This window comes from Corynebacterium hansenii, assembly GCF_030408795.1.
GTDB lineage: Bacteria > Actinomycetota > Actinomycetes > Mycobacteriales > Mycobacteriaceae > Corynebacterium > Corynebacterium hansenii.
In genome coordinates this window covers 2,860,323-2,975,665 of record NZ_CP047211.1, presented here as the reverse complement: position 1 = coordinate 2,975,665, position 115,343 = coordinate 2,860,323, and the positions used below count along the sequence as shown (strand labels likewise).

Below are 115,343 nucleotides of genomic sequence, written 5' to 3'. Positions count from 1 at the left end.
AGTCGGGTGAGCGGGACATCACCGAGCCCGGCGCCTCGCGCGCCAGCTCGGCCCCCGACGGGCGCATGCCCCTGTCCCGCGACGACGAGAAGTACCTCGACGCGCTCATCGCCGACGGCATCGACGTCGAAGGGGCGGAAGATCAGCTCATCGCCGCCGGTCACGTGCACTGCCGGGCCGGATCGGACAAGAAGTCGGAAGCCGACGCCGCGGTCGTCGACGCCGTCGCCGGACAGGTCATCGCCCAGGAGCGGACCAAGAAGGACGCGGACGCCGTGGCGGGATCGATTGCGAAAGCGGCCGAATCGGCGTATTGCTAACGGGCATGCGCAAAACGCTCACCCTGCTCGCCGTCATCGTCCTCGTCGTCGCCATCGTCGCCGGCGTCGGCCAATGGCTGCGCCAATCGCAGGTGGGCCAGCCCGGCATGCCGGGCCCGGGCACCGGGGCCCGCCAGCCGGAGTGGTGCCCCTCGGTGGAGGTCATCGCCGCGCCCGGCACGTGGGAATCGCGTGCCGACGATGACCCGATCAACCCCGGGGCGAACCCGAACTCGCTGATCCTCAAGGCGTCCGCGCCCCTGCAGGCGGCGTACTCGCCCGACGACGTCAAGGTGTGGACGGTCCCGTACACCGCGCAGTTCCGCAACATCCACGCGCAGCACGAGATGACCTACGACGACTCGCAGGCCGAGGGCCGTGCCCGCATCCAGGAGGAGATGGCGGCGACCCACAAGGATTGCCCGCAGACCGGGTTCATCCTGATGGGCTTCTCGCAGGGCGCGGTGATCATGGGCGACATGGCGGAGCAGATCGGCAACGGCGCCGGCCCGGTGCCCGCCGAGCGCGTGCTGGGCGTGGCCCTGCTCGCCGACGGCCGCCGCGAGGGCGGCAAGGGCGTCATCCCGGGCAACCCCGTCGCCGGCGTCGGCGCGGAGATCGCCCTCGCCCCGGTGGGGCTGCTGGTGCAGCCGATCGTGCCGGGCGCGACCATGCGCGGCCCCCGCCAGGGCTTCGGCGAACTCAACGACCGCGTGCAGGACATCTGCGCCCCCGGCGACACCGTGTGCGACGCGCCTCCGGGCATCGGCGACGCGGTGGCGCGCGCCCAGGAGTTCGTCGCGGCCAACGGCGTGCACGCCACCTACGCGGACAACCCGAACATCATCCCGGGCACGACCGCGGTCGCGTGGACCGAAAATTGGGCCCGCGGGCTCATCGACGGGGCGCTGGCCGACCGCCGGTAGGCCGAATCCCCGCTCCCGCACGCCTTTACGGTGTGCGGTGATTCGTCGTCAAGCAAGAAAACCCTGCGTCACGCACGTCCCAACAGTCACACCCGTTTACACCCGTTACGTGACTTATGGCACGCCGACCGCATACGGTTTTCAGCGCCGAAAGTAATGTGCGCTAGCGTTGCCCCAGCCGACGGTGGACCGATTCGACCGGCGGCGCGCCACCGTCCGAAAAAATAACGGGTCGGTAACGTATTGGGCCAAGAGCGCGACAAAACACCAGAGACGACGCAAGAACACGAGGAGCACCATGGATCTGAGCATGCTGATGGGCCAGTTCATCGATGCCGAAGGCAACTTCGCCTTCCCCGAGGACATGTCCGTGCCGAACCTGTCCGAGATGATGTGGCAGATCAACACGATGAAGGGCGAGACCGACCTTCAGCAGATCGCCTTCCATGATTACTCCCGATCGCGCGACGGCGAACTGGTCACCTACACCCGCGCGGAGGTCAACCGCCGGATCAAGGCCGTCGCCGCCCGCCTGCAGCAGGTCGGCGAGCCCGGCGACCGCGTCGCGCTGCTCATGGGCAACAGCCCCGAGTACCTCTTCGGCTTCCTCGGCGCCCAGTACGCCTGCCAGGTGGCCATGCCGCTGTACGACCCCACCGAGCCCGGCCACGGCGACCACCTCAACGCCGTCCTCGCCGCCGCCCCGCCGAACGTGGTGCTGACCAACAAGCATTCCGCCGCCGCCGTCCGCTCCATCTTCGCGTCCCGCCCCGCGGCGGAGCGCCCCCGAGTGCTCACCGTCGACGCCCTGCCCGACTCGCTGGCCGACAACTTCGTCTCGCCCGCCGAGGACGCCAAGTACGCGCCGCAGCTGGAGAAGGACGCCGTGCTGCTGTTCACCTCCGGCTCCTCGCGCACCCCGGAGGGCGTCCGCATCGCCGGGCGCTCCATCCTGTCCAACGTCTTCCAGGTCATCTCCGCCGCCCACCTGCAGCTGCCGCTGCGCCTGGTGACGTGGCTGCCGCTGCACCACAACATGGGCATCGTCCTCGGCGCGTTCGTCACCGCCCTGGGCCTGCCGTTCGACATCATGACCCCGCGCGACTTCATCCAGCACCCCGAGCGCTGGATCGAGCAGATGGACAAGCGCGGCGACGACGACGTCAACATCTACACCGTCGTGCCGAACTTCGCCCTCGAGCTGGCCAACCGGTTCGCCGTGCCGGAGGAGGGCTCCGACCTGGACCTGTCCAACGTCGACGGCCTCATCGTCGGCTCCGAGCCGGTCACCGAGAAGGCGGTCCGCGAGTTCCGCGAGAACTTCGAGAAGTTCGGCTTGTCGACGAACGCCATCCGCCCCGGCTACGGCCTGACCGAGGCGACCCTGCTGGTCACCCTGCCCCAGGGCCCCGAGCGCCCGCGCGTGGCCTGGGTGTCCCGCGAGTCCCTCAACGCCGGCGTGCCCGAGCGCGTCGAGGCCGGCTCCGCCGACGCCGTGCCGCTGATCTCCAACGGTTCCGTGGCCAAGCCGCAGCACCTCATCGTCGTCGACCCCGAGACCCGCACCGAGCTCCCCGACGGCCAGATCGGCGAGATGTGGGTCCACGGCGACAACATCCCGCTGGGCTACCTCACCGACCTCGAGCAGTCGGCGCAGGTCTTCGGCAACAAGCTCGCCGCCCGCCGCGACGCCGACTCCCGCGCGGAGGGCGTCGACGAGGGCGCCGACTGGATGGCCACCGGCGACCTCGGCGTCTTCATCGACGACGAGATCCACATCACCGGCCGCATCAAGGACCTCGTGGTCGTCGCCGGCCGCAACCACTACCCGCAGGACATCGAGGCCACCGTCACCGAGGCCTCGGACCACATCCGCCCGGCCGTGGTGGCCGCCTTCTCGGTGGAGGGCGACGACGTCGAAAAGCTGGTGATCATCGCCGAGCGGGACTTCCGGAAGGACCCGTCGGGAGATGCCGCCGCCATCGACGCCATCCGCGCCGCCGTGACCAAGGCGCACGGCATCCAGCCCGAGGACATCCGCATCGTGGGCATCGATGAACTCCCGCGATCGTCTGCCGGTAAGATCGCGCGACGAGTGGCCCGCGCCGCCTACCTCGATGGCGGTTTCGAGTAAGCAGAACTATTAAGGACAAAGCCCACGATGGATGACAAAAAGGGACGATCCGGCATGACGGTCGCCCGAATGCGCGAATGGCTGCGCGACTGGGTGATCACCACCACCGGCCTCACGCCGGAGGAAGTCACGCCGGAGCGCCCGATGGAGGAATTCGGGCTCTCCTCCCGCGACATCGTCATCCTGTCGGGCGAGCTGGAGAGCCTGCTCGACGTCCGGCTCGACGCGACCATCGCCTACGAGTACCCGACCATCGCCAAGCTGGCGGTGCGCCTGGTCGAGGGCGACGTGGACAACCCCGACGACTCCGCGTACGACGCCTTCCAGACCGGCGCGGAGGCCGCCCGGTCCCGCCGGCTCCGCGACGAGAAGCTCACGGACATGGACATCGCCGTCGTGGGCATGGCCGCCCGCTACCCGGGCGCCGGCAACCTCCGGGAAATGTGGGACCTGCTGGTCGCCGGCCGCGCCGGCACCGGCGACCTGCCCGAGGGCCGCTGGTCCGAGTTCGAGGGCGACGCCGACCTGGCCGCCGAGATGGCGTCGTGCGACACGCGCGGCGGGTACCTCGACGACATCGTGGGCTTCGACAACGAGTTCTTCGGCCTGTCGCCGCTCGAGGTCGAGAACATGGACCCGCAGCAGCGGATCCTGCTCGAGCTGACGTGGGAAGCGCTGGAGAACGCCCACCTGCCGGCCTCCGAGCTGCGCGGCGAGTCCGTCGGCGTCTTCATGGGTTCGACGACGAACGACTACGCCATGCTCATGGCCTCCGACCCGTCGACGGCGCACCCCTACGCGCTGACCGGTTCCTCGCCGTCGATCCTGGCCAACCGCATCTCCTACGCCTTCGACTTCCGCGGGCCGTCCATCACCATGGACACCGCGTGCTCGTCGTCGCTGGTGTCCATCCACCAGGCCGTGCGCGCCCTGCGCGACGGCGACGCCGACGCGGCCGTGGCCGGCGGCGTGAACCTGCTGGTGTCGCCGCACGCGACGCTGTCGTTCGGCAAGCTCGGCGTGTTCTCGAAGACCGGCGCCATCCACGCGTTCTCCGACGACGCCAGCGGCATGATCCGCGCCGAGGGCGCGGGCGTCGTGGTGCTCAAGCGCCTGGAGGACGCCGAGGCCGACGGCGACGAGGTCCTCGCCGTGATCAAGGGCACCGCGGTGACCTCCGATGGCCGCTCCAACGGCCTGACGGCGCCGAACCCGGACGCGCAGGTCGACGTGCTGCGCCGCGCCTACGCCGATGCCGGCATCCGCCCGCAGGACGTGGACTACATCGAGGCCCACGGCACCGGCACCATCCTCGGCGACCCCATCGAGGCCTCCGCCCTGGGCACGGTGCTCGGCCGCGGTCGCGACGCCGCCAACCCGACGCTGCTGGGCAGCGCCAAGACGAACTTCGGCCACACCGAGGCCGCCGCGGGCGTCGCGGGCGTGATCAAGGTCGTGCTGGCCATGCGCAACGACGTCCTGCCGCCGTCCCTGCACTTCGCGGGCCCCAACCCGTACATCGACTTCGACGGCGGCCGCCTGGAGGTCGTCGAGGATCCGCGCGAGTGGCCCGAGTACTCCGGCCGCAAGGTCGCCGGCGTCTCCGGCTTCGGTTTCGGCGGCACCAACGCGCACGTGGTGCTGACGTCCCCGCCGGCGGCCCCGCCGCAGGAGGAGAAGACCGCGCCGATCGACGCGGCCGCCGCCCGCGAGGCCGGCATGCCCGCGCTGCTGCCGGTGTCCGGCCTGCTGCCGTCGCGCCGCCGCCTGGCCGCCGAGGACCTGGCGTCCTGGCTGGAGGACAACCCCAAGGCGGATCTGGGCGACGTCGCCCGCACCCTCGCCTCGCGCTCGCGCGGTCGCTCCAAGGCCGTCGTGCCCGCCACCGACGTCGCGTCGGCGATCGAGGGCATGCGCCGCGTCGCCGAGGGCAAGACCGGCCCCGGCATCGTCTCCGCGGATGCTCCGCTGGCCCAGGGGCCGGTGTGGATCTACTCCGGCTACGGCTCGCAGCACCGCAAGATGGGCAAGGACCTGCTGGCCCTGTCGCCGGTCTTCGCCGAGACGCTGGCCAAGTGCGACGAGATCATCGCCGATTCCGTCGGCTGGTCGCTGCTCGAGCTCATCGCCGACGACGAGCGCACGTACGACCTCGAGTCCGCGCAGATCGGCATCACCGCCATCCAGATCGCCCAGACCGACATGATGCGCGCGCTGGGCGCCGAGCCCGCGGCCGTCGTGGCCATGTCCATGGGCGAGATCGCCGCGGCCTACGCCGCCGGCGGCCTGTCCCTGGAGGAGTCCATGCGCGTCGCCTGCGCCCGCTCCCGCCTGATGGGCGAGGGCGAGGCGATGCTCGCCGAGGACGAGCAGGGCGGCATGGCGATGGTCGAGCTGTCCGTCGACGAGCTCGACGAGCTGCTGGCCGAGCATCCGGAATTCGCCGGCGTCGAGCCGGCCGTGTACGCCGCGCCTACCATGACCACCGTCGGCGGCCCGAAGCCTGCCATCGGCGCGCTGGTGGAGCACCTGACCGGCGAGGGCAAGATGGCCCGCCCGCTGGCGGTGAAGGGCGCGGGCCACACGTCCGCCCTGGACCCGCTGCTGGGCGAGCTGTGGTCGGAGTGCGCCGACGTCGAGCCGACGCCGCTGTCGGTGCCGCTGTTCAGCTCCGTCGACCGCGGCGTGACGTACCAGCCCGGCGACGTCGTCCACGACGCCGACTACTTCGTTCGCTGCACCCGCCAGTCGGTGTGGTTCTCCGACGCCGTCGCCCGCGCGTGCGCCGCCGGCTACACCACCTTCGTGGAGTTCGCGCCGAACCCCGTGGCGCTGATGCCGACGATGGCCACCGCCTTCGCCGCCGGCCTGCCGGATGCGCAGCTGGTGCACCTGCTCAAGCGCAAGGAGTCCGCCGGGGAGTCCCTGGCGGCGGCCTGCGCGACGCTGTACGCCCACGGCCACGACATCGACCTGTCGGCGCTGGCCGGCCCCGGCGCCTACGCGGATCTGCCGGGCATCCACTGGCGCCACCAGCGCTTCTGGACCTCCGCGCGCCCGTCGACGGGCGGCCGCGCCAAGCTCCCGGGTTCGCGCACCACGCTGCCCGGCGGCGACGTCGCCTACTCGGGTGACGCGGCCACCGCGCCGTCCATCCACGCCATCATCGACGCGGCCATCGCCGACTCCGTGCCGGGGGCGACCGTCCTGGCCGTCGAGGAGGCCGGCGTGCTGCCCGCCTCCGGCGAGCTGACCACCATCGTCTCCCGCCACCCCGGCGGCGCCGTGATTTCGGTGCACGTCGTCGAGGGCGGGTCCACGGAGCTGCTGGCCAAGGCCGGCGTCGCCACCGTGCCGGGCACCGCGGCCGGGGGTTCCGCCGCCGGTGCGGCCGGTGCCGCGGGTGCGCCGGGAGCGTCGGCCGCGGTCGCCGGAGTGACCCCGGGCGGCGCCGCCGTGGGCGCCGAGTCCACCGCCGCGGGCGCGCCCGCCGGTTTCGGCGCGGCCGGCCGCACGCCCGCCGCCCCGGGCATGCCCACCGCGGCCGGTTCGGCCGCCGTGACCGCCGAGCCCGGCTGGTCGCCGGATTCCGGTGTGCCGGTGGAGACGCACCTGCGCGTCATCGTCGGCGAGGCCATGGGCTACGACGTCGACGACCTGCCGCTGGAGCTGCCGCTCATCGACCTCGGCCTGGATTCGCTGATGGGCATGCGCATCAAGAACCGCGTCGAGCACGACTTCTCCATCCCGCCGCTGCAGGTGCAGGCGCTTCGCGACGCCTCCGTCGCGGACGTCATCACCCTCGTGGAGAACCTGGTCGCCGAGGCCCACGCCGGCGGTGCCCCCGCTGATTCGGTTTCGGCGGTTTCGGCCGACTCCGATGCCGCCTCCGCGGACTCCTCTGCCGACTCCTCCACCGCCGCCTCCGCGGACCAGGCCCCCGCCGCCGCGACGGATGCGGCGGACGGCGCGGACGCGGGCGTCGCAAAGCAGGGGATCGGGGTGCCGCCGCGCGATGCGTCGGAACGCATGGCGTTCGGCACGTGGGCCACCGTCGTCGGCGCGGGCGCCGGTGGCGTCACCGACGCACTGCCCGCGCTTGACGACGCCACCGCGGACGCCCTCGCGGCGCGCCTGTCGGAGCGCACCGGCGCCGAGATCACCGTCGGCGACGTCCGCGCCGCCGAGACGATCGCGGACCTCGCGGACACGCTGCGCCCCCACCTCGAGGTCGAGGTCGAGGGCAACATCCGCGTGCTGCGCGAACGCGCCGAAGGGTCGACGAAGCCCGCCGTGTTCCTCTTCCACCCGGCCGGCGGTTCCTCCGCCGTCTACCAGCCGCTGGTCCGCCGCCTGCCCGCCGACGCCCCCGTCTACGGCGTCGAGCGGCTCGAGGGCGACATCACCGAACGCGCCGCCGCCTACCTGGAGGACATCCGGGAGCGTTCCGCCGGCCTGCCCGTCGTCCTCGGCGGCTGGAGCTTCGGCGGTGCGCTGGCCTACGAGGTCGCGCACCAGCTGCGCGGAACCGGCGTCGAGATCGCGCAGATCTTGCTGCTGGACACCGTGCAGCCCTCCGAAAAGGTGCCCGACACCCCGGAGGAGATGCACGCCCGCTGGGACCGCTACGCGGACTTCTCCAAGCGCACCTACGGCCTGGACCTGCCGGTGCCGCACGACCTGCTCGACCAGCAGGGCGAGGAGGGGCTGCTGACCATGCTCGAGCAGTTCCTGGCCACCGCCGACTCGTCGCAGCACGGCCTGTCCGGCGGCGTGCTGGAGCACCAGCGCGCGTCGTTCGTGGACAACCGCATCCTCGACCAGCTCGACATGACCCGCTGGGCCGACGTCGACGTGCCGGTCGTGCTCTTCCGCGCCGAGCGGATGCACGACGGCGCCATCGAACTCGAACCGCGCTATGCGACGATTGATGAGGACGGCGGGTGGTCCGCTATCGTGGAGGATTTGGAGATCGTGCACCTGCGCGGCGACCACCTCGCCGTCGTGGATGAACCGGAAATCTCCAAGGTCGGCTCCTGGCTGGGGGCCCGGCTGAACGATCTGGACGCCGAATCCGGGAATGGACAGTAACCGAATTGACTCTCAACACCACCGCCGAAAAGCTCGCCGACCTCAAGGAACGCCTGAAGCAGGCGCAGGATCCGGGCAGCGAGCGGGCCAAGGCGCGCCGTGACGCGGCCGGGCTGACGACGCCCCGCCAGCGCATCGCCCGCCTGGTCGACGCGGGCTCCTTCGTGGAGACCGGCCAGCTCGGCCGCACCCCCGACGAAGCCGACGCGCCCTACGGCGACGGCGTGGTCACCGGCACCGCCCGCATCGGCGGCCGCCCGGTCGCGGTGTACGCCCACGACAAGTCCGTCTACGGCGGTTCCGTCGGCGTCACGTTCGGCAAGAAGGTCTGCGACCTCATGGACCTGGCCACCAAGGTCGGCTGCCCCGTCATCGGCATCAACGACTCCGGCGGCGCCCGCATCCAGGACGCCGTGACGTCGCTGGCCATGTACTCCGAGATCTCGCGCCGCCAGCTGCCCCTGTCCGGGCAGTCGCCGCAGATTTCCATCCTCCTGGGCAAGTGCGCAGGCGGCGCCGTCTACGCCCCGGTGACCACCGACTTCCTCATCGCGGTCAAGGACCGCACCGAGATGTTCATCACCGGTCCCGAGGTCATCCGCTCGGTCACCGGCGAGGACATCTCCTCCGCCGAGCTCGGCGGCGCGGAGCAGCAGGCCCGCAACGGCAACGTCTCCTACGTCGCCGAGGACGAGGAGGACGCCTTCAACTACGTCCAGGACCTGCTCGACCGTCTGCCCAGCTCCGTCCACGAGCCCCTGCCGCCGTACTGGGCGCCGTCGGAGGAGACCACCGACCGCGACCGGTCGCTGGACACGATCATCCCCGATGACCCGAACGCGGGCTACGACATCATGGAGGTCCTGACCAGGATCTTCGACGACGAAGACTTCATCGAGGTCCAGCCGGACTACGCGCCGAACCTGATCACCGGCTTCGCCCGCGTCGACGGCCGCACCGTCGGCGTGCTGGCCAACCAGCCGATGCACCTGGCGGGCTGCCTCGACGCGGACTGCTCCGAGAAGGGCTCCCGCTTCTCCAACATCTGCGACGCCTACGACATCCCGATCGTTTACGTCGTGGACACCCCCGGCTACCTGCCGGGCGTGCAGCAGGAGAAGTCCGGCATCATCCACCGCGGCGCCAAGCTGGGCTTCGCGCTGGCTCAGGCGTCGGTGCCGAAGGTGACCATCATCGTGCGCAAGGCCTTCGGCGGCGCGTACGCGGTGATGGGCTCGAAGAACCTGGGCGGCGACCTGAACTTCGCGTGGCCGACGGCGCAGATCGCCGTGATGGGCGCCGAGGCCGCCGTGGTGATGATCCAGGGCCGGCAGCTCGCCGAGATGCCCGAGGACCAGCAGCCGGCGATGAAGAAGATGTTCATGGACTTCTACAACGAGAACATGACGAGCCCGTACGTCGCCGCCGAGCGCGGGTACGTCGACGCGATGATCATGCCGTCGGAGACGCGCGTGCAGCTGCGCCGCGCCCTCGAGCAGCTGCGGGGCAAGCAGCTGCCGCAGGTCCGCAAAAAGCGCGAGATCGCCCCGATGTGATCGGGTGCCCGCCCCAACCCGGGCGGGAGCCCCGCCGCGGCGGGGGAGGAGTCGAACACCTTGGCGTGCCCCCGCGGGTCCGCGAATCCGGCGCTGGCGCTAGGCTTTGCTCGGCGTAAGAGACCCATAGGAGCAGATGGCGATGAGCAACCCCTACGACAACCCCTACGACAACCCCTTCGGCGGCCAGAGCGGCAACTCCTCCAATGGCCGGTCCCAGGGGCAGGGTCCCGCGTACGGGTACGGCCAGAACCAGGGTTACGGCCAGGATTACGGCGGGGACGACCCCTATGGCCGGTACGGCCAGGGGGCTCAGGGCGGCCCATACGGCGGGTACGGCCAGGATGCCGCGGCTTCCGGGCAGCAGCCCTACGGCGGTCAGCCCAACGACCAGCAGGCGTATGGCCAGCAGCCGTATGGGGTGCAGGACGCGGGAAGCCCGTCCTCCGATGCCCGGTTCGCCCAGCCCGGGTATGACCAGCAGGCGTATGCGCAGCCCGGGCAGGAGCCTTTTTACGCGCAGCCGGCCTACGGGCAGATGCAGGCCTATGGTTACCAACCGGCGCAGGCGTACGGGCCCGACGGCCTGCCCCGCCCCCTGAAGTCGAGGGTCGCCGCCGCGTTGTTCGCGCTCTTCTTCGGCATGTTGGGCGTGCACAATTTTTATCTCGGCTACACCAGCCGGGCCATGATCCAGCTGGTGCTGACGCTCGTCGGTGGTGTCCTGATGATCCTGCTCGTCGGGTTTCTCGTCATATTCGTGGTCGGCATTTGGGTGTTCGTCGAGTTCATCCTGATCCTCACCAGCTCCGGCGAGTACGAACGCGACGCGGACGGCTATCCGCTGGTCTAGGCGTCATGCCCCGCCAGGTTGCGAACGCCGGATACCGGGCGTATCGCGGCAGCTGGGGTGATCCAGCGCCGGGGGCGCCCGCGGCGGACTCCGGCTACCGGGGTGACGGCGCCCGGGGACTCGCGGTACCAGACGCAGTGCGCCCGCCGTCTACCCGGTCTGCGCCCCGCACTCCCACGTAAACCCACCCCGAATGCGCAGACCCACCCGCTGTAACGGGTGGGGTTGCCCATTCGGGGTGGGTTAGCTGCTGTGCCCCGGGAGGTTGCGGCGGCTGGGCGCGATTCGGGGTGGGTTAGCTGCTGTGCACCGGAAGGAGGCGGCCCGAGAAGAGATCTGACGTCGCGAGTGCGGGTGCCCGCGAATCCTGGGCCGCTCGGGGTGGCGCGTGGGCGTCGTCAAGCGAAATGGAAAAGGGGCCGGCCCGCCGCAAGTCTCATGCGGCGGGCCGACCCCGTCTTTCCGCGCCCGTCGGCGGGGTACATCCGCGCGAAGGCTAGTGCACGCCCTCGAAACGGGCGACGATCCACTTCTTGCCCAGGATCAGCGCGGCGCCGATGACGATCGACAGCACGCCGAGGACGATGAAGAAGTTCGACTCCGCGGAGGCGTCCTCCGGGTGGTAGTAGCTGGCCAGGGTGCCCGCGAGCGAGGTGCCCATGGCCACGGCCATCATCCAGACGGCGTACATGCGGGTCGGGTAGGACTCCGGCGCCAGCTTCGTGGCCAGCGAGTTGCCCACCGGCGACAGCAGAAGCTCGCCCATGGTGAACAGGAACAGGATCCACACGATCACGATAAGCGGCGTCGAATTCGCGGCGCCGCCGACGAACGGCAGGAAGAAGAACAGCGAAATGCCGATGATGATGTTGGCGACGCCGAACTTCACCGGGTAGGTCCACTGGCGGCGGCCCAGCTTCGTCCACAGGGCGGCGAAAATGCCCGAGAAAATGATGATGAAGATCGGGTTGATCGACTGCACCCACGCCGGGGACATCTCGAAACCGCCGATCATGCGGTTCAGGCGCTGGTCCGCGTAAATCGCGATGACCGTGAACTGCTGCTGGAAAATGCCGAAGAACAGCACGCCGGCGACGAACATCGGGATGAACGCCAGCAGGCGGTGCTTTTCGACGGCCGTGGTCCGGTCGGACAGGTACATCTGCAGCCACAGGACCACCGCAGCGATGCCCGCGAACACGGTGACGATGGTCGCCAGTGAGGCGACCGGCACGATGCCGGTGGCCACCAGGGCGACGGCGACGACCAGGACGGCGATCGCGCCGACGAAGGCGAAGAGGTACTTCGACTTCGGCAGCGGGTTCGGCACGTCGTGGCCGGCGGCGCCGATGGTGGTCTTCCGCATGAGGATGTACTGGATCAGGCCGATCGCCATGCCCACGGCGGCGAGGCCGAAGCCCCAGTGGAAGCCCTTGAGGACCCAGATCCAACCGGTGAGCAGCGGGCCGAACAGGGCACCGATGTTGACGCCCATGTAGAAGATGGAGAAGCCGGCGTCGCGGCGGGTGTCCTCGCGGGAGTACAGCTGGCCGAGCACCACCGACGCGGTGGTCTTCAGGCCGCCGGAGCCGAGGGCGACGCAGATCAGGCCGATGGCCAGGCCGATGACGCCCGGGATGAGCGCCAGCGAAATGTGGCCGATCATGATGAGGATGGCGGAGGCGAACAGCGTCCGCTCGGAGCCGATGAGGCGGTCGGCGATCCACGCGCCGACCAGCGCGGCCATGTAGACCAGGCCACCGTAGGCGCCGACGATCGACGTGGCCACCGCCTTGTCCATGCCCAAGCCGCCGTCGGTGACGGCGTAGTACATGTAGTACAGCAGGATGCCCTGCATGCCGTAGAAGCTGAAGCGCTCCCACATCTCCACGCCGAACAGGTTGGCCAGGCCCCAGGGCTGGCCGAGGAACGTTCGCTCCTTGTGGGAGCCGGTGCCCGAACCGCCGTCGATGGTGGCCGCCGGTGCGGTGCGGTTTCCGGCGGCATGGTCGCGCGCGGCGGTCGGCTGGTCGGCCTCCGCGCGCCGATCGTGACCGGGGGTCGTGTTGTCCCCGGTCGAGTCAGATGAATGTGCCATGTCCCCGATTATTCGCCTTCATGGGCCGAATGAAAAACCGGAAATGTGATTCGGAGTTGGCTCGGCCGCGAATTGTGGCGGGAATCATGGTCGCATCGGGCCTGGTCCGCGCCAGATCGGTTCGGGATCGGATCGTGCCCCCGAACCGGGTCGGTTCGGCGCGGGATCGGCTCCCGACCCGGCGCTCAGGCGGGGGTGCGGTCCTTGAGCACGATCTTCGCCACCAGGCGCAGGCCGAGCAGGAGCAGGCCGCTCATGACGGTGGCGACGATGATGAACGACCAGTGCGGCACGGCCCCGTGGCGCAGGCCCCAGATGGCCAGGCCGGTGGCGGCGGTGGCCAGCCAGACGATGACGCCGCCGGGCGCGATGGGCAGCGGGTGCTTCTTCGCTGCGGCGCAGATGCCGTGGCCGATGGCGCCGCCGACGAGGAAGGGCCACAGGGTGTCCAGCACGTTGGTCAGCGTGAACGGGTCGGCTTCGGTGTTGTGCGCCAGGCGGGCGAGCACGGCGAAGGCGAAGATCGCGAAGAAATCCATGGCGATCGTGCGGGTGACGGACACTGTTGCTCCTGTGGTTCGGTATTCCGGTTTCGAGTGTTTCGGTTCTTGTTTGCGGTTGCTTGCGCCCGCAGGGCCTATCCGGGCGGGCGCCCGCCCCCATCATCGTCGCCCGCGCCGTTTTCCGCTTCGATGTCCTTGCGGCGGTCGCCGCCGTAGCCGACCAGGTACACGACCCAGCCGACGGCGGCGGGCAGGATGAACGACACGAGGCGGTAGATCAGCACCGTCGCCACGGCATCGGTGCCGACCATGCCGGAGGCGATGAGGGTGCCGGTGAGCACGGCCTCCACGGGGCCGACGCCGCCGGGGGTCGCCTGGATGAACCCGGCGACCTTGCTGAGCACGAACGCCATCACGATGGTGTTCACCGTCACGTCCTCCACGCCGACCGCGCGCATGGCCGCGTAGAGGCAGGCGACGTCGCCGATCCAGTTGATCAGCGACCACGCGAACACGATGACCATGCGCAGCGGGCTGAGCCGCACGCTGGTCAGCTGCCGGATGGTGGTCTGCAGCTTGGCGGCGCCGCTTTCCGGCGGCTTGCGGCGCAGCGCGTTGACGGCCTTGAGGATCTGCTTTGCGACGGTCTCGATCACCGCCGTGTTCCGGGAAAACCACCACAGCAGCGCCGTCATCGCGAGCACGGCGGCGCCCGCGGCGATGAGCCGCCCGGGTGCGGTGCCGCCGATGAAGAACAGGGCGACCAGCGCCAGCGCCACGAGCCCCAGGAAACTCAGCGCCCCGGACAGCAGGATGAACCAGCTGATCACCACGGGCGACGCGCCCCACTTAAGCTGCCTGCGCACCTGCAGGGCGGTGGAGAACGCCACGCCGCCGGGCACCGACACCGACCACGCGTTGGCGGCGAGCACCAGTGAGTTGGTGGCGCGGGCGGTCACCGGCACATGGGCCGAGCGCAGCAGCAGGCGCATCACCTCGGCCATGGCGAACAGGGACAGTGCGACCATCGCGGCCGATGCGAGCACCCAGCCGAAGTCGGCGCGGAGGAACGTCCGCCAGCCGTCGACGACGCTGCCCCAGTTGCGCACCGTGAACCACAGCGCGACGCCGAGGATCACCAGGGTCAGCGCCCACCGGATCCACGAAGCCGAGGCGGCGGACGCCACCTTGCGGGCGGCGCCGCGCATGCGGGTCATCGGTTATCGACCGGCCCCGGGTCGGATTCGCCGGAGGCGGCGCCACCGCGGCCGGCGTCGCGGTGGGCGCCATGTCCGGCGCCCCCGTGGCCGGCGTCGCCCGAAGAGCCGCCGGGGCCCAGGGCCTCGCGCCTCTCCCACTCCAGGCGCAGCATGATGTCGCGCACCGTCAGGCGGCCCTCCGGCACGTGGATCGGCTCCTCGCCGGCCGCGGCGGCAGCGGCGGCGTCGAAGTCGGCGTCGCCCGCGTAGCCCGCGACGAAATCGTCGTGCGGGTCCAGGCCGCCGAAGCCGGCCGCGGGATCTTCCTCGACGAGCTCGCCCTCGTAGATGGGTTCGCCGGACTCCGTGTGCGCCGGCAGCGGCGGGGCCTTCGGCTGCTCGGCGGTGCGGTGGGCGTCGTCAAGCGGGGCATCGGCGTAGGACACGCCCCGCGCCGCGCTCGCCGCGCCGACCGCCGTCGCCGACCCGGCCGGAGCCTCCGCCACGCCCGACGGGGCGGCCGGGGCGCCCGCCATCTCGGGCACGCGGCCCACCGGCGACGGCACCGCCGACCCGTGGCCCAGGCGCTCCGACATGCGCTTGACCCACTGCGGCGCCCACCAGCAATCGTCGCCCAGCAGCTTCATCACCGCCGGGACCAGCAGCATGCGGATGATCGTCGCGTCGAGGAACAGGGCGGCGATCATGCCGAAGGCGATGTACTTCATCATCACGATGTCCGAGAACCCGAACGCGCCGGCCACGACGATCATGATCAGCGCCGCGGCCGTGATGATGCCGCCCGTGTTCGCCGTGCCGAACTGGATGGCGTGCGGCGTGGCTGCGCCGGCCTCGCGGTCCTCCACCATCCTGGACACCAGGAACACCTCGTAGTCCGTGGACAGGCCGTAGATGATCGCGATGATCAGCACCAGCACCGGGCTCATCAGCGGCCCCGGCGTGAAGCCGAACAGGCCCGCGCCCACGCCGTCGACGAACATCGCCGTGAGCACGCCCAGCGTCGCGCCGAGGCCCAGGGCCGTCATGATGATCGCCTTCGCCGGCAGGATGATCGACCCGAACACCAGCGCCATCAGGATGAACGTGGCCACCACCATGTAGAGGATCATCCACGGCAGCTTGTCGAACAGCGCCTCGATGGACTCCACCTCCATCGTCGGAGTGCCGCCGATGTAGACCTTCGCGCCCTGCGGGACGGCGATGTCGCGCAGCTGCTCGACGACGCGCGCGTTGTCCTTGCGGTCGGCGATGCCCGCCGACAGCACGGTGACGCCGTCCTTCGTCGGCCGGGCGATCTTGAAGCGGTCCGTCAGGCCCTCGACCTGGTTCGCCTTCTGGTAGATCTCGCCGACCGCGCGCGGGTTGCCGCCGTCCTCGATGACCAGCTTCACCGGGTCTGTGCGCATGGTCGGGAAGTTGGCGTCGAAGCGCTCCTGCGCCACGCGGGTCTCGTTCGCCGGCGGCAGGTAGGTCTCGTTGATGCCGCCGAACTTGATGCCGATCAGCGGCAGCGTCAGGGCCAGCAGGCCGAAGCACACCGCCACGGTGACCAGCTTCGAATGCTTCATCGCCCAGGCCGGGATGCGGCCCCACAGCGAGTTCATCGACTGCTCGCGGGTGCGGCCCGCGCGGCGGATGCTCCACTTGTCGATGTTCTTGCCCAGCAGCGCGAACAGCGCCGGCAGCACGGACAGCGACAGCAGCGCCGCCAGCGCCACAGCCGAAATGGCGCCGTAGGCGACCGATTTCAGGAAGGCCTGGGGGAACAGCAGCAGGCCCGACAGTGCGACCGCGACCATCGCCGCGGAGAACACCACGGTCTTGCCGGCCGTCGCCGTCGTATTCGCCACCGCCTGGGGGACGGGCACGCCCTCGGCCATCTCCTCGCGGAACCGGGAAACCATGAACAGGCCGTAGTCGATGGCCAGGCCCAGGCCCAGCAGCGTCACCACCGACTGGGCGAAGGCGTTGACCTGCGTCACCGACGCCAGCATCGACAGGATGCCCAGCGACCCCGCGATGGACAGGATGCCCACGATCAGCGGCATCGACGCCGCCACCACGCCGCCGAAGACGAGGAGCAGCAGAATCGCCACGATGGGCAGGCCGATCAGCTCCGCGCGCCCGATGTCGTCGGCCATGCCCGAATCCAGGGCACCGGCGACGGGGGTCGCGCCGGCGACCTCCATGTCCACGCCCGCCACCGGGATCTTGTCCTCGATGGCGCGGTAGTTCTTCAGGACGTCGTTGCCGGTGCCCTTCAGGCCGATCGCGACGAACGCGGTCTTCTTGTCCGGCGTCGCCAGCACCGCCTGATTGTTGGAGAAGTAGCTGGTGACGTGGTCGACGTACTGGGAATTCTCGGCCTGCAGGCGGGCGAAGTGCTCGTTGACCCTCTGCTTCAGGCCCGGATCATCGACGGTGGCCCCGTCGGGTGCATCGACGAGGACGATCACGTCGCCGGAGTTGTCCCGCCCGAACGTCTTCTCCTCCAGGACGGCCGCGGCGGTCGAATCCGACCCCGGGTCATCCCAGCCCTCCTGGTCGAGCCGGTCGCCCAGCTTCGTGCCCGAGAAGATGAACAGTGCGAGCAGGCCGACGACGAGAACCAGCGGCGTGATGACGCGATGCCGGTACGCGAAGGCTCCCCATCGATAGAACATGTGCGGGTCAGCGCTCCTTGAGAAGGGACATGAGCGAACGGAACGGTTGCAGCCACGCACCCTCGTCCGGCAGGTTCTCCAGGTCAACGCGCGGCAGCGGTTCGCGGAACACGCCGGGGATGTCCTCCAGGTCGATGAACTCGATGATGTCCGAGTTCACCGCCCACGCGGCGTGCTCGCGGAAGCCGATGACGGTGGTCGGGATCCGCGCGTGCTCGAGTTCCTCGAGCATCTCCTGGAAATTCTGCCCGTCGGCCGAGGCGACGACCACGCCTTCGAGGATGCCCTCCTCGCGGCGGCGCCGGATGTGGTCGAGCATGTCCGGGTCGACGTCGGAGTCCTCGCCGATCTTCGGCTTGGCGAACACCGCGAAACCGACGTTGCGCAGCGCCTCCACCCACGGGCGGACTATCTCGGCGCTGCCCGGCGCGATGTTGGTGAAGACGGTGGCCTCGGGCTCGATGTGCGTGCCGATGTCATCGGCCAGGTCCATCGTCCGCTCGACCAGCCACCGGCCGATGGCGTCGAAGCGCGGGCGGTGCGCGGCGGTCGGCCGGGACCCGAGGATCGCGCCCAGCCCCATGTCGATGTTCGGGGCGTCCCAGACCAGCAGCAGCGTCGGCGTGGTCTCGGGGGAATCGGCGTAATGGTGGGTGCCGCTCATCGGGCGTCCTCTCGGGTTGCGGCGGTCCCCTCGGGGCCGCGCTTGCGCCACACGTATTCGTGGATGTCGTGGTCGAGGTTCAGGCCGCGGTTCTCGAACTTCGTCGTCGGCCGGTCGAGCAGCATGGGCGACTCGGGCCACGGCCACGGCATCGGCTCGAGGGACGGCTCGACGTCGCGCAGCTCGTCGATCCACTCGGCGTATCCGGCGTGGTCGGTGGCGGCGTGGAAGACGCCGCCGGGCTTGAGGCGCGAGGCGATCAGCCGCAGCGTGCCGCTCTGCAGGATGCGGCGCTTGTGGTGGCGGGCCTTGGGCCACGGGTCGGGGAAGAACAGGCGCACGCCGTCGAGGGACTCGGGGGCGATCATGCGCTGCAGGACCTCGACGCCGTCGCCGCGGACCATGCGGATGTTGTCGACGCCCTCGCGGGTCATGGCGGACAGCAGCTTCGCCAGGCCCGGCTTGTACAGCTCGACGGCGATGATGTTGCGGTCTGCCTCGTGCGGCGCCATGGCGACGGTCGACGTGCCGGTGCCGCAGCCGATTTCCACGATCGTCGGGCCGGTCCGGCCGAACCATTCGGCGACGTCGATCACGTCGTCGGAAAGCACCTTGCCCACCCGGTCCCAATGCTCGTCCCAAATGGCCGCCTGGCCGGGGGTGAGGGTGCCGCGGCGGAAGCTGACGCCGCCGATGCGCGGGTACTCGAGGCCGTCGTCGAATTCGGTTTGCATGGGGCGGCCGTAGGGGAGGGCGCCCTTGCCGAAGTCGGGGACGCGGCCGGAGTCCGGCGCGTCGGCGGTCGTGTCCGCGCCTGCGGAGCCGGGCGCCGTCGATTCGGCATCGTTCGAGCCCGGTGCGGCGGATGCGGGATCCGCGTCTTCCCGGGGCTCGAAGTTCGTATCAGGGGTATCAGAGTTAGTCATCGCCCCCATTGTTCACGACCGGCGGAGGAGGTCAATAATCCCGCGCACGTGATTTCGCCCGCGCACGGGTCGCCCCGGGCCGCGGATCTGTTGCCCGGGTCCGGCGGCCGTGATCTACTGGGCGCGTTCGCGGCAGGGGGATAAGGCCACGTCGAACGGGTGACATCCGGCAAATTCGGGTCATTCGGGGAAATTTGGGGATATTCGGGAGCTTTCGGGGAATGCCCGGAGGCTATCGGGGGAAATGGGGGATCATGCGCGATTCGGGCGCGGCGGGTGCCGTGGTTGCCGTGAGCACCGCGGGTGCCGCGGTGACACTCGCCGCATCGGGGCGGGAGGGCCGTCTGTGGGCGGCGGTCGTCGATTGGCTGGCGGGGGCGGGCGTCGGCGAGGCCGCGGCGGTGGACATGGCGGAGTTGCTCGATTCCGTCTCGGGGCAGCCGATCATCGCGGTGCGCGGCCCGGCGGGAATCGGGGCCGGTGCGGTGGCGGAGGCGCTGCGCGGGCACCCGGTCGCCCGCGGGCATTGGGCCGTCGTCGCCGACGAGGGCCCCGCGCCGCGCATCGACGCCGATGCCGTCATCACCCTCGCCCACGATCCGGGGGCGGTCGCGCGTCCCGGCGAGGTGGTCGCCGATCCCCGGGCGCTCCGGGGGCGGGGTTTCCCGCTTGACGACGCCGCCGGAGACCCCGGACCGGCCATCGACCCGATTTCTGCCGTTGCGCCGGATTCCCGGGTCGACGCCCTGATCGGAGAGGTGGAGAAGCTGACGGCGCCCGAAGTCCTCGCCGACGTGCGGGCGGGCCGACTCGAGAGGGGCGTCGCGGCCATCGCGGCGGCCCATCCCATCGTCCGCGATGAACTGGAGGACCTGCTGTGGCCGTGACCATGGGCGACGGGCCGCCGTTGGAGGTGACCAAGGTCGATGGGCCACCGCTGGAGGTGACCACGGGCGGCGGGACGCCGTTGGAGGTGACCCGAACCGGGCCCGCCGCCGACTGAGCGGACGTGAGGGTGCTGGAAGACGAGGGCATCCGGTTCGCCGATGGGCGGATGCCGGTGGTGCTCATCCTCGTGGACGGCCGGTTGCCGCCGACCCGCGGAGACGTCGACCTCGTGGAAGCCGTGTCCGGGGCGACCGGGCGGTGCGCGGTGGGGCTCGACGTGGACCGCGCGCGGGAGCACGGCGGCGGGAACCATTTCGCCGCATGGCGGGACGCCGTCCACGTCGACGTGTCGGTCGGGCTCCTCGACCCCGCCATGGCCAGAACCCTGAAACTCCTCGCGGACGGACCAGCCCGGCCGATCACCCCGACTCCCGGCCAACGCAGGCGCGGATTGTTGGGGGCGCAGCTGTCGGCGGATCGCGCCGGGCGGGCACGGGCCGTCGAAAAGCAATGGCGGGAGCGGAAGGCGGCCCTGCCGCATGCCATCGCCGACGCGCTGGAGGAGGCGACGCGGGGTGCGGCGCCGGCCGGTGCGCGCGAGCTCGATGCCGCGGTGGCGAAGGCGGGGGAGAGCGTCGCCGAAGCGCTGGGACTGCCCGGGCCCCCGGCCGCGCCCGAGGCGCGGGAACGGCCGAAGCCGGGTTTCTTCACCGACGCCGGGGTGGGGCTGCTGACGCTCGGCGCGGCGGTCGGCGCGGGCGGGGTCCTCGGCGGGCCGCTGCAATGGGCGGGGCTGCCGAGCTGGGCGTCGGCGACCGTGACGGGGCTGGCGGGATTCGGGCTGGCGGCATCGCTGGCGATCGGAGGGCGGCGCCGGCGGATCGCCCGCGAGCGGGCCGGGTGGATGGCCGCGCACCTGGCGAAGGTCCGCCGCACCTGGGACCGGGACATCGCGACGACGCTGCGCGCCGAAACGCCGGTGCCGGCGGACGGATGGCGCGCCCGGCACCTCGCGGCGGCGCTGAGGGCGGAAACCGGGTGAGGGGATGCGGGGGATGTGGGGGCGTGATGGATGTGGGGGACGTGAAGGGAACGCGGGGAACGGCGGGAAGTGACGGGACGGTGTGTGAGATGAGATGCGTGAGATGAGATGCGCGAGATGAGATGCGCGAGATGAGCGGGACCGGAATGGCGGACGAACGGAACGGCGCGAAGCAGAGACCGAATATCGCGAAGCAGAGACCGAATATGCAGAGGCCGAATATGAGGTCGAGTAGGAGAAGGAAATGATGGACGGAATCTTCGGGGGCCCCGGAAGCCACGGCGCCGACGGAACCGGCGGGATCGACGGCACCGGCACCGGCATCGGCGGCGGCGCCGGGCCCGCGGCGGCGTGCGGTCTCGGCGACCTCGCCGCGATCGACCCATTAGAAGCGGGCATGGCGGGTGCCGCTGGCGCGGAGGGGATGGCGGGCACCATCGGGGTGGATGGCACGGTGGGCACCGTGGCGGGTGCCGGAGGCGTTGCGGGGGCGACCGGCGACGGGATGATCCTGCGCATCGGCGGCGAGTACTTCGACATCGGGCCGGTCTCCGCGGACGCCGACGGGGACGGCGTCGCCGATTCCGTCACGCTCGCCGACGACCGGGGCCTGAGCATCTACTCGGACATCGACGGAGATGGCACAGTCGATCACGTCACCACGGTCCTGTTCGATGGGACGTACGAGACGTGGACCGCGGCCTCGGGAACGGGGGCGGAAAGTTCCGGGGGCACCCCCTCGGGGGTGGGCGCCGATCCCGTCGCAAAGCCGGGCGGCCCTGCGACCTGGGGCGTTCATGAATGGGAACGGGGCGAAAGGGGCCGCTGGGCGTGATCTTCCCCAAAAGGATCGCTGTGGGGTTCGTCTCACGTTCGTCGGCGGCAAGTTTAGATGAGCGACGGTAGCCTGATAACGAGACGCGAAATCCATAGTCAGGAGAACAGATGTCCGCACCTTCCATCCCGGGTCTGCAGGGGCAGGCCCCGACCGAGAACGCCGAGCTGCTCAGGTGGATCGCCGAGGTCGCAGAGCTCACCACCCCGGACAAGGTCGTCTTCGCCGACGGCTCCCAGGAGGAGTGGGACCGCCTTTCCCAGGACCTGGTCGACAAGGGCACGTTCATCAAGCTCAACGAGGAGAAGCGCCCCAACTCCTTCCTGGCGCGCTCCAACCCGGCCGACGTCGCCCGCGTCGAGTCCCGCACCTTCATCTGCTCCGAAAAGGAGGAGGACGCCGGCCCGACCAACAACTGGGCGGACCCGGCCAAGATGAAGGAGGAGATGCTCGAGCATTACCGCGGCTCCATGAAGGGCCGCACCATGTTCGTCGTCCCCTTCTGCATGGGCCCGATCGATGACCCGTCGCCGAAGCTCGGCGTCCAGCTCACCGACTCGGAGTACGTCGTGCTGTCGATGCGCATCATGACCCGCATGGGCCAGGACGCGCTGGACAAGATCGGCAAGGACGGCGACTTCGTCCACGCCCTGCACTCCGTGGGCGCGCCGCTGGCCGAGGGCGAGGAAGACTCCACCTGGCCGTGCAACGACACCAAGTACATCACGCACTTCCCCGAGACCAAGGAAATCTGGTCCTACGGCTCCGGCTACGGCGGCAACGCCATCCTGGCCAAGAAGTGCTACGCCCTCCGCATCGCCTCGGTCATGGCCAAGGAAGAGGGCTGGATGGCCGAGCACATGCTCATCCTGAAGCTCACCGACCCGTCGGACAAGGTCTACTACGTCGCCGCCGCGTTCCCGTCGGCCTGCGGCAAGACCAACCTGGCCATGCTGACCCCGACCATCGAGGGCTGGAAGGCCGAGGTCGTCGGCGACGACATCGCCTGGCTGAAGTTCGGCGAGGACGGCCGCCTGTACGCCGTCAACCCGGAGAACGGCTTCTTCGGCGTCGCCCCCGGCACCAACTACGACTCCAACCCGAACGCGATGAAGACCCTGGAGAAGGGCAACTCCATCTTCACCAACGTCGCGCTCACCGATGACGGCGACGTCTGGTGGGAGGGCCTGGAAGGCAAGCCGGAGCACCTCATCGACTGGAAGGGCAACGACTGGACCCCCGACTCCGATGAGCTGTCCTCGCACCCGAACTCCCGCTACTGCACCCCGATCGCGCAGTGCCCGGTCGCGGCTCCGGAGTTCAACGACTGGAAGGGCGTCCCGCTCGACGCCATCCTGTTCGGCGGCCGCCGCCCCGACACCGTGCCGCTGGTGACCGAGGCCCTGTCCTGGAACCACGCCACCTTCATCGGCGCGACCCTGGCTTCCGGCCAGACCGCCGCCTCCGCCGAGGCGAAGGTCGGCTCGCTGCGCCACGACCCGATGGCCATGCTGCCGTTCATCGGCTACAACGTCGGCGACTACCTGCAGCACTGGGTCGACATGGGCAAGAAGGGCGGCGACAACATGCCGTCCGTCTTCCTGGTCAACTGGTTCCGCCGCGGCGACGACGGCCGCTTCCTGTGGCCGGGCTTCGGCGACAACTCGCGCGTCCTGAAGTGGATCATCGACCGCATCGAGGGCCGCGTCGAGGCCAAGGAAACCGTCGTGGGCAAGACCGCCCGCGCCGAGGACCTGGACCTCACCGGCCTGGACACCCCGATCGAGGACGTCAAGGAAGCCCTGAAGGCCCCGGCCGAGAAGTGGCAGGGCGACATCGCGGACAACGAGGAATGGCTGAAGTCCCTCGGCGACCGCATGCCGCAGGAGATGTGGGACGAGCTCGAGGCCCTGAAGGCCCGCATCAAGGAGCGCGAGACCAAGAAGTGATTCGCCTTCGGTGAGCCGGGCCCGCCCGGTTCGCAATACGCGTCCAGGATCGCCCCTTCCGACGCCGGCATCGCGCCGGCGGAGGGAGGGGCGTGTTCTGTTGCCGGGGGTGCCGCGCGAGGCCGGGGGTACCGCATGCCGCCGGCCCGGTACGGGTGGGGGTAATGGGTGTGGCCGGATACCCGGTCGGGTACATTTGGCACGATTCATCGACGCGTGACGAAAAAGACATGCTCGGGGGCTATTTACGCAGCTGGGGTTCGGATAAAGTCACTGGCAGCGAAAGCCCGGCGGGCCCCGAGCGCCGGATCGCACGCGCCGCCCGAATCCGCGCCGCGCCCGCTTTCGTGACCAGAGAGGTTGTGCCCGACATGCAGCTCACGGTGTTCTCCGACCTGAGCCTCCGGATCATCATGCGCATGGCGGCGGGCGAACCCGGGCGGAAATTCACCGCGGGGGCGGTGGCCGACGAGCTCAATGCGTCGCGGGCCCACGTGGCGAAGGTCGTGACCAAACTCGTCGAAATGGAGCTGGTCACCGCCGTCAAGGGGCGCTATGGCGGCATCTACCTCGCCGACGGTGCCCTGGATCGCTCCGTGGGGCATATCCTCCGCGAACTGGAGGGCGGCGAGGTCGTCGACTGCGTCGGCACGAACTGCCCGCTGCTGCCCGGCTGCCGGCTGCGCGGCGCGCTCGCGGGCGCCCAGGAGGCGTTCTTCGCGCACCTCGACCCCATCACCATCCGCGATCTCGTGCCGGACCGCGGCGCGGGAACGCCGCTCCAGCTGCTCGGCGTGGGCAAGCCCGAATAGCGCTCCCGGGGGAATTCTCCACTCTCCTCGGTGGCGGCGGGGGTGGCCGTCGCAAAGCAAGGGCCAGCTGTTTTTTGACCGTCCCACCTGGCCCGTTACCCCCGCTCCGGTTAATGCGCAAAGCAGATGCGCATTAGGTGCTAGCGTTGTCGGCGACCCCCACCCCGACATCCCACAGGGAGCACCCATGGCCACCATCGACGTCAAAAAAACCGGCCTCACCGACGAGCAGGCGGAGATCATCCGCCAGACGCTGCCCGTCGTCGGCGCGAACATCGGCGATATCACCCCGAACTTCTACCGCCGCATGTTCACCGCCCATCCGGAGCTGCTCGCCGACACCTTCAATCGCGGCAATCAGAAGCAGGGCGCGCAGCAGAAGGCGCTCGCCGCCTCCGTGGCCACGTTCGCCGCCACGCTCGTCGACCCCGATGCCCCCGCCCCCGAAGAGCTGCTGGCGCGCATCGGCCACAAGCACATCTCCGTCGGCATCGTCGAGGAGCAGTACCCCATCGTCCACCGCCACCTGTTCGACGCCATCGAGGAGGTCCTGACCCCCGAGGTGTTCCAGGGCGCCGTCCGCGATGCGTGGGATGCGGTGTACCTGGAAATGCAGCGCGTTCTGGTGGACTTCGAAAAGCAGCTTTACGACGAGTCCGGCGTCGCCCCCGGAGACGTGTTCCGCGCGGCGGAGGTCGTCTCGCGGGAGGATCTGAGCGACGACGTCGTCGTGTTCGGCGTGCGCGGCAAGGGGACGGAGCTGCCCGGATTTGAGCCGGGGCAGTACATTTCCGTGCGGCAGACGATGGCGGATGGCGCGCGCCAGCTGCGCCAGTACTCGCTGGTCGGCGTGCCGGGCGAGGGCGTGCTGAAGTTCGCCGTCCGCCGCGTGCCCGCCGATGAACTCGCGAACCTGCCCGCCGGCGAGGTGTCCAACAAGCTGTGCGACGACGTGCGTGTCGGCGATGAGATCGAGACTTCCCTGCCCGCGGGGGATCTGGTGCTCGACGTGGACTCGGATGAGCCGGTGGTGCTGGTGTCCGCCGGCATCGGCGCGACGCCGATGGTCGGCATGCTCAACTTCCTCGCCGCCAACGGGTCGGAGCGCCGGGTGCTGTCCTGCCATGCCGACCGGTCGGAGGCGGCCGACGCGCTCGGCGCGGAGCGTGGGGCCGCGGTCGAGGCTCTGGTCAACGGTTCCGAGAAGCGCTGGTACGAGCCGGAATTCATGGACCTGTCCGACAATGGCGGCGTCGAGCTGCCGGAGGGCGCGCAGTTCTACATCTGCGGCGGAAACGGCTTCCTGCAGCACGTCCGAGGCCAGCTCGCCGAGCGCGGCGTCGACCGTGCCCGCATCCACTTCGAGCTGTTCAGCCCCAACGACTGGCTGCTGGATGCGTGACGTGTAGGGCTCCGGCCTGAGGTGCCTTTGCGGCGCCCGTTCGTCCCGAGCGGTTGTTCGGGGCGGGCGGGCGTCGCTTGTCATTTGACCTGGGGGACCGTGATTGTCGTGTCCGGGTGGCGAAGGGCTGTTCGGACGCTTATCGTGGGCGTTGGAACAAACGTTCACGTGATGCGGGGATCATGGAGTTCGGGAGGGGTCGTGTCCGAAAATGAAGGCGAGTGTGGCTCGGGCGTCGGAGTTGGCGCTCGTGCCGGGATCGATTCTGGAGGTGAGGCCGGCGTCGCTCCCGTCGCTGGAGCAAGCGATGGGCCCGGTGCCGGAGCGGACGATGGTTCGGACAAGGGAGCCGACGTTGATTCCGGCAGCGTGGTGGGCACTGGGGCGGGAGCGGCGCTAAGCGAACGGCCCGACTGGGGCTTAATGGGGCCGCCCGGCACACCCGAGTCAAACGAGTCGACCGGGATCCGGGCGGAACGGCTCGTTCGTGAGCTGGGCGGCATCGTCTCGCAGCTGGTGGCGCTCGACCTTCGATCGGAAATCACCGACGCCGGGGATCCGGGATATGACCGGCTCGAAGGTGCGATGGCCAAGTTCTTCCTGTTCCTGCGCCAGTCCGACGCCGTCCTCGGGCTCTTCGCCGACGTCGCGCTCACCGTCGAGGCGCACCGGAGGCTGGGAGGGAGGGCCACCGCAAAGTCCTACCTCCGCCGAATCTTGGACTGCACCGACTCGCAGGCGGCGCACATCATCGAGTACCGCGACACGCTCCGGCCGCAGCCGGACCCTGACCCTCCCCCGGAGGCAAACGCCGAGGAAATAGCCGCGAGAGCCGAGCTTCAGGAAAAGCGCCGGGAAATCGCGGCGTCCCTGGAAGCGTCCGCGCGCAAGGGCAACTTCCCCATCGAACGCTCACGGCAGCTGAACAGGTTTCTCGGTGCCTTCGACGGGCAGGAGCACGGGATGGTCGAGAAGGTGGCCGACGCCATCGCCGACAAGGTCGATGAGACGAAGGCCGCGGGATTCCTCCCCATGATGTCGTCCGAAGCGGAACCTCATCTGCGCAAACGGAAGTCGAAGGAAAAGGCCGGCGCATCGAAGGCGTATCTGACCGTCCACGCTCCGGATGTCAACGGCATGTGCAGGATGACCGCGCTGTTGCCCGCGCCGACGGCCGCTCTGGTCAACGCGGCCATGCACGTCAACGCCGCGCCGGGGATGTTCATGGACTTGCCCGAGGGGACCTCCGACTTCCGGACGGTCGGCCAACGGCGGGTTCATGCACTCCACCACATCATGGTGAACATCCTCGCCGGGCCGGAATGGGCCGACGGTGGTGGTGATGGCGGCAATTGGGAAACCGGTGGCTTCGGGGACGATGGCGGCAATTGGGATGCCGGTGGCTTCGGGGACGATGGCGGCAATTGGGATGCCGGCGGCGTCGCAAAGCAGAAAAGCCATGCCGAATCCGGTGGCGGCTTCGATGGGGACCCGCCCGCGGGTGGACGGTCACCCGAACCGCAGCCATCGGGCGCATGGGCACCGGGAGAGTTGCCGCCGGACGCGCAGTCCCCGGAGCAATCGCGGCGACGCACGCACCCACCGAATGAGAAGTCGCCGGACACGCAGCCACCGGGTCAACCGCAGCGCCGGACGCACCCGCCGAATGAGAAGGCGCCGGATGGGCAGCCGTCGCGGGGAACCCGTGGGCCGGGTGGGCCGGAGCAGGGGCTGCTGCGGTGGGTGCGAACCGACTCGCCATGGTGGGATCCGGAGCAATGCCCGTTCGTCGCGGACCTGTTTTCGGGCAGCGCCAAACCGTTGGGGAAGAAGTTGCCGGGAGTGGGGGCCGTGGTCGTCGCGATACGCGCGTCGGAACTGGATGAGGAACTGAAGGCGAAGCGGTTGGATCGAAAGCGGTTCCCGACGAATACGGGCATTGACCTCACGCTGGAGGAGCTGCTGTCGCTCGGCGCCGACACGTACTCGTGGCTGGCGGAACTCGATGACCTCGCGGGCAGGCCCCTGCAACTGGGGCGGTCGCGGCGCACCGCGAGCCTGTGTCAGCGGATTGCCCTCCTCGCCTCGGAAACCGTGTGCACGTACCCGGGCTGCGAAAAGCCGGCGATCGATTGCGAAACGCACCACATCGACGACTGGGCAAATGGGGGAGGCACCGACATCGACAATCTGACTTACCGTTGCCCCGAGCATCACCGCGAGAACGACGACACCAAATCCGCTCCCGGCTGCGGGCACGCCACGCACCCGAGGGATACGGGGCGCGCGGGGCACCGGTTCCCCGGGAAAGCTCCGGAGTTCAACGATTCTCCCGCCGCCAGGAAATCGCCCGGATGGAGCGCAACGTGGTGGGCGAAGTACCAGAAGGAGCGGCGCGAAATGGAGGAAGCGCGCGGGACCCTGTGGCGATGAGCCTCGGCGGGGTGACGAGGTGCACTCGAAAAGGGGGTGTCCGAACGGACAACCGCGGCGCGATGTGATGATAATGAACCGATCACAATTCGCCCATGGCGCAGATGGTGCAACCGGACGTGGTCGACGCCCACGAACCCGGCGGCGAACTCGCCGCAGCAGGTACCAACCGCGCCCGTGGTGCCCACCGCCACCGCGGTGCAGACGGCATCAACGGCGCCGCCGGCGCAGGCGATCCACACGACGAGGGGCACGATTCACATGACCGATCAGAATTCCACCGAAGATGGCCGTTTCGACGCCGGCATTCGCGTCCGCCGCGAGGTGATGGGCGACGACTTCGTCGACGCCGCACTCGAGCGCAACGCCGGCACCGACGGCGAGGGTCTCCAGCGGCACATCACGGAGACGGTCTGGGGTTCCGTGTGGACCCGCGATGGCTTGGCGAATCGCGACCGCAGCCTGCTCAACATCGGGATGCTCGTGGCCCTGCGCGCCACCGGCGAGCTGCGCGGTCACGTCCGCGGTGGTCTGCGCAACGGCCTGTCCCGCGAGGAAATCACGGAGGCCGTCATCCACACCGCCGGTTACTGCGGTGCCCCCGCGGCACTGTCCGCGATGAAGGTCGTCCAGGAGGTTCTGGTGGAGGAACTCGGCCCGCTGCAGGGCGAGTAAGGCGCGCTTGGCGCGAGCCGGTCGGCGTCAGACGCCGAAAACGGGCGGCAACGGATGGGGGATCCGTTGCCGCCCGAGCGTTTTACTGGGCCGGCTCAGCTGGACCGCCGGACCCGACTTGCTGAAGCCGGTCTAACGGATCCGACCTGCCGGCCCGACCTTCCAGAGCCGACTTGCCGGTCCCGACAAACCTGAGCCGACTTGCCGGGCCCGACATTCCTGAGCCGACCTGCCGAACCCGATTCTGCCGAGCGCGACCCAACGCGTTTGACCCAAACTGCCCGGCTACTTGGCCGCAGCCTCCGGCGGGTCGAGCGGGTCGCCGTGGCCGGCCCGGTAGTAGGGCAGGTCCAGCGGCTCGAGCGGGGTCTTTCCGGCGATGAGGTCGGCGGCCTTCTCGGCGATCATCATGGTCGGGGCGTAGATGTTGCCGTTGGTGATGCCGGGCAGCACGGACGCGTCGACCACGTAGAGGCCTTCGGTGCCGTGGACGCCCATGGTGTCGGGGTTCACGACGGCCATTTCGTCGGACTCGGGGCCCATGACGCAGGTGCAGGACGGGTGCAGTGCGGTCTCGGCGTCGCGGCGGACCCAGTCGAGGATCTGTTCGTCGGTTTCGACGTCGGCGCCGGGGGAGGTTTCGACGTCCCAGTATTCGCGCATGGCGGGGGTGTCCAGCAGCTTGCGGGACGTCCGGATGGCCTCGACCCATTCGCGGCGGTCCTGGTCGGTGGAGAGGTAGTTGAACAGGATCTCGGGCTTCTTCATCGGGTCCGAGGACGTGATGCGCACGTGGCCGCGGGCGTCGGAGTACATGGGGCCGACGTGGAACTGGAAGCCGTGGTCGCCTTCGGGCTTCGTGCCGTCGTAGCGCATGGCCAGCGGCAGGAAGTGGAACATGAGGTTGGGGTAGGCCTCGTTTTCGTTGGAGCGGGCGAAGCCGCCGCCTTCGAAGTGCGAGGTGGCCACGGGGCCCTTCTTGGTCAGGATCCACTGCAGGCCGATGAACGGCCAGCGCCACTTCTCCAGGTACGGCTGGGAGCTGACGGGCTTGGTGCAGTTGTACTGGACGTAGACCTCGAGGTGGTCCTGCAGGTTTTCGCCGACGCCGGGCAGGTGCTTGACGACGTTGATGCCCACCTTGTTCAGCAGGTCCTTGTCGCCCACGCCGGACAGCTGGAGGAGCTGGGGCGAGTTGAATGCGCCGCCGGCCAGGATGACCTTGTCGGCGCGGACCTGGTGCAGTCGGCCGCCCTTGCGGTATTCGACGCCGACGGCCTTGGTGCCTTCGAAGAGGATGCGGGTGGTGTGGGCGCGGGTGCGCAGTTCGACGTTCGGGCGCTTGAGCGCGGGGTGGAGGTAGGCGCGCGACGCCGACAGGCGCTTGCCGCCGTCGATGTTGGCGTCGAAGGGGCCGAAGCCTTCCTGGCGGTAGCCGTTGACGTCGGGGGTGTAGTGGTAGCCGGCCTGCTCGATGGACTTGAAGAAGGCCTTGAACAGCGGGGAGTCCGCCGGTCCGCGCTTCATGCGCAGCGGGCCGTCGTGGCCGCGGCGGGGGTCATCCGGGTCGGAGCCGAGGGCGTTTTCCATGCGCTTGAAGTAGGGCAGGACGTTGCTCCAGCCCCACTCTTCGAGGCCTTCGCGGGCGCCCCACTTTTCGTAGTCCATGGGGTTGCCGCGCTGGTAGATCTGCCCGTTGATGGACGAGGAGCCGCCGACGACCTTGCCGCGGGCGTGGTAGATGCGGCGCCCGTTCATCTCCGGTTCGGGTTCGGATTCGTAGGCCCAGTCGTAGAAGCGGTTGCCGATGGGGAACGAGAACGCCGACGGCATGTGGATGTACAGGTCCCACAGCGAGTCCATGCGGCCGGCCTCGAGGACGAGGACGGAGGTGGTGAAGTCGTCCGAGAGGCGGTTGGCCAGGACGGAACCGGCGGAGCCGGCGCCGACGATGACGATGTCCTTGTGCTCGACGGGTCCGTCGGCGGAGTTCTTCCGGCGGCGGGAGAAGGGGAATGCGGGCATGTTTCCTCCGGATGTCGTGGGGTAGCGGGGGTGCGCTGTCACGCAGCGGGTTCCCCCAAAGGATGACATGACCTCGGCGGCCCGTGCCAACTTGCCCAGTAGTGTCAAGTTGCCGCGCCGCGTCATCGTCGCTGGTCAGCGTGATGATTATCACCGTATATGCGGCTGGTCACATGGGTCGATTTGATTAACGGCCTACACTTGAACGGTCATGAGTCAAACGAGGGATATTTCTTATGAATGAACGTCCATCACCGGCCCGTGAGCCGTCGGCAAGCTCAATCGCCCCCGAGCGGCACAGCCCCTACGGTCCCGCATCGCAAGCCGGGCCGCCGGAATCGCCGCCGGTGAACCTGCCGGTGTTCCTGGTTTCCGGTGCCGGCATCATCGCGATCGCGTTGTGGGCGATTTTCGCGCGCGAGAACGCCGCGAACACCCTGGCCGCGATCGTCTCCGCCGTGTCGGAGAATCTCGGCTGGTTCTACGTGGTCACCGCCACCGTCGCGGTGCTGTTCATGATCTGGATCGCCGTGTCGAAGGCGGGCCACGTCAAGCTCGGCCCGGACCACGCGAAACCGCAGTACAACCTGTTTTCGTGGGCGTCGATGCTCTTCGCCGCCGGCATCGGCGTCGACCTGCTGTTCTTCTCGGTCGCGGAGCCGGTCGCCCAGTTCTACGGCCCGCCGGCCGGCGACCCGGAGACCATCGAGGCCGCCCGCCAGGCCGTCGTGTTCACCCTGTTCCACTACGGCATCACGGGGTGGGCGCTGTATGCGCTGATGGGCATGGCGTTCGGCTACTTCGCCTACCGCCTGAACATGCCGCTGACCATCAGGTCCGCGCTGTACCCGATCATCGGCAAGCGCATCCACGGGGCGGCGGGCGATGCCGTCGAGATCGCCGCGATGCTCGGCACCGTCTTCGGCGTGGCCACGTCGCTGGGCATCGGCGTCGTGCAGCTGAACTACGGGCTGAAGGTCCTGTTCGACCTGCCCGAGAACATCCCGATGCAGATCGCGCTGATCGTCGTCGCCGTGTTCGTGGCCACGATTTCGGCGGTGTCGGGCGTGGACAAGGGCATCCGCCGCCTGTCGGAGTTCAACGTCGGCCTGGCCATCGGCCTGATGCTGTACATCCTGGTCACCGGCCGCACCGCGTTCCTGTTCGATGCGCTGGTCATGAACATCGGCGAGTACGTGTCCAAGTTCCCGTCCATGACCATGGACACCTACGCGTTCTCCGACGCGCAGGAGTGGATGAACTCGTGGACCCTGTTCTTCTGGGCCTGGTGGGTCGCGTGGGCGCCGTTCGTCGGCCTGTTCCTGGCGCGCATTTCGCGCGGCCGCAGCCTGCGGCAGTTCATCGTGGGCACGCTGACCATCCCGTTCGTTTTCGTGCTGCTGTGGGTGTCCGTGTTCGGCAACTCCGCCCTCGATCTGGTCCTCGGCGGGGACGACGAGTTCGGGCAGATGGCCGTCGACATGCCGGAGCGCGCGTTCTACCTGCTGCTCGAGCAGTACCCGGCCGGCATGGTGGTCGCGGGCGTCGCGTCGCTGATCGGCCTGTTGCTGTACATCACCTCGGCGGACTCCGCCGCGCTGGTGATGAGCAACTTCACCTCGAAGATCACCGACACCCGCCAGGACGGGGCGGCGTGGTCGCGCATCTTCTGGGCTGTGGTGGTCGGTGTCCTGACCATCGCCATGCTCTTCGTCGGCGGCATCCCGACGCTGCAGTCGGCGACGATCGTCATGGGCCTGCCGTTCGCGGTGGTCATCTACCTGATCATGTACGGCCTGTTCAAGTCCCTGCGCCTGGAGATGTTGCAGAAGGACTCCGCGACGCGGACCATCCGAGGCGCCATCTCCGGCCGGGCCGACGGCGCGGGCGGCAACTGGCGCCAGCGCCTGACGCGCGCCATGACGTTCCCCGGCAAGCGCCAGACCCGCCGCCACGTCGACGAGGTCGTCGCCCCGGCGCTGACGGAGGTCGCGCAGGCCATCCGCGAGCGCGGCGCCGACGTCACCCTCACCCGCAGCGTCGTCGAGGACATCGGCATCGACCAGCTGGATCTGCTCGTCCGCTTCGGCGACGAGCGTGATTTCCGCTACCAGGTCTATCCCACGGAGCACCCGACGCCGTCGTTCGCCGGCCGCATTCACCTGGACCGGGACGCCGACGTGACGTACCACCGCCTCGAGGTGTTCACGCTGACCGGGTCGCTGGGTTACGACGTTTACGGGTACACAGGGACGCAGATCATCGAAGACGTCCTGGATCTGTACGAGCGGCATCTGGAGTTCCTGCACATGCAGGCCGATCTTCCCGGCAACTCGGACATGTCCGACTCCGCCGACCCCGTCCGCGAGTGGACCGACGACTACGTCACCGACACGACCAACGCCAACGCGAAGGAGAACCGATGAGCGACGCAAACACCGAAACCGACGCGGACACGGCCGACACCGGCACCACCCCCGCCGACACCGGCACCACCCCCGCCACCGCCAATCCCACGGGCGCCGCCGCCCCCGCAACGCTGTACATCGACGGCACCTGGGGCCCCGCGGCGTCGGGCGAGACCCGCACCATCACGTGCCCGGCGGACGGCAACCGCGTGGCCGACGTGTCGGAGGCCGCGGCCGCCGACACCGAGCGCGCGATCGCGGCCGCCCGCGCGGCTTTCGACGCCGATGGCGAGGATTCCTGGTCGGCGTGGACGGCCTTCGATCGCGGGGAGCTGTTGCTGAAGGTCGCGGATGGCATCCAGAAGCGCCGCGACGAGTTCGCGCGCGCCGAGTCCCTGGACACGGGCAAGCGCCTGCCGGAGTCCGAGGCGGACATGGACGACATCATCGCCTGCTTCAAGTATTTCGGGAAGCTCGCCGGGTTGGATGCGGGCCGCGTCGTCGATGCCGGCGATCCGACGGTTGCGTCGCGCGTGGTGCGTGAGCCGGTGGGCGTCTGCGGCCTGATCACGCCGTGGAATTACCCGTTGCTGCAGGTCGCGTGGAAGGTCGCGCCGTGCCTGGGTGCGGGCAACACGTTCGTGCTCAAGCCGGCGGAGCTGACGCCGCACACGTCGATCCTCCTGCTGGAGCTTCTCGACGAACTCGGCCTGCCCAAGGGCGTCGCCAACCTGGTGACCGGCGCGGGCGCCGAGGCGGGTGCCCCGCTGTCGTCGGATCCGCGTGTGGACATGGTGTCCTTCACGGGTGGTCTGGTCACGGGCCGGGTGATCGCGGCGGAGGCGTCGAAGACGGTGAAGAAGATCGCGCTGGAGCTCGGCGGCAAGAACCCGAACGTCATTTTCGCGGACGCCGATTACGAGGCCGCGTTGGACAATGCCCTCAACGGCGCGTTCGTCCATTCCGGGCAGGTTTGTTCGGCGGGTGCGCGCATCATCGTGGAGGAGTCGATCGCGGAGAAGTTCGTCGACGATCTCACAGAGCGCGCGCGGCACATCGCCTTGGGCGGCCCGTTCGATGAGAAAGCGGAGACCGGCGCCCTCATTTCGGAGCAGCATCGCGAGAAGGTCGCCGCGTACGTCGACCGCGCCCGCGAGCAGGGCGCGCGAGTGCGTTGCGGTGGGGCGGTTGCGACGGGTCCGTCGGCGGACGGGTCGGCGAAGCTTGACGACGGCTGGTTCTACGAGCCCACCGTCATCGACCGTTGCACCCGGGAGATGGATTGCGTGCACGATGAGGCTTTCGGGCCGGTCGTCACGGTGGAGACGTTCTCCACGGAAGCCGAGGCCATCGAGATCGCCAACGACACGATCTACGGCCTGGCGGGCGCGGTGTGGACCACGGATGCGTCGCGTGCGGAGCGCGTGGCCCGGAAGCTGCGCCACGGCACGATCTGGATCAATGATTTCCACCCGTACCTGCCGCAGGCGGAGTGGGGTGGCATGGGCCAGTCCGGTTTCGGCCGGGAGCTGGGCGAGACGGGCTTCGAGGAGTACACGGAGCAGAAGCACATCTACCAGAACACCGCGCCGGCGGTGACGGGCTGGTTCGAGGACCGCCGCTAGGCGGTCACGCACGGTTCTGGGCGCCGCACCCGGCCCCGGAGGCCCCGGGTCGCCGCCTACACCGCGCGTCGCATTGCGATGCGCGGTTCGGCGTCCAGCCCCGCCGCGGTTTCCCGGGCGCGGGCGGCTGCAAGGGGGCCGGGGAGGGCTCCCTCGTCGAGTTCCCCGAAACCCAACCTGCGGTACAGCGGCCCGTTCCAGGGCACGTCCGCGAAGGTCGTCAGCGTCAGCGCGGTTTTCCCCCGCCGCCGCGCGATGTTCGCGGCGGCCTCGAGAACGCGAATCGCCCCGGCATCCTTGCGGATGGCGGGGCGGGTGCGCGGGTGGGCGGTCATCTTTCGGATGATGCCCGATTCACGGTGCGCGCGGGCCGTCGTCAAGCCCGTGCCGTGCGGCGCTACGCGCGGCCGAGGTGGTCGCCGACCACCGACAGGCCGTGGGTGGTCATGTGGAGGAACAGGTTGTAGTTGCCGATCTTGTCGTCGACGATGCCCACGACCCAGTTCTCGCGGTCGCAGGTGCCGTGGCCGGCGGTGACGTCCTTGAGGTTGATGAAGCGCCCGCCGGCGTCGGCGGCACCCTGCTGCAGGCCCGCGTCGAGGCCGGCCTCGATCTCGGAGAGGTTGACGGCCGGGGTCGGGATGCCGACGCCGCCGGTGTTGACCAGGCAGACCTCGCCGTTCGGGCCGGAGATGGTCGGGTAGCCGGCGACCTTGACCTGGGCGCCCGGGGCGACCTCCTTGGCGCGGTTGACGGCGTCGCGGACGGCGGCGCGGAGGTTTTCCTGGATCTGCGGCATGGGCATGCGCTCGTTCAGGATGTACGGGTAGGTGTCGTTGGCGCCGGCCAGGATGACGACCTGCTTGGTGCCGGCGTCGAGCGCGCCGGTCTCGGCGGCGCGGTTGATCTGGTCGATGATGCGCATGCCGCCGGTGCGGAAGGAGGCGCCGGCGCAGGTGTAGTCGGCGACGTTGCCGCCGTTGTGGTTGCCCACGGCCTCGGTGAACGTCCGGTCGGTGCCGCAGTTCAGGTCGTTGACGCGGGCGCCCGGGACGGGGATGTTGGCCTTGCCCTGGAGGTAATCGCCGACGGTCGGGTTGGCCGGCAGGGAGTCGCCGAAGACGACGGTGTTGCCGGGCGCGGCCTGGGCCGCGGGGATGGCGATGGCGGCGACGGCGGTCGCGGCGAGAGTGGCCAGAACGGTACGGATTCGCATTGAGCTGCCTTCGTGGTGACGACGGTGGGCCGGGGTCATTCCGGCATCGATAACAACGTGCACAGCCTAATCGTTGCCGTGCCGTTATAAAAGTCGAGCGGGCGAAATGCCCACCCGCTTTTCGCTTTACGACGGGGTGGAACGTGTTGGGGCGGGGTGCCGGGGGTGTCGTGGAGCGTGTTCGGCGCGTGCCGTCGGCGGCACGTGCCTGAGGCGTATTCGGTTGTGGTGGCCGGATCGCGATCGCGAGCCATGTGCCGCATGGGGCATGTGCGTCTCATGGGCCGTATGAGTCGCATGTGGCACACGTGGCGAGTTTACCCGGGAGCAAAGCGCCCGGCCATGGGCATCGGAAAGAAAGGGGGAAAGCGAAGAAAGGGTGGGGAAGAAGGGGGATGGCGAAGAAGGGGGATGGGAGGTTCGGCGATCGGGAGACTTGGTGAAGTGGCCCGCCTCCAGATTTTCGCGTGACCCCGGCGGCGGTGCGGCCTGCGGAAGTTGGCGGGGCCGGCAGCGTGGATGCCCGGGCCCACGCGAAGAAACCGGCCACCCGCGGAAGCCGCGGGTGGCCGGAATCGGTGGCGCCGGGGAGCCGGGCCGGGTGACCGAGCATTGCTGCCGGGGCCCGGTGGCCGGTGCCGGGTAGCGGGGTCGGCGAACCTGTTCGGGGAACCTAGCCCTTCAGCGACGCCGGCGGGGTGAAGCGTTCGCCGTACTTCGCCGCGAGCTCCTCGGCGCGGGCGACGAAGCCCTCGACGCCGCGCTGGGCGGAGCCGTCGGCGCCGGTGCCGTCGTAGTTCTTGATGAACTGGCGGGTGCCGCCGGTCCACGCCGGGTAGCCGATGCCGAAGATCGAACCGATGTTGGCGTCGGCGTCGTGGAGCACCACGCCCTCGTCGATGCACTTCTGGGTCTCGACGGCCTCGATGAACAGCATGCGGTCGATGAGATCCTGCAGTACCACGTCGTCGGAGTCGATGGAGCCGGCGCCGAGCTCGGTGCGCAGGCCCGGCCACAGCCCCTGGCGGCGGCCGTTCTCATACTCGTAGAAGCCGCGGCCCTCGAGCTTGCCCGGGCGGTCGAAGTCCTCGAGCATGCGGTTGACCAGCGTGGACACGCCGCCGTCGTCGATGGACTCGCCGCGGTCGCGGGCGGCGGTCTCGTTTTCCTCGCTGATCTTCTTCATCAGCTTCAGGTTCAGTTCGTCGGCAAGCTGCAGCTGCGCGGCCGGGTACCCGGCCTGCCGCGCGGCGGCCTCCACGGTGGCGGGCTCGTAACCCTCGGCGACCATGCGGATCGCCTCGTTGATGACGGTGCCGATGACGCGCGACGTGTAGAAGCCGCGGGAGTCGGTGACCACGATCGGGATCTTGCGGATCTGCACCGCGAAGTCCAGCGCCGCGGCGAGGGTCTTCGGGTCGGTCTCGTCGCCGGAGATGATCTCCAGCAGCTGCATCTTGTCCACGGGGGAGAAGAAGTGCAGGCCGATGAAGTCGCCCGTGCGCTCGACGTGCGACGCCAGCTCGGTGATCGGCAGGGTGGAGGTGTTGGAGCCCAGGATCGCCGTCTTCGGGACCGCGGCCTCGATCTCTGCGTGGACCTTGTGCTTCAGGTCGGTGTTCTCGAAGACCGCCTCGATGACCAGGTCGACGTCGGACAGGTCGTCGTAGGACTCGGTCGGGGTGATGCGGTCCAGCAGCGCCTTCGACTTCTCCTCGGTGGTGCGGCCGCGCTCGAGGGCCTTGGCCTCCAGCTTCTCGGAGTAGCCCTTGCCGCGCTCGGCGTTCTCCAGCGAGATGTCCTTGAGTACGACGTCCATGCCGGCCTTGGCGCAGACGTACGCGATGCCCGCGCCCATCATGCCGGCGCCGACGACGGCGACCTTCTTGAACTCGGTCTTCGGGTACGGCGTGCCATCCTCCTGCAGCGGGCGGGAGCCGCCGCCGTTGCAGTGGTTCAGGTCGAAGAAGAACGCCTGCATCATGTTCTTCGACTGCGAGCCGGTGACCAGCTCGGTGAAGTAGCGGGACTCGATGGTCAGCGCGGTGTCGAAGTCGACCTGCGCGCCCTCGATGGCGGCCTGCATGGCGCGGCGCGGGGCCTTCATGGGGTTGCCCTTGAGCTGCTTGGTCAGGTTCGCGGGGAACGAGGGCAGGTTCGCGGCGAAGCGGGGGTTCTTCGGGTCGCCGCCCGGGATCTTGAATCCCTTGACGTCCCAGGGCTGCTCGGCGGTGGCGTCGTCGGAAAGCAGCCAGGCGCGGGCGCGGTCGAGGAGCTCCGCCGGGTCGGCGACCTCGTCGACGAGGCCCACCTTGAGGGCCTTGTCCGGGGACATCTGCGCGCCGGTGAGGATGACCTTCATGAGGGCGTCCTGGATGCCGATCATGCGCACCACGCGGGTGATGCCGCCGGCGCCGGGCAGCAGGCCGAGGGTGACCTCGGGCAGGCCGATCTTCGGGCCGCGGGCGTCGGCGGCGATGCGGTGGTTGGCGGCCAGCGCGACCTCGAGGCCGCCGCCCAGCGCCGCGCCGTTGATGGCGGCGACGACGGGCACGGGCAGCTTCTCGATGCGGCGCAGCGACTCCTTCATGTCCTGCACCATGTCGAACATCGACTGGGCGTCTTCCGGGCCGACCTGCGACATCTGCTTGATGTCGCCGCCGGCGAAGAAGGTCTTCTTGGCCGAGGTGAGGATGATGCCCTTGATCCCCGCCGCCTCCGGGCCGTCGGCGAGCTCCTGCTCGAGCTTCGCGGCGGTCGCGCGGAGGTCGTCCTGGAAGGTCTGGTTCATCGTGTTGACGGGCGCGTTCGGGTCGTCCATCGTCAGCGTGACGATGCCGTCGTCGGCGCGGTCCCATCGGAACATGTTGTCGGTCATGTGGTGATCTCCCTTTATCCCTGTGTTCTGCGTTGTGTTCCGGGGTGGTGTGCGGGGTGTTCCCCGGGGCGGTGCCCCGGCCCCGATCCGGTTGGCGAGATCCGGCCTAGACCCGCTCGATGATGGTGGCCACGCCCATGCCGCCGCCGATGCACAGCGAAATCAGCGCGTAGCGGCCGCCGGTGCGGTGCAGCTCGTCGATGGCCGCGCCGGTGATCATGGCGCCGGTGGCGCCCAGCGGGTGGCCCATGGCGATGGCGCCGCCGTTGACGTTCAGCTTCTCGTCGGGGATGCCCAGCTTCTGCTGCGCGTGGAGGACGACGGCCGCGAAGGCCTCGTTGATCTCCCAGACGTCGATGTCGTCGACGCCGAGCCCGGCCTTGCCCAGGACCTCGCGGACGGCGGGCTCGATGCCGGTGAGCATGATCGTCGGCTCGACGCCGTTGACGGCGGTGGCGACGATGCGGGCGCGCGGGGTCAGGCCCATGTCGGAGCCGGCCTTCTCGGTGCCGACCAGGGTGAGGGCCGCGCCGTCGACGATGCCGGAGGAGTTGCCGGGGTGGTGGAGGTGCTCGATCTTCTCCAGCTGCGTGTACTTCTTCAGGGCGACGGCGTCGAAGCCGCCCATCTCGCCCATCTGGGCGAAGGAGGGGCGCAGGCCGCCGAGCGACTCGACGGTGGTGCCCGGGCGGACGGTCTCGTCGTGGTCGAGGATGGTCAGGCCGTTCTGGTCGACGACCGGGACGACGGAGTCCTTGAAGCGGCCCTCGTCCCAGGCCTTCTTCGCGCGCTCGTGGGAGGTGGCGGCGAGCTGGTCGAGCTGCTCGCGGGTGAAGCCGTCGAGGGAGGCGATGAGGTCGGCGGAGATGCCCTGCGGCACGAAGTCGGTGGCGAACGACGCCTGCGGGTCCATGGCCCAGGCGCCGCCGTCGGACATCATGGGCACGCGGGACATCGATTCGACGCCGCCGGCGAGGACGAGCTCGTCCATGCCGGAACGGACCTTGGCGTTGGCCAGGTTGATGGCGGTGAGGCCGGAGGCGCAGAAGCGGTTGATCTGCACGCCGCCGGTGCGGTTGGGCAGTCCGGCGGCGAGGGCGGCGGTGCGGGCGATGTCGGCGCCCTGGTCGCCCACGGGGGTGACGCAGCCGATGACCATGTCGTTGATGCGTTCTTCGTCGAGGCCGGGGTTGCGGCGTCGGATTTCCTCGATCAGCCCGACGAGGAGGGTCAGCGGGCGGACCTCGTGGAGGGAGCCGTCCTTCTTGCCCTTGCCTCGGGGGGTGCGGATGGCCTCGTAGATGAAGGCCTCGCCACCCGAGGGGATGCTGGCGTTGGTCATGGTGTGTCGTGTCCTCACATGTAGGCGAAGAGTGTCTCACGTCACTATAACGACATATCTGAAAACCGCTACGCCGCAGACCAATTAACCGTGATTAACGGTGTTCCGGGTGCCCCCGAAAGGGCTCGCGGCACCCCTGAGCACGGTTTTCGCGTGTCGCCGGCGGTCGCCGGTTTCGTTTGCGCATCGCCGTTAACCGTGCCGCACGGTCAGATGTTGCCGAGCAGCCCCGCCATGACCCGGACCGCGTGCCCGGTCACCCGGGGCGGGCAACCATGGGCCTCTGCGGCGCAGACCCGCCGGCGCAGTCCCGATCCCGCCCCCCACCTACTTCTTCCGCAGCACGAGCACGAGGTTCGACACGCCGACCTCGCGCAGCACGGGCACCTTGGTCATCCACCACGCCCACCACGGGTGGTACCGGGGGAAGGCGGCGAGCAGTTCGGCGTGGCCGGCGCGCTGCATTTCGCGGCCCCAGGCCATGCCTTCGGCGCAGCCGACCTCGAACAGCGACTCGCCGTAGTAGTTCTTGGGGCGCTTGCCGTGCTTCTTCTCGTACATGCGGCGCGCGCGGTCGCCGCCGAGGTAGTGCGTCAGTCCCATCTCGTGGCCGCCGAACGGCCCGTACCAGATGGTGTACGAGTACACGACCAGCCCGCCGGGCGCGGTGACGCGCAGCATCTCGCGCCCCATGCGCCACGGTTCGGCGACGTGCTCGGCGACATTGGACGAATACGTCAGGTCGAACGCCCCATCGCGGAACGGCAGCTCCAGGCCGGAGCCGCGCACGGACGAGTCGAGCCGGATCCCCGCCGCCGCCATCTCGCCGACGTCGGGTTCGCAGGTGTAGTACTCGACGCCGCGCTCGGCGAACGCCCGCCCGAAGTACCCCGGTCCGCCTCCGACGTCGAGGATCCGTGTCCCGGTCAGGGGGGAGCTCGTGCTTTGCGACGTCTCCGCGCCCGCAGCGGCCGTCGTCAAGCCGGCACTGCGGGAACCGTCGCCGCCGCCGGCGCTGCCCGATGCGGTGAGCCCCGCCCCGGCGGCGATGCCCTCGAGGAGCGCGACGGTGTCCTCGGCGAGGTGGCCGTAGAAGCGGTCGGGGTCGGTCTGCTCGTATTTGAAGTCGTCGAGCAGCCCGAACGAGCGGCGGAGGGTGCAATGTGGGCGCAATGCGGACAGCGCGGGCGGGGTGAAACTCACGTCAATGACCCTATGCCACCGCCGCGGCGCCGAAGGCCGGGCCGGGGGAAACGCGTGGGGAAAACAGGCGGTGACCCATGCGCCGAACCCGTGCATGAGGGTCGGGAAACCGCGCACTCGACCCGTGAATAAGGGGAACACCGTCATGCCCCGGGGAGCAGGGGATTATGGTTGCTCCCCATGAAGGTTCTCCTGCTGTGCTGGCGCGACACCGGCCATCCCGAAGGCGGCGGCAGCGAGCGCTATCTCGAGCGGGTCGCAGAGCACCTGGTCAGGGAGGGGCATCGCGTCGTTTTCCGCACCGCGGCGTACCCGGGTGCGCCGAAGAAGTCGGAGCGCGCCGGAGTGCGCTATTCCCGCGGTGGCGGCAATTTCTCCGTCTACGTCCGCGCGTGGGGCGCGATGCTCGCCGCGCGCGTCGGGCTCGGGCCGATCGCGCGCGGGTTGGGCGGCCGCCCGGATGTCGTGGTGGACACGCAGAACGGCATCCCCTTCTTCGCGTCGGTGGTGTCGGGCCGCCCGACGGTGGTGCTGACGCATCATTGCCACCGGGAGCAGTGGCCGGTGGCGGGCAAGCTGGTGGGCAAGTTCGGCTGGTTCGTCGAGTCGACGCTGGCCCCGGCGGTGCAGCGGCGGTGCCGGTACATCACGGTGTCGCGGCCCAGCGCCGATGACCTGCGGGGACTCGGCGTCGATGAGGTCCGGATCTCCATCATCCGCAATGGCGTCGACCCCGTGCCGGAAGTCGCCGTCGGCGCGGAGAACGCGCCCGCGGCCATCGACCCGTGCGCCGTCGACGGCGGCCCGCGGCTGGTGACGCTGTCGCGCCTGGTGCCGCACAAGCAGATCGAGCACGCCATCGATGCCATCGCGGCGCTCAACCCCACGTACCCGGATGCGGTGCTCGACGTCGTCGGTTCGGGCTGGTGGAACGATGAGCTGCTCGCCTACGCCCAGGCGCAGGGCATCGCGGACCGCGTGGTCTTCCACGGGCAGGTGTCGGAGGAGGAGAAGCACCTGATCCTCGCCCGCGCCTGCGTCCACGTGATGCCGTCGCGCAAGGAGGGCTGGGGCCTGGCCGTCATCGAGGCCGCCCAGCATGGCGTGCCCACGGTCGGGTACCGGTCGTCGGCGGGGCTGCGCGATTCCGTCGTCGACGGCGTCACGGGCCTGCTCGCCGGCAATCCGGCCGAGCTCGTGGAGGCGACGAAGTCCATCGTCGCGGACCGGGACCTGCGGTCCTTCCTGGGTTCCGAGGCGAAGAAGCGGGCGGAGACGTTCAGCTGGGACGCTACGGCACGGTCCGTGGAGCAGGTGCTTCACGACGTCGCGGCGCCCTCCGCCGATCGCCGCCGGATCCGGGCATGAGGCCCACGAGCGGTCCGGCCAGCGCCATCCCCGCCCACGCGAGCAGGGCGATCCACGCGGGTGCGGGGTCCGCGCCTTCGACGCGGGCGATCGCGCCGGGCACCCGGTACAGCGCCAGGTTCTCGTCGGAGTAGACGGTTTCCAGGCGGCCGATGACGCGGGCGGAAGCCCCGAGTTCGCCGGGGGAGGACTCCACGAGCACCCAGCCGACGCCGTTGGCGCGCAGGATCTCGATGGCGTCGTCCGGTGCGTCGATGAGCGCCGCCTCCACCGTCGCGGCGGTGGAGCCTTCGCCGCCGACGCTGACGCCGGAGACCACCAGGTCGCCGGTGGCCAGCACGGGGGCGGGCAGCGTTTTCACGGCGGGGTCGTAGGCGGGGCGCCCGTCGATGATGCGGTACGGGCCGGCGGGCAGCATGGCGACCGCGGCGTCGTCCATCGCGACCACCCCGGACACGGCGTTCCACCCCGGCCACGGGTCCACCGGCTCCAGCGGCGCGACGGCGCGGGGCAGGTCGGGGACGGCGGCGATGATCACCGCGACGGCGAACAGCGCGGCGAGCCAGCGGCGGGGGTCGGGGACGCGGCGGGCGAGGGTCTCGGCCCCCGCCGCGGCGAGGATCGCGTAGCCGGGCACGGCGAATGCCACCCATTTCTGGGCGTCGCGGGCCAGGCCCGCCCCGGGCACGTTCTCCAGAGCCCGGGCCATGATCGCGATCCCCGGCGGCGTGGCCAGTGCGGCGACGATCAGGACCGCGGCGCCGGCGAGGATGATGAGGCGCCGGCGGGCCCCGGTGACGGGCGAATGCGCGGCGGTGCCGGCGCTCGCGTGGCCGGCGCGCGGTGCTTCGTCGCCGGGCCCTCCGGTTCTGGCCTCCGCCGTTCGGGAACCCACGGCCCCCGCGCCCCACGCCATCTTCGCCCCGATGGCGAACAGCGCCAGCAGGGCCACGACCGCCAACGCCGCCGTACCGGTTTCGCGGGCGTGGGGGACGGCCTGCCCGTTCCAGATGCCGCCCAATCCCGCGACCGCGCCAAGTGTGCCCACCCAGCGCTCGGCCCGCGCGGCGAAGGCCGCGGCCCCCGCGGGATCGGCGACGCCCGCGCCGGAGCCGAGCGCCGTGGCCACCAGCCACGGGGCCGACACGACCGCCCCCGTCGCCGCGGCGACCAGCCGGTCCCGCCACGTGCGGGCGGCGACGAGCGCGACACCGGTGCCCAGCAGCGCACCGGTCGGCGTCAGCCCCGCGAACGCCATGGCAGTCGCCCGCCACCACGGTGCGGCCGCGATGGTCGCCAGCGCGACGGCCGGCAGCAGCGCCATCGCCAGCACCAGCGACCACTGACCCTGCAGCAGCCGCTCCACGACGTACGGGTTCCACAGCAGCATGGTCACCGCCGCGATCTGCCCGACCACCCCGGCGCCCAGCACCCGCCGCACCAGTTCCGCCGCGGCCACGCCGCCGACGGCCAGCGCACCGAGCATCAGCAGCCGCATGACCATGCCCGCATCGGTGAACCCGCCGGCCAACGCCAGCAGCGCATCCTGCGGCGCGGCCCTCGCGGCCGACTCGCCCAACCCCCACGACGCGTCGGTCAGCGCCGGATGCGGCGGCACCACCATGTCGCGCAGCAGCGGCATCCCCGGGAAGACGAACGGCCACAGCACCGCCGCGACGAGAACGAACGTCCAGCCGAGCACGATCAGCTGACCGGTGCGCTCGGCTTTCCCCACGGCTCTCCCGGCGGTGGCGTCCACGGCATTGTCCACGGCGACGAGTCTATCGGGGCAACCGGATCCGCCGCCGGATGGCGGGGGCGGCGGCGTCGTCAAGCAAAAGGGGAGAAAGAACGGGACGCGGAAGGGATGGAAAACGGGGTGGGGCAAGGCACGCGAAAGGCACGCGAAAGGCATGCGAAAGGCACGCCCGACAGACGCCAAAACGCCCGCCCACCGGTGAAAACCGGTGGGCGGGCGGAAACCTGGCGGGAATGCCGGCCCGGGCCCGGGTGGAGCCTAGGAGCGGCGGTGCGTGCGGATGCCCAGCAGGACCAGGACCAGGCCCACGATGCCCAGGACCCACGGCACGACGGTGCCGGCGATGGTCAGCTTGGACTTGGAGTCCTTGGCCTTCTGCATCTGGTTCTTCTTGGTGTCGGCGTCCCACTGGCCGGAGAAGTCGAGCGCGGTCCGGTTGCGCTCCTGCGCCTCCTTCTTGCGGCCCTCCTCGGTGACCATCTGCTTCGCCTCTTCCTCGTTGCGGGCGTAGAACTGGAAGATCTCCTCGGTGCCGTTCACGATCACGCCGGTGGTCGGCTCGACGCGGACGGTGCGGGTGGTGGTGTAGTAGCGGTCCATCTCCACGTCCTCGTCACCCTCCAGGCCCCACTTCTCGGCGGGGAACTTCAGGCGCAGGGACGCGAGCGAGGACTCGTCGGCCTTGGTCAGCTTGCGGCCGTCGCGGGTGGCGTGGGCCTTGGTGTTCTCGTAAAGGTTCTGCGGCGGAACGACCATGGAGTACTTGTAGACGGTCTCGCCGTCCTGCTCCTCCTCGCCCTTGAAGTCGATCTGGAACAGGTCCAGGCCGATGGCGTCGTAGTACGGGTACGACTTCTTCTCCGCGTTGAACGGGAACTGGTACTGGATGCCCGGGCGGCGGAACTGCACCGGCTCATCCGCGCCCTCCTGGCCCGGGGCGGCGCCCGAGATGGAGGAAATCGGGTCCTCCACCGGGAACGCGTTGGTGCGGTCCAGGGTGATGCGGTCGACGGTCGCGTTGATCAGGTTGCGCGGCTCGTCGCGGTCCTCGCGCAGGATCACGGTGCCGGCCTCGAGGGTGACCCGCTTCTCGTCCGACGGGTCCTCCACGCGGACGTGGCGGGAGGACTTCAGCGGCACCTCATCGTTGATGAAGCAGTGCAGCGGCAGGTCCGGCTTCTCCTCGCCCTCGCCCTCGGCCTTGCAGCGCGGGTCGTTCTTGCGCGGGTCGACGACCTCGCCCTTGGCCAGGGCACCGGAATCGAGGAGCGCGCCCTCGCGGACCTCGGTCACGGTGGTGCTGACCGTGTCCAGGGGAATGACCTTCAATCGGGGTACGAGGAACGTCGGCAGCAGGACCGCGATGACGATCAATGCGGCGCCGATGATGATCATCAGATGGGCGAGACTTCTTTTGGCCATGAGCAGTGACTTCCCTTACGTCTTACGGGTTTCTCGTGCAAAACCTAGCAGGTTCCGAAACGAAGGCACGACGAAATCCAATATTATCTTGGAATGATCGTCCGCGAGAACCAGGCTCTCACCCCCGACCGGGAGGAATCCTCCGCCTCCGGCCGCCCCCGCCCGGAGTTCCGCCCCGCCTTCCGCCCGGGCTTCCTGCCCGCGCTCGAGGGGCTGCGGGCGGTGGCGTCGCTCGGCATCATCGGCACGCACGTCGCGTTCCAGACGGGCCACGACGTCGGCGCGATGTGGGAGCGGATGCTCGGCCGGTTCGATTTCTTCGTCGCGGTGTTCTTCACGTTGTCGGGTTTCCTGCTGTGGCGCAGCCACCGGGCGGGGATGGGCGGCGTGGTGTGGCGCCGCCGGCGCGACGGGTCGACCACGGGCGAGCCGGGTTCGCTGGCGTCGGGGTGGGCGAAGTACTACCGCAAGCGCGCGGCGCGCATCCTCCCGGCGTACTGGGTCCTGGTTGTCGTCGTGCTCATCGCGTTGCCGGTGGGCAAGGGCGCGGACCTGGGCACGTGGCTGACCAACCTGACGCTGACGCAGGTGTTCTTCGCCGATTCCCTCCACGGCGGGCTGACGCACCTGTGGTCGCTGTCGGTGGAGGTGTCCTTCTACGTGGCGCTGCCGCTGTTCGCCATCGCGCTGCGGGGCCTCGACCCGATGCGCCGCCAGGGTGCGCGCATCGTGGCGCTGGCCGGCCTGGCGGTGCTGAGCTTCGGCTGGGCGTGGCTGCCGCTGCCGTACCCGGATGGCGTGAACCCGCACATCCAGCCCGCGGCGTACTTCTCGTGGTTCGCCGCCGGCATGATCTTCGCGGAGCTGGAGTCGCTGGCCGGGTCGGAGTCCGCTCGCGCGCGCGAGGTGCTCGAAACGGCCAAGCGCATCGCCCGCCTGCGCTGGCTGTGGGTCGGCGTCGCCGTCGCGGCCCTGTGGCTGGCGGCGTTCATGGGCCCGGAGGGCCTGGTCGAGCTGTCGAACTGGGAGTTCCTGCGCCGCACGTGGTGCGGCCTGGTCTTCGGCGCGGCGATCATCGGCCCGTGGGCGATCGCCCCGGAATCGAGGATCCTGACCACCCCCGTCATGCAGGCGCTGGGCCGCTGGTCCTACGGCATCTTCCTGTGGCACATGGCCATGCTGTCGGTGGCGTTCCCGCTGCTGGGGGTGCGCATCTTCGACGGGCACATCGTCATGGTGTGGCTGCTGACGGTCGCGCTGACCGTCCCGCTGGCCGCGGCGTCCTACGCGCTGGTGGAGGAGCCCGCCCGCCGTTGGCTGGGCAGGGTCTGGGCCAGCGACGCCAGGACGACGGCACCGGCCATCACCAGCTGAAGCGGCCATTCGAAGCCGGCGTAGCCCCCGCCGGGCCAGGCGTTGCGGGCCAGGAGGACGCCTCCGATCCCCGCGAGGACCGCGGTCGCCGCGATTGCTTGGCGACGGACCGTCTCCGCCCCGAAGCGGCGTGCCAGGTTGATTCCGGCGATTCCGAGCACGGCCGCGACGGCGGCGCCGGGGAGCCCGGCGACGAGCCACGCGACGATGAACGCCGCCACCGCGGTGGTGTTGCGGTGCAGATCCGGGACGGCCGGGGTGTCCGGGGAGGCGTCGGTGGTTGGGGCATCCGCGGCATCGGTTTCGATCGGCGCTGCGGCGGCAGCGGCTGCGCGGGGGCGTCGCCAAGCGAATCCGATGGCCACGGCGACCGCCGCGAACAGCGCCGCCAGCGCACCGCCGGCGACGATGCCCGTGCGCCACGTCGCGGCCGGGGGGAAGTCGATGGTGAACGTGCCCGACGCACCCGCCGGCACCAGCCAGCCCTGCTGCCACCCGTTGACGGTGACGGGCTCGAGTTCGCGGCCGTCGATGCTCGCGACCTGGCCGGGGTTGACGGACACCGGGCGGTAGATGATGCGGTCGGCGTCGGAGGCCGCGATGGTGCCCGAGCCGATGACGGTGTCGCCGGACTCGCGGGAAGCCGAGCCGGACTCTGAATCGGCGCCGGAGCCGGGCGCCGCGAAGTCGGCGACGGTTTCGGGGGCCTGCTGCCCGCGCGTCGGCGCGGCGAATTCGGTGCCGGTCAGCGACACCCAGCGGGCGTGGGAGTCGACCTCGTGCATGCCCGGCTGGAGCTCGACCGTCTCGCCGCAGGCCACGACCTTGCCGTCGAGCTCGGTCCACGCATCGTCGAGGCCCGCGCGGCACGTGTCGGAGTCGACCGTGACCGTGATGGGCGCGGGCGCGGTGAAGGCGCGGCGCATGCGGTCCTCGGCGACCTCCTGGCCGAAGGCCCAGCGCTGCACCAGCGGCGAGGCATCGGGGACGACCGGCACGCGGATCGGGGTGACGTCCTCGCCCGCGGCGCTTTCCAGCTTGATCTCCGCCAGCGCGAAACCGGCGGGGGCGTTGGTGGCGGTGATGCGGATGGCGGAGGCCCCGTCGTCCGCGGCGCCGCGCGGCAGCGGCATGCTCATCGGCTGGCCCGGGGTCAGCCACTTCGACGTCGTGGCCCCGCCGGCGCGGATCTGCACCTGCGCCGGGACGACCGCGCCGGTGATGTTCAGGCGCCCGCCCGTCATCGGCTGCTCCGGGTCGACCTCGACCCATTCGGCCTGGCCGCCGGTGCCCGAGCGCGGTTGCCACCAGGTCGTCGGGTCCCCGTCGACCAGCGCGTTGATCGAATGCTGCGGCTGCGCCCCGCCGACGTTGTACGGCTCCGACGCCGCCGACGACGCCTCCAGCTTCCCCCGGCCGGTGGCGGTCTGGGTCATGGCGATGCCGGCGACGGGGTAGTCGGGGACCGCGTTGGTCACGCCGGTGTCCTCGTCGGGGTCGAGAATGCCGGACACCGCGTTGCGCACCTCGCCGTAGTTGCGGCCGCGGCGGGTCGGGGTGTCGGTGACCGTGCCGGCGGCTTCGCCGTGGAGCATGCGGACCGGCGCGTCGCGGTCGATTTCGTCGAGCCGGGCGAGCGCCTCCGGGCCGCCGGAGACCAGCGGCACCGACGACGCGTCGACCAAGCGCGGGGCCAGGGCGTCCGCGCCGCCGTCGACCGCCCAGATGGAGATCGCCGTGTCGGTCTTCCCGGACACCGCGCCCTTGGGGGCGTCGTCGCCGCCGTGGGCGAATTCGGCGACGCGCTCGATGCCCGGCGAGGCCTCCAGCGTGGCGCGGAGCTTGGACAGGCTGGTGCCCCGGTTGAACGGCTTGAGGTCGGAGCGCACCAGCACGTAGCCGATGCCCTGGTTGCGCAGCGTCGCCGCCAGGGATTCGACGCCTTCGCCGCGGCCGAGCTGATCCTGCACGCCGTCGAGCCCGCGGATGGCCTCCGGAGGCACCAGCGGCACCGCGTCGCGCACCACCCACGGCACGTCGGTGAGCGGCTGCAGCGGTTCGTCGCGGGTGAAACCCCAGTCCATCTCGGCGAAGGGCATCGACGGGGCGACGAGCGTGCGCGCGCCGCGGGCGTGGGCGTTGAGCCAGTCGGCGGCCTCGGTCCAGTGCGACGGCACTTCCCGGTAGGCGCCGGTGGGCGCGAGCCGGGCGCTCCACGCCGGCGCGGTGGCGCCCGCCGCGACCACGAGCACGAGCATTGCGACGACGGCCGACCGGTGCTTCTCCGGGTGCAGCCATTTTTCCCGCACGGGTTCGCCGGAACCGGGCCACGGCAGCCTCGCGGTGGCGTGCGCCAGACCCAGCATCAGCGGCAGCCGCAGCGCCGGATCCATCTTGTGCAGGTTCCTCAGCGCGGCGAGCGGCCCGTCGAGAAGCGAACGCCCCCATTCGCCCAGCGGCGCGAAGGGGTCCGTCCACGCCGACATCGCGACGAGGCCGACCAGCGCCATGAGCATCCACGAGCGGCGGCCCGGCATCGAGCCCATGGCCAGGCCCACCAGCCCGATCGCGGCGACGGCCATGGTGGCGAGGATGAGGATCGGCTCGGCGACGATCGCGTTGCCGCCGACGCGCTCCAGCGACACGAACGGCGCCCACGACGTCGCGCCGCGCAGGGCCTCGCCGAGGTTGAGCCAGCGCGTGGTCACGCCCGAGGATTCGATGTAGTCGGTGAACGGCGGCGAGTACGAGCCGAGCATGAGCAGCGGCACGATCCACCACATGCTCACCGCCGCGCAGGCGCCGAGCCAGCCGGCGAACATGGCCCACGCGCGTTTGCGGTGCGGCCCCGAGAAACCGGCGAAGACCAGCACCAGCGCGGCGGGCACGCACGCGGCGGCGGTGCCCACTGCGTTGACGGCGCCGGTGCACAGGACGGCCAGGCCCGACAGCAGCACCGCGCGCGTCGCGAGCTTCCAGCCGACGGCATCGGGCCGTCGCGCGATCGTGACCAGCGGAAGCAGGATCCACGGGGCCAGCGCGACCGGCCAAGCCTCCGACGAGATGGCCGCGAGGGTGGTGAGGATGCGCGGCGACAGCGCGTAGAGCAGCGCCGCGAGGATGCGCGAGGGGCGCGTGCCGATGCCCGCGGTTTCCGCCACGCGGTAAAAGCCGGTGAAGGCCAGGCACAGCAGCAGCGACCACCACAGGCCCTGCGTCAGCCAGTCCGGCCAGATGGCGTCGGGCAGCAGGTCGAACAGCGCGAAGAAGGCGCCCTGCGGGAAGAGGTACCCGTAGGCCTGGTTCTGCAGCTGCCCGAGCGGCATGATCTCCGACCACATCTGCAGCGAGCGCTCCAGGAAGCCGGAGGGGTTGGCCGTCAGGTCATGTTTGGTGTCCGCGACCGTGCGGCCGGAGGCCTGGATGAAGGCCAGAAGACAGAGCAATGCCCACCAGCCGACCAAGGCGCGCGTGGGCGTGCGTTGATCGGCGGTGGGCATGGCGGGACGGTTGGCGTGCGACTAGCGCTCGCCGTACTCGACCCCGCCCATCAGGGCCTCGTCCGCGGAGACGGCCTGCGCCTCGGGAATCTCGGACTCCTGCGTGACCTGCGCGATGCCGAAGATGAGGGCACCGCCGAGGAGGGCGCCGACAAGGGCGCTGGCCAGGGCCGGGCCCAAAGTGCGGCGCTGCTCCGACTCGGTCTCGTAGGGCATGTTTCACTCCTCGAAGTAATGTTGCTTGGGAATGGTCGCAACTGTAGACCATCCCCGGGGTCACGGGGAAGTTTCGGCGAAATTGGGGGAACCTCGGGCCCGCCCCTGGTGGGGGAGCCGTCGTTGCCCGATCGTTATCGCGCGGCGGACTTCACGCCTATCCGGCTACTTCTCCGGCGGGACGATGAGCACGGGGCGCCCGGCGTGCTTGAGCACCGCGTCGGCGGTCGACGACGACAGCAGCCCGCGCAGCCCGGAGTTGCCGCGCGTGCCGGACACGATGATGCCCGCGTCGAGGTCGCGCGCGGCGTCCACGATGGCCGACCAGATGGTCGTCTCGGACTCGACCAGGTAGGGCTCGGCGGTGAAGCCGACGGACGCGGCGACCTCGATGCCCTCGCGGCAGATGCGCTTGGCTTCCTCGTGCGCCGGGTCCCCGTCGTCGACGGTGGAGTCCCAGTCGGGCTGCATCATCCCGGATGCGCCGGCGGTGCGGGCGGCCTGCCGCTGCAGCGGCTCCCATGCGGTGAGGATGTAGGCCGTGTTCACCGACAGCAGCGCGCCGGCCCATTCGATCGCCCGGCGGGCCTCGTCGGAGCCGTCGTAGGCGATGAGCATCGAATCCCCGCGGGCTCCCGCGGGCTTCGGCGCCCCGGGGGTTTCGGCGGCCGGGGCGTTCCGGTCGGAGGTGGTGGCGTCATGGGCGTCGGGCATCGGGATTCACTTCTCCTTGTCGCTGACGTTCTGCCTCCACGATAGCCCCGGCCGGTTGCGGCGGTCAGGCGTTCGGGGCGGTGGCCACCACGAGGGCGTCGATGGATCCTTCGCCGCGGTCGACGGCTTCGGCGACCCGGATGTCCCACGTTTCCGGCAGCTTCGCGACGACGTCGTCCGCATGGAAGAGGACGTCGGGGTCCTTCGGGCCGTGACCCTTGTTGTCGCGGTCATGGCCGATGACCACCAGGGTGCCGCCCGGCGCCGTGATGGCGGCCAGGTGCTCCCACGTCGCGGCGAGCTTGTCGGACGGCAGGTGCAGGTAGGCGGCGACGACGAGGTCGAAGGTTTCGTCGGGGCGCCACTCGGACACGTCCGCCAGGACGGTGTTGAGCGTGGGCACGTGGGCCACTTCCGCGGTGCCGCCGCAGATGGACGTGACCTCGGCCTTGGTGGTCTTGCCGGCCTCGGGGGCGGTCTCACCGCCTTCGTGGCCCTCGGCGACCGCCGCTTCGGCGACGGCATCGGGGACCTGCGCGGCCGCCTGGGCGGCTTCGCGGGTGTGGCGCAGCGCGACTTCGGAGAAGTCGACGGCGGTGACGTCCCAGCCGCGGCCGAGCAGCCACGCGGTGTTGCGGCCCTGGCCGCAGCCGACGTCGGCGGCGGTGCCCGGCGTCAGCTCGGAGACGTGGTGCTCCAGAAGGGTGTTCGGGCCCTTGCCGAAGTGGTGCGGGTTCTCTGCGAATCGTTTGTCCCAACCATGGCTATCCATGTTCGGAACCATACCCAAAGGGGTATAGCCGAGGGTCGGGGCGGATACGCGAACGTCGATCGCCCCACGCGCTCACTCCACGCGGGTGTTCAGCCCGGTGCGCATGTCCGCCGGGTCGGAGTCGGGCCCCGGTTCCGTCAGATAGACCTCCCAGCACGGCATCGCGGGCGTGTGTCCGGCGGCGACGAGCGCGTCGGTGAACTCCTGCCACGCGGCCCCGAGGCCGTCGTAACCGCCCTGGTACAGCCGCGAGGCGACCTTGCCGGCGGGCAGCTCGGAGGGCTCGACTTCCATGTTGCGGCCGCCGGCGCTGGGCGCGGCGGCGACGCCTTCCATGGGGGCGTGGAGGGGCACGCCGATTTCGACGTCGCAGCGGGACCAGTCGTCGGAAAAACGCGGGTACAGGGCGAACGGGGCCCCGGCGGGGGACAGCCCCGCTCCCGCGAGCGCGGGGAACAATGCTCCGAATGCGGCGTCGAAAAGCGGGGAGAGGTCATCGACGGCCACGTCGAAGGCGCGGATGACGGCGGTCGGCACCGCGCGCGAGTCGTCGACGGTGAAGGGGGCTTCGCTGGGATTGCACGGATCGGACATGGCGGGCTCCTGGCGGGGAGGGGGCGGAGGGAGGGAAGGTGCCCGCGAGGATACGCGGGGCGCTCCCGCACGTGCTCAGCCCGCGATGGACGCCTCCGTGAGCGAGCCATCGACGTCGCCGCTCACCTCGATCGAATGCCCGGCGAACATGCCGTCGTCGTCGAGGTGGAACGTCACATCGCCGTCCCGGTCGATGCTCAGGTCGGTCGGCCGCACCCGCCGCGCGAAGTCGTCCGGGGTGACCGGCACGCCGTCCTCGGACCAGTCGGTGGCCAGGTCGGCCAGCTCGCGGGCGGCGTAGTCGCGGATCCTCGCATCCCAGCCGGCCGCATCGGCGAGCATTGCGTCGAGCGCCTTCGCGGCGGTGACGGCGGTGTCGGCGTCATCGTCGTCGCATTCCAAACTCAGGCGCACCTCATTTCCCAGCCAGTCCACGGTGCCCTCGTACTGGTGAGGACTGAATCGCCGGTCGAGCAGCAACTCCCGCCCCGCGACCTGCATGGTTTTCGGCGTCCGGTAGACCGTCTCGACGGCGTCAAGCGCTTCGATGCGGAGATCGCGCCGGAGGACCTCGACCAGCATGAACCGGTGTTCGTTGGTCGGGGGCGGGGTGGTCACGCCGAGTTCGGCGCGGCGCCGGATGTCCTCGGCGGTGGGCGGCAGCGCACGGCGCACCCGCAATTGGTACTGCGTGAATCCCCTCAGGTCATGGATCCAGCCGCCGCGTTCCGACTCGTCGGCGAGCCAACTGACGCTATCCCCGACCTCGTGCAGGTCACCCCGATCGTCGATGTAGGCGAGGAACTCCTGTGACGCCGTGTAGAGCGAGTCCCCGCGCGCCCTGAATGCGGTGGTCCCGGATTCTCCGGTCAGGATCACGATCTCGATGGGCTCCGGGGCGAAGCGGGCTTCGAAGCGGTTCCGCTGGGACTTGCGGGGAGTGAGCACGCGCGCTCCTCGTCGTCGGCGTCGTCGGCGTTTTCTGGGGCCAGAATAAGCGACGGCACGGGGCCGTGACGTGCCACCCGATTTGCGCGCAATCCGTGCATTTCCGGGCCCGCGGCCCCGAATACGCGAAACCCCCTGGCCAGTCCATGCTGGTCAGGGGGTTTCAGTGGAGCCGATGACGGGAATCGAACCCGCGCCGCCTGCTTGGGAAGCAGGAGTTCTACCATTGAACTACATCGGCATCGAGGAGATGGAGCATCTCTTCCGCCATTAATGTAGCACCGCCCCGGGCGCGTTCCGCAAAAACCCAGGGAGCTTTGCCGCGACCCCCGTTTCGCCCGACCTTCGGGCCGGTAGGGTGGGGGCGTGCTGCTCTCCGACCGTGACATCCGCGCCGCCCTCTCCGCCGACGATGACGCCCGCCTGGGCGTGGATCCGTTGGACGAGGAGATGATCCAGCCGTCGTCGATCGACGTGCGCCTGGACCAGTTCTTCCGCGTGTTCAACAACTCGCGGTACACGCACATCGACCCGAAGCTGCCGCAGGAGGAGCTGACCACCCTGCGCGAGGTGCCGTGGGACGAGGCGTTCGTGCTGCACCCGGGTGAGTTCGTGCTGGCGTCGACGCTGGAGAAGTTCACCATCCCGCCGCATTTGGCCGGCCGCCTGGAGGGCAAGTCGTCGCTGGGGCGCCTGGGCCTGCTGACGCATTCCACCGCCGGTTTCATCGATCCGGGGTTCTCGGGTCACATCACGCTCGAGCTGTCGAACGTCGCCAACCTGCCCATTTCGCTGTGGCCGGGCATGAAGGTCGGGCAGTTGGCGCTGTTCCGCATGACCTCGCCCGCCGAGGTGCCCTACGGTTCCGGCGCGCTCGGTTCGAAGTACCAGGGGCAGCGCGGGCCGACGCCGTCGAAGGCGTACCTGAACTTCCGGTAGCCCCCGCGGCCCCGGCCCTGGTTCCGGGCACGGGGGCGCGGGCATGGGGCCGGCCGGGGCCGTTCGGCCCGGCGTTTCGCTTTGCGACGATTCGGTCACGTTCGCCACGGAACCCCGGTGATCGCCGGTAACCCCCGGTGTTTGCGGCTACCGTGGTTGGTATGGACGCTGAAACAGCCGATCCCGCCATCCGGTTCGAGGGCGTGTCCAAGTCCTACGGGGCAGGGCCGCCCGTCGTCGACGGCGTCAACCTGGACATCCGCCGCAACGCGGTGACGGTGCTGGTCGGGTCCTCGGGCTGCGGCAAGACGACGCTGCTGCGGATGATCAACCGCATGGTCGAGCCGACGTCGGGGCGGGTGCTCATCGGCGGCGAGGACGTCGCCGACCGCGACCCCGTCCAGCTGCGCCGCGGCATCGGCTACGTCATGCAGAACGGCGGCCTGCTCCCGCACCGCACGGTCGCGGACAACGTGGGCACGGTCCCGCGGCTCAATGGCGTGCCGAAGCGGGAGGCCCGGGAGCGGGCGATGGAGCTCATCGAGCTGGTCGGCCTCGACCCCTCGGTGGCCGACCGCTACCCGTCACAGTTGTCCGGCGGCCAGCAGCAGCGCGTCGGCGTGGCCCGCGCGCTGGCGGCGGATTCCGGCATCCTGCTCATGGACGAGCCCTTCGCCGCCGTCGACCCGATCGTCCGCCGTGAGCTGCAGGCTGAGGTCACGCGGCTGCAGGCGGAGCTGGACTGCACCATCGTCTTCGTCACCCACGACATCTCCGAGGCCCTGCACCTCGGCGACGAGGTGGTGCTGCTGGAGAAGGGCGGCCGCATCGCGCAGCAGAGCCCGCCGTGGGAGCTGATCGAAAAGCCCGCCGATGACTTCGTCCGCGAGTTCATCGACGCCGATTCCCGCCGCCTGCGCGTCGACGGCGACCGCGTCCTCGACGCCCGCGGCCGCGTCGCCGGGGTGCTCCGCGATTACGGGGAGAGCGGCGGAGGCCAGAACGGCGGAGGAAAAAACGACCTAGGGGAGAGGTCGCCATGATCCGCTGGTCCTGGTTCGCCGACAATTTCGCGCAGATCGTCGATCTGACGTGGACGCACGTGTGGCTGTCGATTCCGCCGATCATCGCGGCGGTGCTCATTTCGGTGCCGTTGGGCTTCGCGGCGTCGCGTCGCAAAGCATTCCGCGGAGCGATCGTGGGCGGGGCGGGACTGCTGTATGCCATTCCGTCGCTGGCGCTGTTCGTGATGTTGCCCCTGGTGCTGGGCACTTCCGTGCTGTCGCCGCTGAACGTGCAGGTGGCGTTGGCCGCCTATGGCGTGGCGCTGATGACGCGCACCGCAGCCGACGCGTTCGGCTCCGTGCCGCCCGCCGCGCGCGACGCCGCGAAATCGATGGGGTACCCGGCCTGGCGGCGGATCCTGACCGTCGAACTGCCCCTCGCCGGGCCGGTGCTGCTCGCCGGCGCGCGCGTCGTGTCGGCGTCGACGGTGTCGCTGGTCAGCGTCGGTTCGCTGGTCGGCGTGCACGGGCTGGGGTACTTCTTCACCGACGGGTTCAACCGCAGCTTTCCGACGGAGATCCTCGCCGGGGTGATCGGCACGGCGGTGGTGGCGCTGGTCTTCGACGTGGTGCTGGTCGCGTTGGGCAAGGTGCTCATGCCGTGGTCCCGGGCGGGCGCGGGGAAGCCCGGTAAGACGGGGTTGTTCGGAAGGCGGAGCAAGGCGGGGGTGGCGTCATGAGCATCGTCGTCGCCGCGGCCGACTCGGCCACCGACCGGAACGTCGTCGCGCAGGCGTGGGCGTGGTTGACGTCGGGCGACTCGTGGTCCGGCGACGCCGGCATCGGCGCCCGGCTTCTGGAGCACCTCGGGTATTCCCTGCTGGCCACCGCCATCGCGGCGGTCATCGGCATCGCGCTGGGCGTCGTCGTCGGGCACACCGGCCGCGGGCAGGGCGTGGTGCTCGGCGCGTCGGGCATCCTGCGCGCGATGCCGTCGCTGGGCCTGCTGACGTTCCTCGCCCTGATCATCCCGGCGGGCGTCACGCTGCCGCTGATCCCGTCGACGATCGTGCTGGTCATCCTGGCGGTGCCGCCGATTCTCGCGGGCACGGCGTCGGGGTTCCGGTCCATCGACCGGTCCGTCATCGACGCCGCCTACGCGATGGGGCATTCCACGAAGCAGGTCATCGGCCAGGTCGAGTTCCCGCTGGCCATGCCGGTGCTCGTCGGCGGGCTGCGGTCGGCGTGGCTGCAGGTGGTGGCCACCGCGACCATCGCCGCGTACCTGGGGCTCGGCGGGCTGGGGCGGTTCCTGCTCGACTCGCTGGCCGTGCGCGATTACGGAGTCATGCTCGGGGCGGCGGTGCTCGTCGCTGCCCTTGCGCTGATCACCGACCTGGCGTTCACGGTCGCGGAGAAGTCCCTGGCCAGGGTGGGCGCGCGGACGGGAGGGACCCGATGAACGCTCGGCAACCGACACGGCAACCCGGCAGGCAACCGAGGAAGCTCAGCCGCCGCGCATTCCTCGCCGGCGCCGCCACGACGGCCGCGGCGCTGGCGGGCCTGTCGGCCTGCGCGCTCGATCCCGCGAACCCCGCCAACCGCGCCGCCGGGCAACTGCGGGTGGGGTCGGCGATGTTCCCGGAGTCGGAGATCATCGCCCGCATTTGGGCGCGTGCGTTGACCGAGGCGGGCCACGACGTGGAGGTCGTCCCGCAAATCGGCGCCCGCGACGTGTACCTGGCCGCCCTGCAGGAAGGATCGGTCGACCTGGTGCCGGAGTACTCCGGCAATCTGGCCGCCTACTTCGGCGAGGTGCCCGAGGGCGCCGACCCGGCAGGGGTGCTCGCCGCCCTCGACGCGAACCTGCCGCAGGACCTGGAGGCCGTCGCACCGGCCGAAGCCGAGTCCAAGGACGCCTACCGCGTGCTGCGCTCCGTCGCCGACGAGCACGGTCTGGCGAGCCTCGCCGACCTGCCCAAACTCGCCGATGCCGCTGGCGCCATCCGCATCGGCGGCTCCCCGGAGTTGGCGCAGCAGCCGTATGGCCCGGATGGCCTGGCCAAGGTCTACGGCGTCGATCGGGGCGCGCTCGAGATGGTGGTCTACGGAGATTCCGGCGGCCCGTTGACCATTCGCGCGCTGGCCGATGGCGCCGTCGACATCGCGGACATCTACACCACCACGCCCCTGCGCGACCCGTCCGGCGCCGACGTCGACGTGGTCACGCTGGAGGATCCGAAGCAGCTCATCCCGGCGCAGAACGTCGTCGCGCTCGCCCGCCGCGATGTGCTCGATGACTCGGCGCGCCGGGCCCTCGAATCGGTGAATTCCCGCTTGACGACGGCCGACCTCACCGCCATGAACCTCCGCGCCTCGGGCGACGAAAAGGCGGGCGCCGAGCTCATCGCGCGGGATTGGTTGGGCGCGGGGGCGTCGTAAAGCCGACGCCTGCCGGCCGGCGGCCGCGCGCCGGACCTTGCTGCCCGCCCTGCGTGGCGTCGGAAAGTGCACATTTCCGCTGCCGGAAAAATGCCGACCTGGGGTTTTGCGGGAGGGCGGCAGCACTTTGCCGCGCCGCGTCGGCCCCTCAACGCGGTGAACTGCCGATGGTGCACGTGTAATGCCCCGATGATCCGCAGGTGAACGCGCGGTTAATGCAGGTCGGGTGGGAAAATCGGGGCGGTCGCCGAGTCGCCAAGTGCCGCAATGTATCTCATACTGGCCGGTATGCGTATGACCGTCATCGGAACCGGATATCTGGGTGCGACCCATGCCGCGTGCATGGCCGAGCTGGGGCACGAGGTGCTCGGCGTCGACGTCGACCCCGCCAAGATCGAGGCGCTGTCGGAGGGGCGGGTGCCGTTCTACGAGCCCGGTCTGCCGGAGCTGCTGCGCAAGCACGTCGATTCCGGGGCGCTTCGCTTCACGACGGATTACGACGAGGCCGCTTCGTTCGCCACCCTGCATTTCGTCGGCGTGGGCACGCCGCAGGTGAAGGGCTCGAATGCCGCGGACGTGCGCTACGTGGACGCCGTCATCGATGAGCTGGCGGCGCGGATCACCGGCGATCACGTGATCCTGGGCAAGTCGACGGTGCCGGTGGGCACGGCGTCGCGCCTGCAGGAGCGGGCCGATGCGATTCTGGCGGGCCGTTCCGGCGGTGGCGAACCGGTGGGGACCGTCGATCTGGCGTGGAACCCCGAGTTCCTGCGCGAGGGCCACGCGGTGAAGGACACCCTGGAGCCCGACCGCATGGTGCTGGGCCTGGGTGCCGGGTCGACCCGCGCGGAGGATGCCGTCCGCGAGTGCTTCGCCCCGATCCTCGACCGCGGTACGCCGATGATCGTCACCGACCTGCCGACGTCCGAGCTGGTCAAGGTCTCGGCCAATGCGTTCCTGGCCACGAAGATCTCGTTCATCAACGCGGTGTCGGAGATCTGCGAGACCACCGGCGCCGACGTCACGGTGCTCGCCGACGCGATCGGCATGGATCCGCGCATCGGCCGGCGCTTCCTCAACGCGGGCCTGGGATTCGGCGGCGGCTGCCTGCCGAAGGACATCCGCGCGTTCATGGCCCGCGCCGGCGAGCTCGGCGCCGACCAGGCGATGACGTTCCTGCGCGAGGTCGACGCGATCAACATGCGCCGCCGCGAAAAGTGCGTGGGCCTGGTCAAGGACGCCTTCGGCGGCAACGCGCTGGGCCGCCAGGTCGCCGTGCTCGGTGCCGCGTTCAAGCCGAACTCCGACGACGTCCGCGATTCCCCGGCGCTGTCCATCGCGGGTTCGCTGTCGCTGGCCGGCGCCGCGGTGCGCGTCTATGACCCGCAGGCGATGGGCAACGCCCGGAAGATCTTCCCGACCCTCGATTACCGCGATTCGGCCGACGACGCTCTCGATGGCGCTGAGATGGTCGTCGTGGCCACCGAATGGGACGAGTTCCGCAACCTCGACCCGGTCGCCGCAGGTGAGCGCGTCGCCGCCAAGCGCCTCATCGACGGCCGCAACTGCCTGCCGGTCGACGCGTGGCGCGAGGCGGGGTGGGACGTCAATTGCCTCGGGCGCGGCTGACCATCGTGGGATAGGATCACGCTATGACTCAGCTCACGAACAATGACCTGGATGACCTGTTCCGGCTTTACCTCGAGATCGAGGTCGCGTGCATGGACCTCGAGGAGGACGACTGGGAAGAAGAGCTCGACGACCTGCTCGACGACGACTCGGATGGCGACCGGATGATGCTCGAGGCGCGGGATCGCGTCCTGGAACTCGGCTCCGACGCCTATCGCGCGGAGGTCGCCGACAAGATTGCGGCGTTGGATTCGTCCGGGGCGGTGCACGTCCTGGCCGCCGCATGGGGCCACAACGATGACCCCTGGCCGCTGAAGCTGATCGTCGCCCATCCGCTGTGCGACATCGTCACCGCCCGGATGATCTATTGGGGCCGGGGCGCGGACACCGTGCACCGGGACTGGGCGAAGCGCGGTTACCGTCCGGACGACTGGTACGAGTGCGTGGTCAAGGCGGTCGAGGAGCGTGCGACCGGCGCTGGCTTCCCGGAGGGCCTGGACGTCGAAGCCGTCGAAGCGCTTTTCGACGACGGCGCGTACGGCGAGTTCGAGCTGTCGACGCCCGACTACGGGGACTTCATCGGTGACGTGCGGCCGGATCTCGACTACGGGGAGAAGCCGTGGTCGGACATCCCCGAGGTTCTGCGCTGACGGCGTGGACCCGGCCGCCCCGGCGTGACCGGCACCGCGCGGCGGGAGTGCTTTTCGCGCGCGGACGCCGCAGCCGCCGCGGACGCCGCGCGCCTCACAGGTGCTTCGCCGCTTCCCGCCGCGACAGGGGCGACAATTCCGGGTGCGCGGCGAGGTATGCGCGGACCCATTCCGGATCGGTTTTCGCGTAATCGCGCAGCGCCCAGCCGATGGCCTTGCGAATGAAGAACTCGGCATCGGCCGCATTCGGCGCGATGACGTCGGCAAGCAAATCCGCATCCGTCGCGTCCTTGGCCTGCAGCTGGTGCAGGATCGCGTACCGGCGCACCCACATGTTCCCGTCGCGCGCCCAGGCGCGCATCCGCGCGTCCTCGCCGGCCCGGTCGCGGTCGCGGACGATGAGCTGCACGCGCACCAGCTCATCGACGAGGTCCCACCACGCGCCGGTGACCACCATGTGCCGGACCAGGCCCATGACGCCGGGCCCGACGAATCGCTTGACGACGGGAGCCAGCAGCAGCCCGATCGCGGCCCTCCGCTCCTCCCGATTGCGGGCGCCGTCCCACAGTGCGCGTGCGGCATCGGCGACCTGGTCCGCCGACGTGAACCCGGACGCTTTCGCGGCGGCGCGGGTGATGCGGCGGACGTCGGGGACGCGGACGCCGAGCGTCGGCTCCTCGGTTTTCAGGTAGGCGGCCTGGCCCGCGGCCCGTTCCGGATCCGCCAGCGGCGCCAGCCCCTCGCGGACGGCGGCGATGAAGATGTCGGTGGGGGAGGCGGGCGTCATCGTCGGGCCCCGTCAGGGAAACCGCACGTAGCCGGCGGGGGAACTCGGCCCGGAGTTTCCGGACGACGGCGGTGACTTCTTCGCCGGCGCCGGGGATTGCGGCCGCGGGCGCGCGGTGGCGTCGTACTGGGGCCGGGGGCCGTACCGCGACTGCGTTTCACGACGAGGCTGGGTTTCACGGGAGGGCTGGGTTTCGCGGGAGGGCTGGGTTTCACGGCGCGGGTGCGTATCCCGATGGGACGCTTCACGACGCTGCCGGGTCTCCTGGTGCGGCGTCTCATGGCGGGAAGCGGCCTCGCGGCGGGGCTGCGTTTCACTGCGGAGCTGCGTTTCGCGATGAGGCTGTGCCTCGAAACGGGCCGTCGGCGAGTACCGGCGTTCGTCGGCGTAGTCGGGTTCGTCGTCGTACCCGGTTTCGTCGAGGTACCCGGGATCATCGTCATAGCTCGCGCCATCGTCGTAACCGGAGTCGTCGTCGTAGCCGGAGTCATCGTCGTACGCGAAGTCGTCGTCGTATCCCCGGTCGTCGTACCCGTGATCGTCGTAGCGGGAATCGTCGTCGTAGCGGGACGAGGGGCGGTCCGATGGCTGCGGCTTCGGCCGCTCGGTCACCGTCGTCACCGCCGCGATCGCCGTGGTCACCGGCACGGCGAGGGTCAGCCCCAGGGCGCCGATGGCCGAGCGCAGCAGCTCGGTGGCCACGATGTCGGAGGTGAGCACCTGCATCAGCGGGCGATCGGCGACGGACAGCAGCAGCGTCATCGGCAGCGACGCGCCGACGTACGCCAGCACCAGCGTGTAGACCATCGACGAAATGTGGTCGCGGCCCACCCGCATCGCCGAGGTGAACAGCTCCATCGGGCTCGCGTCGGGGTCGGCCTCCGACAACTCGGTGACGGTCGACGACTGGGCGATGGTGACGTCGTTGAGCACGCCCAGCGCGCCGACGATGAACCCGGCGAGCATCAGGCCGGTGACGCTGACCGCGGGGAGGTACAGCTGGATGAGCAGGTTCGATTCGTCGGCGAGCCCCCTCAGGTCCGCGCCGCCGATGGCCAGGTGCGCCAGGCCAGCGGCGGCCGCCAACGACGTCAACGTGCCGCCCAACGCGGCGGCGGATTTCCAGTTCACGCCGTGGACCAGGAACATCACCGGGAAGAGCACCACGGCGCCGGTGATCAGCGACAGCGCGATCGGCGGGCCGCCGCGCAACAGCGCCGGAATGAGGAACACGCCCACCACCGCGAGGGTGAGCACCAGGCCGGCGATGGCGCGCACGCCGCGCCAGGCGGCGACGACCACGATGGCCAGCGCCGTCAGCACCATCCACGCCCACACGGGCACCGTGCGGTTGATGTCCAGGAACGCGTAGCGCGTCTGCCCGGCGCCGATCGCGTGCGACGTCAGGTGGATCTTCGTGCCCTCGGCGAGCTCGGGTTCGCCGGGCTGGTCGGACATTTCCAGCAGCGTGTGCCGGCCCTGGTCCGGGCCGCCGGTGATGTCGACGATGACCAGTTGGCACTCGCGTTGCTGCAGGCCGGGGGCGGCGGGTGCAGCGGGCGCGGCGGGAGCCGCGGGAGCCGCGGGAGCGGCCGGTGCGGCGGCGGGCGGGGCCGGGGGCGCGGGAGCGGCGTGGACGGTGAACGCCACCGGCGCCACCGCGGGCGCCGGGGGACCGGCGGCGCCGGGATCGGCGGGCGCGGGAGCCGCCGGGGGAACCGGGGCCGCCGGGCCACCGGGCAATCCCGGCACCTGGGGCATCGGCGCCGCCGGGCGCGGGTCTCCGTCGAAGGCGGTGCCCGCGTCCGGGGAGCCGCACACGCCCGTGGTCACGCTGGAGACCTTGCCTGGGAACGACTGCGCCGCCATCGACTGGGATTCGCGGAAACCGGGCGCCGGCTCGGGTGCCTCGCCCTTCGGCCACAGCATCGCCAACCCGATCAGGGCCGCGACGCCCGCGAAGGCGAGCACGGCCGCGAGCATCCCCCGCGCCATCATGGCGGGGCCGGACCGGCGCGACGACGGGGCGTCGTCAAGCGAGGAAACCGGAAGAGTCGAATGCCGCCCCACTGCGACGCCCCCCTTACTGCTTGTAGCCGGCCAGGAAGTTGCCCAGGCGCTCGATGGCTTCCCGCAGCTCGCGGGCCCAGGGCAACGTGACTATGCGGAAGTGGTCGGGCGTCGGCAGGTTGAACCCGCGGCCGCCGACCATGAGGATCTTCTCCTCGCGGAGGATGTCGAGCATCAGCTTCTCGTCGTCGTGGATCTCGTGGACCTCCGGGTCGAGCTTCGGGAACGCGTACATCGCGCCCATCGGCTTGACGCAGCTGACGCCCGGGATGGAGTTCAGGCCCTCCCACGCGACGTTGCGCTGCTCCAGCAGGCGCCCGCCGGGCAGGATCAGGTCGTCGATGGACTGGTAGCCGCCCAGCGCCACCTGGATGCCGTGCTGCGCGGGCACGTTCGGGCACAGGCGGGTCGACGCCAGCAGGTTGATGCCCTCGATGAAGCCCTCGGCGTGGCGCTTCGGGCCGGTCAGCACCATCCAGCCCGCGCGGTACCCGGCCACGCGGTAGGTCTTGGACAGGCCGTTGAAGGTGATGCACAGCAGGTCCGGGGCCAGCGACGCGGTGGAGATGTGCTCGGCGTCGTCGTAGAGGATGCGGTCGTAGATCTCGTCGGACAGCAGCAGCAGCGAATGCTCGCGCGCGATGTCGACGATGCCCTCCAGCACCTCCCGGGTGTACACCGCGCCGGTCGGGTTGTTCGGGTTGATGATGACGATCGCCTTCGTCCGGTCCGTCACCTTCGACCGGATGTCCTCCAGGTCGGGCGCCCAGTCCTGCTCCTCGTCGCACGTGTAGTGCACGGGCTTGCCGCCGGCCAGCGTCGTCGCGGCGGTCCACAGCGGGTAGTCCGGGGCGGGGATGAGCACCTCGTCGCCTTCGTCGAGCAGCGACTGGGTCACGATCGAGATCAGCTCGGAGACTCCGTTGCCCAGCCACACGTCGTCGACGTCGAAGCGGGGGAAGGTCGAGTCCATCTCGTATCGCGTGACGACGGCCCGCCGCGCCGAGTAGATGCCCTTCGATTCGGAGTAGCCCTGCGCATGCGGCAGCGCGCGCACCATGTCCTGGACGATGGTGTCGGGCGCGTCGAAGCCGAACTTCGCGGGGTTGCCGGTGTTGAGCATCATGATGCGGTGGCCGTCGGCCTCCATCTGCTCCGCCAGCGTGGTCACCGGGCCGCGGATGTCGTACAGGACGTTGCGCAGCTTCGGCGACTGGTCCAGGGACTTCAGCGGCGTGCGGCGCGGGTGGCTCATGCCGCGGCGCTGGGCGACGCGGGCCGCGCGGGTCTGCTCGGCGCGGGCGGCGCGCAGCAGCTCGGCGGACTTGCGCAGCGCCTTCTCCTTCACCTGCGCGGCGTCCGGGGCGGTGGTGCCCGCCGCGTCGTGGACGGGCGCGGTGGTGGTGTCGTTGGCGGCGTCGGCGAGGGGGGCGTCAGAAGCGGGGGCCTGTGCGGCGTCGGCGGCTGCGGCGGCGGGCGCGCCTGCGGCGGCCGCGGCGGTGGCGGGATCGACGGTGCCCGGAATTTCCGGCTGGTCCTGGGGTCGCTTCTGGGTACTCACCCCCAAGAGTCTGCCACTTCGGGCGGCCCCGTTGGTAGCGATAGGCTGGGTTCATGCGGTAGAGGCGCCCGAATGTGCCCCCGCCGCGGATCAGAAGAGGCGGAAGGCGGACATGAGCGAACACCGGGATGACGGCGCAGCCGGAGCCGAAGCCGGAGCGCAGGGGGATGGCTCGGCTGGCGGCAACGGCTCCGGCGCGGGCGCGGCGGGGGCCGCGGGAGCCGGAAACGCGCGCGATCGGTTCACCGGGGAATCCCTGGGCGAGATGATCCGCCGGCAGCGTGAGCTGGCCCAGCTGCCGATGCGCCGGCTCGCGGAGATGGTGGGCATCTCCAACCCGTACCTGTCGCAGATCGAGCGGGGGCTGCGGGCGCCCAGCGAGCGCGTGCTCACCGCCATCGCCGACAACCTGCAGCTGTCGGCGGACCTCATGGCCGCCTACGCCGGCGCGGAGAAGGATGGCGAGGTGCTCTCGGCCATCGCCAAGGACCCGGATCTCACCGATGCGCAGCGGCGTTCCCTCGCGGAGACGTACCGGGCGTACGTGGAATTGACGCGCGCGCGGCGCCGCCGTCCCGGCGCCGGCGGGGTCGCCGGGGAGGCTGGCGGCAACTGATTTCGCGGGGCGTCCGCGCGGGCCCGACAGCGTGCGGACGGATCTTTGCCGAGCGTAAAGGGGGGTTCTTCGACGCGCGCGAATGGTGGTTAACTGTCTATCTTGGAGTGGTCCCGGAAACTCAAACCTACGAAAACAATGCCGAGGAGTGCTCCAATGGCCAAAAACGTGACCATTTCCGAACTGCCCCAGCTGGTGGGCGAGGACCTGGGAGTGTCCCGCTCGGTGACCATGAGCCAAGAGCGCATCAACGGCTTCGCCGAGGTGACCGAAGACCGCCAGTGGATCCACCTCGACGCGGAGCGCGCGGCCGAGACCCCGTTCGGCGGCACCATCGCGCACGGCTTCCTGACGCTGTCGCTGGCGTCGGCCCTCATCTTCGACGTCATCGACGTGGAGGGCGCCACCGTCATCAACTACGGCCTGGACAAGGTCCGCTTCACCGCGCCGGTGCCGTCCGGCTCCGACATCGAGATGGCCGTCAAGGTCGCCGAGGTCTCCGAGTGCCGTGGTGGCCAGCAGGTCACCTTCGACCTGGAGTTCCGCAACCCGGGCGCCGAGCGCCCCGCGTGCATCGCGGCCCTGGTCTTCCGCTACCTCGGGGAGGGCTAGGCCAGTGGGAATCGACGACATCCGCCGCAAGATCAACGCCCGCATCGATCCGCTGGGCCTCGTTCCCGCCGCCGCCTCCGTCGCGGCCCGCGCCGCGGTGAATCCGCTCGGCGTGGCCAAGGCCAACCTCGACCTGGCCGGCGACCTGGCGAAGATCCCGGTCGCGTACCTACGCGCCGCCGCCGGCGCCGACGACCCGAAGTGGCCGGTCGACGCCGACCCGCGAGACCGCCGTTTCTCGGAGCGCACGTGGGAGGAGAACCCGAACTACGCCGCGCTGCGCCAGTACTACCTCGCCGCCTGCGGTTACGTCGACGGGCTGCGCGAGGCCGGCGCCGGCGATGCGCAGGCCGACGGCAAGATCGGCTTCATGTCCCGGCTGGTCATGGACGCCATGGCCCCGACCAACTTCCTGGCCACGAACCCGGAGGCGCTCATCGAGGCCTACCGCACCGGCGGCCGCAGCGTGCTGAAGGGCCAGCGTTTCTTCATCGATGACCTGCTGAACAACGACGGCCGACCGGAGAAGATCGACCGCACGAAGTTCACCCTCGGCGAGGACATGGCCTGCACGCCGGGCAAGGTGATCTTCCGCAACGACCTCATCGAGGTCATGCAGTACGAGCCGCAGACCGAGCAGGTCCACGCGGTGCCGCTGCTGGTCACGCCGCCGTGGATCAACAAGTACTACATCCTCGATCTGACGCCGGGCCGCAGCCTCATCGAGATGGCGGTGAAGTCGGGCCGCACGGTGTTCGGCATCTCGTACCGCCAGCCCGATTCGTCGATGGCGGATCTCGGCATGGACGACTACTACCGCGAGGGCACCGTCGCCGCGCTGGACGTCGTGCAGGAGGTCACCGGCGCGCCGAAGGTGGACATCCTGGCGCTGTGCCTGGGTGGCGCGATGTCGGCGATGGCCACCGCGAAGGACGCCGTCGACGGCAAGGACCGCATCGGCACGCTGACGCTGATGAACACCATGCTCGACTACACCGACCCGGGCGAGATCAAGTACTTCACCGGCCCGGAGGACGTCGAGGTCATCGTCGAGCGGATGAAGGCGAAGGGGTACCTCGGCAAGAACGAGATGGCCGACACCTTCGATCTGGTCCGCGCCCGCGACCTCATCTTCAACTACTGGGTGAGCCGCTGGATGAAGGGCGAGGATCCGACGGCGTTCGACATCCTGGTGTGGAACGCCGACTCGACGAACATGCCGCTGCGCATGCACGCCGAGTACATGCGGTCGCTCTACGTCGACAACGCGCTGGCCGAAGGTGATTTCGTGCTCGACGGCACCCGCCTGGACATGGGCGCGGTGAAGAACGACACGTACGTCGTCGGCGCGGTGGGCGACCACATCGTGCCGTGGTCGACGTCGTACGCCGCGGTGAAGATGCTCGGCGGCGACGTCCGCTACGTGCAGTCCAACGGCGGGCACCTGGCCGGCGCGCTGAACCCGCCGTCGAAGCGCACCTGGTACCGCGCGATCGGCGAGCCGGAGAAGGTCAATCGCGGCGAGTACCCGTCGTCGCCCGCCGAGTTCGAGGAGAAGGCCCCGCAGATCAAGGGCGACTCCTGGTGGAGCGACTGGAACCGGTGGATGAGCGCCCGCGCCGGCGAGATGGTTTCCCCGCCGGAGATGGGCGGCGGAAAGTACGCGCCGATCTGCGACGCGCCGGGCGAGTACGTGCGGTCGAAGTAGCGTCGCAAAGCATCGCCTGACGACGGCCCGGCCGGGGATCATGCCCCCGACCGGGCCGTAGCCGTTGCGGAGTTAGCAATCGCGAGCTAACGTGCTAACTACCGCGGGTCGGGAACGGCCCCGCCGGACCGGAACCGGTTCGGATGACCAAGACCAACCGCAGGAGCAGACATGACCGAGCGCAAGACCGCCCCCCGCCAGACCGCCGCCAAGACCGCCGCGAACAACACCGCCGCCGCCAAGGAGGCCGGCGCCAAGGCCACCGCCGCCGCCAAGGAGAACGCCGCCAAGGCGACCGAGGCCACCAAGAAGGTCACCGAGGGCGTCGCCAACGCGTCCAAGGAGGCCAACGCCAAGAACCTGAAGGCCGCCGAGGAAGCCACCTCGCGCACCGACCAGGCCATCGACGCCGCCGCCGAGCGCACCAAGGCCGCCGCCGACCGCGCCAAGGCCGCCTCCGACAAGGCCACCGACGCCTTCTCCAAGGCCTACGAGCGCAACACCGAGGCGTTCGCCGCCGCCGAGGCCCGCGTCCGCGCCCTGAACGAGCAGATCATCGAGGCTTCCAAGAAGAACTCGCTGGCCTCCCTCGACGCCTACGAGAAGGCGCTGTCCACCATGCTCGAGTTCGAGAACAAGACCGCCCAGGCCACCCAGCTGGAGTTCGTCTCCGCCGTCGCGAAGGCCCACACCTCCTTCGTCGCCGACATCTCGGCCGCGTTCACCGGCGCCGCCCGCGACCTGCTGAAGTAAAACCACGGCAACGTCGCGCGCCCCGGCCGATGGCCGGGGCGCAGCCCGTGGGCAACGGCCGGCGGGTACAACCGAATCCAAGGTAAGGAACACATCCGATGAACGATGTTGTACGCCGCCTTCCCGAGGGGCCGCTTTCGTGAACGCACGCGAGACCGGCCCCTCGGCCGCTTTCAGACGATCCCCTTTCGCCGTGCCCATGGCGGTCGCCGGCGCATGGGGCGCCTACACCACGTCACTGATGGACCGCATGGCGGGCATCCACGATCCGGCGGAAGCCGCGCGGATCGCCATGGATGACGCGGCGGCCCGTCGCCAAGTGCTCAAGGAGGCCGTGCGGCCCAGCCGCATGCTCCCGTACCCCGATGTCGAACCGGTGGCCTCGTGGCCGTCCGGCGACCTGCTGTGGGCGGGCGGGCCGGAGGGGCCGGGCGCCGACGAGGTGCCCGAGCTCATCGTGCCGCCGCAGGGCACCAGGCTCGACGCCGTCACGCGCATGTCCGCAGACGGGTCGCCGATGATCGTCGGCCCCGACGGCGAGGTGCGCGACGCCTACGTGATCCGCTGGGCCGTCGAGCCGCCCGAGGACGCCACCATCGACGAGCCGCTGGCGCTCATCGCCGACGCGATCGCCGAACTGGGCGGCCGGGTGCGGCTGACGGGCTGGTCGCAGGGCGGCTGGATGTCCTTCATCCACGCGGCGCTGCACCCGGAGACGGTGGCCCGGCTGACGCTGGCGGGCACCCCGGTCGATTTCCACGCCGGCGGCCCGTGGCCGTCGACGACGAAGATCATCGCCCAGATGTCCTACCTGCCGTGGGTGCGGCCGGTGGCGGACATGATGGTCACGCCGGTCGGCGCCGTGCTGCGCACCGCGCTGGTCAACGACGTGTGGCGGTTGTACGACCCCGTCGGCGAGGCCGGCCGCGTCGCCGCCGCGATGCTGGATCCGGATGAGGGGCTGCGGGACGTCACCACGTTCACGGCGACCGCCCCGATGACGCCGCCGCAGTACAACTGGTTCCTGCAGCACCTGCTGCGCGGCAACGAGCTGGCCCGCGGCGTGCTGGAGATCGGCGGCGAGGTCATCGACGCCTCCCGGATCGCCTGCCCGGTGCACCTCATCGTGGGTGCCGAGGACGGCGTGGTCGAACCCGGCCAGGGCCTGGCCACCGAGCAGGTCCTCGCCGACGCCGGATCGCCGGCGGAGGTCACCTCCGAGGTGTTCCCGGTCGGCCACATGAGCCTCTTCGGCGCGGGCGCCCTGCCCGGTGACGGTGCCGTCGAGGTGGGGGAGTTGCTTGAGGGGGAGCTGGGAGAGGCCGACGGCGAGGGGGACGGCGCAGCCGTCGCGCCCTCCAATTAGCCGACGCAGCCGTCGCGCCCTCCAGCTAGCCGACGCAGCCGTCTCTTCCGCAAACCCACCCCGAATGCGCAGAGCCACCCGTTACAGCGGGTGGGTTGACCAATTCGGGGTGGGTTAGCAGGGCGTGATCGCGGTGGCCACGGCCACAGCGCGCGAAAAGAGGCGAAAAGAGGAGGCCCCATTGGGGACCTCCTCTTTTCTTACTTCACGGGCGGTGACCGCCGGCGCTCACCGGTTTCGGTGGCGCCGGCCGGCGCGGCCTACCCGTTGTTGCGGCGCGCGGCACCCGGCAGCGGGACTCCGCGGGACGTGCGCGGCACATCCGCACCCGACGCCTTCGGGGCCGGGGCATCCGTGGCCTCCGCAGCACCGGAGTCGGCGGACTCGGCGGCCTCGGTCGACTCGGACGAAGCTTCAGCCGGCTCGGCGGCAGCTTCCACCGGGGTCTCAGCCGACTCGGTCGGCTCGGTGACCTCGGCCGACGGCTCGGGCTTGGCGTCCTGGGCAGGCGCGGCCGCGGCCTTCGGGGTCGACTTGCGGGCACCGCCCGGGATGGGCGCACCGCGGCGCGCCGGCTGCGGTGCCTCCTCGGTCGCGTGCTCGAGCTGCTCGACCTGAGCCTCCTGGGCCGGGGTCGCCTCCTTCGGAACCTCGGTCGGCTCGTCGGCGGTCTCGGTCGCCTCGGCGTCCTGCGTCGGAGCGGGCGCCGCGGCGGCCTTCTTCGCGCTGCCGGGCACCGGGGCACCGCGGCGGGCGCCGCCCGGAACCGGAGCACCGGACTTGGTCGCCGGGGTGGCTTCCTTCAGCTGCTCGGCCTGCTCGGTCTGCTGGGCGTCGGGGTCGGCGGCGGTGTCGGGCTCGGCCTTCTTGGCGCCACCCGGCACCGGGGCGCCGGCCTTCTTGGCACCACCGGGCACCGGAGCGCCGGCCTTCGCACCACCCGGCTTGGGAGCACCGCCCGGCTTCGGGGCACCACCCGGGGCGGGAGCACCACCCTTGGCACCGCCCGGCTTGGGCGCGCCACCCGGAGCGGGAGCACCACCCTTGGCACCGCCCGGCTTGGGAGCACCACCCGGAGTCGGAGCACCACCCTTGGCGCCACCGGGCTTGGGGGCACCGCCCGGAGCGGGGGCACCGCCCTTGGCGCCGCCGGGCTTGGGAGCACCACCCGGCGCCGGAGCACCACCCGGTGCCGGAGCGCCACCCTTGGCGCCGCCCGGCTTGGGCGCGCCACCCGGGGCGGGAGCACCCGACGCGGCGGCACCGGCGGCGGCCGCGGCACCAGCTCCGGCGGCACCGGCGGCGGCCTTCTTCTCGGCGTCCGCCTTCTTCTTCGCCTCGGCCTCCTCGGCCGCCTTCTTCTTGGCGGCCTCTTCTTCGGCGCGGGCGCGCTCCTCGGCCTCGATGGCTTCGGTGTCGACCCAGCCGCGCTCCGGCTGCGTCAGCCACTCGGGTTCGCGGGCCGGCGGCAGGGCGCCGTCGACGAGCACGGAGTCGCGGATCATCTGCGCGATGTCCAGGACCTCGGGCTTGTTGTCGTCGTCCTCGGCGAGGTTGTTCACGCCGTCGGACATCATGGTCTTGCAGAACGGGCAGCCGATCGCGATGGCCGACGCGCCGGTCTCCAGGGCCTCGGTGGTGCGGTTGACGTTGATGCGCTCGCCGATGGTCTCTTCCATCCACATGCGCGCGCCGCCGGCGCCACAGCAGAAGCCGGTGTTCTTGTTGCGCGGCATCTCCACGAGGTCCGCGCCGGACGCGCCGATCAGCTCGCGGGGCGCCTCGAAGACCTTGTTGTGGCGGCCCAGGAAGCAGGGGTCGTGGTAGGTGACCTGGCGGCCCTGGCCGGACGCCACGGGCTGCAGGCGGTTCTCGCGCACCAGCTGGTTGAGCAGCTGGGTGTGGTGGACCACGGAGTAGTGGCCGCCGAGCTCCGGGTACTCGTTCTTGAAGGTGTTGAAGCAGTGCGCGCAGGTCACGACGATCTTGCGCTGCTTCGGCGGCACGCCCTCGAACACCTCGCCGAGCTGCTCGATGTTCTGCTCGGCGAGCATCTGGAACAGGAACTCGTTGCCCGCGCGGCGGGCGGAGTCGCCGTTGCAGCCCTCGGCCTGCGACAGCACGGCGAACTTCACGCCGGCGGTGTACAGCATCTCGGCGACGGCCTTGGTGGTCTTCTTGGCGTTGTCGTCGTAGGCGCCGGCGCAGCCGACCCAGAAGAGGTACTCGGTGTCGTCGAAGCTGTCGACGTCCTCGCCCCACACGGGCACGACGACGCCATCCTGGCGGACCTCGTTGATCCAGTCGGCGCGGGTGGAGGCGTTCTGGCCCCACGGGTTGCCCTTGGTCTCGAGGTTCTTGAACAGGCCGGCCAGCTCGGTCGGGAAGTCCGACTCGACGAGCACCTGGTAGCGGCGCATGTCGATGATGTGGTCGATGTGCTCGATGTCGACGGGGCACTGCTCGACGCAGGCGCCGCAGTTGGTGCAGGACCACAGGACGTCGGGGTCGATGACGCCGGCGTCGCCCTCGCCGACCAGCGGCAGGGTCAGCACGCCCGAGCCCGCGGACTCGGTCTCGGCACCTTCGCCATCACCCTGCGCGTCCTTGCCGGCGAGCAGGTAGGGGGCGGAGCGGTAGGCGTGGTCGCGCAGCTGGTTGACCAGCAGCTTCGGCGACAGCGGCTTGGCGGTGTTCCAGGCGGGGCACTGCTCCTGGCAGCGGCCGCACTCGGTGCAGGAGGTGAAGTCCAGCAGGGCCTTCCAGGAGTGGTCGGTGACCACGCCGGTGCCCATGGAGTCGACCTCGGGGTCGGCTTCCTCCAGGTCGATGATCTTGCCCTGCGAGGTCATCGGCTTCGCGGCGCCGAGGGCGTTGGCCCCGTCGGCGTTGCGGCGCAGCAGGATGTTGGCGAACGCCAGGAAGCGGTGCCAGGCGACGCCCCAGGTGAGGTTGCGGCCGACGACGAACAGCCAGATCATGCCGGACAGCAGCTTGATCAGGGCCATGATCGACACGAACTCGGGCGATGCGGGCAGGATCTTCGCGATCCACCCGGTGGCGAAGTCGGTCCAGTGGACGCTGCCGTCGCCGTAGGTGGCCAGCTTGGCGGCCTTGACCATCAGCATGCCCAGGCCCTCGATGAGGACGACGGCCTCGACGAAGTAGGCGGCCTTGGCGTTGGAGCCGTAGAAGCGGCTGAGGCGCTCCTTGCCCATGTTCGTCTGGCGCACGATGATCAGCGCGAGGATGCCGAGGGTGGTGCCCAGGCCGAGCAGTTCGTCGACGAAGTGCCAGGCGGCGAGGTCCTTCAGGATGGGCCAGCCGCCGGCCGGGTTGAAGGTCTGGATGTAGGCCTCGAACCAGACGAGGGATCCGAGGAGGAAGCCGACCATGACGAACCAGTGGGCGATGGCGACGCCGGGCTTCTTGGCCATCTTGGTGTGGCCGACGATCTCCTTGATCGTGGTCCAGACGCGGGCGCCCCAGTCGCCGGTGTGGCCGTAGGTCTTCTGGCCGACCATGATCGTGCGGACCATGTGGGCGAAGCCCTTGATGAACACGAACCAGCAGGGCAGGGACAGCAGCAGGCCGATGAAGCCGACGGTGATGGTGAACCCGTTCGAGGTCACGGCATCGCCGGCGGTGTCGGCCGCGAGGGGAAGCACGCTCATGACGTTCCTAACAGTGTGGGCGTGAAAAGTGGCTGAATGCCCGTCCGAGGGTGGCGGTCGGGCGCAAATAGTTCTCTTGTGAGGTATATCACGACCGTTCGTCCAGGTCGAACGGATTTCGCAAACGGGGGTCTCATGGGCCGGACATGCGCAGGTGGGAATTTTGCGAAGATTTTCGTTCCTTAATTTCAGGTGGGCGGCAAGAATCATGCTTGACGACGCTCCGGGTGCGGCCGGGGCGTCGTGAAGCGGATAACGCGGTTGCGTGGCGCGGCGAGGTGCGCCGCCGGCGAAGCGGCGCACACCGGGGGTGACGCGCATCACATGGAAAAGTTGAGTCGGCCGGGAACAACTTTGCCGGGCGGCCCGTTGTGGGGGATGAAAGGTTGAGTGGATGGCGCTCAAGAATTCGGCCGCCGGGCTTGACGGGAATCGGGCCCTTCGGCAAACTTGAGCCCCGGACGCTTAACGTCAACTTCGACCAACAACGAACCGTGAGCCGCGATGCTGCGGCCCCACAAACAGGAGGACATCAAACATGGGACGTGCAGTCGGTATCGACCTGGGCACCACCAACTCCGTCGTGTCGGTGCTGGAGGGCGGCGAAGCCGTCGTCATCGCGAACTCCGAGGGTTCGCGCACCACCCCGTCGGTCGTCGCCTTCGCCAAGAACGGCGAGGTGCTGGTGGGCCAGTCGGCCAAGAACCAGGCGGTCACCAACGTCGACCGCACCATCCGCTCCGTCAAGCGCCACATGGGCACCGACTGGAGCGTCGACATCGACGACAAGAAGTACACCGCGCAGGAGATCTCCGCGCGCACCCTGATGAAGCTGAAGCGCGACGCCGAGTCCTACCTGGGCGAGGACGTCACCGACGCCGTCATCACCGTCCCGGCGTACTTCTCCGACTCCGAGCGCCAGGCCACCAAGGAGGCCGGCCAGATCGCGGGCCTCAACGTCCTGCGCATCGTCAACGAGCCGACCGCGGCCGCCCTGGCCTACGGCCTGGAGAAGAACGACAAGGACCAGACCATCCTGGTCTTCGACCTGGGCGGCGGCACGTTCGACGTGTCCCTGCTGGAGATCGGCGACGGCGTCGTCGAGGTCCGCGCCACCGCCGGCGACAACAAGCTCGGCGGCGACGACTGGGACCAGCGCGTCGTCGACTGGCTCGTGGAGAAGTTCAAGGCGTCCCAGGGCATCGACCTGACCAAGGACAAGATGGCCCTGCAGCGCCTGCGCGAGGCCGCCGAGAAGGCCAAGATCGAGCTGTCCAGCTCGCAGCAGGCCACCATCAACCTGCCGTACATCACGGTCGACGCCGAGAAGAACCCGCTGTTCCTCGACGAGACCCTGACGCGCACCGAGTTCCAGAAGATCACCCAGGATCTGCTCGACCGCACCCGCAAGCCGTTCCAGCAGGTGCTGGCCGACTCCGACATCCCGGTGTCCGAGATCGACCACGTCGTGCTCGTCGGCGGCTCCACCCGCATGCCGGCCGTGTCCGACCTGGTCAAGGAGATGACCGGCGGCCGCGAGCCGAACAAGGGCGTCAACCCGGACGAGGTCGTCGCCGTCGGCGCCGCCCTGCAGGCCGGCGTCCTGCGCGGCGAGGTCAAGGACGTGCTGCTCCTCGACGTCACCCCGCTGTCCCTGGGCATCGAGACCAAGGGCGGCGTGATGACGAAGCTCATCGAGCGCAACACCACCATCCCGACCAAGCGCTCGGAGACCTTCACCACCGCCGAGGACAACCAGCCCTCCGTGCAGATCCAGGTCTTCCAGGGCGAGCGCGAGATGGCCGCGGCCAACAAGCTGCTCGGTTCCTTCGAGCTGGGCGGCATCGCCCCGGCGCCGCGCGGCGTGCCGCAGATCGAGGTCACCTTCGACATCGACGCCAACGGCATCGTCCACGTGACCGCCAAGGACAAGGGCACCGGCAAGGAGTCCACGATCACCATCCAGGACGGTTCCGGCCTGTCGCAGGAGGAGATCGACCAGATGATCAAGGACGCCGAGGCCCACGCCGAGGAGGACCGCAAGCGCCGCGAGGAGCAGGAGGTCCGCAACTCCGCCGAGTCGATGGCCTACCAGACCCGCAAGTTCGTCACCGACAACGAGGACAAGGTGTCCCAGGACATCAAGGACCGCGTCGAGGAGGCGGCCAAGGGCGTCGACGAGGCCCTGAAGGGCTCCGACATCGAGGCCATCAAGACCGCCGTGGAGAAGCTGTCCACCGAGTCCCAGGAAATGGGCAAGGCCATCTACGAGTCCGAGGCCGCGCAGGGCGCGACCCAGGCCGACGCCGGCGAGGCCGGCGAGGCCAAGGCCGACGACAACGTGGTCGATGCCGAGGTCGTCGACGAGGACGAGAAGGACAAGTAAAAATGACGAATCCGACCGACAACCCCTTTGACGACCGGGGCGCCGGTCCGGACGCCGGCCCCGCCGAGGCGGCCGCCGCCGAAGGCGTCGATGACGCCGCCTTCGACGACGCCGTCGACGCGGACGCCGCCGCGCAGGCCGAGGCCGATGGGGCCGAAGCCGGCGCCGTCGACGACGAGGCGACGCGCCTGCGGTCCGAGCTCGATGAGCGCACCGAGGACCTGCAGCGCGTGTCCGCCGAGTTCGCCAACTACCGGCGCCGCGTGGACCGCGACCGTCGGCTCGACCGCGAGCTGGCCAAGGCGTCCATCGCCGGCGAGCTGCTGAACCTGGCCGACGACCTCGACCGGGCAGAGCAGCATGGCGACCTGTCCGCCGAGGGCCCGCTCAAGGCGTTCGCGGACAAGTTCCGCAACACCCTGGACACCCTGAAGGTCACCGCTTTCGGCGCCGAGGGCGAGGAGTTCGACCCGGCCATCCACGAGGCCGTGCAGGACACCTCCAACGGCGACGAGAAGGTCATCGGCTCGGTCCTGCGCAAGGGCTACCGCCTGGACGAGCGGGTGATCCGCACGGCGATGGTCGTCATCGCCGACCCCGCCTGACCGATTTCGGTCGGGCACTGCGGCGCGGCGGGCCAGCCGGCCCGCGCGCCGCGGCCATAAACTTGAAATGCAGCGCCACTTGAAATGCACCGTCAACCGCGGGAAATGACCGCGACACCGTTTTCGGAAGGAGGAGATGTCCGATGACCCAGCGTGAATGGGCGGACAAGGACTATTACGCGGATCTGGGCGTCTCCAAGTCCGCGAGCCAGGAGGACATCAAGAAGGCGTACCGGAAGCTGGCCCGGGAGAACCACCCGGACACGCATCCCGGTGACGCGAAGGCGGAGGACCGTTTCAAGAAGGTGTCCGAGGCCTATTCCGTCATCGGCGACGCCGACAAGCGCCGCGAGTACGACGAGCTCCGGTCCGCGCTGGCCGGGGGCGGCTTCCGTTTCCCGGGCACGGGCGGCGGCTTCACGACGGGCGGCGCCGGGGGCGCCGGCGGTTTCGACTTCAACGTCTCCGACATTTTCGGCGAGGGCGGCGCCGGCGGCGGGTTGGGCGATTTCCTCAATGGGTTCGTCAACCGCGGCGGTGCGGGCGGCGGCCGGTCCGCACGGCCGCGCCGGGGCGCCGACGTGGAAACCGAGATCACGCTCGATTTCCGCGAGGCCGCCAAGGGCGTGACCATCCCGCTGCAGCTGACCAACCCCTCGCCGTGCACCACGTGCCACGGTTCGGGCGCGAAGCCGGGCACCCACCCGGTGACCTGCGGCACCTGCAACGGCTCGGGCTTCACCAACGAGCAGCGCGGTGCCTTCGGGTTCTCCGCCCCCTGCCCGGATTGCGGTGGCCAGGGCACGATCATCGAGGATCCGTGCCCGGATTGCTCGGGCACCGGCGTCACCACGCGCCGCCGAACCATCACGGTGCGGGTGCCCGCGGGCGTCGTCGACGGCCAGAAGGTCCGTCTGGCGGGCCAGGGCGAGGCGGGCCTGCGGGGCCGCCCGGCCGGCGACCTGTTCGTGACGGTCCATGTCCGCCCGGACGAGATTTTCACGCGCTCCGGCGACGACCTCGAGGTGACGGTGCCGGTGAGCTTCGGCGAGCTGGCGCTGGGCGGCACGATCACGGTGCCGACCCTCGACGGCAAGGTCCGGGTCCGCGTCCCCGCGGGCACGGCCGACGGCCGCACCCTGCGCGTGCGCGGCCGGGGCGTGCCCAAGCGGTCCGGCACCCCGGGCGACCTGCTGGTCACCGTGCGGGTGCAGGTTCCGCCGAAGCTGGATGACGCCGCCGCGTCGGCGTTGCGTTCCTACGTCGAGGCCGAGCGAGCCGGCGGGTTCAACCCGCGCGACGGCTGGGCCGGGGCGAAGTAGGTGGTCGCCGTGGCTCAGGAAGAATCCCGCGCGGAGGTCTACGTCATTTCGGTCGCCGCCGACCTGGCGGGCATGCACGCGCAGACGCTGCGCAACTACGACCGCCTCGGTCTGGTGACGCCGGAGCGCACCCGCGGCGGCGGTCGACGCTACTCCCAGCGGGACGTGGCGCTGCTCCGCGAGATCCAGCGCCTGTCCCAGGAGGAGGGAGTCAACCTCGCCGGCATCAAGTCCATCATCGAGCTGAACAAGCGCGTCGAAAAGCTCGAGAACGAGAACGCGGCGCTGCGCGCCGAGCTCAGCAAGGCGGAGGCCCGCCGCGGCCGCCCGCGCGGCGAGATCGTGCACGTCCCCCGGTCGACGGCCGTGGTGATGTGGGAGCCGCGCAAGCGGCGCCGCCGCGGCGAAGACTAACGGGGACTAGCGGGGGTTGGCCGGGGACCGGCGGAGAAGACTGGCGGTAACCGCGGCGACCTCCCCCGGCGTGCACCCCAAATGGCCGGTCCGATGCATGAAAGCGTCGGACCGGCCGTTACATTTTTCACATGACCGACAAAAGAGTTCGAGAGGCCAAGCCCGGCGAGCCTCCCCTCATCACGACGCCGGACCGTCCCGCCCCGCTCGGCGAGACCTCCCAGACGTCCCCGCCGGCGGATCGCCTGACCGCCGGTTCGTTCACCATGAAGGTGCTCAACGGCATCTCCATTGCCGTGGTCGTCGCGCTGGTCCCGCAGGCGCTGCTCGGCGAGCTGTTCAAGGCGCTGCTGCCGGTGTTCCCAGCGGGGCAGTCCGTCATCGAGCTGGTGTCGCTGGCGTCGTCGATGCTGCCGGTGCTCATCGGCATTCTGGTGGCCATGCAGTTCAAGCTGACGCCGATCCAGACCGCGGCGACGGGCATCGCGGCGGTGTGCGGTTCGGGCGTGGCCATGCCGGATCCGGCGGGCGGCTTCCATCTGCAGGGCACGGGTCTGGTCATCAACTCGGGCCTCACCGCCGCCATCGCGGTCGGCTTGCTGCTGCTCATCGGCGAGAAGCTGGGCAATTACACGATTCTGCTGCTGTCGACGATCGTCACCCTGGTCGCCGGCGGCATCGGTTGGGTGGTCACATTCCCGGCGGTGAAGGTGCTCACCGTGTGGCTGGGCAATCTGGTCAACGGCGCGACGACGCTGCAGCCGATTGTCATGGGCGTGGTGTTGGCGGTGCTGTTCGCGGCGATGATCGTTTCGCCGGTGTCCACCGTCGGCATCGCCACGGCGATCTTCATGGAGGGCATCGCGTCGGGCACGGCGAACTTGGGCGTCGTCGCGGCGGGCTTCGGTCTGCTGGTCGGCGGGTGGAAGGCCAATGGCTTTGCGACGTCCCTGCTCCACGTTCTCGGTTCCCCCAAGGTGCAGATGGCCAATGTGCTTTCCCGCCCGGTGATCTTCCTGCCGGTGTTGTGCACGGCGGCGATCGTGGGCGCCGTCGGCGGTGCGACGGGGATTTCCGGCACCCCGATTTCGGCGGGCTTCGGCATTTCCGGTTTGGTCGGCCCGCTGGCGGCGCTGAATTACGAGGGCTGGGGCTGGTCCGCCGGCAACCTGGCGATGGTCGTGGTCGTGTTCGTGGCGCTGCCGCTGGGGCTGTCGATCCTGTTCAATGCCCTGTTCGCGCGCATCGGTTGGGTGCGCCCGGAGCACTACAAGCTCGACTTCAAGTAGGGGCACCGGCGCCGCGAGAACCGATGGGGGCCGCCGGCCGCTCGCCGTCCCCGCCCCGCGCTAACCCACCCCCAATGCGCAGACCCATCCGTTACAGCGGGTGGGTCTCCGCATTCGGGGTGGGTTAATCACGGCAGTGCGGCATCTAACGCAGGTCGACTATTTTTCGCGGCTCGACTCCCGCGCCGGGCCCCGAGCCGGGAATTCTCGCGATCGTCGACTCGACCTTCTCGCGGAAAATCGGGTCCGGGAAGTAGTCGTCGGTGTGCGCGTCCAGGTACCGCCGGGGGAACCACCACCGGGGCACACCCGGGATCCTCTTCCCCTTCGCGATGTCGGAGATGTCCATCCGGTTCGCCCCGAACGCCTTGCCGACGACATTCGCGCCGTGGACTACCGACGCGCCGACGGTTCGGATGATGTCATCCGGCGAGGTCACCGCAATCACGCGGCGCTTGTTCTCGGACACCTCGTGCGGGGTCCCGTCCCGCTTGTTCAGCCGCATGTCGCGAGTGCCGTGCACGTCCGGCCCCGCGCCGGGGGAGCCCGCGAGCACGACGGCGTCGGCGTGCAGCCCCGCTCCCTTCGCCGCCTGCGTCACCACGGTCGCGCCGTAGCTGTGCCCCATCACGGTCATTTTCATGTTCGGGTTGTCCGCTAGCTGTGCCTGGAACGACTGCAGGGAGGTCGCCGCCCGCTCGTGGTACTCGGCGCTCGCGGCGTTGACCAACCCGGGCGGGGCGTCGTAGGTCCAGGCGATCACCGCGACGTCGGGGCCGGCGAACAACCGCGCGCGGTCGATCTGCCCGGCCAGTTCCTCCGCCGTCGATCCGGTGCCGGGCACGATGGTGATCACGTGCTCGGCGGTGCGCGGGTCGCCCAGCGCCACGGCGGTCGTCCCCGGATCGGTGGCCAGCACCTCCACATCCGCCCCGGCCCCGTACCCGGACTGCCCGCGCACGCGTTCCACCTCGGCGGCCTGCGCCGGCGACAATCCTTCAAGCCCTTCGGTCCGGCCCAGGGGCATGCCCGGCGTGGTCATGTGGCGACCGGCGGGGAGCTGGCCGCGAAGCCGGTTCGCCGCCGTCGCATCCGCGTCCAGGGCGCGGCGGAACCGGTACCCGACGTTCTTGCGGTGGTGACTCAACGACTTCCCGGGCCCCTGCGCGCCGGCCACGCTTTTCGCCCCCGACCCCTTGGGCGACACCCGGCCGGTGGCGCGGTCGACCCGGAAGCCGTCCCCCTCGGCATCGGCGACCGCCTTGGCCAGCCAATCCCGCGCGCTCGTCAACGACTTCCGCGCCTTGTCCAGTTCATCGGCGAACCGGCCGATCGAGGCCGCGTCCCGCCGCAGCCGCCCGCCCCGCTCCTCGGCGGCCGCCGCACCCCGAACCCGGATCACTCCGGCCAGATCCCCCTCGGGCACGGCGGCGACGCTGCCCGCCACCTTCTCCGCTGCATCCGCCAGCCGCTTCCCGGCGCCCCGCCACATGCCGATCGCCGGCCCGAACGTCTCCGGCTTCCACGCCAGGATCATGCCGATGTCGGGCACAGGGCCTCCCCGTTGGCTCCGTCGCAGTCCTCGACCCCGGCTGCGATGGCGCCGGCGGCGATCCCGAGCTTTTCGACGGCTTCGCCCTCCGCTTCGAGCTCCTCCCGCCAGAGCAGCGCGCCGTGCATCAACTCGCCCCAAGTGCGGGATCCCGCCATTTCGGCGTCGTCGCAAAGCAACGACCGCAACCCCCGCACGCGATGGCCCTGCACTGCCAGCGCCTCGCCGAGCCCGCGCAGCGTGCCCGGGCTCACGCTCATGTCCGTGTTCGTCATGCCCGCAGCATCGCCGCGCCCCGGCCCGCGCGCACCCCGAATCCCGGCCGAAACCGGCCCGATTGTGGATGAACCCCCGCCTGTGGATGAACCCCGGTACGGTCGGTCGCATGCGCATCGCACTCGCCCAGATCGAACTGTCCGCAGAGCCGCAGGAGAACCTCGGCGCGGTCAAGGACGTCATCGTCCGCGCCGCCGACGCCGGGTCCGACCTGGTGGTTTTCCCCGAGGCCACGATGAAGGCCTTCAACACCGGCCGCCTGGACACGGTCGCCGAACCCCTCGACGGGCCCTTCGCCACCGCCGTCCGCTCCGCCGCGGCGGACGCCGGCATCACGGCCGTGCTGGGCATGTTCCGCCCGGCCGACGTCGTCGAGCGCGACGGCAAGGAGCTGCGCCGCGTCCACAACACGCTGCTGGCCACGGGGCCCGGCGTCGACGCGCACTACGACAAGATCAGGCTTTTCGACGCATTCGGTTTCCGCGAATCCGACACCGTCGCCCCGGGCGAGGAGCTGGTGGTCATCGACGTGCCCGTCGGAGACGCCGAGGTCCGCCGCACCGTCCGCGTCGGCCTGGCCACGTGCTTCGACATCCGCTTCCCGGAGCAGTTCGTGGAGCTGGCGCAGCGCGGCGCTGAGGTCATCGTCCTGCCGGCGTCGTGGAACGACGGGCCGGGCAAAGTCCGCCAGTGGGAGGCGCTGGTCGCCGGCCGCGCCCTCGATTCGACGTGCTTCGTCGCCGCCGTCGACGCCGCCCGCCCCGGTGGCGCGGAGAAGGCGGGCAAGCCCGAAGGGCCGGTGGGCGTCGGACATTCGATCCTGGCCACCCCGGACGGCGACGTCGTGGCGAAGGCCGGTTTCGGCCCTCAGCTGCTGGTGGCGGACATCGACCTCGACGAGGTCGCGCGCATCCGAAAGTCCATCCCGGTGCTGGAAATCCGCAAGTAGCGCCCACCACCCCGCCCCGCCCACCAACGGCGAACGCCCCGCCCCGGATCGACCGGGGCGGGGCGTCACTCGTCTGACGCGGCGCGCTTTACAGCGAAGCCTCGTAGATGCCCTTGACGGAATCGGCCATGGTGGCGTCGAACTCCTCGTCGGACTGCTGGGCCGACAGGCCCTCGGACAGCGCGCGGGAGAAGGAGGCGATCATGCCGGGCTGGCGGGAGAGGCGCTCGTTGGCCTCCTCGCGCGGGTAGCCACCGGAGAGGGCCACGACGCGCATGCACTTGGGGTGCTCGATGAGGGGGGTGTAGAAGCCCTCCTCGGTCGGGATGGACACCTTGATCATCACCTGCTGGTCCTCGGGGAGGGCGTCGAGGTGCTTGATCAGCTCGTCGCGCAGGATGGCCTCGGCCTCCGCCTTGTCGGCGGCGTTGATGTCCACCTCGGGCTCGACGATCGGGATCAGGCCGTGCGACAGGACCTGCTTGGCGAACTCGAACTGCTGGTCGACGTTCTCCTTGATGCCGGCCTCGTTGGCCTCGGCGATGAAGGAACGCATCTTGGTGCCGAAGATGCCCTTGGCCACGCCGCGCTCGAGGAGCTCGTCCAGGCCCGGGCACGGCTTCATCAGCTGCACGCCGTTGGCCTTCTCGGCCAGGCCCTTGTCGGTCTTCAGGAACGGGACGATGCCCTTCTTCTCCCACAGGTACTGCGCGGTGGGGATGCCGTCGATCTCGCGGTCCATGGTCTGCTCGAACAGGATCGCGCCGATGATGTGCTCGGAGCTGAACGACGGGGACTTGATGATGCGCGTGCGCATCTCGTGGACCAGATCGAACATCTCGTCCTCGTTGCTCCACTGGTCCTCGGTGACGCCGTACAGGCCGAGCGCCTTCGGGGTGGATCCGCCGGACTGGTCGAGCGCGGCGATGAAGCCCTTGCCCTCGGTCATCTGCTTGGCCTGCTCCGGGTTAATGGCGTTCATGCGTGTCCTTTCGTCGGGAAGGCTTTCGTCACAAGCCTAGCCAAGGACCGGAAAACGCGCTTCCCTCGCGACGGTGGTTTTGGCCACGGGGTCATGGTGAATGAAACGGGGGTCGGCGCCCGCCTCCACCAGGCGTTCCCGGGTCACGTCGATCATTTCCCCGCGACCCGCGATGAGCACGGTTTTTCCGGCGAGCTCGCCCGGCCGGTGGATGCGCGCGGCGACGTCGGCCGCCACCCCCAACCTGGGCATCGGCGCGGCCGGATGCGAGGAAAACGGCCCCGGATTGGTAAGGGGCTCGTCGATTCGCTTTTCGACGGCAGTGCTCAGCGTCAGATTCGGGAGGTTGTTCGCGAGCCCCACCATCGTCCGGAGGTCGTACAGTTCGCCCGGCGTGCGCGCGCCGTACACGAGGTGGATCGGAGGCGGCGACGGCAGATCGGCGGCCTCCATGATCAGCGCCCGCAGCGGGGCGAGGCCGGTGCCGCCGGCGACCATCAGGATGTCCCGCGGCGCCGCCTCGGGGAGGTGGTGCCGTCCGGTCGGCGGGCCGTCGTAACGCCTGGCGCGGTACGCGTCCAGGACTTGGCCCAGCCGCCCGCGCGGGGTGCCGAAGGTCCACTCGTCGCCGGGGCGCGAGGCGACGACCAGCGGGCGCGACTCGGCGCCGCCGTCGACGATGCGGATGTGGAACTCCAGCAGTCCTTCCGGGTTCGGCGGCAGGGCGGGGGAGTAGTCGCGCCAGATGCCCGGCGCCAGCGGCGAGCGGATGGGGATGTGCTGGCCGACGGTGAACGGGATCGGGTCGGGGCAGTGGACGCGGATGACCGCGATGTGCCGGGTGCGGCGCTGCACCTCGAGGACCCGCCCGGTGTACGTCGCGGGCCCTTCGGCGCGTTCGGCGGCTTCGGCGGTGTCGGCCAGGAGCGTGAGGACCTCGTCGAGGGCACCGCGCAGCGCGGCGACGCGCATGGAGGAATCGAGGCCCGGGGGCAGGCGCTCGGCGAAGACGTCGAGCAGGTGCTCGCCGAGCGTCGGGTAGTCGCGCGGGGCGACGCCGAACTTGCGGTTCTCGCGGGCGACGTCCTCCAGTTGGCGGATGGTCGACGTGGGGAAGCGGCCGACGTCGGCGCGCGCGATGAGGGCGGAGGTCAGGGCGCCCATGAAATCGTCGCGCAGCTTCGTCTTCGAGCCGCCGAACATGTGGCGGAAGCGCGGTTCGGCGTCGAGGAGGCGTCGGAAAGCTTCGGGTCCGATGGCGGGGGCCAGCCGTCCGAATGCGGCTGCCGCCCGCATGAGTCGGCGGGTGTGTTCCATGATTGACCAGGTTCCCATGTGAAGGTGCCCAAAGTCCGTAGAAGGTGCGGAAATTGTGCTAAATCACCCGGTCCGCTCACCCGGATGTGACGCAAATCACGCAGTGCGGCGAGGGTTGAGTGGAACAGGCTCAACCCTGGGGGCGTTGCAGAGCGTGAATGGCTAGGATCGTGGCAGCCCCGGAAGTGGAGTTGAGCGCGATCGACTCACATCTTGCAGACCCCACGAAAGGACGAGGACCATGTCGTTCACCCCGACCACCAAGACGAATGAGGCCTTGCAGGCGGCGCTGAAGTCCGCGTCCGCCGCGGGCAACCCCGACATCCGCCCGGCGCACCTGCTGGTCGCGCTGCTCGAGCAGGAGGACGGCATCGCCGGGCCGCTGCTCACCGCCGCCGGCGTCGAGCCGAACGCGGCGCTGGCCCGCGCCCGCGAGCTCGTGGCCGGCTACCCCAGCGCGCAGGGCTCCAACATGGCCAACCCGCAGTTCAACCGCGACGCGCTCAACGCGCTGACCGCGGCCGAGGAGCTGGCGGGCGAGCTCGGCGACGAGTACGTGTCGGCGGAGATCCTGCTCATCGGCATCGCCACCGGCCAGTCCGACGCCGCGAAGTCCCTGCAGGACGCCGGCGCGACCCCGGAGGCGCTGAAGGGCGCCCTGACGTCGGTGCGCGGCAACCGCCGCGTGACCACGGAGGATCCGGAGGACCAGTACCAGGCGCTGGAGAAGTACGCCACGGACCTGACGGCGCGCGCCCGCGAGGGGAAGATCGACCCGGTCATCGGCCGCGATTCGGAGATCCGCCGCGTGGTGCAGGTGCTGTCGCGCCGCACGAAGAACAACCCGGTGCTCATCGGCGAACCGGGCGTGGGCAAGACCGCGATCGTGGAGGGCCTGGCCCGCCGCATCGTCGCGGGCGACGTCCCGGAGTCGCTGAAGGGCAAGACCCTGATGAGCCTCGACCTGGGTTCGATGGTCGCCGGCGCGAAGTACCGCGGCGAGTTCGAGGAGCGCCTGAAAGCGGTGCTCGACGAGATCAAGGAGTCCGACGGGCAGATCGTCACGTTCATCGACGAGATCCACACCATCGTCGGCGCCGGTGCGACCGGCGACGGTTCGATGGACGCGGGCAACATGATCAAGCCGATGCTCGCCCGCGGCGAGCTGCGGCTGGTCGGCGCGACGACGCTGGACGAGTACCGCAAGTACATCGAGAAGGACGCCGCGCTGGAGCGCCGTTTCCAGCAGGTCTTCGTCGGCGAGCCGAGCGTCGAGGACACCATCGGCATCCTGCGCGGCCTGAAGGAGCGGTACGAGGTGCACCACGGCGTGCGCATCATGGACTCCGCCCTGGTCGCCGCGGCGGCGCTGTCGGACCGCTACATCACGTCGCGGTTCCTGCCGGACAAGGCCATCGACCTGGTCGACGAGGCCGCGTCGCGCCTGCGCATGGAGATCGACTCGTCCCCGGAGGAGATCGACTCCGCCGAGCGCATCGTCCGCCGCCTGGAGATCGAGGAGATGGCGCTGGAGAAGGAAACCGACGTCGCCTCCGCCGATCGCCTGGCCAAGCTGCGCGAGGAGCTCGCCGACGAGCGCGAGAAGCTGACGCAGCTGAAGACCCGCTGGCAGAACGAGAAGTCGTCGATCGACGACGTCCGCGTGGTCCGCGAGGAGCTGGATTCGCTGCGCACGGAGTCGGAGAAGGCCGAGCGCGAGGGCGATTACGGCCGCGTCGCGGAACTGCGCTACGGCCGCATCCCGGAGTTGGAGAAGAAGCTCGCCGAGGCCGAGACCGCGGTCGAGGAGTCGCAGGGCGAGTCGATGCTCAACGAGGAGGTGTCGCCGCAGGAGGTCGCCGACGTCGTCAGCGCCTGGACGGGCATTCCGGCCGGCAAGATGATGCAGGGCGAGACCGAGAAGCTGCTGGCGATGGAGAAGGTCCTGGGCGAGCGCGTGGTCGGCCAGGAGGAGGCCGTGGTGGCCGTGTCGGATGCGGTGCGCCGCAGCCGCGCGGGCGTGGCGGATCCGGATCGTCCGACGGGTTCGTTCCTGTTCCTGGGCCCGACGGGCGTGGGCAAGACGGAGCTGGCGAAGGCGCTGGCGGAGTTCCTGTTCGACGATGAGCGCGCGATGGTGCGCATCGACATGTCGGAGTACGGCGAGAAGCATTCGGTGGCCCGGCTGATCGGTGCCCCTCCGGGCTACGTCGGCTACGACGCCGGCGGTCAGCTGACCGAGTCGGTGCGCCGTCGTCCGTACACGGTCGTGCTTTTCGACGAAGTGGAGAAGGCGCATCCGGATGTCTTCGACGTGCTGCTGCAGGTCCTGGACGAGGGGCGTTTGACCGATGGCCAGGGCCGGACGGTGGACTTCCGCAACACCATCCTGATCCTGACGTCGAACCTGGGCGCCGGCGGCAGCCGCGAGCAGGTGATGGCGGCGGTGAAGACGGCGTTCAAGCCGGAGTTCATCAATCGCCTGGATGACGTGGTCATCTTCGATGCGCTGTCGAAGGAGCAGCTGCGCGGCATCGTGGACATTCAGGTCGCGCAGTTGGCGGCCCGGCTGTCGGCGCGCCGTCTGGTGCTCGACGTCGATGATGCGGCGCTGGATTGGCTGGCCGAGCGGGGCTACGACCCGGCGTACGGTGCGCGTCCGTTGCGTCGCCTGGTGCAGAAGGCCATCGGCGATGAGCTGGCCAAGCGCCTGCTCGCCGGCGATGTCCGGGACGGCGATCGCGTCGCCGTGAGCGTCGCCGAGGACGCGGGTACCGACGCGCCGGGCCTGCGCATCGTCGGCTACGACGAAAGCGGTGAGCCCCGCGCGGGGGAGTAGGGCGCGGAGTGCGGGCGGGCCGTCGCTTGACGACGGCCCGCCGCGAGCCTAGATCGACCTGGATTTTGGAGCGGGCCGGGTGGAAACACCCGGCCCGCTTTTGCGTGCTTCCAGGACCAGAACTTCGACGTCGACAAAAGCAAGCTAAGAAAAACCTGAACAATCGGGTACTTAGATGAGCTGCGGCGATTTAAAATCCAAGACGGTAAGCTATGCCAAGATTGGTGAATCTGTTATCCGAAAGCGCGAACCTGGTTTGCGTGAAGCAGAAATTATCCCGATTCAAATCGGGCCATCATCATTTCGTGATGACCTTCGTGCCCGGCCGCAACAAAGACCTTTTTAAAGACTGACAAATAGGCTGGGATTTCGTCAGGAGAAACCGCTACAAACAGATTGTCGAGCACATTATGCGAAGCGGAATGGAGCCAACTTCTCAAACTATTAAATGCTACGCGTTCGTCCATTGTGCATTGCACATCAAGTGATTGAATATCGAGACCATTTGTGAGCTGGAAGTAAGATTCAAGAATGCGTCTCATCGTATTTCCTAGTGATGCTGAATTGTGAAGTTTGCCCTGCTTTGCAGCAGCCACGTCCGACCAGAGCGATTCGTAAGAAGAACGAATTACGCCGACTTCCATTCGTCTCAGGCGATTATATCCGAAATGTCGCTTTTGTATAAGGTAGTGTGCAACATTGCCGCCGGCATTAGAAGACCTTGTGCGCTTATAGGTAAGCTCATTGTGAAATACGGAGTTATGGGAAAGACAAAAGAGCTGAACGACTTTACTTCGCTTTTCTAGCATGCGATCGATCAGTTCCTTAACTAAAGTTGAAACCATGAAAAGCATCTCAGAATCGAGACTCGACATTGGGTCGTCGATAATCGCAACACAGCTGTCAACACCCGAAAGGCTATTGGGTCGATCAATGTTATGAATTTCACTAATGAAATATAGAAACGCAATAAGCTGCGACTCTCCTTCGCTCAAGGTCTGGCTTGCCTGAGTACCGTTTGGTCGAACAATTCTATATCTGCCAGAAGCTCCTGCCGGAACCAACTTGAAGGATCCTGAGCACATTGTCTCGATAATCCTATTAATGAAAGTCAGGGTGAACTCCGAGGTTCGTCCCTGTGTGGTGAGGACGGCTACCTCGGCATCAATGTCCTTGATTCTATCCAGCGATTTATCAATAGAGCTTTGCATCTTGTCGATGGTGCTCTGCACCGCAGCTATTTTGGCTCGCAATGCCGTTCTTTGCGGTTTGGATTCCGCGTGTACAAAATGCAAAAATTCCCTTTGTACTGTTTTTGCTAGAGACGACATAGAGCGATATAGACTATTGTTCTCCTCGATCAAAATATTGAACTTAACAATCGCTTGGTGCAGCTCTGCAACGTTGGGAGTCGGCCCAGGTGCGATACTTGTACTCATTGCATTGATCTTCGTTTCGAGTTGTCGCTTACAGCGAATAATCTGTTCGTGTAGCGATTGCTTATTTACCTCTACCTCTTTATGGGCCCCTTGAATATGATTTGGCAAATTCGTATATGTGTTCTCATTCCACCATTTTGTTAAATTGTTAAGGCATAATTCCAGGGAAGCGATTTGTAGTTTTATATCACGCACACGTTCGTCATATGCGTCGTTGAAAAGATTATTGATTTCTTGTAGCGTTGTATCTTTAAGGGGCTGCGTGCAGAAAGGGCACAGTGTGGGATCGCTGGTTTGGTCCACAAATCGCAACCCGGCCTGAACCCAATCGGTGCTCTTTAGGCGTTCGATCACCTGACTGATTTGTCCTGCTGATTGCGGGAGGTATTCGTCTTCGAGTAGGCGAGCGAGCAGGGTGGTGTCGATTCGATCGATCGAGGGCGCGCGTAATGGCTTAAAATAATGTATCTCGCCAGACTCGGCTCGCGAGAGGTCCTTCATTCTAGTGGCGAGTTCCTCGGCGGTGAGTGGGTTGTCGTCGGAGGGGGTGAAGTGTTCCACTTTCGTTAGCATTCGAGCTTTGGAGCCCATGCCGGATGCGACTTGGCTTTTCACTGATTCGGGCAAGTGAGATCGAAATTGCCAAATGGAGTCTTGCAGGTTTTCTATCAGGATTCGTTGTTGTCCCTTTTTTCCGGATTTATCATCGTAGCTTCCCAGTTGGGCTTTTATGTTTTCGATCGCTCTTTCATGTTTCGCCCTCTCTTTGTTAAGTTCGCGCATTTTCTGCTCGGCGCTAGCAGCTTCTTCACCCAGGGCGAATTGTCCTTCGAGTTCGGATTTTTCAAGGACCGTTTCTCTGTAATCCTTGTTATATAGAAGAGTTCGTTGTTTTTTGCTTTCCTTGGGCACATTGTCTTCGATGTGGGCTGCAATCGTTCTTGCGATGCTGGATTTGCCCGACCCATTGCCGCCAAAAATAAAATTAACTTTGCACAGTTCGGGCAATGTTTGCGTTTCACTTTTTGCAAAGCACGGGATTTCGTGAAGGGGAATTTCGGGAGTTAGCAATTTATCCTCTTTATCGGCTCGGTTGTGCTGTTCTCGGGGTCGCGGCGATAAACAGTCTCTGGTACTTTTGATTCCGGTTGAAAAGTTCGCGACGTTTTCGGTGGTGGTCCATCTGGACTTGGTTTTATTCCGTTTTGGGTACTCTGGGGGAGTGGGTTCGCTTGGCTTGGATATGTCGACCGGCTAGCGCATTGCGTGATTCCGTTTGTCGAATTGTCTATATCGCCTGAGGGTATCGCTTTTGTCCTGCAGTGGGGCCGGGGGTGCTGGCATGTTGCGGGCAAAAATGTATCGAAGTGTGCGATCGTGGCTATTGTAGTGGGTCCCAGAGCTTTCGGCAGATCGAATAAGCTATAATTATAGCTCCGTCGAAATGTTGAGTTCACAGGTTATGTGGCCGAGGGTGGGACGCTGAGAAGCCCGCGAGGGTGTTGCCGGTGTGGCCAGGGTCTGAGTCCCCTACTTCTTCACCGTGAACCGCTCCTCGGCGCGTTCGTTGTCGCGTTCGAGTTCGACGCGGTACTCGCCGGATTTCATTTCGCCGGCGCCGTCGACGAGGGTCATGGCCATCGAGCTGTCGCACCCGGTCACGGGCACCGTGTGCAGGACTTCGTCGCCGGGGGCGGTGACGGTGAGCACGAACTCGCACGTCTCGTCGTCGCCCTGGGCTTTGGCTTCCCAGTCGACGTTGTACTTCGCGGTACCGGACTCGTCGAGGGTGATCGGCCCGTCCGGCGTCACTTTCAGCTCGATGCTGCCTTTGCTTTTGCTTTCCGACGTCTCGGCCGGCAACTCATCCGTCCCGCACGCCGCGATCGCCAGCGCGGCCACGGCCAGCGTCGAGGCGAGGGAGGAGCGGCGAACCAGCGTGGTGGCGTTCATCACCTAAAAGTATTCCGCCGCCGGACGGGAATCAACAGTGTTCCCATTTCAGACACGGTGCGCGCCTCCCGGGCCTGCGCCGTCTCGCGTGTTACTTCTCATGTGCTGCCCCCGAGTGACGGGCAAACTACGGAAGGAACCACGCATGCTCGACATCATCAGCTCGATCTTCACCGACCCCGGCTTCGCCATCGGGTTCTTCGGTGCGGCCGTGGAGCACGCGCGCGAGACGATCGGGATCTAGGCCCGGAGCAGGAACCTCACCCCTCCACCGCCTTCTTCCGCACGGCCATCTTGTCGCCGGCTTTCAGGGCGACGGTGAATTCCTTGACGTCGTAGCCCATCAGGTTCAGTTCGATCTTGCTCTGGCACGCGGTGCCCGGCGTGGCGGTCAGGGTTTCGCCGGTCTGGTCGTAGACGGTCAGCATGAAGTCGCAGGTGCCCGAAGCGTCCGGCTGGACCGACCAGCTGACGCCGATGGTGGCGCCATTCGGAAGGGCCTCGGAGGGGCGGGCGTCGGTGATGGACAGCTCGATGCCGTCGGCGTCCTGCTCGGCCGGCGGGCCCTTCGGCTTCTCGGCGGGCTTCGACGTCTCCTGCGAGGCACCGGCACCGGCGTCGGCGGACGTGGTCGCCGCCCCGCTGCCGCCGGCGGCGTCGTCGTTCTTTCCGGCGTCCCCGTCACCGCCGCAGGCGGCGAGGAGCAGGGACGCGGTGAGGATGGGGGCTGCGAGACGCAGGCGGCGCTTCATTCGGGTGTTGTACATCACTCAAAATTATGCGCGCCCGCCCGCGGCGGCAACCGTTTCCGGGCCGCTGCCCGGCCCGTCGCCAAGCAAAAAGCCCTAGAACCCGATCTTCCGCTTGGTGGTCAGCTTGCCGTTGACGAATCGCGTCAGGAACGCCGGCGACATGTGCGAGGTGGCGAACAGCACCTTGGCCTGCAGGCCCACGGGGAAGTGCACCTTGGCGGGGGAGCGCGGGGTGCGGCGCTCGCCGTCCTCGTACCCGACGTCGATGCAGTCGATGACGCCCTTGGCCACGTCGTCGGCCGTCAGGCGGATGCCCAGGCGCGACGTGCCGGTGGTGGCCACGCCGTCGAGCATCCCGGTGTCGGCGTACAGCGGCCAGACGGCGGCGACGCGGATGCCGTGCGGGCGCCACTCGTAATCCAGGGCCTCGGTCAGGCCGCGGACGGCGAACTTCGATGCCGAGTACATGGCCATGTCCGGCGTGCCGTAGATCGCGGAGGCCGACGCCAGGTTGATCATCTGGCCGCGCGACTTCTTCAGGTGCGGCAGCCCCAGCTTCGCGCCCAGCGCGACGCCCTTGACGTTGACGTCGATGATCCGCTCGTCGACGTCGGTGCCCGCGTCCTCGAACGGCCCGCCGTAGAGCACGCCGGCGTTGTTCACCAGCACGTCGATGCCGCCGGCGACTTCGGCGAAGGACTTCAGGGCCTCGCGCCACTCTTCGGCGTCGCGGACGTCCAGGTGCCCGGTCACCGCGCCGGGGCGGCCCTCGGCCCAGGCGACGTCGTCGGAAATGTCGTATACGCCGACGGTCCAGCCGCGGTCCAGAAGGAGTTCGGCGGTGCGGCGGCCGATGCCCTGTGCGGCCCCGGTGATGAATGCGGTGCGCTTGATCTGGTTCATGCCGCCAGGCTATAGCGACGGCCACCTGCGGCGCGGCGGATTCGGGCGTTCGGATCTAGGCTCTACCGGTATGAGCACCTGCATCTCCGCACGGGAACTCCATGGCCGCATCCAGGCCGGGCGCCGCATCGCGATCATCGACACCCGCTGGTCCCGCGACCGGTCGTCCTACTGCCACTACACCATGGCCCACATTCCGCTGGCACTCTTCTCGGACCCGACGTATGACCTGGTCGGCATCCCCGACCGCGAGCACGGCCGCAACCCCCTGCCGGAGCTGGCGCGCGTCCAGGACGCCGTCGACCGGTGGGGCCTGACCGACGAGCACGAGGTCGTCGTCTACGACAAGGGCGACGGCCTGCTGGCGGCGCGCGCGTGGTGGATTCTCACGTGGGCGGGCATCAAGGACGTCAAGGTGCTGCGCTGCGGCCTGCGCGGCTGGGAGGAGGAGGGCTTCGACACCGCCGGCGGCCCGGGCAACCTCCCGCAGCCGGGCGATCTGACGGTCACCGCGGGCAACCTCCCGGTCGTCGACGTCGACGAGGTCGCCGCGTGGCCCGGCAAGGGCGTGCTCATCGACGCCCGCGAACTGCCCCGCTTCCAGGGCCGCGCCGAGCGCCTGGACCTGCAGGCCGGGCACATCCCGGGGGCGGTGAACCTGCCGGTCCGCGCGCTGCAGCGCGACGGCGAGTTCCTGCCCGCCGAGGACATCCGCGCCAAGCTCGCCGAGGTCGGCGTGACCTCGGGCGATCAGGTCGCCGTGTATTCCGGGTCGGGCCTGCATTCGTCGCTGTTCATCCAGGCGATGCACGAGGCCGGGATGCCCGGCGCGTCGCTGTTCATCGGCGGTTGGTCGAAGTGGGCGGGTGATCCGGCGCGGCCCATCGTCCGCCTGTGAGGCAGCCGCATAGACTGTCCCCACGATGACTTACCTCTTCATTCTCCTCGGGATCGCGCTGCTGGGCGCGGGTGCGGCGCTGTTCTTCCTGGACGCGCGCCGCCGCGCGGGGGCGTCGCGTTCGCTTGACGACGCCGCCGCCGTTCCCGTGGAGCCGGCCCCCGAGCCGGAAGAGGCCGAGAAGACGGAGCCCGAGCCGGAACCCGAGGCCGAGGCCGAAGCGGAAGTCGAGGCCGAGGCCGTCGCGGAACCCCTTGACGTGGTTGAAGTCGAGGACGAGGTTGCAGCCGAGCCAGAAGTTCAGCCCGAAACCGACCCCGAGCCCGACCCCGACCCCGATGACGAGCCGCTCGATCTGGGGGAGGGTTCCCCCAAGCGCCGGTCCCGCCCGTCGTTCGCGCCGCGGTTCCCCACCCGCGAGGAGCTGCGCCACGTCGGCCCGCTGGCGGGCATGAACGCGCGGCGCGCGCGGAAGGCGTGGGCGTTGGACCGGAAGGCGGATTTCCACAAGATCGACCCCGAGGTGGCGTCGTGGTGGGAGCGCGTCCCGGAGGGCGACGCCCGCGACGTGGTCAGCGGTTTCGCCCACGGCCGCGAAATGCACCTGTGCGACATCGGCGGGGTGACGCTGCTGGCGCTGCGCCGCCCGGTGCCCTCCGACGAGATCATGGAGTTCTCCCGCGACGGCCGCACCGACCTGCCCGAAGTCGGCGTGGAGGACGGCGTGACCGTCTCCGCCACCGACCCGGCGGTCATCCACCGCATCTTCGACAACCGCGCCCACCGGGTGCTGCGGTCCCTCCCCGAATCCATCACGGCGGCGTGGGCGGAGGGCGAGTGGGTCATCGGCGCCTTCGCCGACGGCTCCGGCCCCGACGATTGGGATGCCGCGCTGGCGCCCATCGCCGGTTTCGCCGACATCGCCCGCCGGCTGCCGCCGTCGCCGGGGTCCATCGGCGAACTCGACCCCGCCCACCGCGACCCCACCCGCCCGACGGCCTCCGACGCCCCGTCCGCGCCGGGCCACCTGCGGCCTCTCGGCACCGCCCCCGCCGCACCCGCCTCGGCCGAACCCGCCGAGGAGACGCCCTCCTGGCGGCCCCCGGCCGCTTCGGGGGATCCGCTGGACACGCCCACGCGGTCCGTCGGAAAGCGGATGGGCGACGGCGAGTTCCGCGATTTGGGAGAATCCGGCGCGGACCTGCCCGCGCTGGGGGAGGATCCCGAACACAGCCGGGCCGCCGTCACCGGAGGGCGGATCATCCGCCCGGACTCCGGGCCCGCGGTGATCTTCGGCGACGCCACGCCAGACGCAGAAACAGACCCAGAAAAGGACGACCAGGAATGAACAGACCCCAGGTAGACGAAAAGAAGCTCGCGGAGCTCGCCGAACTGGTCAAGGAACTGGCCGTCGTCCACGGCCGGGTGACGCTGTCCTCCGGCAAGGAAGCCGACTACTACGTCGACCTGCGCCGCGCGACGCTGCACCACGGGGCGTCCCGGCTGATCGGCGAACTGCTGCGCGAACTCACCGCCGACTGGGATTACGCCGCCGTGGGCGGCCTGACGCTGGGCGCCGACCCGGTGGCCACGTCCGTCATGCACGCCGACGGCCGCGCCATCGACGCGTTCGTGGTGCGCAAGGAGGCCAAGAAGCACGGCATGCAGCGCCGCGTCGAGGGACCGGACATCGAGGGCGCGAAGGTCCTCGTCGTCGAGGACACCACCACCACCGGCAACTCGCCGCTGACCGCCGTCGCCGCGCTGCGCGAGGCCGGCGCCGACGTCGTGGGCGTGGCCACCGTCGTCGACCGCGACACCGGCGCCGCCGACGTCATCCGCGCCGAGGGGCTGGAATACCGCTTCCTCCTCGGCCTCGCCGATCTGGGATTGGAGTAGGGGCATGGGATGGACCCGCGAGACCTTCAAGCAGGCGGCCGCGCGCCGCACGTCGGAGGGCGCTGGCGCGCTGATCGCCGCCGTCACCCGCGCCACCCGCGAACCCGAGCGGGCCGGCTACATCGGCGCCGCGGCGGTCAACGTCGTCTCTTCCGCGCTGGGCGCCGAAAAGCCCCGCAAGGTGTCCAAGACGCTGCTCATGCCGCTGCTCGCCGCCTCGGTGGTGCGCCGCCGCCACGAGACCCGCCCCGCCGTCACCGCCGGCCTGCTCGTCGGCCTGGCCGCCGGCTGGATCGGCGACCTGGTGCTCATGCCGCGCAAGAACGACCTGAACAAGGGCGCCGCGGCGTTCGCGGTCAACCAGATCGCGTACCAGAAGATGCTTTACGACGCCGGTGCGCGCCCGAACCGGTTCCGCTCCGTGGCGCGTTACCCGCTGTGGGCCGGCTCCGTCGCCGGTGCGGCGCTGTCGCGGCCGGACCTGCTGCCCGCGGCGGCCGGCTACGGCTTCCTGCTGACCACCACCTCGATGCTCGGCGACGACGGCAACCTGGTCGCCGGGCTGGATTCGGAGTCCAAGGACCCGCGCTTCGGCATCGGCCACGGCGGCAACCTCTTCCTCATCTCGGATGCGCTGCTGATGCTGCGCGCGCTGGTGGGGGAGGACGGCGTCGTCGGCAAGCTGCTGGACGCCGGGGTCATGGACACCTACACCGCGGCGCAGCTGCTGCTCGTCGACGGCATCCTGGAGCTCGGCCGGAAGTGACCGACGGGACCGATCAGCCCGGCCCCACCGAGTGGGGGGCCCCGCGCGTCGGGGTCGGGCCGTGGGCGGAGGAGCACCCCGGCGAAGCCGTGCCGGATGACCCGCGGTACGACCCCGAACTCCTGCGCGAGGGCGACCGCCGCAACGTCGTGGACGCCTACCGCTACTGGACGCGCGAGGCCATCGTCGCCGACATCGACGCGCGGCGGCACCCGCTGCACGTGGCCATAGAGAACTTCGAGAACGACGCGAACATCGGCACCGTCGTGCGCACCGCCAACGCCTTCGCCGCCGCGGCGGTGCACATCGTGGGCCGGCGGCGCTGGAACCGGCGCGGCGCCATGGTCACCGACCGCTACCAGCACCTGCACCACCACGACACCGTCGACGAGGTCGTCGCCTGGGCCCGCGAGCGCGGCCTGGCCGTCGTCGCCGTGGACAACGTGCCCGGGTCGGTGCCGCTGGAGACGGCGGAGCTGCCGCGCGAATGCCTGCTGCTCTTCGGCCAGGAGGGCCCCGGCGTCACCGAGACGGCGCGGCGGGCGGCCGACATGACCGTCTCCATCGCCCAATTCGGGTCGACGCGGTCCATCAACGCCGGCGTCGCCGCCGGAATAGCCATGCACGCCTGGGTGCGCGCGCATGCCGATCTCGACGCCGCGTGGTGAATCCGCTACCGCACGTAGACTGAACGTGGTAACCCGCCAGTACGGGAGAGGAGAGCCGCGTGGTGACCAGGATGTCGCGGACGGAGGTCGAGAACTGGGCCTACCGGGCCGATGTCGCCGAGCAGGCGATCAGGGACCGGCACGCGTCCAGGGTGTGGGGGCTGCCGGGCACGAATCTGGCCGTCCCGTCGTGGCCCGCCCCGCCGGCGCACAAGGCCTTCATCACCTGGCACTACTGGTGGCAGGCGCATTACCTCGATTGCCTGATCGACGCCGCCGCGCGCGTGCCGTCGCGGGAGAAGTCGAAGGCGGTGCAGGCGACGATCCGGGGCATCCGCATCCGCAACCTGTCGCCGCTGGCGTCCAACGGGTATTTCGACGATCGCGCGTGGATGGTGCTTGCCCTGGGCCGCGCCGGTCACGTCGGCCGGGGCGCCCGCGGCACCACGCGCCGCCTGCTGCATTCGCTGGTGGAGGGCATCGACCCGTCGACGGGCGTGTTGCCGTGGCGGACGGGCGACGTGTTCTTCAACGTGCCCGCAAACGGCCCGGCGGCCATCGCGTTCGCGCGGGCGGGGCGGCTGGACGAGGCCTGCGCGCTGGTGGAGTGGATCTTCGACAACCTGGTGGATGACTCGGGGCTGATCCTCGACGGCGTGCGGTTGTCGATGAGCGGCGTCGACGTCGAGCGCGGCCGCTACACCTACAACCAGGGCGTCATGATCGGCGCGTGCCTGGAGGTCGCCCTGGCCCTGCGCGAGCGCGGCGACCGGGACGCCTCGACGCGGTACCTGACGCGCCTGCACAACCTCATCCATTCGGTGGCCAAGGACATGGCCACGCCGGAGGGCGTGCTCAAGGGCGGCGGTGGCGGCGACGGCGGCCTGTTCAACGGGGTGCTCATGCGTTACCTGGCCGACGCCGCGATGCGCCTGCCGGACGACGGCCGCACCGACCGCGCCGCCGCGCGCATCGCCCGCCGGCTGGTGCTGGCGTCGGCGAACAGCGCCTGGCAGCACCGTCTCGAGGTCGACGGCCTGCCGCTCTTCCCGGCCGATTGGACGAAGGACGCCACGTTCCCGCAGGCCGGGGGCCTGGTGGCGGCGTCGGTGGGCGGCGCGGTGCGCGAGGGCGCCATCCGCGAGCGGGACCTGTCCGTGCAGCTGTCCGGCTGGATGCTCATGGAGGCCGCCGCCCGCGTGGCCGGCGACGCCCGCCGCAAGGCCGCGGCCGATCCGGACAAGGGCCCCTCATGCGAATGATCGATTCCGGCGCCGTGCGTTCGGCCATGACCGTCGGCCGCGCGGCGTACGTGCTGCGCGCCGCCCTGCTCGACGGGCTCGATCCCAGTGACGACATCCCCCGCGGCAGCGCCGACCTGCCCCGCGGCAAGCAGATGCTGCTGATGCCCTCGGCCAACCGCGACCACGTGGGCGTCAAGCTGCTCACCGTCGGCGGCGACCCGTGGATCCAGGGGGCCTACCTGCTTTTCGACGGCCCGACGCTCGCCCCGACGGCCCTCCTCGACGGACCGGCCCTGACGGATCTGCGCACTCCTGCGGTGTCCTTCGCGGGCGTCCTGGAGATCGTCTCCGCCCGCCGCCGCCCCGGCGCGCCGCTGCGCGTGGCCATCATCGGCTCCGGCCCGCAGGCCGTCCACCACGCTCTCGGCGCCGAGGAGCTGTTCGGCGACGTGGAGGTCACGTTCGTCGTGCGCACCCCGCGCGAGATCGACTGCGACGTGCCGCATGAGGTGGCCACGGAATTGCCGGCCGACGCCGACTTCATCGTCTGCGCCACCTCCGCCGCCGAGCCGGTTCTCGCCGACGCCGACGTCGCCGACCACGCCGTCGTCGTGGCCATGGGCGCCCACGACCCCGAGAAGCGCGAGCTGCCCGGCGAGCTGATGGGCCGCGCCCGCGTCATCGTCGAAGACGGCCACGTCGCCGAAACCGAATGCGGCGACGTCATGCTCGCCGTCGAGGAGGGGCATCTCGAACGCGGCGATTGGACGGAGTTCCGCGACGTCGTCGTCAAGCGGGACCTGGCCCTGGAACTGGCGCACTCCGGCGCGCCCGTGGTGTTCAAGACCGCCGGGATGAGCTGGGAGGACCTGGCCGTGGCGGTGGAGATTCTCTCCCGCGTTTGACATCATCGGGGCTCGGCGACACGACGGCCGGGAAGGGTGGCCGCCATGGCCTGGTTCATTCTCATCGCGTCCGGGGCCTTCGAGGCCGTGTGGGCGATCGCCCTGGGCAAATCCGACGGGTTCACGCGCCTGTGGCCGTCGGTGATCTTCTTCTCCGCCCTGGCGGTGTCCATGGGCGGCCTGGCGTGGGCGATGCGCGAACTGCCGTTGGGGACGGCGTACGCGGTGTGGGTCGGCGTCGGCGCGACGCTGACCGTCGTCTGGGGGATGGTGTTCGACGGCGACCCCGTGACGCTGCCGAGGATGCTGTTCCTGGCGATGATCGTCGGCGGCATCGTCGGCTTGAAAGCACTGGCATGATGGGCCGCATGAAGCTCAACGACATGATGGCACCGCCCCCGGTGCACCTGCCCGCGTTCGACGACGCCGAGGCCGCGCGCGCCGACGGCAAGCCCGCCGACCAGGTCATCCGCATCTGCCCGCGCGACTCCGCGGCATGGGCCGACCTCGCCGAGGCGGCGCTGGACCGCGGCGAGGACGTCACCGCCTACGCCTTCGCCCGCACCGGCTACCACCGCGGCCTGGACCTGCTGCGCGGCAACGGCTGGAAGGGCTTCGGCCCAGTGCCGTGGTCGCACGAACCCAACCGCGGCGTCCTGCGCGCCATTTCCGCGCTGGCGAAGGCCGCCCGCGCCATCGGCGAAGACGACGAATACGACCGCTGCCTCGCCCTGCTCCAGGATTGCGATCAGTCCGCGGTGGCCGCCACGAACCTGTGACGCCCCGCCAGCCGCGCGACCCCCGCGACGTGGGGCTCGACGCCACCGAATACCTGGAGGCCCTGCGCCATCCCGCGTCCCGCGCGGCCATGGCGCTGCGCCGCCGGATGCGCCCGCGCACGCGGTTCCTCCACGGGGTGGAGCGGCTGCGCACGCGGTGGCTGCTGGTCATCCAGGCGGCGCTGGCCGCGGGCCTGGCGTACTGGGTCGCGTCGGACGTCCTGGGCCACCCGACCCCGTTCTTCGCCCCGATGGCGGCGTTCATCGGCCTGAACGTCATGGTCGAGGGCCCGCGCCTGAAGTTCTCGCTCGAGCTGGTGCTCGGCGCGGCGCTGGGCGTCGGCGTCGGCGACGTCATCTTCTCGGTGCTCGGGCCGGGCGTGTGGCAGCTGACCGTCGGCGTGCTGGCGGCGATGATCATCGGCGTCTTCGTCGGTCGCGGCCCGTTGGTGGTCAACCAGGCGGCGTCGTCGGCGGTGCTCATCGCCACGATCATGCCGCCGGGGTCGACGCTGTCCTACGAGCGCATGGTCGACGCCCTGGTCGGCGGCCTGATCGGCGTGATGGTCATGGCGCTGATCCCGCGCAACCCCGTGTCGGAGGCCCGCCGCACCGTGGCGACGGTGCTCGACCTGGGCGCCGACGTCCTCTACGACGTCGCCCGCGGCCTGGAGGACCACGACCCCGACCGCATCCGCGCCGGCCTGCAGGTGGCGCGGGCGTCGCAGGCCGACGTGACGCTGATGGACCGCACCATCGCCGACGGCGTGGAGCAGGTGCAGCTGTCGCCGCTGCTGTGGAATCGCCGCCGCCAGTTCCGCTCGCTCGCCCGGGTGGTCTATCCGGTGGACAACGCGCTGCGCAACATCCGCGTGCTGGCGCGCCGGGCCATGACCTCCGCCGAGGACAGCGTGGACGTCTCCGCCGAGCTCGTCGAGCTGGTCATGGGGGTCAGCCGCTCCGCGACCACGGTCCGCAGGCTTCTCGACGGCACCCCGTCGCTCGCCGACATCCCCGAGTGGGGCGAGCTGCCCCACGACGACTCCAAGACCGGCGCTTTCGCGGCGGTGACCGGCGACGACGACACCGCGCCCGTGACCCCCGAGTCCGCGATCCGCGAGCTGCGCATCCTCGCCGCGAAGATGCGCCCGGCCGTGGTGGAGGGCGCGACGCTGTCGGAGATCGTCATCTTCGCCCAGTGCCGCTCGCTGACCGTCGACCTGCTGCAGGTCTGCGGCCTGTCCCGGCTGTCCGCCGTCGCCGCCCTGCCGCCCACCACCGAGCGCCCGGCGATGCCGCCGGAGGTGTGGGACCTCGACGACGGGGACTGACCCCGCGCCCTACCGCACCAGCTGCAGATCCAGCAGGTGCCGGTAGATGGTGGTCTTCTCCCGCGGCTTCTTCGCCTCCACGCCGTCGCGGACGTAGCGGAATCCGGGGCCGCCGGCCTGCATCGCGCGCCCCGTCACCGGTTCATGCAGCGTGCGGGGAGCCCCGGCCATGTCGGCGAGGCCGTCGTCGTCGGAAAGCCGCGTGCGCAACAGTCCGCGGCGCCGGCCCGGGGGCGGCGGCAGCTCCGCGGCGACCAGCCCCGGCGCGTCCGGCAGCGGCCGGACCTGGACGCCGTGCGAGGTGCCGGAGAACAGCTCCGTGCTGTCGACCCACACCTCGCCGCGCAGGCCGCCGCGCGAGGACGTCCCGTCGATGCCCGGTTCGGTCAGCAGCGCGAAACCGACGATCGCCTGGCCGGTGTCGTCGCGGATCAGCGGCACGGGGCGCACGGGGCGCGTTTCGGCCTCGGCCCGGGACAGCCCGTGCTCGCCGGACCCGTCGATCCCCCAGTTCCGCGCCGCCGGCGACGGTGCGGTGGGCACGTGGGCGACCTCGAACCACAGCAGGTTGCGGCGCATCAGGTGCGTGGCCACCGCCGCCAGCGACGCATCGGGGCCCTCGACGATCAGCCGCACCGGCTCGCTCGGCCGCTGCGGCGCGCGCCGCGGGGCGCCCAGGTGCGGGACCTCCTTGCCCTTCGCGATGTCGTCGGGCGTCGGGTTGTCGTCGTGCGGCAGGGCCTGCTTCGCGACGTCGTCGAGGAACGCCAGATCGCGCCTGCCGGGGATGAGGGGAAAACCGTCCGCACCGCATCGCAACGCCACAATCCGCATGGGACTACACTAGCCGGGGGTTTTATCAACCGACTTGTTGGAGTGGAGACATGGCCGCAATCATCGTGGTGGGCGCCCAGTGGGGCGACGAGGGCAAGGGCAAGGCGACCGACATCCTCGGCGGCCGCGTCGATTACGTGGTCAAGCCCAACGGCGGCAACAACGCGGGCCACACCGTCGTCGTCGGCGGCGAGAAATACGAGCTGAAGCTCCTGCCCGCCGGCGTGCTGTCGGAGAACGCCACGCCGATGATCGGCAACGGCTGCGTGGTCAACCTGGAGGCCCTGTTCGAGGAGATCGACGGCCTGGAGGCCCGCGGCGCGGACACCTCCAAGCTGCGCATTTCCGGCAACGCCCACATGGTCGCGCCGTACCACCAGACTCTGGACCGCGTCACCGAGCGCTTCCTGGGCAAGCGCGCCATCGGCACCACCGGCCGCGGCATCGGCCCGACGTACGCCGACAAGGTCAGCCGCGTGGGCCTGCGCGTGCAGGACATCTTCGACGAGTCGATCCTGCGCCAGAAGATCGAGGCCGCGCTGCACCAGAAGAACCAGATCCTGGTGAAGCTGTACAACCGCCGCGCCATCGAGGCCGACCGCATCTTCGACTACTTCATGTCCTACGCGGACCGCCTGAAGCCGATGGTCGTCGACTCCGCGTACGTGCTCAACGAGGCCCTCGACGCCGGCAAGCACGTCCTCATGGAGGGCGGCCAGGCGACGATGCTCGACGTCGACCACGGCACGTACCCCTTCGTGACCTCGTCGAACCCGACGTCGGGCGGCGCGTGCGTGGGCGCGGGCATCGGCCCGACGCGGATCACGTCGACGCTGGGCATCATCAAGGCGTACACCACCCGCGTCGGCGCCGGCCCGTTCCCGACGGAGCTGTTCGACAAGTGGGGCGAGTTCCTGCAGACCACCGGCGGCGAGGTGGGCGTCAACACCGGCCGCCTGCGCCGCTGCGGCTGGTACGACTCCGTGCTGGCCCGCTACGCGTCGCGCGTCAACGGTTTCACGGACCTGTTCGTGACCAAGCTGGACGTGCTCACCGGCATCGGCGAGATCCCGATCTGCGTGGCCTACGACGTCGACGGCGTCCGCCACGACGAGATGCCGCTGACGCAGTCCGAGTTCCACCACGCGGTGCCGATCTACGAGACCATGCCCGCCTGGGACGAGGACATCACCGGCTGCACCACCCTCGAGGAGCTGCCGGAGAAGGCCCGCGATTACCTGGCCCGCCTGGAGGAGCTGTCGGGCTGCCGCATCTCCTACGTCGGCGTCGGCCCGGGCCGCGACCAGACGATCGTGGTCAACGACCTGCTGGCGGACTGATCGCCGTGCGCCGCCTCGTCGCCGACGTCGACACCGGCATCGACGACATGCTGGCGCTGATCTACCTGGCCGGTCTGCACCGGGCGGGGGAGATCGAGCTGGCGGCGGTCACCGCGACGGCCGGCAACACCACCGTCTGCCAGGCGGCGCGCAATTCCCGCTGGGTGCTGGACCTGTGCGGCTGCCCGGACGTGCCGGTCGCCGCGGGTTTCGGCGCGCCGCTGAAGGTCCCGCTGACCACCACGCCGGAGACCCACGGCGAGTTCGGCCTGGGTTTCGCCCGCCCGCCGTCGGTGGGCGCCTGCGACGCGTCCGGCGCCGCGCCGGGCCTGTGGAAGCGCGTGCTTGACGACGGTCCCGCCGACCTCCTGATCACCGGCCCCTTGACCACGGCCGCGCGGTACCCGGGGTTGGCGGCGGCGTTCGGGCGGATCACGGTCATGGGCGGCGCGGTCGATCATCCCGGCAACACCACGCCAACGGCCGAGTGGAATTTCTGGGTCGACCCGGATGCGGTGGCGGCGGTGTTCGCGGAGGATTCCGCGCCGCTGGTGCTCTGCCCCCTCGACGTCACCGAGACGATCATCGTCCGGCCGGAGGACGTCGGGCGGTGGGCGATCCCCGGCGAGTTGGGCGACGTGGTCGCCGACGCCCTGCGCTTCTATTTCGGGTTCCACCGCGGGCAGGGCATCGGGTACTTGGCGCAGGTCCACGACCTTTTCGCCGCAATGGTCGCGTGCGGGACGGTGGAGACCGTCGCAAAGCCCATGACCCTGCGTGCCGTCGCCGGCGACCGTGGTGCGGTGGAGCGCGGGGAGGGGCGTGCGGTGGACGTCGTCTCGCACGTGGAGCCGTCCGACGTGCATGCCGAGTTCGAGCGCGTCCTGGCGCTGAATCCCGGGTACTTGCGGGAATAGTATTTTCAGGGGCAAATGGAAAGTCTATGGTTCGGCCATGGACACCATGAGCGACATCAAGCACGGAAAAGGCCGGTACGCGGTCGCGGTCGTCCCCATCGCCGCCGCATTGCTGCTGGCCGGCTGCGGAAACGGGGAATCGGCCCCCGTCACCGAAACGCAGACCGAAACCAAGACCGAGACCGAAACCGGCACGGCGACCGAGACCGACACCGTGACCGAAAGCGAAGGCGGCGCCACTTTCACCCTGCCGACCGACCCGCCCGGCGACATCTGCCCGGCCAGTGACCTCATCCCCTCGATCGAGCGCGTCGAAGGCGCGGCGGGTTCGCAGTACATCCACATCGCCCTGAATTACCGCGGGGACAGCCAGTGTTTCCTGCGCGGATTCCCCGGGGTCAGCGCCGTCGACGGCGCGGGCAACCAGGTCGGCGAAGCGGCCGGGCGGAATGAGGAGCCGGCTCGGGAGGCGATGGTGACGCCGTCGAGGCCCGCCAGGTTCACCCTCCGGCTGTCTCGCGTCGAGGCGGAATCCGGGTGCAAGACGGCCGATGCCCAGGGTCTGCGCATCTACCCGCCGGGCTCCCGCGAGGCGCTGGAGACGATCAGCCACCAGATGAAGATCTGCGTGGATCCGCCGACGGTGATGCTGTGGGCGGGGTCGGTGATGGGCTGACCGTAGGATGGGGGTCGTAACGCCGCGATGCCACGAGGAGATCCCATGTTCACCCCCACTTCCACCGGCACCCCGTACACGGGTGGCGCAACGCGAGTGCTGCTGCTCGGTTCCGGAGAGCTGGGCAAGGAGGTGGCCATCGCGTTCCAGCGCCTCGGCGTCGAAGTGCACGCCGCCGACCGGTACGCCCACGCCCCGGCGCACCAGGTGGCGCATTTCTGGCATGAGCTGGACATGACCGACGGGCAGGCCGTCAAGGACCTGGTCGCGGAGGTTCGCCCGCACTTCATCGTCCCGGAGATCGAGGCGCTGGCCACCGACGCGCTGGTGGAGCTCGAGGACGCCGGCGACGTCACCGTCATCCCGACCGCCCGCGCCGCGCAGCTGACCATGAACCGCGAGGGCATCCGCCGCCTGGCGGCCGAGGAGATCGGCTTGCCGACATCGCGCTACCGCTTCGCGTCCACCCGCGAGGAATTCCTCGATGCGGTCGACGAAGTCGGGCTGCCGTGCGTCGTCAAGCCCGTGATGAGCTCGTCCGGCAAGGGCCAGTCCACCGTCCGCGCCGCCGCCGACGTCCCCGCCGCGTGGGAGCACGCGATGAGCGGCGGCCGGGTGTCGTCGGGCCGCGTCATCGTGGAGGGTTTCGTCGACTTCGACTACGAGATCACCCTGCTCACCGTCCGCTCCATCGATCCCGCGACGGGCGAGCCGGCGACGTGGTTCTGCGAACCCATCGGCCACCGCCAGGTCGACGGCGATTACGTCGAGTCCTGGCAGCCGATGCCGATGTCGCAGGTCGCGCTGGACAACGCCCGTTCCGTCGCCGCCCGCATCACGGGTGCGCTGGGCGGTCGCGGCATTTTCGGCGTGGAGTTGTTCGTCCGCGGCGACGACGTGTGGTTCTCCGAGGTCAGCCCCCGCCCGCATGACACGGGGCTGGTCACCATGGGCACGCAGCGGTTCTCGGAGTTCGAGCTCCACGCGCGGGCGATCCTGGGGCTGCCCATCGACGTCACGCTGACGACGCCGGGTGCGTCGGCCGTCGTGTACGGCAAGTGCGACGGCCCCGCCCCGAAGTATTCCGGGCTCGCCGAAGCCATGGCGGTGCCCGAGACGGACGTGCGCATCTTCGGCAAGCCGGAGGCTCATGACCGCCGCCGCATGGGCGTGGCCGTGTCCACCGCCGAGGACGTCGACGCCGCACGCGAAAACGCGTTCAAGGCCGCGTCGGCGCTGAGCGTCTCGGTGGATTAAGCGGCCGGCCATCACGCCGCCCACAGAGCGTCGTCGAGCTTCTTCCTTTCCTCGTCGGCGCGGCGCCGGGCTTCCCGGGCCTCGGCGGCGATGCGGCGCTCGTTTTCGAGGATCCGCAGCCGCTTTTCGTTGTGCTCGGCCAGCGTGCGGCGCCTGCGCATCTGCCGGGCGGTGAAGTTCGTGCGGTGCGCGCCGGCGAGCGGCCCGGAGGGCACGCTGACCGCGACGAGGCCGGTGGAGCGCGACGTCCAGTATTCGGTGCCGTCGGGCTTGCGAAGAACGTCCCACATCTTCCGCGTCTTCAGGTCGTGGTGCTTCTTGCACAGGCAGTGGAGGTTCTCCGTGTCGGTCGCGCCGCCGGCCTCCGGGTTCTCGTGATCGAAGTTCTCCACGTGGTCGGCCTCGGTGTGGTGGGCTGGGCGGTCGCAGCCGGGGAATCGGCAGGTGCCGTCGCGGCCGATGATGAACGCCTTCTGCGCGTCCGACGGCGCATAACCGCCGGTGGCGGAGTCGCCGCAGAGTCGGGCTCCGTCGGCCATGGCCACCCAGTCCTCGGCGAAGGCCCCGTCGACCCACCCGCCGGCGCCCGGCACCCAGGTGTCGCCGGTTTCCCAGCTCTTGTAGACGTTCAACGTCACCGTCACCTCGCACGTGCCCCTCACCAAGTGGGTCAGCGCCTCCACCCGCGAGCAGCCTTCCTTCGCGCAGATCGCGTCGAGGACGGCCATCACCTCGAACGCCCTCGCCTTGTCCATCTGGGCCATCAGCAGGTCCGTTCGCCCGCCTTCCTCGACGGTGATGAACTCTTCGGGCGGCGCGTCCGGGTCCGCATCCGGATCGGGCGCATCCGTGTGATCCGCGTCGATGTCGCGGGGCCGGGCCAGGGGCTCGATCCGCCCGATGACCTCCTGGACCCGATTGTGCAGCGCCCGCCACCCCTTCAACGCCTGCCCGTCGCGCTTGGGCAGGACCAGCGGAAGCAGGCGGTCCTCGAGCTCGGCAAGGATCTCGTCGGGTGCGGTCAGCGTGCAGCCGGCGAGCACCCGCAGATGGGAAAACGGCAGGTGGCCGCGGCTCCGGAGCACCCGCGCCAGCCGCGGGAACCTCCGCAGCATCACGCCGACGTCGACGTACGATTCCGCCACGCCCGGCGTCATGCCCAACTGCAGCGCCACGTGGGCGAGGTGATCGGCGACGTCGCCGGTCCCGTCGGGCGGCGCGCAGGCTTCCGCGATGCGCAGATCGTCACGGTTGCGCCGGATGCCGACGATGGACAGCGCCGTCGCGAACTCGTGCGCCCACCGGGCCGCGTCGGTCGAGCAAGCGGCGTCGTAGGCGTTGGGACGGTGGTTGGTTTGGGCTTGGTGGGTTGGTCTCGATTGACTTGGTCTCGGATCGGATGCGTGATCCCGCATCGCAGTTCCCCCGGTATCCGACGGCCGCCGATCGCGCCCCGCACGCGATCTCCTCTTCGTCCGTCAGTTCGCACACTAGAACACGCGCCGGATTGAGGCTGCGAGAAAAGGCCCCGGATCGCTCGAAAATCGATCAGGTGTTCGACTAGGGAAACGGAACCCTCGCGACATCGGAAACGCCGCAAGGAATCTCACGTTGCCCGGAAATCGGACGAGGCCGAAAACCATCGCCCGGAAAAACGGCGGAACCTGGAAAACGCCCCCGAAGAACCGGCGGAATCGAAGAACCGACGGAATCCGAATCACGCCAGGCCGTCGTCAAGCAAGCCCCCCGCGCCCCGAAAAGCTAAGCCTTCGGCGTCACCGGGGGCTCGGCGGACCAGGGGAAGACGATCCATTCGTCGGTGTGGCGCCAGGTGTAGTCGGGCTTGACCACGGACACGGACTTCTCGTACAGGACGGCGGAGCGGACCTCGGCGCCCTGCTCGGACAGTAGCTCCAGCACGAGCTTCAGGGTGCGTCCGGAATCGGCGACGTCGTCGACGACCAGCAGCTTGCGGCCGGTGATCGCCTCGACGTCCAGCAGCGGCTCCAGCAGGATCGGGTCCGGCAGGGTCTTGTGGACGTCGGTGTAGAACTCGACGTTGATGGCGTCGGAAAGCTTCACCCCCAGCGCGTAGCTCAGGGCGCCCGCAGCGACCAGGCCGCCGCGGGCGATCGCGATGATGACCTCGGGCTCGAAGCCGTCATCCGCGATGGTCTGGGCCAGCTCGCGCGAGGCGTCGCCGAAGCCTTCCCAGGTCAGGATTTCCTTGTTCTGAACGTCCGACGAATCCGCGTGGTAAGCCATGAGACAACTTTAGCGGCCCGCGTCAGCGCGCGGCGAGCACGGCGCTCCCGCTGCGCGAATGGCGCACCATGTCGGCCCATTCGACGATCTTCTTGCGCTCGCGGCCCACGGCGGCGCCGGCCGCGCGTTCGGCGGCGTCGAGGGCGTGCCACCCCTCCCACGTGGTCCATTCGATGCCGCGTTCCGCCAGGAAGGCATCGACCGCGCTTTCCGACGGGTCGGCCGCCGCTTCGAGCAGCCCGCCGGTCCAATCGGCCAGGAGGTTCGCGACGACCTCGTTGGCGTCGCCCTTGGTGTTGCCGATCAGCCCGACGGGGCCGCGGCGCACCCACCCGGTCGTGTACAGGCCTGGGGCGCCGTCGACGCGGCCGCCGTCGTTGGGGATGACGGCCCGGCGCTCGTCGAAGGGCACGCCGGGGACGGCGTCGGAACGGTAGCCGACGGCGCGGTAGACGGCGCCGACCGGCCAGTCGGTGAACGTGCCGGTGCCGCGGACGCCGCCCTCGCCGTCGAGTTCGGTGCGCTCGGTGCGGATGGCGGTGACGCGGCCGTCGTCGCCGAGCAGTGCGACGGGCGATTCGAAGAAGTGGATGTGCAACTTGTGCGGCGCGCCCTTGGGCTCGCGGATGGCGTAGTCCTCCAGGATCGAGCACACCTGGTCCACGATCTTCGACTCGCGGCGGGCGGATTCGGATGCGGCGTCGTAGGCGATGTCCCGCGGGTCGACGACGACCTCGATGGTCGGGGAGTGGTCGAGCTCCTTCAGCTCGAGCGGCGTGAACTTCGCCTGCGCCGGCCCGCGGCGGCCGAAGACGTGGATGGTGCGGGCGGCGTTGACGGACAGGGCGTCGTGGACGTTGTCGGCGATCTCGGTGGACAGCAGCTCATCGGCGGTTTTCGCCAGGATGCGGGCGACGTCCAGGCCGACGTTGCCCACGCCGACGACGGCGACGGACTCGGCGGAGAGGTCCCATGAGCGGGCGAACTCCGGATGCGAGTCGTAGAAGCCCACGAACTCGCCGGCCCCGTGGTGGCCGTCGAGATCCGCGCCGGGGACGTCCAGGTCGCGGTCGCCGGTGGCGCCGGTGGCGAAGACGATGGCGTCGTAAAGCCCCCGGAGTTCCCCGACGGTGACGTCGCGCCCGACGTCCACGTTGCCCAGGAGCCGGACCTCGGGCTTGTCCAGCACGCGGTGCAGGCTCTTGACGATGCCCTTGATGCGCGGATGGTCGGGGGCCACGCCGTAGCGGATCAGGCCGAACGGCGCGGGCAGGCGTTCGATGAGGTCGATGGACACGGGGTGGCCGGATTTGATCAGCGCGTCGGCGGCGTAGATGCCGGCGGGGCCCGAGCCGACGACGGCGACGCGCAGGGGGCGGGATTCGGGTGCGGGAATGGTCATGGGTGCCGATCGTGGCCAATCGGCGCGGGAAACGCGGGGTTCGATTCACCGTGACACGAACCCCGCGCCGAACAGACCGGCCTGTCTAGTGTTCGGCCCATGGAAAGAATCGCACTGTTCGCGTTGATCGGCCTCGGGGCCCAATTGGTCGACGGCACGCTCGGCATGGCATTCGGCGTGACGGCGACGACCCTGTTCATGATGACCGGCACCGGCGCCGCCGCGGCGTCGGCCGTCGTGCACGTGGTGGAGGTCGGCACGACGCTGGCCTCCGGCGCGTCGCACTGGCGGTTCGGCAACGTCGACTGGGGCCGCGTACTGCGGCTCGGCGCGCCGGGCGCCGCCGGTGCCTTCATCGGCGCCACCTTCCTGTCCGGACTCGACGGCGACACCGCCAAACCCGTGACCTCCACGATCCTGCTGCTGCTCGGCCTGTGGGTGCTCATGCGCTTCGCCTTCCTGCCCGGCCGCCCCAATGCCGCGGCCAAGCGGTGGGGATGGGCGAAGCTGGGCCCGTTGGGCCTGGTCGGAGGGCTTCTCGACGCCACGGGCGGCGGGGGTTGGGGTCCGGTGACCACCTCGACGCTCATGAGCGCCGAGGCCGACAGTCCCCGGAAGATCATCGGCACCGTCTCCGCCGCCGAGTTCCTGGTCACCGCCGCCGCCGTGGTCGGCTTCCTGCCGCTGCTCCACCGGGAGTTCTCCGACCATGCGCTGCCGATCCTGGGGCTGCTGCTCGGCGGAATGCTGGCCGCGCCCGTGGCCGCGTTCCTGGTCGGCCGCCTGGATCCCCGGACGCTGGGCATCGTCATCGGCGGCGTGCTGGTGCTGCTCAACCTGCGGACGCTGTTCGGAACCGTCGGTCCGCTGCTCATCGGCTGGGCGGCCGTCGTCGTCGCGATCCTCCTGTGGTCGCGCCGCCACGACGCCCTGCCGTGGCGTCGCCGGCGGGTCGAGCTGGCCGCCGACGTGCGCCCGAAAGTGAAAGACAGAGCCGTCTAGAAAAGTCGCCCACCCGATTTACACACCCACGAAAGCGAACCCATGACCACAGCCACGACCACCCGCCGCACCCGGGCGAAGAAGCCCGAGGGCCAATGGCTCATCGACGGCCGCGAGCCGCTCAACGACGACGAACGCATCAAACGGGAGGACGCCGGCCTGGCCGTGCAGCGCCGCGTCCGCGAGGTCTACGCCAAGCAGGGCTTCGACTCCATTCCCGCGGAGGACCTCGCGCCCCGCTTCAAGTGGATCGGCCTGTACACCCAGCGCAAGCAGGACCTGGGCGGCGAACACACGGGCGTGAAGACCAACGCCGAACTGCAGGACCGGTACTTCATGCTGCGCATCCGCCTCGACGGCGGCCAGACCACCACGGCGGGCCTGCGGGCCATCGGCGAGATTTCCCGCGACTTCGCCCGCGACACCGCCGACTTCACCGACCGCCAGAACGTGCAGCTGCATTGGATCCGCATCGAGGACATGCCGGAGATCTGGGACCGCCTGGCCGCGGTGGGCCTGGACACGCATTTCGGGTGCGGCGACGTGCCCCGCGTCATCCTCGGTTCGCCGGTGGCGGGCGTCGCCGCCGACGAGATCATCGACGGCACCCCGGCGATCCGCCGCATCAAGGACGAGTACCTGTCCACCGATGAGTTCAACAATCTGCCGCGCAAGTTCAAGTCCGCGGTCTCCGGCAGCCCGCGACTGGACGTCACGCACGAGGTCCAGGACGTCGCGTTCGTCGGCGTGGACCACCCCGAGCTCGGCCCCGGTTTCGATGTCTGGGTCGGCGGCGGGCTGTCCACGAACCCGATGCTGGGCCGGCGCCTGGGCGCGTGGGTGCCGCTGGAGCGGGTGCCGGAGGTGTGGGCGGGCGTCGCGCGCATCTTCCGCGACTACGGGTACCGCCGCCTGCGCACCCGGGCGCGCCTGAAATTCCTGGTCGCCGAATGGGGCGAGGAGAAGTTCCGCAGGATCCTGGAGGAGGACTACCTCGGTTTCCGGCTCGACGACGGCCCGCCGCCCGAGCCGTGGGAGCGCGACCGGGACCACGTCGGCGTGCACCGCCAGAAGGACGGGGCGTGCTTCGTCGGCGTCAAGCCGATCGTCGGCCGGGTGCCGGGGTCGGATCTGATCGCGCTGGCCGACATCGCGGAGAAGCACGGCGTCGGCCGCGTGCGCACGACCGTCATGAAGGAACTCGTGCTCCTCGACGTCGCCCCGGAGCAGGTCGATTCCCTGGTCGCCGAGCTCGACGAGCTGGGCCTGTCGGCGAACCCCTCCGCTTTCCGACGGGGCATCATCTCGTGCACCGGCCTGGAATTCTGCAAGTTGGCGCTGGTCACCACCAGAACGCGAGCGATCGACCTGGTCGGCGAGCTGGAGGAGCGCATCGGCGATCTGGACGTGCCCATCGGCATTTCGCTCAACGGCTGCCCGAACGCCTGCGCCCGCACCCAGATCGCCGACATCGGGTTGAAGGGGCAGATCGTCGTCGACGGCGACGGCAACCGCGTGGAGGGTTTCCAGGTCCACCTCGGCGGATCGCTGGGGCTCGATGCGAACTTCGGCCGCAAGCTGCGCGGCCACAAGGTCACGTCGGCGGAGCTGGGCGACTACGTCGAGCGGGTCGTGCGCAACTTCACCGAGCGGCGCGAACCGGGCGAGCAGTTCCGCCATTGGGTCGCCCGCGCTGCGGAGGAGGGCCTGCGATGATCCCCGGCCGCACCGCCCACCCGAACCCCAACCGCGCCGCGATCATGCACTGCCCGTACTGCGGCGGCGAACGGCTGTGGCCCGACGCCGAAACGGATTACGCGTGGCGGTGCGGCGAATGCTGCCGCGTGTTCACCGTCAAACTCCACGGTCACACGGAAAGGGGAGTGGCGTGAACGACGTCCTCGATGACCCCGCAACCGCCCGCCGCCTGCTCGAACTGGCGCTGGACCACGGCCCCGCGCTGGAGGGCCTGCCGGCCGGCGACATCCTCGAATGGGGCGCCGAACACCTGCGCACCCCACTGGCCGTCACGCTGTCCATGCAGGACACGGTCCTCGCGGAGCTGGCGTCGCGCCACGCCCCCGACGCCGACCTCATCTTCCTGGACACCGGATACCACTTCCCGGAAACGCTCGAGGTGGCGGCGGCCGTCGGCAAGCGATACCGCAACCGGCTGATCACCGTGACCCCCGACGCCGCCGATGCCGTCCCGGAGGACCCCGCCGCGTGCTGCGCGCAACGCAAGGTCGAGCCGCTGGCGCGGGCCAAGCGCCCGTACGAGGGCTGGGTCACCGGCCTCAAGCGGGTCGACGCGCCGACGCGGGCGCGGACGCCGGTGCTGGAGATCGACAAGACCGGGCGCATCAAGCTCAACCCGCTCGCCGCGTGGACGGACGGCGACGTCGAGCAGTACATCGCCGACCACGGCCTCATCGTCCACCCGCTGACGCGCGCCGGATTCCCCTCGATCGGCTGCGCCCCCTGCACCGGCCGCGTCGCACCCGGCGCCGACCCCCGCTCCGGCCGCTGGGCCGGCGCCGAGAAAACCGAATGCGGGCTGCACACGTGACCGCCCCGGAAACGACGAAGGAAAGAGACCCCATGACCCCCGTGAAAACCCGCCTCGACCCCCGCCTCGCCGAACTGGAGGCGGAGGCGATCGACATCATCCGGCAGACCGCCGGGCAATTCGACCGACCCGCGCTGCTGTTCTCCGGCGGCAAGGACTCCGTGCTCGTGCTCGAGCTGGCCAAGCGCGCGTTCGCCCCGGCGCCCGTGCCGCTGGAACTGCTGCACGTGGACACCGGCCACAACTTCCCCGAGGTCATCGCCTTCCGCGACCGCGTCGCCGCCGAGCCGGGCATCACGCTGCGGGTCGCCCGCGTGCAGGACTGGATCGACCGCGGCGCGCTCGCCGAACGCGCCGACGGCACCCGCAACCCGCTGCAGACCGTGCCGCTGGTGGAGACCATCGCCGAGCGCCGCTACGACGCCGTCCTGGGCGGCGCCCGCCGCGACGAGGAGAAGGCCCGCGCGAAGGAGCGCGTGTTCTCGGTGCGCGATTCCTTCGGCGGCTGGGACCCGCGCCGCCAGCGCCCCGAGCTGTGGGGCCTGTACAACGGCCGCCACGCCGCGGGGGAGAACGTCCGCGTGTTCCCCATCTCCAACTGGACCGAGGCCGACGTGTGGGCGTACATCGACGCCCGCGGCATCGAGCTGCCGCCGATCTACTTCGCCCACCGCCGCGAGGTGTTCCGGCGCGCCGGCATGTGGCTCGCGCCGGGCGAATGGGGCGGGCCCCGCGACGGCGAAACCGTGGAGGTCCGCACCGTCCGCTACCGCACGGTCGGCGACATGAGCTGCACGGGCGCGGTGGAATCGGCCGCCGCCGACCTGCCCGCCATCCGCGCCGAAATCGCGGCGTCCACCCTCACCGAGCGCGGCGCCACCCGCGCCGACGACAGGCTCTCCGAATCCTCGATGGAGGACCGCAAGAAGGAAGGCTACTTCTGATGACCACCGCACTGCGCCTGTGCACCGCCGGCTCCGTCGACGACGGCAAGTCCACGTTCGTCGGCCGGCTGCTGCACGACACCAAGAACATCCTCGCCGACCAGTACGAGGCCGTCTCCCGCGGCCACGGCGCCCCCGACCTGTCGCTGCTGGTCGACGGCCTGCGCGCCGAGCGCGAGCAGGGCATCACCATCGACGTCGCCCACCGGTACTTCGCCACCGGCGCGCGGTCGTTCATCCTCGCCGACTGCCCCGGCCACGAGCAGTACACGCGCAACACCGTCACCGGCATGTCCACGGCGGAGGCGGTGGTGGTGCTGGTCGACGCCCGCAACGGCGTGGTCACGCAAACCAAGCGCCACGCGACGGTCACGGCGCTGCTCGGGGTGCGGCACGTCATCGTGGCGGTGAACAAGATCGACCTGCTCGACTATTCGGAGGACGCCTTCCGGGCCATCGAGCGCGACGTGCGGTCTCTGGCGGAGCGACTGGGGCTTGACGACG

General features: G+C 69.7%; 93 protein-coding genes and 1 tRNA gene (2 of these 94 cut by a window edge). 57 read left to right on the top strand and 37 right to left on the bottom strand.

Going from position 1 to position 115,343, the window contains the following annotated elements:
* The 6 genes from CHAN_RS13175 to CHAN_RS13150 form a co-directional block, all read left to right on the top strand.
* Positions 1–320, top strand: the 3' portion of a protein-coding gene (locus CHAN_RS13175) for a DUF732 domain-containing protein (RefSeq protein WP_290290456.1). Its footprint begins 190 nt before the window's first position; 320 of the gene's 510 nt are visible here — the last part of the coding sequence; its start codon lies off the left edge, out of view; the stop codon is at positions 318–320.
* Positions 321–325: 5 nt separating this feature from the next.
* Positions 326–1,246 carry a cutinase family protein gene (locus tag CHAN_RS13170; protein ID WP_048739596.1) on the top strand — a complete coding sequence of 307 codons (921 nt, stop codon included), beginning with the start codon at positions 326–328 and terminating at the stop codon, positions 1,244–1,246.
* Positions 1,247–1,544: 298 nt separating this feature from the next.
* Positions 1,545–3,380 (top strand): FadD32-like long-chain-fatty-acid--AMP ligase, encoded by a 1,836-nt coding sequence (locus CHAN_RS13165; protein ID WP_290290452.1) that lies wholly within the window; start codon positions 1,545–1,547, stop codon positions 3,378–3,380.
* 27 nt (positions 3,381–3,407) lie between these two features.
* Positions 3,408–8,471, top strand: a complete 5,064-nt coding sequence (pks13, locus tag CHAN_RS13160; RefSeq protein WP_290290450.1) for a polyketide synthase Pks13 — start codon at positions 3,408–3,410, stop codon at positions 8,469–8,471.
* Positions 8,472–8,476: 5 nt separating this feature from the next.
* Positions 8,477–10,027 (top strand): acyl-CoA carboxylase subunit beta, encoded by a 1,551-nt coding sequence (locus tag CHAN_RS13155; protein WP_290290449.1) that lies wholly within the window; start codon positions 8,477–8,479, stop codon positions 10,025–10,027.
* 142 nt (positions 10,028–10,169) lie between these two features.
* Positions 10,170–10,880, top strand: a complete 711-nt coding sequence (locus CHAN_RS13150; RefSeq protein WP_290290447.1) for a TM2 domain-containing protein — start codon at positions 10,170–10,172, stop codon at positions 10,878–10,880.
* A 496-nt stretch (positions 10,881–11,376) separates the two neighbouring features.
* On the opposite strand, the gene CHAN_RS13145 is transcribed toward CHAN_RS13150, so the two are convergent.
* The 6 genes from CHAN_RS13145 to trmB all read right to left on the bottom strand — a co-directional run bounded on the left by CHAN_RS13145 (position 11,377) and on the right by trmB (position 18,762).
* Positions 11,377–12,978, bottom strand: coding sequence for a peptide MFS transporter (locus CHAN_RS13145; protein ID WP_290290445.1), 1,602 nt, complete (start codon positions 12,976–12,978; stop codon positions 11,377–11,379).
* 185 nt (positions 12,979–13,163) lie between these two features.
* Positions 13,164–13,517 carry a DUF3054 domain-containing protein gene (locus CHAN_RS13140; protein WP_290293537.1) on the bottom strand — a complete coding sequence of 118 codons (354 nt, stop codon included), beginning with the start codon at positions 13,515–13,517 and terminating at the stop codon, positions 13,164–13,166.
* A 98-nt stretch (positions 13,518–13,615) separates the two neighbouring features.
* A complete protein-coding gene (locus CHAN_RS13135) occupies positions 13,616–14,698 on the bottom strand; it encodes a lysylphosphatidylglycerol synthase transmembrane domain-containing protein (protein WP_290290442.1) in 1,083 nt (360 codons plus the stop codon).
* On the bottom strand, positions 14,695–17,364 hold the full coding sequence (locus tag CHAN_RS13130) for an MMPL family transporter (protein ID WP_065421420.1): 2,670 nt from the start codon (positions 17,362–17,364) through the stop codon (positions 14,695–14,697). The genes CHAN_RS13135 and CHAN_RS13130 overlap by 4 nt, the downstream gene beginning before the upstream one ends.
* Positions 17,365–17,371: 7 nt before the next feature.
* Positions 17,372–18,028: an NYN domain-containing protein gene (locus CHAN_RS13125; RefSeq protein ID WP_290290438.1), complete on the bottom strand. Its 657-nt coding sequence runs from the start codon at positions 18,026–18,028 to the stop codon at positions 17,372–17,374.
* The gene (gene trmB, locus CHAN_RS13120; protein ID WP_290293535.1) at positions 18,025–18,762 is read right to left on the bottom strand and encodes a tRNA (guanosine(46)-N7)-methyltransferase TrmB; all 738 of its coding nucleotides are present in this window, start codon (positions 18,760–18,762) and stop codon (positions 18,025–18,027) included. Before trmB ends, CHAN_RS13125 begins: the two co-directional genes overlap by 4 nt.
* 446 nt (positions 18,763–19,208) lie before the next feature.
* Here trmB and CHAN_RS13115 point away from each other — a divergent pair, with 446 nt between their 5' ends.
* The 8 genes from CHAN_RS13115 (at position 19,209) to CHAN_RS13080 (ending at position 28,990) form a co-directional block, all read left to right on the top strand.
* Positions 19,209–19,841, top strand: coding sequence for a hypothetical protein (locus CHAN_RS13115; protein WP_290290436.1), 633 nt, complete (start codon positions 19,209–19,211; stop codon positions 19,839–19,841).
* A 122-nt stretch (positions 19,842–19,963) separates the two neighbouring features.
* On the top strand, positions 19,964–20,884 hold the full coding sequence (locus CHAN_RS13110) for a hypothetical protein (RefSeq protein WP_290290434.1): 921 nt from the start codon (positions 19,964–19,966) through the stop codon (positions 20,882–20,884).
* Positions 20,885–21,128: 244 nt separating this feature from the next.
* Positions 21,129–21,719 (top strand): DUF6802 family protein, encoded by a 591-nt coding sequence (locus tag CHAN_RS13105; RefSeq protein ID WP_290290433.1) that lies wholly within the window; start codon positions 21,129–21,131, stop codon positions 21,717–21,719.
* Positions 21,720–21,829: 110 nt separating this feature from the next.
* Positions 21,830–23,668 carry a phosphoenolpyruvate carboxykinase (GTP) gene (locus CHAN_RS13100; RefSeq protein ID WP_290290430.1) on the top strand — a complete coding sequence of 613 codons (1,839 nt, stop codon included), beginning with the start codon at positions 21,830–21,832 and terminating at the stop codon, positions 23,666–23,668.
* A gap of 371 nt (positions 23,669–24,039) precedes the next feature.
* Positions 24,040–24,480 (top strand): RrF2 family transcriptional regulator, encoded by a 441-nt coding sequence (locus CHAN_RS13095; protein WP_048739892.1) that lies wholly within the window; start codon positions 24,040–24,042, stop codon positions 24,478–24,480.
* Between the two features lie 187 nt (positions 24,481–24,667).
* Positions 24,668–25,882 (top strand): globin domain-containing protein, encoded by a 1,215-nt coding sequence (locus CHAN_RS13090; protein ID WP_290290427.1) that lies wholly within the window; start codon positions 24,668–24,670, stop codon positions 25,880–25,882.
* A 201-nt stretch (positions 25,883–26,083) separates the two neighbouring features.
* Positions 26,084–28,315 (top strand): HNH endonuclease signature motif containing protein, encoded by a 2,232-nt coding sequence (locus CHAN_RS13085; protein ID WP_290290425.1) that lies wholly within the window; start codon positions 26,084–26,086, stop codon positions 28,313–28,315.
* A gap of 261 nt (positions 28,316–28,576) precedes the next feature.
* Entirely contained in the window at positions 28,577–28,990 is a 414-nt protein-coding gene (locus tag CHAN_RS13080) for a carboxymuconolactone decarboxylase family protein (RefSeq protein WP_290290423.1), read from the top strand.
* 285 nt (positions 28,991–29,275) lie between these two features.
* Here the strand turns inward: CHAN_RS13080 and betA are convergent, their stop codons facing one another.
* Positions 29,276–31,015 carry a choline dehydrogenase gene (betA, locus tag CHAN_RS13075; protein ID WP_290290421.1) on the bottom strand — a complete coding sequence of 580 codons (1,740 nt, stop codon included), beginning with the start codon at positions 31,013–31,015 and terminating at the stop codon, positions 29,276–29,278.
* Positions 31,016–31,251: 236 nt separating this feature from the next.
* On the opposite strand from betA, the gene betT reads away from it, so the two are divergent.
* Entirely contained in the window at positions 31,252–33,441 is a 2,190-nt protein-coding gene (gene betT / locus CHAN_RS13070) for a choline BCCT transporter BetT (protein WP_377748499.1), read from the top strand.
* Positions 33,438–35,048 carry an aldehyde dehydrogenase family protein gene (locus CHAN_RS13065; RefSeq protein WP_290290418.1) on the top strand — a complete coding sequence of 537 codons (1,611 nt, stop codon included), beginning with the start codon at positions 33,438–33,440 and terminating at the stop codon, positions 35,046–35,048. The genes betT and CHAN_RS13065 overlap by 4 nt, the downstream gene beginning before the upstream one ends.
* Positions 35,049–35,104: 56 nt before the next feature.
* On the opposite strand, the gene CHAN_RS13060 is transcribed toward CHAN_RS13065, so the two are convergent.
* The 5 genes from CHAN_RS13060 to CHAN_RS13040 all read right to left on the bottom strand — a co-directional run bounded on the left by CHAN_RS13060 (position 35,105) and on the right by CHAN_RS13040 (position 41,687).
* On the bottom strand, positions 35,105–35,383 hold the full coding sequence (locus tag CHAN_RS13060) for a GNAT family N-acetyltransferase (protein ID WP_290290415.1): 279 nt from the start codon (positions 35,381–35,383) through the stop codon (positions 35,105–35,107).
* A 62-nt stretch (positions 35,384–35,445) separates the two neighbouring features.
* Positions 35,446–36,264 (bottom strand): GDSL-type esterase/lipase family protein, encoded by an 819-nt coding sequence (locus CHAN_RS13055; protein WP_290290413.1) that lies wholly within the window; start codon positions 36,262–36,264, stop codon positions 35,446–35,448.
* Positions 36,265–36,937: 673 nt separating this feature from the next.
* Positions 36,938–39,142, bottom strand: a complete 2,205-nt coding sequence (locus tag CHAN_RS13050; RefSeq protein ID WP_290290411.1) for a 3-hydroxyacyl-CoA dehydrogenase NAD-binding domain-containing protein — start codon at positions 39,140–39,142, stop codon at positions 36,938–36,940.
* A gap of 106 nt (positions 39,143–39,248) precedes the next feature.
* Positions 39,249–40,484 (bottom strand): acetyl-CoA C-acetyltransferase, encoded by a 1,236-nt coding sequence (locus CHAN_RS13045; RefSeq protein ID WP_290290408.1) that lies wholly within the window; start codon positions 40,482–40,484, stop codon positions 39,249–39,251.
* A gap of 327 nt (positions 40,485–40,811) precedes the next feature.
* Complete coding sequence (locus CHAN_RS13040) at positions 40,812–41,687, bottom strand: class I SAM-dependent methyltransferase (protein ID WP_290290406.1); 876 nt, start codon at positions 41,685–41,687, stop codon at positions 40,812–40,814.
* A gap of 180 nt (positions 41,688–41,867) precedes the next feature.
* On the opposite strand from CHAN_RS13040, the gene CHAN_RS13035 reads away from it, so the two are divergent.
* Positions 41,868–43,055, top strand: coding sequence for a glycosyltransferase family 4 protein (locus CHAN_RS13035; protein ID WP_290290403.1), 1,188 nt, complete (start codon positions 41,868–41,870; stop codon positions 43,053–43,055).
* Here the strand turns inward: CHAN_RS13035 and CHAN_RS13030 are convergent.
* Together CHAN_RS13030 and pgfA are read right to left on the bottom strand one after the other, a co-directional pair.
* Positions 42,979–44,826: an MmpA family trehalose lipid delivery protein gene (locus CHAN_RS13030; RefSeq protein WP_290290401.1), complete on the bottom strand. Its 1,848-nt coding sequence runs from the start codon at positions 44,824–44,826 to the stop codon at positions 42,979–42,981. The genes CHAN_RS13035 and CHAN_RS13030 overlap by 77 nt on opposite strands.
* Before the next feature lie 246 nt (positions 44,827–45,072).
* Entirely contained in the window at positions 45,073–46,236 is a 1,164-nt protein-coding gene (gene pgfA, locus CHAN_RS13025) for a cell envelope lipid trafficking protein PgfA (RefSeq protein ID WP_290290399.1), read from the bottom strand.
* Positions 46,237–46,329: 93 nt separating this feature from the next.
* On the opposite strand from pgfA, the gene CHAN_RS13020 reads away from it, so the two are divergent.
* Positions 46,330–47,610: an acyltransferase family protein gene (locus CHAN_RS13020; protein WP_290290397.1), complete on the top strand. Its 1,281-nt coding sequence runs from the start codon at positions 46,330–46,332 to the stop codon at positions 47,608–47,610.
* Here the strand turns inward: CHAN_RS13020 and CHAN_RS13015 are convergent.
* From CHAN_RS13015 to CHAN_RS12985, 7 genes are all read right to left on the bottom strand, one after another.
* The gene (locus CHAN_RS13015) at positions 47,520–51,110 is read right to left on the bottom strand and encodes a DUF3367 domain-containing protein (RefSeq protein WP_290290394.1); all 3,591 of its coding nucleotides are present in this window, start codon (positions 51,108–51,110) and stop codon (positions 47,520–47,522) included. The two genes, CHAN_RS13020 and CHAN_RS13015, sit on opposite strands and share 91 nt — an antisense overlap.
* A 21-nt stretch (positions 51,111–51,131) precedes the next feature.
* Positions 51,132–51,326, bottom strand: a complete 195-nt coding sequence (locus CHAN_RS13010) for a DUF2613 domain-containing protein (protein ID WP_048739646.1) — start codon at positions 51,324–51,326, stop codon at positions 51,132–51,134.
* A 165-nt stretch (positions 51,327–51,491) separates the two neighbouring features.
* A complete protein-coding gene (locus CHAN_RS13005) occupies positions 51,492–51,944 on the bottom strand; it encodes a universal stress protein (RefSeq protein ID WP_048739902.1) in 453 nt (150 codons plus the stop codon).
* A gap of 160 nt (positions 51,945–52,104) precedes the next feature.
* Positions 52,105–52,812 (bottom strand): class I SAM-dependent methyltransferase, encoded by a 708-nt coding sequence (locus CHAN_RS13000; protein WP_290290390.1) that lies wholly within the window; start codon positions 52,810–52,812, stop codon positions 52,105–52,107.
* A 72-nt stretch (positions 52,813–52,884) separates the two neighbouring features.
* On the bottom strand, positions 52,885–53,406 hold the full coding sequence (locus CHAN_RS12995) for a GyrI-like domain-containing protein (protein WP_048739649.1): 522 nt from the start codon (positions 53,404–53,406) through the stop codon (positions 52,885–52,887).
* A gap of 75 nt (positions 53,407–53,481) precedes the next feature.
* On the bottom strand, positions 53,482–54,354 hold the full coding sequence (locus tag CHAN_RS12990; protein WP_290290386.1) for a DUF2262 domain-containing protein: 873 nt from the start codon (positions 54,352–54,354) through the stop codon (positions 53,482–53,484).
* A gap of 167 nt (positions 54,355–54,521) precedes the next feature.
* A tRNA-Gly gene (locus CHAN_RS12985) sits at positions 54,522–54,595 on the bottom strand.
* A gap of 125 nt (positions 54,596–54,720) precedes the next feature.
* Here CHAN_RS12985 and dcd point away from each other — a divergent pair.
* The 7 genes from dcd to CHAN_RS12950 all read left to right on the top strand — a co-directional run bounded on the left by dcd (position 54,721) and on the right by CHAN_RS12950 (position 61,018).
* The gene (gene dcd, locus CHAN_RS12980; RefSeq protein WP_048739653.1) at positions 54,721–55,293 is read left to right on the top strand and encodes a dCTP deaminase; all 573 of its coding nucleotides are present in this window, start codon (positions 54,721–54,723) and stop codon (positions 55,291–55,293) included.
* A 161-nt stretch (positions 55,294–55,454) separates the two neighbouring features.
* Complete coding sequence (locus CHAN_RS12975) at positions 55,455–56,336, top strand: ABC transporter ATP-binding protein (RefSeq protein ID WP_290290382.1); 882 nt, start codon at positions 55,455–55,457, stop codon at positions 56,334–56,336.
* Complete coding sequence (locus tag CHAN_RS12970; RefSeq protein ID WP_290290381.1) at positions 56,333–57,037, top strand: ABC transporter permease; 705 nt, start codon at positions 56,333–56,335, stop codon at positions 57,035–57,037. The genes CHAN_RS12975 and CHAN_RS12970 overlap by 4 nt, the downstream gene beginning before the upstream one ends.
* On the top strand, positions 57,034–57,759 hold the full coding sequence (locus tag CHAN_RS12965) for an ABC transporter permease (RefSeq protein ID WP_290290379.1): 726 nt from the start codon (positions 57,034–57,036) through the stop codon (positions 57,757–57,759). Before CHAN_RS12970 ends, CHAN_RS12965 begins: the two co-directional genes overlap by 4 nt.
* The gene (locus CHAN_RS12960; RefSeq protein WP_290290377.1) at positions 57,756–58,739 is read left to right on the top strand and encodes an ABC transporter substrate-binding protein; all 984 of its coding nucleotides are present in this window, start codon (positions 57,756–57,758) and stop codon (positions 58,737–58,739) included. The genes CHAN_RS12965 and CHAN_RS12960 overlap by 4 nt, the downstream gene beginning before the upstream one ends.
* 288 nt (positions 58,740–59,027) lie before the next feature.
* The gene (locus CHAN_RS12955) at positions 59,028–60,368 is read left to right on the top strand and encodes a UDP-glucose dehydrogenase family protein (protein WP_290290375.1); all 1,341 of its coding nucleotides are present in this window, start codon (positions 59,028–59,030) and stop codon (positions 60,366–60,368) included.
* 23 nt (positions 60,369–60,391) lie between these two features.
* Positions 60,392–61,018 carry a hypothetical protein gene (locus CHAN_RS12950; protein WP_290290372.1) on the top strand — a complete coding sequence of 209 codons (627 nt, stop codon included), beginning with the start codon at positions 60,392–60,394 and terminating at the stop codon, positions 61,016–61,018.
* A 94-nt stretch (positions 61,019–61,112) separates the two neighbouring features.
* Here the strand turns inward: CHAN_RS12950 and CHAN_RS12945 are convergent, their stop codons facing one another.
* Genes CHAN_RS12945 through CHAN_RS12935 form a run of 3 tightly spaced genes read right to left on the bottom strand, consistent with a single transcriptional unit; the run spans position 61,113 to position 65,130 of the window.
* On the bottom strand, positions 61,113–61,805 hold the full coding sequence (locus tag CHAN_RS12945) for a DNA alkylation repair protein (protein ID WP_290290370.1): 693 nt from the start codon (positions 61,803–61,805) through the stop codon (positions 61,113–61,115).
* A gap of 12 nt (positions 61,806–61,817) precedes the next feature.
* On the bottom strand, positions 61,818–63,875 hold the full coding sequence (locus CHAN_RS12940) for a YibE/F family protein (RefSeq protein WP_290290368.1): 2,058 nt from the start codon (positions 63,873–63,875) through the stop codon (positions 61,818–61,820).
* Positions 63,876–63,888: 13 nt separating this feature from the next.
* Positions 63,889–65,130, bottom strand: coding sequence for a pyridoxal phosphate-dependent aminotransferase (locus CHAN_RS12935; protein WP_048739908.1), 1,242 nt, complete (start codon positions 65,128–65,130; stop codon positions 63,889–63,891).
* Positions 65,131–65,701: 571 nt separating this feature from the next.
* On the opposite strand from CHAN_RS12935, the gene CHAN_RS12930 reads away from it, so the two are divergent.
* The 5 genes from CHAN_RS12930 to CHAN_RS12910 all read left to right on the top strand — a co-directional run bounded on the left by CHAN_RS12930 (position 65,702) and on the right by CHAN_RS12910 (position 70,491).
* Positions 65,702–66,052: a helix-turn-helix domain-containing protein gene (locus CHAN_RS12930; RefSeq protein WP_290293531.1), complete on the top strand. Its 351-nt coding sequence runs from the start codon at positions 65,702–65,704 to the stop codon at positions 66,050–66,052.
* Positions 66,053–66,208: 156 nt separating this feature from the next.
* The gene (locus CHAN_RS12925; RefSeq protein ID WP_048739671.1) at positions 66,209–66,664 is read left to right on the top strand and encodes a MaoC family dehydratase; all 456 of its coding nucleotides are present in this window, start codon (positions 66,209–66,211) and stop codon (positions 66,662–66,664) included.
* Between the two features lie 4 nt (positions 66,665–66,668).
* On the top strand, positions 66,669–68,372 hold the full coding sequence (locus tag CHAN_RS12920) for a PHA/PHB synthase family protein (protein WP_290290365.1): 1,704 nt from the start codon (positions 66,669–66,671) through the stop codon (positions 68,370–68,372).
* A 171-nt stretch (positions 68,373–68,543) separates the two neighbouring features.
* Complete coding sequence (locus tag CHAN_RS12915; RefSeq protein WP_193388808.1) at positions 68,544–69,125, top strand: hypothetical protein; 582 nt, start codon at positions 68,544–68,546, stop codon at positions 69,123–69,125.
* 193 nt (positions 69,126–69,318) lie between these two features.
* Positions 69,319–70,491 (top strand): hypothetical protein, encoded by a 1,173-nt coding sequence (locus tag CHAN_RS12910; protein ID WP_290290362.1) that lies wholly within the window; start codon positions 69,319–69,321, stop codon positions 70,489–70,491.
* Positions 70,492–70,751: 260 nt separating this feature from the next.
* Here CHAN_RS12910 and CHAN_RS12905 read toward each other — a convergent pair whose 3' ends face one another.
* On the bottom strand, positions 70,752–74,165 hold the full coding sequence (locus CHAN_RS12905; RefSeq protein WP_290290360.1) for a heterodisulfide reductase-related iron-sulfur binding cluster: 3,414 nt from the start codon (positions 74,163–74,165) through the stop codon (positions 70,752–70,754).
* Positions 74,166–74,703: 538 nt separating this feature from the next.
* Here CHAN_RS12905 and dnaK point away from each other — a divergent pair.
* The 5 genes from dnaK (at position 74,704) to CHAN_RS12880 (ending at position 80,181) form a co-directional block, all read left to right on the top strand.
* On the top strand, positions 74,704–76,551 hold the full coding sequence (gene dnaK, locus CHAN_RS12900; RefSeq protein ID WP_048739679.1) for a molecular chaperone DnaK: 1,848 nt from the start codon (positions 74,704–74,706) through the stop codon (positions 76,549–76,551).
* Positions 76,552–76,553: 2 nt separating this feature from the next.
* Entirely contained in the window at positions 76,554–77,156 is a 603-nt protein-coding gene (gene grpE, locus CHAN_RS12895) for a nucleotide exchange factor GrpE (protein ID WP_290290356.1), read from the top strand.
* A gap of 143 nt (positions 77,157–77,299) precedes the next feature.
* A complete protein-coding gene (gene dnaJ, locus CHAN_RS12890) occupies positions 77,300–78,478 on the top strand; it encodes a molecular chaperone DnaJ (RefSeq protein WP_290290354.1) in 1,179 nt (392 codons plus the stop codon).
* Between the two features lie 9 nt (positions 78,479–78,487).
* On the top strand, positions 78,488–78,892 hold the full coding sequence (locus tag CHAN_RS12885; RefSeq protein WP_048739913.1) for a heat shock protein transcriptional repressor HspR: 405 nt from the start codon (positions 78,488–78,490) through the stop codon (positions 78,890–78,892).
* Positions 78,893–79,158: 266 nt separating this feature from the next.
* Entirely contained in the window at positions 79,159–80,181 is a 1,023-nt protein-coding gene (locus CHAN_RS12880; protein ID WP_290293529.1) for a PTS sugar transporter subunit IIC, read from the top strand.
* A gap of 145 nt (positions 80,182–80,326) precedes the next feature.
* Here CHAN_RS12880 and CHAN_RS12875 read toward each other — a convergent pair whose 3' ends face one another.
* Both CHAN_RS12875 and CHAN_RS12870 read right to left on the bottom strand, forming a co-directional pair.
* Positions 80,327–81,733 carry an alpha/beta hydrolase gene (locus CHAN_RS12875; RefSeq protein ID WP_290290351.1) on the bottom strand — a complete coding sequence of 469 codons (1,407 nt, stop codon included), beginning with the start codon at positions 81,731–81,733 and terminating at the stop codon, positions 80,327–80,329.
* Positions 81,715–82,008 carry a hypothetical protein gene (locus CHAN_RS12870; RefSeq protein ID WP_290290349.1) on the bottom strand — a complete coding sequence of 98 codons (294 nt, stop codon included), beginning with the start codon at positions 82,006–82,008 and terminating at the stop codon, positions 81,715–81,717. The genes CHAN_RS12875 and CHAN_RS12870 overlap by 19 nt, the downstream gene beginning before the upstream one ends.
* 110 nt (positions 82,009–82,118) lie before the next feature.
* On the opposite strand from CHAN_RS12870, the gene CHAN_RS12865 reads away from it, so the two are divergent.
* Complete coding sequence (locus tag CHAN_RS12865; protein WP_290290347.1) at positions 82,119–82,958, top strand: carbon-nitrogen hydrolase family protein; 840 nt, start codon at positions 82,119–82,121, stop codon at positions 82,956–82,958.
* Positions 82,959–83,046: 88 nt separating this feature from the next.
* Here CHAN_RS12865 and CHAN_RS12860 read toward each other — a convergent pair whose 3' ends face one another.
* Both CHAN_RS12860 and CHAN_RS12855 read right to left on the bottom strand, forming a co-directional pair.
* Positions 83,047–83,940 carry a fructose bisphosphate aldolase gene (locus CHAN_RS12860; RefSeq protein WP_161799926.1) on the bottom strand — a complete coding sequence of 298 codons (894 nt, stop codon included), beginning with the start codon at positions 83,938–83,940 and terminating at the stop codon, positions 83,047–83,049.
* A gap of 36 nt (positions 83,941–83,976) precedes the next feature.
* Positions 83,977–85,257: an FAD-binding oxidoreductase gene (locus CHAN_RS12855; protein WP_290290343.1), complete on the bottom strand. Its 1,281-nt coding sequence runs from the start codon at positions 85,255–85,257 to the stop codon at positions 83,977–83,979.
* 241 nt (positions 85,258–85,498) lie between these two features.
* On the opposite strand from CHAN_RS12855, the gene clpB reads away from it, so the two are divergent.
* Entirely contained in the window at positions 85,499–88,096 is a 2,598-nt protein-coding gene (clpB, locus tag CHAN_RS12850) for an ATP-dependent chaperone ClpB (protein WP_290290340.1), read from the top strand.
* A gap of 272 nt (positions 88,097–88,368) precedes the next feature.
* Here the strand turns inward: clpB and CHAN_RS12845 are convergent, their stop codons facing one another.
* The 4 genes from CHAN_RS12845 to CHAN_RS12830 form a co-directional block, all read right to left on the bottom strand.
* Entirely contained in the window at positions 88,369–90,606 is a 2,238-nt protein-coding gene (locus CHAN_RS12845) for an AAA family ATPase (protein WP_290290338.1), read from the bottom strand.
* A 459-nt stretch (positions 90,607–91,065) separates the two neighbouring features.
* Entirely contained in the window at positions 91,066–91,488 is a 423-nt protein-coding gene (locus CHAN_RS12840; protein WP_290290335.1) for a hypothetical protein, read from the bottom strand.
* A 260-nt stretch (positions 91,489–91,748) separates the two neighbouring features.
* A complete protein-coding gene (locus CHAN_RS12835; protein ID WP_290290333.1) occupies positions 91,749–92,255 on the bottom strand; it encodes a hypothetical protein in 507 nt (168 codons plus the stop codon).
* Positions 92,256–92,333: 78 nt separating this feature from the next.
* Positions 92,334–93,143, bottom strand: coding sequence for an SDR family oxidoreductase (locus tag CHAN_RS12830; RefSeq protein WP_048739707.1), 810 nt, complete (start codon positions 93,141–93,143; stop codon positions 92,334–92,336).
* 70 nt (positions 93,144–93,213) lie between these two features.
* Here CHAN_RS12830 and CHAN_RS12825 point away from each other — a divergent pair, with 70 nt between their 5' ends.
* The 10 genes from CHAN_RS12825 to CHAN_RS12780 are packed head-to-tail and all read left to right on the top strand — an operon-like array spanning position 93,214 to position 101,633.
* A complete protein-coding gene (locus tag CHAN_RS12825) occupies positions 93,214–94,041 on the top strand; it encodes a sulfurtransferase (protein ID WP_290290329.1) in 828 nt (275 codons plus the stop codon).
* Positions 94,042–94,066: 25 nt separating this feature from the next.
* Positions 94,067–95,389 carry a TtfA family protein gene (locus CHAN_RS12820; protein ID WP_290290328.1) on the top strand — a complete coding sequence of 441 codons (1,323 nt, stop codon included), beginning with the start codon at positions 94,067–94,069 and terminating at the stop codon, positions 95,387–95,389.
* Positions 95,386–95,940 (top strand): orotate phosphoribosyltransferase, encoded by a 555-nt coding sequence (gene pyrE / locus CHAN_RS12815; protein ID WP_290290326.1) that lies wholly within the window; start codon positions 95,386–95,388, stop codon positions 95,938–95,940. Before CHAN_RS12820 ends, pyrE begins: the two co-directional genes overlap by 4 nt.
* A gap of 4 nt (positions 95,941–95,944) precedes the next feature.
* Complete coding sequence (locus CHAN_RS12810) at positions 95,945–96,706, top strand: lysoplasmalogenase (protein ID WP_290290324.1); 762 nt, start codon at positions 95,945–95,947, stop codon at positions 96,704–96,706.
* Positions 96,703–97,374: a TrmH family RNA methyltransferase gene (locus CHAN_RS12805; protein ID WP_290290322.1), complete on the top strand. Its 672-nt coding sequence runs from the start codon at positions 96,703–96,705 to the stop codon at positions 97,372–97,374. Before CHAN_RS12810 ends, CHAN_RS12805 begins: the two co-directional genes overlap by 4 nt.
* A gap of 59 nt (positions 97,375–97,433) precedes the next feature.
* The gene (locus tag CHAN_RS12800) at positions 97,434–98,636 is read left to right on the top strand and encodes a glycoside hydrolase family 76 protein (protein ID WP_048739719.1); all 1,203 of its coding nucleotides are present in this window, start codon (positions 97,434–97,436) and stop codon (positions 98,634–98,636) included.
* Positions 98,627–99,523, top strand: coding sequence for an ornithine cyclodeaminase family protein (locus tag CHAN_RS12795; protein WP_290290320.1), 897 nt, complete (start codon positions 98,627–98,629; stop codon positions 99,521–99,523). Before CHAN_RS12800 ends, CHAN_RS12795 begins: the two co-directional genes overlap by 10 nt.
* A gap of 45 nt (positions 99,524–99,568) precedes the next feature.
* Positions 99,569–99,883, top strand: a complete 315-nt coding sequence (locus CHAN_RS12790) for a DMT family transporter (RefSeq protein ID WP_290290318.1) — start codon at positions 99,569–99,571, stop codon at positions 99,881–99,883.
* Between the two features lie 8 nt (positions 99,884–99,891).
* The gene (locus tag CHAN_RS12785) at positions 99,892–100,302 is read left to right on the top strand and encodes a DUF3151 domain-containing protein (protein ID WP_048739919.1); all 411 of its coding nucleotides are present in this window, start codon (positions 99,892–99,894) and stop codon (positions 100,300–100,302) included.
* Positions 100,299–101,633, top strand: a complete 1,335-nt coding sequence (locus CHAN_RS12780) for an FUSC family protein (RefSeq protein WP_053088022.1) — start codon at positions 100,299–100,301, stop codon at positions 101,631–101,633. Before CHAN_RS12785 ends, CHAN_RS12780 begins: the two co-directional genes overlap by 4 nt.
* Before the next feature lie 9 nt (positions 101,634–101,642).
* Here the strand turns inward: CHAN_RS12780 and CHAN_RS12775 are convergent, their stop codons facing one another.
* A complete protein-coding gene (locus CHAN_RS12775; protein WP_290290314.1) occupies positions 101,643–102,467 on the bottom strand; it encodes a hypothetical protein in 825 nt (274 codons plus the stop codon).
* Between the two features lie 50 nt (positions 102,468–102,517).
* Between CHAN_RS12775 and CHAN_RS12770 the strand changes: the two genes are divergently transcribed.
* Genes CHAN_RS12770 through purT form a run of 4 tightly spaced genes read left to right on the top strand, consistent with a single transcriptional unit; the run spans position 102,518 to position 106,657 of the window.
* A complete protein-coding gene (locus CHAN_RS12770) occupies positions 102,518–103,807 on the top strand; it encodes an adenylosuccinate synthase (protein ID WP_048739726.1) in 1,290 nt (429 codons plus the stop codon).
* Positions 103,808–103,812: 5 nt separating this feature from the next.
* Positions 103,813–104,724 (top strand): nucleoside hydrolase, encoded by a 912-nt coding sequence (locus CHAN_RS12765; RefSeq protein WP_290290311.1) that lies wholly within the window; start codon positions 103,813–103,815, stop codon positions 104,722–104,724.
* A 37-nt stretch (positions 104,725–104,761) separates the two neighbouring features.
* The gene (locus CHAN_RS12760; RefSeq protein WP_290290309.1) at positions 104,762–105,400 is read left to right on the top strand and encodes a DUF4232 domain-containing protein; all 639 of its coding nucleotides are present in this window, start codon (positions 104,762–104,764) and stop codon (positions 105,398–105,400) included.
* A gap of 45 nt (positions 105,401–105,445) precedes the next feature.
* On the top strand, positions 105,446–106,657 hold the full coding sequence (purT, locus tag CHAN_RS12755) for a formate-dependent phosphoribosylglycinamide formyltransferase (protein WP_290290308.1): 1,212 nt from the start codon (positions 105,446–105,448) through the stop codon (positions 106,655–106,657).
* An 11-nt stretch (positions 106,658–106,668) separates the two neighbouring features.
* On the opposite strand, the gene CHAN_RS12750 is transcribed toward purT, so the two are convergent.
* The 3 genes from CHAN_RS12750 to CHAN_RS12740 all read right to left on the bottom strand — a co-directional run bounded on the left by CHAN_RS12750 (position 106,669) and on the right by CHAN_RS12740 (position 110,324).
* The gene (locus CHAN_RS12750) at positions 106,669–108,072 is read right to left on the bottom strand and encodes an HNH endonuclease signature motif containing protein (protein WP_290290306.1); all 1,404 of its coding nucleotides are present in this window, start codon (positions 108,070–108,072) and stop codon (positions 106,669–106,671) included.
* A 346-nt stretch (positions 108,073–108,418) separates the two neighbouring features.
* Positions 108,419–108,922 (bottom strand): phosphoribosyltransferase, encoded by a 504-nt coding sequence (locus CHAN_RS12745; RefSeq protein WP_048739734.1) that lies wholly within the window; start codon positions 108,920–108,922, stop codon positions 108,419–108,421.
* Positions 108,923–108,944: 22 nt separating this feature from the next.
* Positions 108,945–110,324, bottom strand: a complete 1,380-nt coding sequence (locus CHAN_RS12740) for an FAD-dependent oxidoreductase (protein ID WP_290290304.1) — start codon at positions 110,322–110,324, stop codon at positions 108,945–108,947.
* A 99-nt stretch (positions 110,325–110,423) separates the two neighbouring features.
* On the opposite strand from CHAN_RS12740, the gene CHAN_RS12735 reads away from it, so the two are divergent.
* The 6 genes in view from CHAN_RS12735 to CHAN_RS12710 are tightly spaced (at most 42 nt apart) and all read left to right on the top strand, a layout consistent with a single transcriptional unit that may run on beyond the window.
* Positions 110,424–111,326, top strand: coding sequence for a sulfite exporter TauE/SafE family protein (locus CHAN_RS12735; protein ID WP_290290302.1), 903 nt, complete (start codon positions 110,424–110,426; stop codon positions 111,324–111,326).
* Positions 111,327–111,368: 42 nt separating this feature from the next.
* Positions 111,369–113,042 (top strand): nitrite/sulfite reductase, encoded by a 1,674-nt coding sequence (locus tag CHAN_RS12730; RefSeq protein ID WP_290290300.1) that lies wholly within the window; start codon positions 111,369–111,371, stop codon positions 113,040–113,042.
* Positions 113,039–113,218 (top strand): hypothetical protein, encoded by a 180-nt coding sequence (locus CHAN_RS12725; RefSeq protein ID WP_048739741.1) that lies wholly within the window; start codon positions 113,039–113,041, stop codon positions 113,216–113,218. The genes CHAN_RS12730 and CHAN_RS12725 overlap by 4 nt, the downstream gene beginning before the upstream one ends.
* Entirely contained in the window at positions 113,161–113,895 is a 735-nt protein-coding gene (locus CHAN_RS12720; protein ID WP_377748496.1) for a phosphoadenylyl-sulfate reductase, read from the top strand. Before CHAN_RS12725 ends, CHAN_RS12720 begins: the two co-directional genes overlap by 58 nt.
* A 32-nt stretch (positions 113,896–113,927) precedes the next feature.
* Positions 113,928–114,839: a sulfate adenylyltransferase subunit CysD gene (gene cysD, locus CHAN_RS12715; RefSeq protein ID WP_290290294.1), complete on the top strand. Its 912-nt coding sequence runs from the start codon at positions 113,928–113,930 to the stop codon at positions 114,837–114,839.
* On the top strand, positions 114,839–115,343 hold the beginning of the coding sequence (locus tag CHAN_RS12710; RefSeq protein ID WP_290290292.1) for a sulfate adenylyltransferase subunit 1. 707 nt of this gene lie beyond the right edge of the window; 505 of the gene's 1,212 nt are visible here — the first part of the coding sequence; it begins with the start codon at positions 114,839–114,841; its stop codon lies off the right edge, out of view. The genes cysD and CHAN_RS12710 overlap by 1 nt, the downstream gene beginning before the upstream one ends.

Excerpts from the sequence above, each read along its gene's own strand:
- CHAN_RS13170 (WP_048739596.1), top strand. The coding sequence starts at position 326 with ATGCGCAAAACGCTCACCCTGCTCGCCGTCATCGTCCTCGTCGTCGCC.
- CHAN_RS13165 (WP_290290452.1), top strand. The coding sequence starts at position 1,545 with ATGGATCTGAGCATGCTGATGGGCCAGTTCATCGATGCCGAAGGCAAC.
- pks13 (WP_290290450.1), top strand. The coding sequence starts at position 3,408 with ATGGATGACAAAAAGGGACGATCCGGCATGACGGTCGCCCGAATGCGC.
- CHAN_RS13150 (WP_290290447.1), top strand. The coding sequence starts at position 10,170 with ATGAGCAACCCCTACGACAACCCCTACGACAACCCCTTCGGCGGCCAG.
- CHAN_RS13145 (WP_290290445.1), bottom strand. The coding sequence starts at position 12,978 with ATGGCACATTCATCTGACTCGACCGGGGACAACACGACCCCCGGTCAC.
- CHAN_RS13140 (WP_290293537.1), bottom strand. The coding sequence starts at position 13,517 with ATGGATTTCTTCGCGATCTTCGCCTTCGCCGTGCTCGCCCGCCTGGCG.
- CHAN_RS13135 (WP_290290442.1), bottom strand. The coding sequence starts at position 14,698 with ATGACCCGCATGCGCGGCGCCGCCCGCAAGGTGGCGTCCGCCGCCTCG.
- CHAN_RS13130 (WP_065421420.1), bottom strand. The coding sequence starts at position 17,364 with ATGTTCTATCGATGGGGAGCCTTCGCGTACCGGCATCGCGTCATCACG.
- CHAN_RS13125 (WP_290290438.1), bottom strand. The coding sequence starts at position 18,028 with ATGAGCGGCACCCACCATTACGCCGATTCCCCCGAGACCACGCCGACG.
- trmB (WP_290293535.1), bottom strand. The coding sequence starts at position 18,762 with ATGCAAACCGAATTCGACGACGGCCTCGAGTACCCGCGCATCGGCGGC.
- CHAN_RS13115 (WP_290290436.1), top strand. The coding sequence starts at position 19,209 with ATGCGCGATTCGGGCGCGGCGGGTGCCGTGGTTGCCGTGAGCACCGCG.
- CHAN_RS13105 (WP_290290433.1), top strand. The coding sequence starts at position 21,129 with ATGATGGACGGAATCTTCGGGGGCCCCGGAAGCCACGGCGCCGACGGA.
- CHAN_RS13100 (WP_290290430.1), top strand. The coding sequence starts at position 21,830 with ATGTCCGCACCTTCCATCCCGGGTCTGCAGGGGCAGGCCCCGACCGAG.
- CHAN_RS13095 (WP_048739892.1), top strand. The coding sequence starts at position 24,040 with ATGCAGCTCACGGTGTTCTCCGACCTGAGCCTCCGGATCATCATGCGC.
- CHAN_RS13090 (WP_290290427.1), top strand. The coding sequence starts at position 24,668 with ATGGCCACCATCGACGTCAAAAAAACCGGCCTCACCGACGAGCAGGCG.
- CHAN_RS13080 (WP_290290423.1), top strand. The coding sequence starts at position 28,577 with ATGACCGATCAGAATTCCACCGAAGATGGCCGTTTCGACGCCGGCATT.
- betA (WP_290290421.1), bottom strand. The coding sequence starts at position 31,015 with ATGCCCGCATTCCCCTTCTCCCGCCGCCGGAAGAACTCCGCCGACGGA.
- betT (WP_377748499.1), top strand. The coding sequence starts at position 31,252 with ATGAATGAACGTCCATCACCGGCCCGTGAGCCGTCGGCAAGCTCAATC.
- CHAN_RS13065 (WP_290290418.1), top strand. The coding sequence starts at position 33,438 with ATGAGCGACGCAAACACCGAAACCGACGCGGACACGGCCGACACCGGC.
- CHAN_RS13060 (WP_290290415.1), bottom strand. The coding sequence starts at position 35,383 with ATGACCGCCCACCCGCGCACCCGCCCCGCCATCCGCAAGGATGCCGGG.
- CHAN_RS13055 (WP_290290413.1), bottom strand. The coding sequence starts at position 36,264 with ATGCGAATCCGTACCGTTCTGGCCACTCTCGCCGCGACCGCCGTCGCC.
- CHAN_RS13050 (WP_290290411.1), bottom strand. The coding sequence starts at position 39,142 with ATGACCGACAACATGTTCCGATGGGACCGCGCCGACGACGGCATCGTC.
- CHAN_RS13045 (WP_290290408.1), bottom strand. The coding sequence starts at position 40,484 with ATGACCAACGCCAGCATCCCCTCGGGTGGCGAGGCCTTCATCTACGAG.
- CHAN_RS13035 (WP_290290403.1), top strand. The coding sequence starts at position 41,868 with ATGAAGGTTCTCCTGCTGTGCTGGCGCGACACCGGCCATCCCGAAGGC.
- pgfA (WP_290290399.1), bottom strand. The coding sequence starts at position 46,236 with ATGGCCAAAAGAAGTCTCGCCCATCTGATGATCATCATCGGCGCCGCA.
- CHAN_RS13020 (WP_290290397.1), top strand. The coding sequence starts at position 46,330 with ATGATCGTCCGCGAGAACCAGGCTCTCACCCCCGACCGGGAGGAATCC.
- CHAN_RS13015 (WP_290290394.1), bottom strand. The coding sequence starts at position 51,110 with ATGCCCACCGCCGATCAACGCACGCCCACGCGCGCCTTGGTCGGCTGG.
- CHAN_RS13010 (WP_048739646.1), bottom strand. The coding sequence starts at position 51,326 with ATGCCCTACGAGACCGAGTCGGAGCAGCGCCGCACTTTGGGCCCGGCC.
- CHAN_RS13005 (WP_048739902.1), bottom strand. The coding sequence starts at position 51,944 with ATGCTCATCGCCTACGACGGCTCCGACGAGGCCCGCCGGGCGATCGAA.
- CHAN_RS13000 (WP_290290390.1), bottom strand. The coding sequence starts at position 52,812 with ATGGATAGCCATGGTTGGGACAAACGATTCGCAGAGAACCCGCACCAC.
- CHAN_RS12995 (WP_048739649.1), bottom strand. The coding sequence starts at position 53,406 with ATGTCCGATCCGTGCAATCCCAGCGAAGCCCCCTTCACCGTCGACGAC.
- CHAN_RS12975 (WP_290290382.1), top strand. The coding sequence starts at position 55,455 with ATGGACGCTGAAACAGCCGATCCCGCCATCCGGTTCGAGGGCGTGTCC.
- CHAN_RS12970 (WP_290290381.1), top strand. The coding sequence starts at position 56,333 with ATGATCCGCTGGTCCTGGTTCGCCGACAATTTCGCGCAGATCGTCGAT.
- CHAN_RS12965 (WP_290290379.1), top strand. The coding sequence starts at position 57,034 with ATGAGCATCGTCGTCGCCGCGGCCGACTCGGCCACCGACCGGAACGTC.
- CHAN_RS12960 (WP_290290377.1), top strand. The coding sequence starts at position 57,756 with ATGAACGCTCGGCAACCGACACGGCAACCCGGCAGGCAACCGAGGAAG.
- CHAN_RS12955 (WP_290290375.1), top strand. The coding sequence starts at position 59,028 with ATGCGTATGACCGTCATCGGAACCGGATATCTGGGTGCGACCCATGCC.
- CHAN_RS12950 (WP_290290372.1), top strand. The coding sequence starts at position 60,392 with ATGACTCAGCTCACGAACAATGACCTGGATGACCTGTTCCGGCTTTAC.
- CHAN_RS12945 (WP_290290370.1), bottom strand. The coding sequence starts at position 61,805 with ATGACGCCCGCCTCCCCCACCGACATCTTCATCGCCGCCGTCCGCGAG.
- CHAN_RS12935 (WP_048739908.1), bottom strand. The coding sequence starts at position 65,130 with ATGAGCCACCCGCGCCGCACGCCGCTGAAGTCCCTGGACCAGTCGCCG.
- CHAN_RS12930 (WP_290293531.1), top strand. The coding sequence starts at position 65,702 with ATGATCCGCCGGCAGCGTGAGCTGGCCCAGCTGCCGATGCGCCGGCTC.
- CHAN_RS12925 (WP_048739671.1), top strand. The coding sequence starts at position 66,209 with ATGGCCAAAAACGTGACCATTTCCGAACTGCCCCAGCTGGTGGGCGAG.
- CHAN_RS12915 (WP_193388808.1), top strand. The coding sequence starts at position 68,544 with ATGACCGAGCGCAAGACCGCCCCCCGCCAGACCGCCGCCAAGACCGCC.
- CHAN_RS12905 (WP_290290360.1), bottom strand. The coding sequence starts at position 74,165 with ATGAGCGTGCTTCCCCTCGCGGCCGACACCGCCGGCGATGCCGTGACC.
- dnaK (WP_048739679.1), top strand. The coding sequence starts at position 74,704 with ATGGGACGTGCAGTCGGTATCGACCTGGGCACCACCAACTCCGTCGTG.
- grpE (WP_290290356.1), top strand. The coding sequence starts at position 76,554 with ATGACGAATCCGACCGACAACCCCTTTGACGACCGGGGCGCCGGTCCG.
- dnaJ (WP_290290354.1), top strand. The coding sequence starts at position 77,300 with ATGACCCAGCGTGAATGGGCGGACAAGGACTATTACGCGGATCTGGGC.
- CHAN_RS12880 (WP_290293529.1), top strand. The coding sequence starts at position 79,159 with ATGAAGGTGCTCAACGGCATCTCCATTGCCGTGGTCGTCGCGCTGGTC.
- CHAN_RS12870 (WP_290290349.1), bottom strand. The coding sequence starts at position 82,008 with ATGACGAACACGGACATGAGCGTGAGCCCGGGCACGCTGCGCGGGCTC.
- CHAN_RS12865 (WP_290290347.1), top strand. The coding sequence starts at position 82,119 with ATGCGCATCGCACTCGCCCAGATCGAACTGTCCGCAGAGCCGCAGGAG.
- CHAN_RS12860 (WP_161799926.1), bottom strand. The coding sequence starts at position 83,940 with ATGAACGCCATTAACCCGGAGCAGGCCAAGCAGATGACCGAGGGCAAG.
- CHAN_RS12855 (WP_290290343.1), bottom strand. The coding sequence starts at position 85,257 with ATGGAACACACCCGCCGACTCATGCGGGCGGCAGCCGCATTCGGACGG.
- clpB (WP_290290340.1), top strand. The coding sequence starts at position 85,499 with ATGTCGTTCACCCCGACCACCAAGACGAATGAGGCCTTGCAGGCGGCG.
- CHAN_RS12840 (WP_290290335.1), bottom strand. The coding sequence starts at position 91,488 with ATGAACGCCACCACGCTGGTTCGCCGCTCCTCCCTCGCCTCGACGCTG.
- CHAN_RS12835 (WP_290290333.1), bottom strand. The coding sequence starts at position 92,255 with ATGTACAACACCCGAATGAAGCGCCGCCTGCGTCTCGCAGCCCCCATC.
- CHAN_RS12830 (WP_048739707.1), bottom strand. The coding sequence starts at position 93,143 with ATGAACCAGATCAAGCGCACCGCATTCATCACCGGGGCCGCACAGGGC.
- CHAN_RS12825 (WP_290290329.1), top strand. The coding sequence starts at position 93,214 with ATGAGCACCTGCATCTCCGCACGGGAACTCCATGGCCGCATCCAGGCC.
- CHAN_RS12820 (WP_290290328.1), top strand. The coding sequence starts at position 94,067 with ATGACTTACCTCTTCATTCTCCTCGGGATCGCGCTGCTGGGCGCGGGT.
- pyrE (WP_290290326.1), top strand. The coding sequence starts at position 95,386 with ATGAACAGACCCCAGGTAGACGAAAAGAAGCTCGCGGAGCTCGCCGAA.
- CHAN_RS12810 (WP_290290324.1), top strand. The coding sequence starts at position 95,945 with ATGGGATGGACCCGCGAGACCTTCAAGCAGGCGGCCGCGCGCCGCACG.
- CHAN_RS12795 (WP_290290320.1), top strand. The coding sequence starts at position 98,627 with ATGCGAATGATCGATTCCGGCGCCGTGCGTTCGGCCATGACCGTCGGC.
- CHAN_RS12790 (WP_290290318.1), top strand. The coding sequence starts at position 99,569 with ATGGCCTGGTTCATTCTCATCGCGTCCGGGGCCTTCGAGGCCGTGTGG.
- CHAN_RS12785 (WP_048739919.1), top strand. The coding sequence starts at position 99,892 with ATGAAGCTCAACGACATGATGGCACCGCCCCCGGTGCACCTGCCCGCG.
- CHAN_RS12775 (WP_290290314.1), bottom strand. The coding sequence starts at position 102,467 with ATGCGGATTGTGGCGTTGCGATGCGGTGCGGACGGTTTTCCCCTCATC.
- CHAN_RS12770 (WP_048739726.1), top strand. The coding sequence starts at position 102,518 with ATGGCCGCAATCATCGTGGTGGGCGCCCAGTGGGGCGACGAGGGCAAG.
- CHAN_RS12760 (WP_290290309.1), top strand. The coding sequence starts at position 104,762 with ATGGACACCATGAGCGACATCAAGCACGGAAAAGGCCGGTACGCGGTC.
- purT (WP_290290308.1), top strand. The coding sequence starts at position 105,446 with ATGTTCACCCCCACTTCCACCGGCACCCCGTACACGGGTGGCGCAACG.
- CHAN_RS12750 (WP_290290306.1), bottom strand. The coding sequence starts at position 108,072 with ATGCGGGATCACGCATCCGATCCGAGACCAAGTCAATCGAGACCAACC.
- CHAN_RS12745 (WP_048739734.1), bottom strand. The coding sequence starts at position 108,922 with ATGGCTTACCACGCGGATTCGTCGGACGTTCAGAACAAGGAAATCCTG.
- CHAN_RS12740 (WP_290290304.1), bottom strand. The coding sequence starts at position 110,324 with ATGACCATTCCCGCACCCGAATCCCGCCCCCTGCGCGTCGCCGTCGTC.
- CHAN_RS12735 (WP_290290302.1), top strand. The coding sequence starts at position 110,424 with ATGGAAAGAATCGCACTGTTCGCGTTGATCGGCCTCGGGGCCCAATTG.
- CHAN_RS12730 (WP_290290300.1), top strand. The coding sequence starts at position 111,369 with ATGACCACAGCCACGACCACCCGCCGCACCCGGGCGAAGAAGCCCGAG.
- CHAN_RS12725 (WP_048739741.1), top strand. The coding sequence starts at position 113,039 with ATGATCCCCGGCCGCACCGCCCACCCGAACCCCAACCGCGCCGCGATC.
- CHAN_RS12720 (WP_377748496.1), top strand. The coding sequence starts at position 113,161 with ATGCTGCCGCGTGTTCACCGTCAAACTCCACGGTCACACGGAAAGGGG.
- cysD (WP_290290294.1), top strand. The coding sequence starts at position 113,928 with ATGACCCCCGTGAAAACCCGCCTCGACCCCCGCCTCGCCGAACTGGAG.